At 62.7% G+C, this 112,797-nt stretch carries 108 protein-coding genes and 1 pseudogene (1 of these 109 running past the window's edge); 49 read left to right on the top strand and 60 right to left on the bottom strand.

Going from position 1 to position 112,797, the window contains the following annotated elements; all coding sequences use genetic code 11:
- Positions 1-56 precede the first annotated feature (56 nt).
- Positions 57-995: an FKBP-type peptidyl-prolyl cis-trans isomerase gene (locus LWF01_RS07690; protein ID WP_349640451.1), complete on the top strand. Its 939-nt coding sequence runs from the start codon at positions 57-59 to the stop codon at positions 993-995.
- Between the two features lie 161 nt (positions 996-1,156).
- Complete coding sequence (locus tag LWF01_RS07685) at positions 1,157-1,537, top strand: FKBP-type peptidyl-prolyl cis-trans isomerase (protein ID WP_349640450.1); 381 nt, start codon at positions 1,157-1,159, stop codon at positions 1,535-1,537.
- 105 nt (positions 1,538-1,642) lie between these two features.
- Here LWF01_RS07685 and LWF01_RS07680 read toward each other — a convergent pair whose 3' ends face one another.
- Entirely contained in the window at positions 1,643-2,755 is a 1,113-nt protein-coding gene (locus tag LWF01_RS07680) for a DUF3866 family protein (RefSeq protein ID WP_349640449.1), read from the bottom strand.
- 43 nt (positions 2,756-2,798) lie between these two features.
- On the opposite strand from LWF01_RS07680, the gene LWF01_RS07675 reads away from it, so the two are divergent.
- The 6 genes from LWF01_RS07675 to LWF01_RS07650 all read left to right on the top strand — a co-directional run bounded on the left by LWF01_RS07675 (position 2,799) and on the right by LWF01_RS07650 (position 9,015).
- On the top strand, positions 2,799-3,782 hold the full coding sequence (locus LWF01_RS07675) for a helix-turn-helix transcriptional regulator (protein ID WP_349640448.1): 984 nt from the start codon (positions 2,799-2,801) through the stop codon (positions 3,780-3,782).
- Positions 3,783-4,754 carry a helix-turn-helix transcriptional regulator gene (locus LWF01_RS07670; protein WP_349640447.1) on the top strand — a complete coding sequence of 324 codons (972 nt, stop codon included), beginning with the start codon at positions 3,783-3,785 and terminating at the stop codon, positions 4,752-4,754.
- Between the two features lie 5 nt (positions 4,755-4,759).
- On the top strand, positions 4,760-5,047 hold the full coding sequence (locus tag LWF01_RS07665; RefSeq protein WP_349640446.1) for a hypothetical protein: 288 nt from the start codon (positions 4,760-4,762) through the stop codon (positions 5,045-5,047).
- 64 nt (positions 5,048-5,111) lie between these two features.
- On the top strand, positions 5,112-5,390 hold the full coding sequence (gene tatA / locus LWF01_RS07660) for a Sec-independent protein translocase subunit TatA (protein WP_349640445.1): 279 nt from the start codon (positions 5,112-5,114) through the stop codon (positions 5,388-5,390).
- Positions 5,391-5,441: 51 nt separating this feature from the next.
- Positions 5,442-6,212 carry a twin-arginine translocase subunit TatC gene (gene tatC / locus LWF01_RS07655; protein ID WP_349640444.1) on the top strand — a complete coding sequence of 257 codons (771 nt, stop codon included), beginning with the start codon at positions 5,442-5,444 and terminating at the stop codon, positions 6,210-6,212.
- Between the two features lie 58 nt (positions 6,213-6,270).
- A complete protein-coding gene (locus tag LWF01_RS07650) occupies positions 6,271-9,015 on the top strand; it encodes a DEAD/DEAH box helicase (protein ID WP_349640443.1) in 2,745 nt (914 codons plus the stop codon).
- Positions 9,016-9,054: 39 nt separating this feature from the next.
- On the opposite strand, the gene secA2 is transcribed toward LWF01_RS07650, so the two are convergent.
- The 3 genes from secA2 to LWF01_RS07635 are packed head-to-tail and all read right to left on the bottom strand — an operon-like array spanning position 9,055 to position 13,105.
- A complete protein-coding gene (gene secA2, locus LWF01_RS07645) occupies positions 9,055-11,322 on the bottom strand; it encodes an accessory Sec system translocase SecA2 (protein WP_349640442.1) in 2,268 nt (755 codons plus the stop codon).
- Complete coding sequence (locus LWF01_RS07640; RefSeq protein ID WP_349640441.1) at positions 11,322-12,128, bottom strand: exonuclease domain-containing protein; 807 nt, start codon at positions 12,126-12,128, stop codon at positions 11,322-11,324. Before LWF01_RS07640 ends, secA2 begins: the two co-directional genes overlap by 1 nt.
- A complete protein-coding gene (locus tag LWF01_RS07635; RefSeq protein WP_349640440.1) occupies positions 12,128-13,105 on the bottom strand; it encodes a 5'-3' exonuclease in 978 nt (325 codons plus the stop codon). The genes LWF01_RS07640 and LWF01_RS07635 overlap by 1 nt, the downstream gene beginning before the upstream one ends.
- Positions 13,106-13,175: 70 nt before the next feature.
- On the opposite strand from LWF01_RS07635, the gene LWF01_RS07630 reads away from it, so the two are divergent.
- Positions 13,176-14,816: an amidohydrolase gene (locus tag LWF01_RS07630; protein ID WP_349640439.1), complete on the top strand. Its 1,641-nt coding sequence runs from the start codon at positions 13,176-13,178 to the stop codon at positions 14,814-14,816.
- Between the two features lie 316 nt (positions 14,817-15,132).
- Complete coding sequence (locus tag LWF01_RS07625; protein ID WP_349640438.1) at positions 15,133-15,891, top strand: polyprenol monophosphomannose synthase; 759 nt, start codon at positions 15,133-15,135, stop codon at positions 15,889-15,891.
- A gap of 42 nt (positions 15,892-15,933) precedes the next feature.
- On the opposite strand, the gene LWF01_RS07620 is transcribed toward LWF01_RS07625, so the two are convergent.
- Positions 15,934-16,290: an RNA polymerase-binding protein RbpA gene (locus LWF01_RS07620; protein WP_349640437.1), complete on the bottom strand. Its 357-nt coding sequence runs from the start codon at positions 16,288-16,290 to the stop codon at positions 15,934-15,936.
- A 359-nt stretch (positions 16,291-16,649) separates the two neighbouring features.
- Between LWF01_RS07620 and LWF01_RS07615 the strand changes: the two genes are divergently transcribed.
- Together LWF01_RS07615 and LWF01_RS07610 are read left to right on the top strand one after the other, a co-directional pair.
- On the top strand, positions 16,650-17,789 hold the full coding sequence (locus LWF01_RS07615) for a hypothetical protein (RefSeq protein WP_349640436.1): 1,140 nt from the start codon (positions 16,650-16,652) through the stop codon (positions 17,787-17,789).
- Positions 17,786-18,901 carry a hypothetical protein gene (locus LWF01_RS07610; RefSeq protein WP_349640435.1) on the top strand — a complete coding sequence of 372 codons (1,116 nt, stop codon included), beginning with the start codon at positions 17,786-17,788 and terminating at the stop codon, positions 18,899-18,901. The genes LWF01_RS07615 and LWF01_RS07610 overlap by 4 nt, the downstream gene beginning before the upstream one ends.
- 16 nt (positions 18,902-18,917) lie before the next feature.
- Here the strand turns inward: LWF01_RS07610 and LWF01_RS07605 are convergent, their stop codons facing one another.
- Both LWF01_RS07605 and LWF01_RS07600 read right to left on the bottom strand, forming a co-directional pair.
- A complete protein-coding gene (locus LWF01_RS07605; protein WP_432762004.1) occupies positions 18,918-20,825 on the bottom strand; it encodes an ABC transporter ATP-binding protein in 1,908 nt (635 codons plus the stop codon).
- A gap of 4 nt (positions 20,826-20,829) precedes the next feature.
- On the bottom strand, positions 20,830-21,591 hold the full coding sequence (locus LWF01_RS07600) for a glycerophosphodiester phosphodiesterase family protein (protein ID WP_349640434.1): 762 nt from the start codon (positions 21,589-21,591) through the stop codon (positions 20,830-20,832).
- A 78-nt stretch (positions 21,592-21,669) separates the two neighbouring features.
- Here LWF01_RS07600 and LWF01_RS07595 point away from each other — a divergent pair, with 78 nt between their 5' ends.
- Complete coding sequence (locus LWF01_RS07595; RefSeq protein WP_349640433.1) at positions 21,670-22,122, top strand: hypothetical protein; 453 nt, start codon at positions 21,670-21,672, stop codon at positions 22,120-22,122.
- Here the strand turns inward: LWF01_RS07595 and LWF01_RS07590 are convergent, their stop codons facing one another.
- From LWF01_RS07590 to LWF01_RS07570, 5 genes are all read right to left on the bottom strand, one after another.
- Complete coding sequence (locus LWF01_RS07590) at positions 22,123-22,989, bottom strand: acyltransferase domain-containing protein (RefSeq protein WP_349640432.1); 867 nt, start codon at positions 22,987-22,989, stop codon at positions 22,123-22,125. It lies immediately after the preceding gene.
- A gap of 59 nt (positions 22,990-23,048) precedes the next feature.
- Positions 23,049-23,597, bottom strand: a complete 549-nt coding sequence (locus LWF01_RS07585; protein ID WP_349640431.1) for a GNAT family N-acetyltransferase — start codon at positions 23,595-23,597, stop codon at positions 23,049-23,051.
- A gap of 16 nt (positions 23,598-23,613) precedes the next feature.
- A complete protein-coding gene (locus tag LWF01_RS07580) occupies positions 23,614-24,186 on the bottom strand; it encodes a hypothetical protein (RefSeq protein WP_349640430.1) in 573 nt (190 codons plus the stop codon).
- On the bottom strand, positions 24,183-24,932 hold the full coding sequence (locus LWF01_RS07575; RefSeq protein ID WP_349640429.1) for a hypothetical protein: 750 nt from the start codon (positions 24,930-24,932) through the stop codon (positions 24,183-24,185). Before LWF01_RS07575 ends, LWF01_RS07580 begins: the two co-directional genes overlap by 4 nt.
- 74 nt (positions 24,933-25,006) lie before the next feature.
- A complete protein-coding gene (locus LWF01_RS07570; RefSeq protein WP_349640428.1) occupies positions 25,007-25,273 on the bottom strand; it encodes an SHOCT domain-containing protein in 267 nt (88 codons plus the stop codon).
- 223 nt (positions 25,274-25,496) lie between these two features.
- Between LWF01_RS07570 and LWF01_RS07565 the strand changes: the two genes are divergently transcribed.
- The 6 genes from LWF01_RS07565 (at position 25,497) to LWF01_RS07540 (ending at position 30,192) form a co-directional block, all read left to right on the top strand.
- Entirely contained in the window at positions 25,497-26,663 is a 1,167-nt protein-coding gene (locus LWF01_RS07565) for a sensor histidine kinase (RefSeq protein ID WP_349640427.1), read from the top strand.
- Complete coding sequence (locus LWF01_RS07560; protein ID WP_349640426.1) at positions 26,663-27,328, top strand: response regulator; 666 nt, start codon at positions 26,663-26,665, stop codon at positions 27,326-27,328. Before LWF01_RS07565 ends, LWF01_RS07560 begins: the two co-directional genes overlap by 1 nt.
- 219 nt (positions 27,329-27,547) lie before the next feature.
- A complete protein-coding gene (locus LWF01_RS07555) occupies positions 27,548-28,099 on the top strand; it encodes a flavin reductase family protein (protein WP_349640425.1) in 552 nt (183 codons plus the stop codon).
- Positions 28,100-28,124: 25 nt separating this feature from the next.
- A complete protein-coding gene (locus tag LWF01_RS07550) occupies positions 28,125-28,841 on the top strand; it encodes a 3-keto-5-aminohexanoate cleavage protein (protein WP_349640424.1) in 717 nt (238 codons plus the stop codon).
- A 78-nt stretch (positions 28,842-28,919) separates the two neighbouring features.
- Positions 28,920-29,360 carry a GNAT family N-acetyltransferase gene (locus LWF01_RS07545; RefSeq protein WP_349640423.1) on the top strand — a complete coding sequence of 147 codons (441 nt, stop codon included), beginning with the start codon at positions 28,920-28,922 and terminating at the stop codon, positions 29,358-29,360.
- 85 nt (positions 29,361-29,445) lie between these two features.
- On the top strand, positions 29,446-30,192 hold the full coding sequence (locus tag LWF01_RS07540) for a 2-phosphosulfolactate phosphatase (RefSeq protein WP_349640422.1): 747 nt from the start codon (positions 29,446-29,448) through the stop codon (positions 30,190-30,192).
- A gap of 30 nt (positions 30,193-30,222) precedes the next feature.
- Here the strand turns inward: LWF01_RS07540 and LWF01_RS07535 are convergent, their stop codons facing one another.
- Both LWF01_RS07535 and LWF01_RS07530 read right to left on the bottom strand, forming a co-directional pair.
- Complete coding sequence (locus LWF01_RS07535) at positions 30,223-30,813, bottom strand: hypothetical protein (RefSeq protein WP_349640421.1); 591 nt, start codon at positions 30,811-30,813, stop codon at positions 30,223-30,225.
- An 88-nt stretch (positions 30,814-30,901) separates the two neighbouring features.
- Entirely contained in the window at positions 30,902-32,065 is a 1,164-nt protein-coding gene (locus LWF01_RS07530) for an ArsB/NhaD family transporter (RefSeq protein ID WP_349640420.1), read from the bottom strand.
- A gap of 267 nt (positions 32,066-32,332) precedes the next feature.
- Here LWF01_RS07530 and LWF01_RS07525 point away from each other — a divergent pair, with 267 nt between their 5' ends.
- The 3 genes from LWF01_RS07525 (at position 32,333) to LWF01_RS07515 (ending at position 33,706) form a co-directional block, all read left to right on the top strand.
- Positions 32,333-32,848, top strand: a complete 516-nt coding sequence (locus LWF01_RS07525) for a TroA family protein (RefSeq protein WP_349640419.1) — start codon at positions 32,333-32,335, stop codon at positions 32,846-32,848.
- On the top strand, positions 32,808-33,164 hold the full coding sequence (locus LWF01_RS07520) for a nuclear transport factor 2 family protein (RefSeq protein WP_349640418.1): 357 nt from the start codon (positions 32,808-32,810) through the stop codon (positions 33,162-33,164). Before LWF01_RS07525 ends, LWF01_RS07520 begins: the two co-directional genes overlap by 41 nt.
- Before the next feature lie 101 nt (positions 33,165-33,265).
- Positions 33,266-33,706, top strand: coding sequence for a hypothetical protein (locus LWF01_RS07515; RefSeq protein WP_349640417.1), 441 nt, complete (start codon positions 33,266-33,268; stop codon positions 33,704-33,706).
- Positions 33,707-33,724: 18 nt separating this feature from the next.
- On the opposite strand, the gene LWF01_RS07510 is transcribed toward LWF01_RS07515, so the two are convergent.
- The 4 genes from LWF01_RS07510 to LWF01_RS07495 form a co-directional block, all read right to left on the bottom strand.
- Positions 33,725-34,360 carry a CG0192-related protein gene (locus LWF01_RS07510; RefSeq protein ID WP_349640416.1) on the bottom strand — a complete coding sequence of 212 codons (636 nt, stop codon included), beginning with the start codon at positions 34,358-34,360 and terminating at the stop codon, positions 33,725-33,727.
- Between the two features lie 107 nt (positions 34,361-34,467).
- Positions 34,468-35,007 carry a DinB family protein gene (locus tag LWF01_RS07505; protein ID WP_349640415.1) on the bottom strand — a complete coding sequence of 180 codons (540 nt, stop codon included), beginning with the start codon at positions 35,005-35,007 and terminating at the stop codon, positions 34,468-34,470.
- Between the two features lie 114 nt (positions 35,008-35,121).
- Positions 35,122-36,222: an alcohol dehydrogenase catalytic domain-containing protein gene (locus LWF01_RS07500; protein WP_349640414.1), complete on the bottom strand. Its 1,101-nt coding sequence runs from the start codon at positions 36,220-36,222 to the stop codon at positions 35,122-35,124.
- On the bottom strand, positions 36,219-37,691 hold the full coding sequence (locus tag LWF01_RS07495; RefSeq protein WP_349640413.1) for a purine-cytosine permease family protein: 1,473 nt from the start codon (positions 37,689-37,691) through the stop codon (positions 36,219-36,221). Before LWF01_RS07495 ends, LWF01_RS07500 begins: the two co-directional genes overlap by 4 nt.
- 241 nt (positions 37,692-37,932) lie before the next feature.
- Here LWF01_RS07495 and LWF01_RS07490 point away from each other — a divergent pair, with 241 nt between their 5' ends.
- Positions 37,933-38,592, top strand: a complete 660-nt coding sequence (locus LWF01_RS07490) for a TetR/AcrR family transcriptional regulator (protein WP_349640412.1) — start codon at positions 37,933-37,935, stop codon at positions 38,590-38,592.
- 89 nt (positions 38,593-38,681) lie between these two features.
- Here the strand turns inward: LWF01_RS07490 and LWF01_RS07485 are convergent, their stop codons facing one another.
- The gene (locus LWF01_RS07485) at positions 38,682-39,359 is read right to left on the bottom strand and encodes an FMN-dependent NADH-azoreductase (RefSeq protein ID WP_349640411.1); all 678 of its coding nucleotides are present in this window, start codon (positions 39,357-39,359) and stop codon (positions 38,682-38,684) included.
- A 271-nt stretch (positions 39,360-39,630) separates the two neighbouring features.
- On the opposite strand from LWF01_RS07485, the gene LWF01_RS07480 reads away from it, so the two are divergent.
- Positions 39,631-40,038 (top strand): winged helix-turn-helix transcriptional regulator, encoded by a 408-nt coding sequence (locus tag LWF01_RS07480; protein ID WP_349640410.1) that lies wholly within the window; start codon positions 39,631-39,633, stop codon positions 40,036-40,038.
- A gap of 108 nt (positions 40,039-40,146) precedes the next feature.
- Here the strand turns inward: LWF01_RS07480 and LWF01_RS07475 are convergent, their stop codons facing one another.
- From LWF01_RS07475 to LWF01_RS07445, 7 genes are all read right to left on the bottom strand, one after another.
- Entirely contained in the window at positions 40,147-41,085 is a 939-nt protein-coding gene (locus tag LWF01_RS07475; protein WP_349640409.1) for a coiled-coil domain-containing protein, read from the bottom strand.
- Between the two features lie 121 nt (positions 41,086-41,206).
- On the bottom strand, positions 41,207-42,433 hold the full coding sequence (locus LWF01_RS07470) for a GDSL-type esterase/lipase family protein (protein ID WP_349640408.1): 1,227 nt from the start codon (positions 42,431-42,433) through the stop codon (positions 41,207-41,209).
- A gap of 116 nt (positions 42,434-42,549) precedes the next feature.
- Positions 42,550-42,825 carry a hypothetical protein gene (locus LWF01_RS07465; protein WP_349640407.1) on the bottom strand — a complete coding sequence of 92 codons (276 nt, stop codon included), beginning with the start codon at positions 42,823-42,825 and terminating at the stop codon, positions 42,550-42,552.
- A 191-nt stretch (positions 42,826-43,016) separates the two neighbouring features.
- On the bottom strand, positions 43,017-45,191 hold the full coding sequence (gene helR / locus LWF01_RS07460; protein ID WP_349640406.1) for an RNA polymerase recycling motor ATPase HelR: 2,175 nt from the start codon (positions 45,189-45,191) through the stop codon (positions 43,017-43,019).
- A 299-nt stretch (positions 45,192-45,490) separates the two neighbouring features.
- Positions 45,491-45,937 (bottom strand): GNAT family N-acetyltransferase, encoded by a 447-nt coding sequence (locus LWF01_RS07455; protein WP_349640405.1) that lies wholly within the window; start codon positions 45,935-45,937, stop codon positions 45,491-45,493.
- Positions 45,938-46,152: 215 nt separating this feature from the next.
- On the bottom strand, positions 46,153-46,668 hold the full coding sequence (locus LWF01_RS07450) for a putative immunity protein (RefSeq protein ID WP_349640404.1): 516 nt from the start codon (positions 46,666-46,668) through the stop codon (positions 46,153-46,155).
- A 1,580-nt stretch (positions 46,669-48,248) separates the two neighbouring features.
- Positions 48,249-48,779: an ArsR/SmtB family transcription factor gene (locus LWF01_RS07445; protein ID WP_349640403.1), complete on the bottom strand. Its 531-nt coding sequence runs from the start codon at positions 48,777-48,779 to the stop codon at positions 48,249-48,251.
- 99 nt (positions 48,780-48,878) lie between these two features.
- Between LWF01_RS07445 and LWF01_RS07440 the strand changes: the two genes are divergently transcribed.
- A complete protein-coding gene (locus tag LWF01_RS07440) occupies positions 48,879-50,093 on the top strand; it encodes an MFS transporter (RefSeq protein ID WP_349640402.1) in 1,215 nt (404 codons plus the stop codon).
- Positions 50,094-50,350: 257 nt separating this feature from the next.
- Here the strand turns inward: LWF01_RS07440 and LWF01_RS07435 are convergent, their stop codons facing one another.
- Positions 50,351-51,253, bottom strand: coding sequence for a LysR family transcriptional regulator (locus tag LWF01_RS07435; RefSeq protein WP_349640401.1), 903 nt, complete (start codon positions 51,251-51,253; stop codon positions 50,351-50,353).
- A gap of 112 nt (positions 51,254-51,365) precedes the next feature.
- On the opposite strand from LWF01_RS07435, the gene LWF01_RS07430 reads away from it, so the two are divergent.
- Positions 51,366-52,538: a serine hydrolase domain-containing protein gene (locus LWF01_RS07430; protein ID WP_349640400.1), complete on the top strand. Its 1,173-nt coding sequence runs from the start codon at positions 51,366-51,368 to the stop codon at positions 52,536-52,538.
- The gene (locus LWF01_RS07425; protein WP_349640399.1) at positions 52,535-54,103 is read left to right on the top strand and encodes a peptide MFS transporter; all 1,569 of its coding nucleotides are present in this window, start codon (positions 52,535-52,537) and stop codon (positions 54,101-54,103) included. The genes LWF01_RS07430 and LWF01_RS07425 overlap by 4 nt, the downstream gene beginning before the upstream one ends.
- 233 nt (positions 54,104-54,336) lie before the next feature.
- Here the strand turns inward: LWF01_RS07425 and LWF01_RS07420 are convergent, their stop codons facing one another.
- The 3 genes from LWF01_RS07420 to LWF01_RS07410 form a co-directional block, all read right to left on the bottom strand.
- Positions 54,337-55,482 (bottom strand): RNA polymerase sigma factor, encoded by a 1,146-nt coding sequence (locus tag LWF01_RS07420; RefSeq protein ID WP_349640398.1) that lies wholly within the window; start codon positions 55,480-55,482, stop codon positions 54,337-54,339.
- Positions 55,479-55,889, bottom strand: a complete 411-nt coding sequence (locus LWF01_RS07415) for a YciI family protein (RefSeq protein WP_349640397.1) — start codon at positions 55,887-55,889, stop codon at positions 55,479-55,481. The genes LWF01_RS07420 and LWF01_RS07415 overlap by 4 nt, the downstream gene beginning before the upstream one ends.
- Positions 55,890-56,229: 340 nt before the next feature.
- Entirely contained in the window at positions 56,230-57,198 is a 969-nt protein-coding gene (locus tag LWF01_RS07410; protein WP_349640396.1) for a GbsR/MarR family transcriptional regulator, read from the bottom strand.
- Between the two features lie 107 nt (positions 57,199-57,305).
- Between LWF01_RS07410 and LWF01_RS07405 the strand changes: the two genes are divergently transcribed.
- Both LWF01_RS07405 and LWF01_RS07400 read left to right on the top strand, forming a co-directional pair.
- Complete coding sequence (locus LWF01_RS07405; RefSeq protein ID WP_349640395.1) at positions 57,306-57,563, top strand: hypothetical protein; 258 nt, start codon at positions 57,306-57,308, stop codon at positions 57,561-57,563.
- A 9-nt stretch (positions 57,564-57,572) separates the two neighbouring features.
- Positions 57,573-59,000, top strand: a complete 1,428-nt coding sequence (locus LWF01_RS07400; RefSeq protein ID WP_349640394.1) for a serine hydrolase domain-containing protein — start codon at positions 57,573-57,575, stop codon at positions 58,998-59,000.
- 153 nt (positions 59,001-59,153) lie between these two features.
- Here the strand turns inward: LWF01_RS07400 and LWF01_RS07395 are convergent, their stop codons facing one another.
- Positions 59,154-60,095, bottom strand: coding sequence for a Gfo/Idh/MocA family oxidoreductase (locus LWF01_RS07395; protein ID WP_349640393.1), 942 nt, complete (start codon positions 60,093-60,095; stop codon positions 59,154-59,156).
- Positions 60,096-60,111: 16 nt separating this feature from the next.
- Positions 60,112-60,924, bottom strand: a complete 813-nt coding sequence (locus LWF01_RS07390) for a VOC family protein (RefSeq protein ID WP_349640392.1) — start codon at positions 60,922-60,924, stop codon at positions 60,112-60,114.
- Between the two features lie 268 nt (positions 60,925-61,192).
- Here LWF01_RS07390 and LWF01_RS07385 point away from each other — a divergent pair, with 268 nt between their 5' ends.
- The 3 genes from LWF01_RS07385 (at position 61,193) to LWF01_RS07375 (ending at position 63,271) form a co-directional block, all read left to right on the top strand.
- On the top strand, positions 61,193-62,152 hold the full coding sequence (locus LWF01_RS07385; RefSeq protein WP_349640391.1) for a helix-turn-helix transcriptional regulator: 960 nt from the start codon (positions 61,193-61,195) through the stop codon (positions 62,150-62,152).
- Positions 62,153-62,341: 189 nt separating this feature from the next.
- A complete protein-coding gene (locus LWF01_RS07380) occupies positions 62,342-62,809 on the top strand; it encodes a GNAT family N-acetyltransferase (protein ID WP_349640390.1) in 468 nt (155 codons plus the stop codon).
- 51 nt (positions 62,810-62,860) lie between these two features.
- Positions 62,861-63,271: a hypothetical protein gene (locus tag LWF01_RS07375; RefSeq protein WP_349640389.1), complete on the top strand. Its 411-nt coding sequence runs from the start codon at positions 62,861-62,863 to the stop codon at positions 63,269-63,271.
- 101 nt (positions 63,272-63,372) lie between these two features.
- On the opposite strand, the gene LWF01_RS07370 is transcribed toward LWF01_RS07375, so the two are convergent.
- Together LWF01_RS07370 and LWF01_RS07365 are read right to left on the bottom strand one after the other, a co-directional pair.
- Positions 63,373-63,915 (bottom strand): GNAT family N-acetyltransferase, encoded by a 543-nt coding sequence (locus LWF01_RS07370; RefSeq protein ID WP_349640388.1) that lies wholly within the window; start codon positions 63,913-63,915, stop codon positions 63,373-63,375.
- A gap of 189 nt (positions 63,916-64,104) precedes the next feature.
- Positions 64,105-64,479: a winged helix-turn-helix transcriptional regulator gene (locus tag LWF01_RS07365; protein ID WP_349640387.1), complete on the bottom strand. Its 375-nt coding sequence runs from the start codon at positions 64,477-64,479 to the stop codon at positions 64,105-64,107.
- A gap of 82 nt (positions 64,480-64,561) precedes the next feature.
- On the opposite strand from LWF01_RS07365, the gene LWF01_RS07360 reads away from it, so the two are divergent.
- Positions 64,562-64,972 (top strand): RidA family protein, encoded by a 411-nt coding sequence (locus LWF01_RS07360; protein WP_349640386.1) that lies wholly within the window; start codon positions 64,562-64,564, stop codon positions 64,970-64,972.
- Positions 64,973-64,994: 22 nt separating this feature from the next.
- On the opposite strand, the gene LWF01_RS07355 is transcribed toward LWF01_RS07360, so the two are convergent.
- Positions 64,995-65,660 carry an O-methyltransferase gene (locus tag LWF01_RS07355; RefSeq protein ID WP_349640385.1) on the bottom strand — a complete coding sequence of 222 codons (666 nt, stop codon included), beginning with the start codon at positions 65,658-65,660 and terminating at the stop codon, positions 64,995-64,997.
- 270 nt (positions 65,661-65,930) lie between these two features.
- Here LWF01_RS07355 and LWF01_RS07350 point away from each other — a divergent pair, with 270 nt between their 5' ends.
- On the top strand, positions 65,931-67,445 hold the full coding sequence (locus LWF01_RS07350; RefSeq protein WP_432762003.1) for a DHA2 family efflux MFS transporter permease subunit: 1,515 nt from the start codon (positions 65,931-65,933) through the stop codon (positions 67,443-67,445).
- A 67-nt stretch (positions 67,446-67,512) separates the two neighbouring features.
- Here the strand turns inward: LWF01_RS07350 and LWF01_RS07345 are convergent, their stop codons facing one another.
- The 4 genes from LWF01_RS07345 to LWF01_RS07330 all read right to left on the bottom strand — a co-directional run bounded on the left by LWF01_RS07345 (position 67,513) and on the right by LWF01_RS07330 (position 70,184).
- The gene (locus LWF01_RS07345; protein ID WP_349640384.1) at positions 67,513-68,481 is read right to left on the bottom strand and encodes a DUF5996 family protein; all 969 of its coding nucleotides are present in this window, start codon (positions 68,479-68,481) and stop codon (positions 67,513-67,515) included.
- Positions 68,482-68,499: 18 nt separating this feature from the next.
- Positions 68,500-69,231 carry a flavodoxin family protein gene (locus tag LWF01_RS07340; RefSeq protein ID WP_349640383.1) on the bottom strand — a complete coding sequence of 244 codons (732 nt, stop codon included), beginning with the start codon at positions 69,229-69,231 and terminating at the stop codon, positions 68,500-68,502.
- A 4-nt stretch (positions 69,232-69,235) separates the two neighbouring features.
- Complete coding sequence (locus LWF01_RS07335) at positions 69,236-69,712, bottom strand: VOC family protein (RefSeq protein WP_349640382.1); 477 nt, start codon at positions 69,710-69,712, stop codon at positions 69,236-69,238.
- 100 nt (positions 69,713-69,812) lie between these two features.
- Positions 69,813-70,184, bottom strand: a complete 372-nt coding sequence (locus LWF01_RS07330; protein WP_349640381.1) for a MarR family winged helix-turn-helix transcriptional regulator — start codon at positions 70,182-70,184, stop codon at positions 69,813-69,815.
- 100 nt (positions 70,185-70,284) lie between these two features.
- Between LWF01_RS07330 and LWF01_RS07325 the strand changes: the two genes are divergently transcribed.
- Positions 70,285-71,718 (top strand): MFS transporter, encoded by a 1,434-nt coding sequence (locus tag LWF01_RS07325; protein WP_349640380.1) that lies wholly within the window; start codon positions 70,285-70,287, stop codon positions 71,716-71,718.
- Between the two features lie 64 nt (positions 71,719-71,782).
- Here the strand turns inward: LWF01_RS07325 and LWF01_RS07320 are convergent, their stop codons facing one another.
- The 3 genes from LWF01_RS07320 to LWF01_RS07310 form a co-directional block, all read right to left on the bottom strand.
- Positions 71,783-73,432 (bottom strand): amidohydrolase, encoded by a 1,650-nt coding sequence (locus LWF01_RS07320; RefSeq protein WP_349640379.1) that lies wholly within the window; start codon positions 73,430-73,432, stop codon positions 71,783-71,785.
- 33 nt (positions 73,433-73,465) lie between these two features.
- Positions 73,466-74,728, bottom strand: a complete 1,263-nt coding sequence (locus LWF01_RS07315; protein WP_349640378.1) for an MFS transporter — start codon at positions 74,726-74,728, stop codon at positions 73,466-73,468.
- Between the two features lie 301 nt (positions 74,729-75,029).
- Positions 75,030-76,043 carry a LacI family DNA-binding transcriptional regulator gene (locus LWF01_RS07310; protein WP_349640377.1) on the bottom strand — a complete coding sequence of 338 codons (1,014 nt, stop codon included), beginning with the start codon at positions 76,041-76,043 and terminating at the stop codon, positions 75,030-75,032.
- Positions 76,044-76,097: 54 nt separating this feature from the next.
- Between LWF01_RS07310 and LWF01_RS07305 the strand changes: the two genes are divergently transcribed.
- The 4 genes from LWF01_RS07305 (at position 76,098) to LWF01_RS07290 (ending at position 79,896) form a co-directional block, all read left to right on the top strand.
- Entirely contained in the window at positions 76,098-76,823 is a 726-nt protein-coding gene (locus LWF01_RS07305) for an AAA family ATPase (RefSeq protein ID WP_349640376.1), read from the top strand.
- A 36-nt stretch (positions 76,824-76,859) separates the two neighbouring features.
- Complete coding sequence (locus LWF01_RS07300; protein WP_349640375.1) at positions 76,860-77,384, top strand: GNAT family N-acetyltransferase; 525 nt, start codon at positions 76,860-76,862, stop codon at positions 77,382-77,384.
- Between the two features lie 209 nt (positions 77,385-77,593).
- On the top strand, positions 77,594-78,718 hold the full coding sequence (locus LWF01_RS07295; protein WP_349640374.1) for a glycoside hydrolase family 183 protein: 1,125 nt from the start codon (positions 77,594-77,596) through the stop codon (positions 78,716-78,718).
- 98 nt (positions 78,719-78,816) lie between these two features.
- Positions 78,817-79,896: a diacylglycerol/lipid kinase family protein gene (locus tag LWF01_RS07290; protein ID WP_349640373.1), complete on the top strand. Its 1,080-nt coding sequence runs from the start codon at positions 78,817-78,819 to the stop codon at positions 79,894-79,896.
- Positions 79,897-80,182: 286 nt separating this feature from the next.
- On the opposite strand, the gene LWF01_RS07285 is transcribed toward LWF01_RS07290, so the two are convergent.
- From LWF01_RS07285 to LWF01_RS07275, 3 genes are all read right to left on the bottom strand, one after another.
- Positions 80,183-80,977 carry a ferritin family protein gene (locus LWF01_RS07285; protein ID WP_349640372.1) on the bottom strand — a complete coding sequence of 265 codons (795 nt, stop codon included), beginning with the start codon at positions 80,975-80,977 and terminating at the stop codon, positions 80,183-80,185.
- Between the two features lie 120 nt (positions 80,978-81,097).
- Positions 81,098-83,392, bottom strand: a complete 2,295-nt coding sequence (locus tag LWF01_RS07280) for an HAD-IB family hydrolase (protein WP_349640371.1) — start codon at positions 83,390-83,392, stop codon at positions 81,098-81,100.
- A complete protein-coding gene (locus LWF01_RS07275) occupies positions 83,389-84,105 on the bottom strand; it encodes a hypothetical protein (protein ID WP_349640370.1) in 717 nt (238 codons plus the stop codon). Before LWF01_RS07275 ends, LWF01_RS07280 begins: the two co-directional genes overlap by 4 nt.
- Positions 84,106-84,446: 341 nt before the next feature.
- Between LWF01_RS07275 and LWF01_RS07270 the strand changes: the two genes are divergently transcribed.
- From LWF01_RS07270 to LWF01_RS07260, 3 genes are all read left to right on the top strand, one after another.
- Positions 84,447-85,244 carry an SDR family NAD(P)-dependent oxidoreductase gene (locus LWF01_RS07270; RefSeq protein ID WP_349640369.1) on the top strand — a complete coding sequence of 266 codons (798 nt, stop codon included), beginning with the start codon at positions 84,447-84,449 and terminating at the stop codon, positions 85,242-85,244.
- Positions 85,245-85,434: 190 nt separating this feature from the next.
- Positions 85,435-86,007, top strand: coding sequence for a lysophospholipid acyltransferase family protein (locus LWF01_RS07265; protein WP_349640368.1), 573 nt, complete (start codon positions 85,435-85,437; stop codon positions 86,005-86,007).
- Positions 86,008-86,055: 48 nt separating this feature from the next.
- Positions 86,056-87,726: an FAD-binding oxidoreductase gene (locus tag LWF01_RS07260; RefSeq protein ID WP_349640367.1), complete on the top strand. Its 1,671-nt coding sequence runs from the start codon at positions 86,056-86,058 to the stop codon at positions 87,724-87,726.
- A 122-nt stretch (positions 87,727-87,848) separates the two neighbouring features.
- Here LWF01_RS07260 and LWF01_RS07255 read toward each other — a convergent pair whose 3' ends face one another.
- Genes LWF01_RS07255 through LWF01_RS07245 form a run of 3 tightly spaced genes read right to left on the bottom strand, consistent with a single transcriptional unit; the run spans position 87,849 to position 91,199 of the window.
- Complete coding sequence (locus LWF01_RS07255; RefSeq protein WP_349640366.1) at positions 87,849-88,931, bottom strand: fatty acid desaturase family protein; 1,083 nt, start codon at positions 88,929-88,931, stop codon at positions 87,849-87,851.
- Positions 88,906-90,261 carry an AI-2E family transporter gene (locus tag LWF01_RS07250; RefSeq protein ID WP_349640365.1) on the bottom strand — a complete coding sequence of 452 codons (1,356 nt, stop codon included), beginning with the start codon at positions 90,259-90,261 and terminating at the stop codon, positions 88,906-88,908. The genes LWF01_RS07255 and LWF01_RS07250 overlap by 26 nt, the downstream gene beginning before the upstream one ends.
- Positions 90,261-91,199, bottom strand: coding sequence for a threonine/serine dehydratase (locus LWF01_RS07245; RefSeq protein WP_349640364.1), 939 nt, complete (start codon positions 91,197-91,199; stop codon positions 90,261-90,263). Before LWF01_RS07245 ends, LWF01_RS07250 begins: the two co-directional genes overlap by 1 nt.
- A 176-nt stretch (positions 91,200-91,375) precedes the next feature.
- On the opposite strand from LWF01_RS07245, the gene LWF01_RS07240 reads away from it, so the two are divergent.
- The 4 genes from LWF01_RS07240 to LWF01_RS07225 all read left to right on the top strand — a co-directional run bounded on the left by LWF01_RS07240 (position 91,376) and on the right by LWF01_RS07225 (position 96,588).
- Positions 91,376-92,047, top strand: a complete 672-nt coding sequence (locus LWF01_RS07240) for a DNA-3-methyladenine glycosylase (protein WP_349640363.1) — start codon at positions 91,376-91,378, stop codon at positions 92,045-92,047.
- Positions 92,031-92,642 (top strand): TetR/AcrR family transcriptional regulator, encoded by a 612-nt coding sequence (locus tag LWF01_RS07235; RefSeq protein ID WP_349640362.1) that lies wholly within the window; start codon positions 92,031-92,033, stop codon positions 92,640-92,642. The genes LWF01_RS07240 and LWF01_RS07235 overlap by 17 nt, the downstream gene beginning before the upstream one ends.
- A gap of 213 nt (positions 92,643-92,855) precedes the next feature.
- Positions 92,856-94,484, top strand: a complete 1,629-nt coding sequence (locus tag LWF01_RS07230; RefSeq protein ID WP_349640361.1) for a sodium:solute symporter family protein — start codon at positions 92,856-92,858, stop codon at positions 94,482-94,484.
- 49 nt (positions 94,485-94,533) lie between these two features.
- Positions 94,534-96,588: an FAD-dependent oxidoreductase gene (locus tag LWF01_RS07225; RefSeq protein WP_349640360.1), complete on the top strand. Its 2,055-nt coding sequence runs from the start codon at positions 94,534-94,536 to the stop codon at positions 96,586-96,588.
- A gap of 100 nt (positions 96,589-96,688) precedes the next feature.
- On the opposite strand, the gene LWF01_RS07220 is transcribed toward LWF01_RS07225, so the two are convergent.
- The 6 genes from LWF01_RS07220 to LWF01_RS07195 all read right to left on the bottom strand — a co-directional run bounded on the left by LWF01_RS07220 (position 96,689) and on the right by LWF01_RS07195 (position 102,981).
- Entirely contained in the window at positions 96,689-97,810 is a 1,122-nt protein-coding gene (locus LWF01_RS07220) for a zinc-dependent alcohol dehydrogenase (RefSeq protein WP_349640359.1), read from the bottom strand.
- Positions 97,810-98,586 carry an SDR family NAD(P)-dependent oxidoreductase gene (locus LWF01_RS07215; protein ID WP_349640358.1) on the bottom strand — a complete coding sequence of 259 codons (777 nt, stop codon included), beginning with the start codon at positions 98,584-98,586 and terminating at the stop codon, positions 97,810-97,812. Before LWF01_RS07215 ends, LWF01_RS07220 begins: the two co-directional genes overlap by 1 nt.
- A 177-nt stretch (positions 98,587-98,763) precedes the next feature.
- On the bottom strand, positions 98,764-99,609 hold the full coding sequence (locus LWF01_RS07210; protein ID WP_349640357.1) for a carbohydrate ABC transporter permease: 846 nt from the start codon (positions 99,607-99,609) through the stop codon (positions 98,764-98,766).
- Positions 99,606-100,532 carry a carbohydrate ABC transporter permease gene (locus LWF01_RS07205; RefSeq protein ID WP_349640356.1) on the bottom strand — a complete coding sequence of 309 codons (927 nt, stop codon included), beginning with the start codon at positions 100,530-100,532 and terminating at the stop codon, positions 99,606-99,608. Before LWF01_RS07205 ends, LWF01_RS07210 begins: the two co-directional genes overlap by 4 nt.
- Positions 100,533-100,536: 4 nt before the next feature.
- Positions 100,537-101,904: an ABC transporter substrate-binding protein gene (locus LWF01_RS07200; RefSeq protein ID WP_349640355.1), complete on the bottom strand. Its 1,368-nt coding sequence runs from the start codon at positions 101,902-101,904 to the stop codon at positions 100,537-100,539.
- Positions 101,905-102,054: 150 nt separating this feature from the next.
- Positions 102,055-102,981: an NAD(P)-dependent oxidoreductase gene (locus LWF01_RS07195; protein ID WP_349640354.1), complete on the bottom strand. Its 927-nt coding sequence runs from the start codon at positions 102,979-102,981 to the stop codon at positions 102,055-102,057.
- A gap of 151 nt (positions 102,982-103,132) precedes the next feature.
- Here LWF01_RS07195 and LWF01_RS07190 point away from each other — a divergent pair, with 151 nt between their 5' ends.
- Positions 103,133-104,476 carry an MFS transporter gene (locus tag LWF01_RS07190; RefSeq protein ID WP_349640353.1) on the top strand — a complete coding sequence of 448 codons (1,344 nt, stop codon included), beginning with the start codon at positions 103,133-103,135 and terminating at the stop codon, positions 104,474-104,476.
- Positions 104,477-104,551: 75 nt separating this feature from the next.
- On the opposite strand, the gene LWF01_RS07185 is transcribed toward LWF01_RS07190, so the two are convergent.
- From LWF01_RS07185 to LWF01_RS07170, 4 genes are all read right to left on the bottom strand, one after another.
- Positions 104,552-105,295, bottom strand: coding sequence for a FadR/GntR family transcriptional regulator (locus LWF01_RS07185; RefSeq protein WP_349640352.1), 744 nt, complete (start codon positions 105,293-105,295; stop codon positions 104,552-104,554).
- 48 nt (positions 105,296-105,343) lie between these two features.
- A complete protein-coding gene (locus LWF01_RS07180; RefSeq protein WP_349640351.1) occupies positions 105,344-106,273 on the bottom strand; it encodes a dihydrodipicolinate synthase family protein in 930 nt (309 codons plus the stop codon).
- A 17-nt stretch (positions 106,274-106,290) separates the two neighbouring features.
- Entirely contained in the window at positions 106,291-108,027 is a 1,737-nt protein-coding gene (locus tag LWF01_RS07175; RefSeq protein WP_349640350.1) for an IlvD/Edd family dehydratase, read from the bottom strand.
- A 214-nt stretch (positions 108,028-108,241) separates the two neighbouring features.
- Positions 108,242-108,922, bottom strand: a complete 681-nt coding sequence (locus LWF01_RS07170) for a GNAT family N-acetyltransferase (RefSeq protein ID WP_349640349.1) — start codon at positions 108,920-108,922, stop codon at positions 108,242-108,244.
- A 246-nt stretch (positions 108,923-109,168) separates the two neighbouring features.
- Here LWF01_RS07170 and LWF01_RS19260 point away from each other — a divergent pair.
- Positions 109,169-110,101 (top strand): annotated as a pseudogene (locus tag LWF01_RS19260) (DUF222 domain-containing protein); the annotation flags it as partial.
- A 168-nt stretch (positions 110,102-110,269) separates the two neighbouring features.
- Here the strand turns inward: LWF01_RS19260 and LWF01_RS07165 are convergent.
- Together LWF01_RS07165 and LWF01_RS07160 are read right to left on the bottom strand one after the other, a co-directional pair.
- Positions 110,270-110,551 (bottom strand): hypothetical protein, encoded by a 282-nt coding sequence (locus tag LWF01_RS07165; RefSeq protein ID WP_349640348.1) that lies wholly within the window; start codon positions 110,549-110,551, stop codon positions 110,270-110,272.
- 444 nt (positions 110,552-110,995) lie between these two features.
- Positions 110,996-111,559 carry a DinB family protein gene (locus LWF01_RS07160; RefSeq protein WP_349640347.1) on the bottom strand — a complete coding sequence of 188 codons (564 nt, stop codon included), beginning with the start codon at positions 111,557-111,559 and terminating at the stop codon, positions 110,996-110,998.
- A gap of 165 nt (positions 111,560-111,724) precedes the next feature.
- Here LWF01_RS07160 and LWF01_RS07155 point away from each other — a divergent pair, with 165 nt between their 5' ends.
- A protein-coding gene (locus LWF01_RS07155; RefSeq protein ID WP_349640346.1) for an FAD-dependent monooxygenase crosses the window boundary here: on the top strand, positions 111,725-112,797 show its 5' portion. 637 nt of this gene lie beyond the right edge of the window; only the first 1,073 of its 1,710 coding nucleotides appear in the window; it begins with the start codon at positions 111,725-111,727; the stop codon falls past the right edge of the window.

The following is a 112,797-nucleotide window of genomic DNA, read 5'->3' as shown; positions in this document are numbered from 1 at the left end:
TGTCGTTTGGTTGTAGATCAACGGGAGTGTTTGTGCGACGTAGGTATCTGGGTGCTGTGGCGGCCTTCGCATTGTTGCTAGCAGGCTGCGGGGGAGAAGGCGAAGCCAGTCCATCGGCCTCGGCGGCGCCGACACCGAGCAGCATCTCAGCCGAAGACGCGAAATCCAAGAGCATTGAGGACATCGCGGTCAAAGGCAAAGCCGACAAGGAGCCGAAGGTCAGCTTCGAGGCTCCGCTTGTCGTCGAAAAGGACGGTAGCAAAGTCCTGGACGAGGGCGATGGCAAGAAGGTGAAAGCAGGCCAGCAGGTCACGGCGAACATGACGCTTGTCAGCGGAAACGATGGCAACGCGCTCGAGTCGAGCTATAAGTCGGGGGAACCTGCAGGCTTCCCGGTGGACAAGGAACAGATCGCCGAAACGCTGTACGACGCGGTGGTGGACAAGAAGCTCGGCAGCCGCATCCTGCTGGTGCTCAACGGCGCGGCCAAGGAGGGCGAGGCGGAGCAAACACTTGTCTACGTCATCGATCTCGTTTCCGCAAAGGATGTTCCGAAGCCACTCGACCGTGCCGAAGGTGAGAAGGTCGACCCGAAGAAGGGCCTGCCTACAGTCGAGCTAGCCAAGGATGGCAAGCCAACGATCACTGTCCCGAAGGCGGACCCGCCAAAGGACCTCACCGTCCAGCCACTGATCAAGGGCAAGGGCGAGAAAGTCAGCGCCGGCCAGACGGTCACGGTGCACTACACCGGCGTGCTGTGGGATGGCGGCGAGCAGTTCGACTCCAGCTGGGACAAGGGTCAGCCGTACCCGGTGCCGAACATCGGGCAGGCTCAGGTCATCGACGGATGGAACGAAGCACTTGTCGGCCAGACTGTTGGCAGTCAGCTTCTGCTGGTCGTGCCGGCGGACAAGGGCTACGGCAACGAGCCCAAGGGTTCGATCCCCGCTGACTCCACGCTGGTTTTCGTCGTCGACATCCTGCAGGCCAGCTAGCCCGGCTGCTGTTTGCTGATCCGCCAGCGGACGCCGGCAACCTGCCGGGGCCACTGGCTGCCGTGGCCACTGGCGGAGCGATTGCAGCTGAACCGGCCAGCGCCTGAACCAACCAGCGCCCGAACCAAAGCAAGAACCCACACAAGAAGGAGAAAAGACTGATGGCATTCGATCGGAAGAAACCACAGATTGACTTCCCAGGCGACGCAGCTCCAACCGAGCTCGTCATCGTCGATGAAATCGAAGGCGACGGCGAGGAGGCGACCGCCGGCAGCATCGTCAGCGCACACTATGTCGGCGTGGCGTTCTCCACCGGCGAAGAGTTCGATGCGTCCTGGAATCGCGGTCAGCCGCTGGACTTCCAGGTTGGCGTCGGACAGGTCATTGCCGGCTGGGACCAGGGTATCCAGGGCATGAAGGTCGGCGGACGCCGTCGCCTGACGATCCCATCGGACCTCGCCTACGGCGAGCGGGGCGCGCCGGGAGCGATCGCACCGAACGAGACGCTGATTTTCGTCGTCGACCTGGTGGGCGTCCGCTAACCAGCGCTAGTTTTTAACTACGGGCCCCGCTTTCATTGAAGGCGGGGCCCGTTGTCTATCGGGGATTGTTTATCGGAGGCAGGGGCGCTATCAGCCGACCACCGGCTAGGTGAGCAGCAGTGCGGCGTATCGGCCGGCAGCGGCCGCGGCCAGGAATGATGAGGGGTCCTCGTCCAGTCCGCGTCCCATCGTTGAGAGTCGTGCCGGGCTGCCCTGCAAGGCCTGATACAACCCGTCCGTCGCAACCTCCACAAGTGAGTGCCTGCCCCGGGGCACGCCGAGCTGCAGTGCCTGTTCGACAACCCTGGCGCCGAGATCCGCGAGCTCACCGCTGAACTTCGGCACCACGACCTCGCTCGGGGCCAGGGCAACCTTCCCGTACGCGGTCAGCGAGTGGTGCGAGATTCCGAGGTGACGTTCACGCAGGTCCGCGCCGGACACCCGCAGCGAGGCAATCGGCCGGCCGCCAAGTACCCCGGCCGCGTTCAGCGCCTCGCCTGCGGCAACGCCCGAGAATCCCCATGGCGTGCCGGTGCCGAGGTTACCGGGGCCCTGCGCCACGATGACAATATCGGCCTTCAGTACCTCTTTGGCGGCGAGTAATCCGGTGTGCACGGTGACCGCCTCAAGGTCACCGCCGAAGCTCTGCCCGACGCTGACCGTGCCCAGCAACCGGCCGGCCGAGGTCAGTTCCGCTACGGACCGGGAGAAGCGGGCAGGCAACGCGCCGCCATCCGTCATCACGTACGCCACGCGGGCGCCGGGGCTCGCGGCATAAATTCCGGCCACGATCGCCGGCACGGCCGAATGAAGATCGGCCACAATGACTGGCAGGCCTTCGAGCGAAGCTACGTCACGCAGCGTTTCGTGGTGCGGCGACTCCTGGTCGTCGACGCCAAGCACCATCGTCTGCAACGGCGTATACCGGGCCTTGACCAGGTGACCGTCGGACGGCGGCGGGTCAGCCGGCAACCGATCCGGAATCGCCACAATCAAGGCAAATCCGCCGGTTCCGAGCCCACGCGCCAGCGCGGAAACGTTGAGCAGAACGCGGTCGTCCACCTCAGGCCTTCCGATCTCGTCCAGGAAGGCGATGGCGCGGATCTCGACCGGCTCGCTCGCCTCGGGCAGGGGCGTAGCCAGCCGCACGACGACTTCCCGCACGCCAGGCCATTCCGCTCGCTGGGAAATTACCCGTCCTTCACGCCAATGAATCACGCCTCGACGCTACCAAACGTGTAGGTTACTTATCGTGGCATCTGTGTCTTCCCAGCGAACTGAACGTTTGCTCAATCTCGTTATCGCGTTGCTGTGGACGCGTACCTGGCTCAGCAAGGAACAAATCCGGCAGGCCGTGCCGCAGTACTCGACCCAAAAGTCGTCCGACGCATTCGAGCGCATGTTCGAGCGGGACAAGGACGATTTACGAGAATTGGGCATTCCGGTGCTGACCGGATCATCCGAGTCCTATTTCGATGACGACACCACCACGATGGGCTACAAGATCGATCGGGAAGCCTATGAGCTGCCGCCGCTGAACTTCACCCAGGCCGAAGCCACCGTGCTTGGCCTGGCGTCCCGGGTCTGGCAACAGGCATCACTTGCCGGCCCGGCGGCACGTGCGCTGACCAAGCTCAAGGCACTCGGCGTCGAAGCCGACCAGGAGTCGCTGATCGGCGTCGAGCCGAGGGTACGAACGTCCGAGCCTGCGTTCGCGCCGCTGTACCGTGCGGTGATCAGCAAAACCGTCGTCACCTTCAGTTACCGCAAACCCGGCGGCCAGTCCGCTCCGACCCTGCGCCGGCTGCAGCCCTGGGGCCTGCTGACCTGGCATGGGCGCTGGTACGTCAGTGGTTACGACCTCGATCGGGACGCGGCGCGGGTTTTCCGGCTTTCCCGCATTGAAGGCAACGTCAAATCTGACAGCAAGCCCGGCGCTTACACAATTCCGGATGACTTCGACGCTCGTGCCGTCCTGGCTTCACGATCGAGCGACGTGGTGGAGCAGACGGCCAAGCTGCAGCTAGCCCCCGGCACGGCCCATTCACTGCGGATGCGGGCGGAGCGGGGCGTGGAAGAGCCGAACAACTGGGACGGCGATGAGATCAGTATCCGGTTCACCGACACCCGGTCCTTCGCGGCAGAACTGGCCAGCTACGGGCCGGACGTCTACGTTCTGACTCCGGAATCGCTCCGGCAGGCCGTCATCAACCATCTGCAACGATTCCTTGAGGAGGCTGAGTAGATGGCCGTCGTACCGGCGCCGGACCACCTGTCGCGATTGCTCGCCATGGTGCCGTATCTCCTTGACCATCAGGGGGTGGCGCTGTCCGAGACCGCAAAGCACTTCGGCATCAGCGAAGACGATGTCGTGTCCGACCTCGAGTTGTTGTTCGTTTGCGGAACCCCCGGCCATATGCCGGATGACCTGATCGAGGCTGACTGGGAATCCGGCCAGGTGTTCCTCGGCAACGCCGAGGAACTCGCCAAACCTGTGCGCCTGTCGTTCGATGAGGCCCTGAGCCTGATCGTGGGCCTGCGAACCCTCGCCGACGTCGCGGGGCTGCACGACCGGGAATCGCTGGACAGCGCGCTGGCAAAGCTGACCGAAGCCACCGGGGACTCGTCCGCGGCGGCGCGCTCGGTTCGGGTAGACCTGGACAGCGCGGGCGCCGAGAACGTCATAGCTGACCTGCGTCGCGCCCTGAGCACCAGCCGACGGGTTCACATCAAGTACCTGGTGCCGCAGCGCGACGAGGTCACCGAACGGGACGTCGACCCGATGCGCCTTCTGACTTCCGACGGCCAGTGGTACCTCGAGGGGTGGTGTCATAGGGCGGAGGACGTCCGCTTGTTCCGCACTGACCGGATTTCAGACATCGAGGTACTGAACGTGGCAGGCACCCCTCCGGCAAGCGCCAGATCCCGAAATCTGGACAAGGGAATTTTTGCGCCGTCGGAGACCGATATCGAGGTCACGCTTGAACTCGATCCGCAGTCCGCCTGGATCGCCGAATACTACCCGATCCAAACCAGCAGGGACCTACCCGAGGGGCGACTCGAAGTCACCTTGCGCACGGCGGACACCGCCTGGCTTGGCCCCCTTCTGCTTCGCGAGGGCGGTAGCGCGCGCGTGGTGAATCCACCAGGCATCAACCTCGACGCAGCTCAGGTAGCGCGCGCTGCTCTGACCCGATACGCCCAGACGTTAGGCTAGTGACAATGACTTGGTGGATGTGGGTAATACTGTGGACCGTTCTGGTACTGGCGGCTCTGGCGATTCTGGCCTACCTCGGCTTCACGCTGTTCCGCAAGGGCGTCACGCTGATGGAAGAGGTCGCCGATACCGGCGAGAAGCTCGCCGAGCTGACGGATCAGGTCGAGCAGCTGGGAGATGCCAGTGAATCTCAAGCCGAATTGGCGATTTTCGCCGACCCGACGCAGCTTCGGGCCCGGCGCATTCGCGACCGGCGCACAAAGCTTAGAGCGAAACAGAAAAGCTCACGCTAGCGCACATCGCGCTGGCGGTGCACGTAGTATTGACTAGAGACGTCCCTTCCTAGGAGGCAGCACCATGCGACCAGAGCCGTGGCACATTCTTATTCTGTTGATCGTTATTCTGCTCATTTTTGGTGCGCCAAAACTGCCGGGGATGGCTCGTAACATCGGCAAGTCCCTGAAGATCTTCAAGTCAGAGGTCAAGGATCTCCGGGACGACAAGCCCGATGACGAAGACGACGACGCAGACCGCCAGGTACAGCGGCCGTTGGAAGGCCGGGTAGTCGACACTCCGCAGACCCCGAAGCAGACCCCTGAGCAGACCGGCCGTCCCAACGGCAGCTCTGACGCCTAGACCGGCGTGGCGCGGACATTGGCGCGTCGCACGAGAGATCCCGAAGGGCGAATGCCCCTAAAAGGGCACCTTATCGAGCTGCGCAATCGCCTCATCATCGCTGCCGTCGCCATCGTCCTCGGTGGAGTGGCCGGCTGGTTTCTCTACGACGTGGTGTTCGAAATCCTGCAGCGGCCCGTTCTCGAGGTCGGCGGCCGGGAAGGACGCAACGCCGAGGTGAACTTCGCCGGGGTCGCCTCCGCCTTCGACATGAAGATCAAGATGTCGTTGTTCATCGGCATCATCATCACCTCGCCGGTCTGGCTTTACCAGGTCTGGGCATTCGTCACCCCTGGGTTGACCAAGAAGGAGCGGCGGTTTTCGCTGAGCTTCCTGGCGGCAGCAGTTCCATTGTTTCTGGGCGGCGCCTCGCTGGCGTTCTTCGCGCTACCGAACGCCGTGAAGGCGCTGACCGAGTTCACCCCCTCGGGCGCTTCCAACATCATCCCGGCACAGGACTACCTGACCTTCGTGATGGTCATCATCCTGGTGTTCGGACTGGCGTTCGTGCTTCCGGTGATAATGGTCGGCCTGAACCTGATGGGTATTCTGACCGCCAAACGCATCCTCAAGTCCTGGCGGATCATTGTGCTTATCGTGTTCACCTTCGCCGCGGTGGCCACCCCGTCGCCCGATGCGCTGTCGATGTTCTTTCTCGTCCTTCCCATGCTGCTGTTGTTCATGCTGGCCTGGGGAGTGTGCGTGCTGGGCGACAAGCGGCGAAAGGCGAGGGCGATTGCCGACGGCACCTGGGTTCCCGATGAGGACGAGGCCGACGAGTAGCTCTTCGCCCACCGGGCCGGGTTCTGTTACGGCAGCATCGAACAACTAGGGTGGAACCATGTCTACGCCCGCCGAAAGATACGCACACGCGCGGCAGCAGGCGAAGGCCGCCAGGACTGAACTGGCCGCCTTCACAGCCGGCATCGGCTTCGAGCTCGATGAATTCCAGGAGCAGGCCTGCATCGCCCTCGAAGCGGGAAGGTCAGTCCTGGTCGCGGCGCCGACCGGGGCGGGCAAGACAGTGGTGGCGGAGTTCGGTGTTCACCTGGCCGTCTCGCAAGGCAAGAAAGCCTTTTACACCACACCGATCAAGGCGCTGAGCAACCAGAAGTACGCCGAACTCGTCTCCGTCTACGGTGAGGAATCGGTCGGCCTGCTGACCGGCGATCTGACCATCAACGGTGAAGCCCAGATCGTGGTGATGACGACCGAGGTGCTGCGCAACATGCTCTACGCGGACTCCGCCGCGCTGGATGGCCTTGGTTACGTCGTGATGGACGAGGTGCACTACCTCGCCGACCGCTTTCGCGGCCCGGTCTGGGAGGAGGTCATCATTCACCTTCCAGCGCCGGTGCGCCTCATCTCGCTGTCCGCAACCGTCTCGAACGCGGAGGAGTTCGGCGCCTGGCTGGCCGAAGTCCGCGGCAGGACAGACGTCATCGTCTCAGAACACCGGCCGGTGCCACTTTGGCAGCATATTATGGCGGGCACCTCGCTCTACGATCTTTTCGAAAGCGACGATTCCACTCGGGTCAACCCTGAACTGCTGAAACTTGCGGAACAGGAATCTCGCCGCAGCCGCCTCGGTCAGCCAGGTCATCGGCGGAACAGAAACCGTCGCAACGACAGCAGGCGCGGAACCAGCCCGGCTGAAGGCGTCGTCCCGAAAGCATCCCGGATCGCGGTGCTGAAGCGCCTCGATGCCGAAGGGTTGCTTCCGGCGATCACCTTCATTTTCTCCCGGGCCGGATGCGACGCCGCGGTGCACCAGTGCCTATCGGCGAAGCTGTCGCTGACCACGCCACAGGAACGTGCCACCATTCGCTCAATCGTCGAGGAACGCTGCGCCGACCTTTCCAGCGAGGACCTCGACGTGCTCGGCTATGCCAGCTTCCGGGACGGACTGATCCACGGCTTCGCGGCCCACCACGCCGGCATGCTTCCCACGTTCAAGGAGTTGGTCGAGCAGCTTTTCCTCGCCGGCTATGTGCGGGCGGTTTTCGCCACCGAAACGCTTGCGCTCGGCATCAACATGCCGGCCCGCACCGTGGTGCTGGAGAAACTGGTCAAGTTCAATGGCGAGACTCACTCGGAGATCACCGCGGGGGAGTACACCCAGCTCACCGGGCGGGCCGGCCGCCGCGGAATCGACGTCGAAGGCCACGCGGTCGTGCTCTGGGCACCGGGGATCGATCCCTCGGGTGTGGGCGGTCTCGCCTCACGGCGCACCTACGAGCTGAAGTCGAGTTTTCGACCGACGTACAACATGTCCGCCAACCTGGTGACTCAGGTCGGCCGGGAAGAGGCTCGAAAGGTCCTGGAGACCTCGTTCGCACAGTTTCAGGCGGACAAGGGGGTTGTCGGCATCGCCCGTCAGGTGCGTCAACGCGAGGAAGCCCTCGCGGGCTACGCCGCGTCGATGGAATGCCATCTCGGCGACTTCTCCGAGTACTTTGAGCTGCGTCGTGAGCTTGGGGCGGCGGAGAAGCGGGCAGCCTCCGGGACGTCACGACTCCGACGCCGTGCCATCGAGGAGTCGATGCTGGCACTCGCCCTTGGCGACGTCATCGAGGTGTCCGGTGGACGACGCGCGGCGATCGGAGTGGTGATTCATCCAGGCCGGGTCGGCAAGAGTTCCGTGCAGCTGCCCACAATTCTGACCGTCGACCGGCATATGCGAGTGCTGCGGGAAAGCGACATTGCGGAGCCCGTCGAAGCGTTGATGCGAATCAAGGTACCGAAACGTTTCGATGCCCGCAGCCCCAAGTCCCGCCGCGATCTCTCCTCCTCGCTTCGCAATGCGGTGAACGAGGGCGGGCTGCCACCTGCCGCTGGCGACAGCCGGATGACCAAACCTCAGCGCACGGCGGCTGAGGACGCCCGGATTGATGACCTCCGCAAGGCCCTTCGGGCCAACCCGTGCCATGGCTGCCCGGACCGTGAGACGCATGCCCGGTTTGCCGAACGCTGGTGGAACCTGCGTAAGGACACCGACGGCCTGGTCCGTCAGATCCGGGGCAGAACCAACTCGATTGCGCGGGTGTTCGACCGCGTGTGCGAGGTACTGGAGAAGCTCGGGTACCTGCCGGACAATACGTCCGTGCTCCGGCGCATCTACGGCGAGAAGGACCTGCTCACGGCTCAGTCGCTGAAGGCAGGGATCTGGGAGGGCCTCGATGCCCCGGAAATTGCGGCACTGGCTTCGACCCTCGTCTTTTCGGCCCGTCGCGAGGAAACCGGGATTATCGAGCGCCTGCCCAGCGCACGGCTGTCCACGTCCCTTGATTCGCTGGTGAAGGTCTGGTCCGAGCTCGACGACATTGAGGCACAGCATAAGCTTCCGCGGACCGCAGAACCGGATTTTGGCCTTGTGTGGCCGATGTTCAAGTGGGCGAACGGGCGGAATCTCGATGCCGTGCTGCGCGGCACCGACCTCGCCGCCGGAGACTTCGTGCGCTGGGCGAAACAGGTCCTGGACCTGCTGGACCAGGTGGCGAAGGTCTCCGACGGTGAAACGCAGCCACGGGTTCGGACCGCGATCGAGAAGGTGCGCCGCGGCGTCGTGGGATACTCAGCCGTCTGACGTCCAGGGCAGAGCTGAATCGCTCGACGGCATCACAAGCTACTTGCGCTGCACCTTCTTCACAAACGTCTCTATATCCGAGCCGAAGGTTGTTTCGGTGGTGAGGTAGGTCCAGGTGGAACTTGGGCGCTTCATCCCGTGTGCCGGCAGGTCCACGCCCTCGCTGGTGAACTCCGCCGCTTCGATTGCCTCGGCGCTTGTGTCCACGACATCCGGCCAGAACGAGGCGAATGCCTGAATCGATTCCTTATTGAACGCCTCATGGGGACGTTCCCGCGCCAGGGTGCGCAGGTGGATGCCCTCGCGCAGGTCGGTCAGGAAGGCGAGGTGCTCGACCCACCGTTCGTCCAGGTGGAACAGCAGAGTCTCAGTAAGCGCCTTCGCGACCACCTCTTCGCCGAACTCGGCTTCGACCTCAACAAGGCGGTCCTTGGCCTTCGCGCGCACATCGTCCTGGCCCTCGCCGTCCTTGCGTACCCTGGAGCGTTTTTCCAGCACCAAGCCGCGCTGCTTCTGGACAAGCTGGTTGAACCGCCAGGTGTCGCGGTGAATCGCGGTGTTCTCGCCCTCGGCCACTCGCTGGGCATGCTCAACCAGTGCCTGAGCGCGCCGGTTGTCGATTCGCCCTTTGTCGTCACCGGCGGTGACGAAACGGCTTGCCTCGGGAACGCGGTGCATCAGTTCGTCGTCGAGGCTGGTGAAGAAGATCGAACGCCCGGGGTCGCCCTGACGCCCGGCACGTCCGCGCAGCTGGTCGTCGAGGCGCGAACTCTGGTAACGCCCGGCTCCGATCACTAACAGCCCGCCGAGCTCGGCGACTTCTTCTCCGCCGAGGCGGATGTCCGTACCGCGGCCTGCCATCTGGGTTGACACGGTGACGGTGCCTTTCGTGCCTGCCCGGGCGATGATCTCAGCCTCCCGGCTGTCGTCCTTGGCGTTAAGCACCTGAACGGCGACACCCTTCTCGGAGAGCTGCTCGGCGAGACGTTCGCTGTCGGACACGCTCCGGGTACCGATCAGAACCGGTCGGCCGGTCTTATGCTGCTCGACGATTTCGGCGATAAGCGCCTTTTCCTTGGAGGACTCCATAATGTAGAGCCGGTCCTCCTCGTCCACTCGCTGCAGCGGAAGGTTTGGTTCGATCACGACGACCTCGAGATCGTAGAATTCGCGCAGGTCGTCGCCGACGGCCACAGCGGTTCCGGTCATTCCGCAGATCAGCCGATACGAGGTGATGAGCTCTTCGACTGTGATGCTGTCAAGGATCTCTCCGCTTTCAGTGGTTTCGAGGCCTTCCTTTGCCTCGATCGCGGCCTGCAGGCCGTCCGGCCAGCGCTGCAGCTGGGCTATCCGACCTCGGGAGTCACTGATCAGCCGCACCCTGCCGCCGTGAACCAGATAATCCACATCGCGGTGCACCAGGGCCTTGGCGTACAGCGCAAGATTGACCGCGGCAAGTGTCTCCGAGTCGTCGCCGTAGAGTTCGATTCCGCCCAGCTTCTCCTCGACCAGATCGATTCCGTCGCTGGTCAGGCTGACGGCTCGGCCGTCCGGGCTGACATCGTAGTGTTCGTCTTTGCTCAGGCCGTCGACCAGCTCGGCGATCTTGGCATCGGCCGGATCGATTTCAGTGCTTCCGGCCAACACGAGGGGCACCCGCGCCTCGTCGATCAGGACCGAGTCGGCTTCATCCACGATGACGACATCGCGCTCGGGGATACGCTTCTCGGCGTCCTCGGTGATGAATCGATCACGAAGCACGTCGAACCCGGCCTCACTGACAGCGGCGTAGCAAACCTCGGAGGCGTAGGCAGCCTGCCGGTTCTCAAGCGTGCTGTTCTGATCGATGCTTGCCGAGGTCACACCGAGTAGGTCGAGCATCGGCGCCATCCACTCGCGATCGCGGCCGGCCAGATAGTCATTTACCGAAAGCACCTGCACGGTGCGGCCCTGCAGCGCGTAGCCGGCGGCAGCCATCGCGCCGACCAGGGTCTTTCCTTCACCGGTCGCCATTTCGACGACGTTGCCGCTGAGCAATCCGAACAGGCCGAGGATCTGCGAATCGAACGCCCTCTCGTCAAGGGTGCGTCGAGCGGCCTCACGTGCAATACCGGCAAATCGAATGTGGGCTTCGCGCCCGGCGAAATCGGAAAAGGCTGCTGCAGCGGCTTCACCCAGCTCGTCGTCGCTGAGCAGTTTCAGGTCGGCTTCCAGCTCAGCGACCTGGGGGAGGGCGGCATCGGTCCAGGCGAAACCCTTCGCTGACTGGCTGCCTGGCCGGTTCAGCAGCTTTGAGAACAGTCCCATCAGATCGCCACCGGCCAGCGGCCATCGATGACGATTCGCGGATCGCGCGATCGCAACCATTCTTGCAGGCCCTTCGCCTGCTCTTGCTTCCAGTCAATCTGCGACAAGTGCAGCTCCTCCAAACTCAAGTCCCGCAGAGCGGGATATTTCTCGGCCATCGCTACCGCAACCCGCGCCGCCGCCACCGCGTCGGCAGTCGCGTTGTGGGCATTCACCAGCGGGACTTCGTAGTGCGCCGCAGTGTGTGCCAGCGTGCGCTTTCCCTTACGGAATCTGTCCAGCTGTTTATCCACCACAAGAGTATCGATCACCCAGCCTAAGCCAGCTTCCTTGGAACTTGGTGGGATCAGCCCCCAGCGAACCGCCTCGGCATGCAGGACCGTGAGGTCGTAACAGACATTGTGGCCGACAACGGGCTCGCCCCGAACCGCAGTGTCGGCGAGGCACTGCAGCAGAGATTCGATGACGAACCGTGGGGCCGCCCCTTCGCGGCGCGCTCTTTCGGTAGTCACCCCGTGTATGGCCGAAGCCTCGGCCGGGATCTCGATGCCTGGATTCACCAACCATTCGGAAGTTTCGCCGATCCAGTGCCGGCCGACCGGATCACCGCCGCGGATCTTCACCATGGTGGCCGTCACGATCCGTGCCCGGGCCGGGTCGACCCCGGTCGTTTCGAGATCGAAAGCCAGCAAAGCACCGCGATGCCAGTGCGATCTGCGACGGGTGAAGCCCAGTCCGTCGAGAGGCAGCGGCACCTTGGTGAGCGGCGCAGGCTCCGCCTCGCCGGCCGTCTCGGCGCGCACCATCAGCGATCCCCTGCCGCCGCGGTGGCAACTCGTTCCCGCGCGGCGAGCAGGCGGCCGAGACTGCTCGCCACGCCCCAGTCCTCGGCCCAGGCAGAGGCCTGGTCGGCATCGGCCGTTGTGAATAATCCATAGCCAGGGAGCTCGTCGGCGGTAACGCCGAGGTCCAGATTCCGGACCGTGTTGACCACCTGCTCCGCGCGGGCAAGCTGCTCGGCGCCGTCGATGACGGCAGCCGCGATCCGGTCGCTGAGGCCGCCGCTCCGGTCTCCACTTCGCGCGGCGGCGATCACGCCCGCCACGGTGCCGAAGGTCCTGATCAGTTTCACCGCGGTCTTTTCACCAACGCCGGCCACTCCCGGCAAGCCATCCGAAGGATCGCCACGAAGGGTAGCCATCGCCGCGTACTGCTCGCCGCTTTCCACCCCGTACTGCTCGGCCAACGTTGCGTTGGTCATCCGTTTCGCGTCCTTGATCGATTTGCCGGGGTAGACGACCTGCACACGATCGGTCTCGTCGAGAAGCTGGAAGAGGTCGCGATCGCCGGTCACCACCAGGCTTGGCTGCCCATTCTGGGCGACCACGCTGGCGATCACATCGTCTGCCTCGTACCCGTCAACGCCGAGAATCGGGATCTGCGCGTGCCGCAGGGCGGTTCGAATCAGGTCGAGTTGAGCGGACAGCTCATCCGGAGTTTCCTCACCGCCACCAGGCCCGACGCGTTGCGCCTTGTAGCTGGGCATCAGCTCCGTGCGGAACTCCGGCCGCCAGTCATTGTCCCAACAGGCAAGCACACTGGGCGTGTTGTTCGCATCGATCAGGGTCGCCAGCATGTCGAGCAGCCCGCGAACGGCGTTCACCGGAGTGCCGTCGGGAGCGGTCAGACTGGTTGGCAGTGCGTAGAAGGCCCGGTAGTACAGCGACGGCGTATCCACGACGAGTGTGGCTTGCTGGTTTGGCGGCGCCTTTGGGTTCGTCACAGTACGACCATATCGTCCGACTACGACACCGGCATGGGTGTGACGCGCGGCACGCGGCAAACTAGAAACCATGACCAAGACCAGCACAAGTAGTAATCAGCGTGTCCTGTTTCGCGGCGGGGAGGTGCACAGTCCCGCAGATCCGTTCGCGACATCAATGCTCGTGGATGGCGACAGCATCGCCTGGGTCGGTTCCGACGAAGCCGCAGACATGTTTGGCGATGTACGGGTCGTCGACCTGGACGGCGCCCTGGTCACCCCGGGCTTCGTCGACGCGCACGCGCATGTAACCGAGACCGGGCTGTCGCTCGAGGGCCTGAGCCTCGATGATGCGACCTCGGTGCAGCAGGTGCTCGACCGGGTTGCCGAGGCCGCGCGGGCAACCAGCGATGCCACTGTGGTCACCGGGACCGGCTGGGACGAAAGTCGTTGGAGCGACCCTCGCCCGCCGACGGCGCAGGAGCTTGATCGTGCGTCGGGAAACCGTAAAGTCTTCCTGGCACGCGTCGATGTGCATTCCGCAGCGGTATCCGGCACCCTCATTGCCGAAGCCGGACTGTCCAGCCTGGCCGGCTTCGACGAGTCCGGCCTAGTCACGAAGGACGCCCATGACAGAGCGCGCCGCGCGGCGCGCGCACTCACGCCATCCCGGCGCGCGGAAGTGCAGCGGGCCGCACTCGAACACGCGGCCTCCCGGGGTGTGGTGGCGTTGCACGAGATGTCCGCGCCGGGAATTTCCGGTAACGATGACCTTGCCGTGTTGATCCGGCTCTGCGAGTCGGCCCAGGACCTGCCGGAGGTGATGTTCTACAGCGGCCAGCTGGTCGGTTCGGTCGAAGAGGCACAGGCGCTTCGGGCGACGCTGCCCGGTCTGCGCGGGCTGGCCGGCGATCTGTGCGCGGATGGGTCGATCGGTTCGGGCACGGCGGCGTTCCGTGCGCCCTACCTGGGCGGTGCGACGCCGGCCGCGCCATACCTGAGCGCTGAGCAAGTCTCGAAGCACGTCCAGGGCAGCACGCAGGCCGGGCTGCAGGCCGGATTCCATGTCATCGGTGACGCCGCCCTCGATGTCGTGCTGGACGGCTTCGAACGGGCCACCGCCGCATTGGGCACGGCTGCGGTGGGTTCGGCCGGTCACCGGCTTGAGCACGTGGTGACCGCGGACGATGATCAGATCGCGCGGCTGGTGCGGCTTGGCCTGCTGGTCAGCGTCCAGCCCGCCTTCGATGCCGCGTGGGGCGGCGACTCGGGCATGTACGCCGATCGAGTCGGGGCGCAGCGCTCGGCCCGAATGAACCGCATCGGGTCGATGATCGGCTCCGGAGTCCCACTGGCGCTCGGATCGGATTGTCCGGTCACGCCGCTCGATCCCTGGGGCTCGATCCGCGCAGCTGTCTTCCATAGCAGCCCGGCGGAACGAATATCTGCCCGGGCGGCCTTCACGGCGCACACCCGTGGCGGATGGCGGGCCGCCGGCGAGCACGGCAAAGGCGTTATCGCCCCTGGCCAGCCCGCCAGCTTCGCCGTTTGGGCCGCAGGCGACCTGATCGTCCAGGCTGCCGACGACCGGCTGGCCTCCTGGAGCACAGATCCGCGCTCCGGCACTCCGGGTCTGCCCGATCTCAGCGATCCGCACTTTCGGCCACGTTGCCTGCTGACCGTGCGTGACGGCGTCACCCTGTTCGCCGACAATTCATTCGGTGCACCTTGACCTTCGCCGACGTGTTTCTGCGCGGGACGACACGACACGCGTGATGACACGCCGGTATTCCTAAAACGATTGGTGAATATTTCGACCGCCCTGACCTGCGAAGATGCTTATCGCCGCAGGTCAGCAGGGGTTGACTCTCGTCGGCAGACAGGTAACTTCGTAGTTGGTCGTGCCGACCGAACAAGGCATTTGGTCCGGTTATGGCAGTCAGTAGAAAACGAAACTTGTCTTCCCTCGAGGACGCTTTTCGGCCCGAAGGCTGCCATAATCCGGACCAAACGCCGTAGTGGTTCCGGCAGACATCTAAGCTTGGCTCATGGACCCAGCCACTGATCGCACCCTGATAGTGATGCCAACCTACAAGGAGCGCGATTCTCTGGCCCTTACCGTTGGTTCCTTGAGAGCGGTCATCCCTGCAGTCGACATCCTGATCGTGGACGACAATTCTCCGGATGGTACCGGGGACATCGCGGACGGTTTAGCCGCAGACAGCGATAAAGTGCACGTTCTGCACCGCCGGGCAAAGAATGGGTTGGGAGCCGCCTACATAGCCGGTTTCGGCTGGGGCATCGACCACGGCTACGACGTGATGGTCGAAATGGACGCAGATGGTTCACACCGTGCGGAGGATCTTCCCGCCCTGCTGGCTGGAATACGATCAGGCGCAGACCTGGTGATCGGCTCCCGCTGGGTACCCGGCGGTTCCATCCTGAACTGGCCCAGGCATCGTGCCTGGCTATCGAAGGCGGGGAACTCCTACGTTCGCACCGTACTAGGCATCGGACTGCGGGATGCCACAGCCGGGTTCAGGGCGTACCGAAGCGCTGCCATCGACAAGCTCAATATGCAGACCATCGCGTCCCAGGGGTATTGCTTTCAGGTCGATATGGCGTGGCGAGCCCGGAAGGCCGGTCTCGACATTCGCGAGGTGCCGATTACGTTTGTCGAGCGGGAACACGGCGCGTCCAAGATGAACAGCGCGATCGTGATCGAGGCACTGTGGCGAACAACGTTGTGGGGCGTCATGTATAGAGCCCAGCAGCTACGCAAGCTGCTGGGCTCTAAGACGCTCTGAACCAGCTGTGGCGGAGGACCCCCGCGACGCCGGCGGGAAAGACTACTTGCGGGAAGAACTCCGCTGATTGAGCCGGCCCGCGCGCAGAAGCTCAAGCCGCTCATCGAGGAGGACCTGAAGCTCTTCAGGCGTTCGGCGCTCGAGAAGCATGTCCCAATGTGAGCGGACGTGCTTTTCCGGCTCGCCATTCGGCTCTTCGGCACCCTTCAGGATTCCGGTTCCGTTGGTGCTGGATTCCCAGATCGGCGGAATCTCAGCTTCGACTGAGAAAGGCACCGTGAAAGTGTGTCCGTCCGGGCACACGTATTCGGCAATCTGGCGCGGTGCTGGTTCTACGCCGGCATCTGATTCCAGACTGCGGGAGCCAAGCTGCGTACCGCGAAGGCTGCGTTCACTCATAGTTACCCCTCAATGTTTCCGATTCAGTTCCCTGCCGGACGTCTCCATGACAAGGAACGTACGACAACTACAACGCGTAGAAATCAGGTCGTATTCCGCTCCGCGCCCGTCTTCGTTCTTCCGCCCTGCCCTCAGCCGGCGGCTTGCAAACGAAATAGGGAAGCGACTAACCATGATAACCAATTTTCGCTGCGCAGGACGAATCAAGCACGGCTCGGAGCAGCCCGGCGTCGATTCCTGCGACGTCAAGCGTCGATTCCTGACGTCAGTCGCGGGCCTTCCGGCGCTACCTCGCGCGGGGGAGTGGAATCCCCAGCGCAGGGGATTCCAGGGCCACGAAAGAGCGAAAGGCTGGGCATATGAGCAACCAGAATGCCCCACTTACCCGTCCCCTTCACCCGTCATCAGGAGCTGATGGCCGACCTGACACCGTAGCCGCACCGATCCAGCTTCGGAATTATCCCGCCTACCTGGCCGTCGCACTCAGCCTGTTCCTCAGCATCCTGGGGCTGTTCTGGCTGGTCAACAGCGCGGACAACCCGCTCGACAATCCAGATTCATCCTTCGGCGCAGCCCTGACCCTGTACCCGGACGGCTCGGCAAACGCCATCTTCTTCGGCTGCAGCCTGCTCGCTCTGGCCGGCTCGCTGTGGTTGGCGCTGCGCAGGCCACGCAATTCCGGAACCGGCCGACAGGAGCCAGGGATCTGGATCGGCGGAATCGCGATCGTCGCCCTGCTGGCCTTGATGGACGCATCAATATTGATGGCGCTCGGCTACCTGCCGTTCATGGTTCTCGGGCCAGCCCTGGGTTTCGACCAGTTGGGCTGGGACGTCTACCTTTCGTTGCCACTCGTGATGCAGGTCGTGCTGCTCGGCACGGTTGCGGCAATCGGCAAAGCCATCGCCATCAGGCTCCGGGCACGACTTGCGGCCGGCGGTGCTAGGCCGGGATCGGATCACTCCGTGCTCCTCGATCGGGCTGCCCGGCGCACCAAATTCTGGACCAAGATCGCTATGGAAGCACCCTTGATGTACGCGCTGACCAGGGTGCTGATGTTCTTTTGCGTTCCGGGCTTCGACTTCGCCCCGTTCGGTTCCCCGATTCTGTGGGCGGGTATGGGACTGGCGCTGTCAGCCTCGCTCGGGGCATGGCTGACGTCGGGCTTGATCCGGCCATGGGGTGAGCGCTTTCCCCGTTGGATGGCGGGATTCGCTGGTCGAAGGGTGCCGATCGGCCTGGCCACCGTCTCCGGACTGATCGTCGCCGTCATGATTGCCGCCGCCTCAAGGACATCTGTGCTGCAGACCTTCACAGTGGGTGCTCAAGGTGGGCTGGTCGAGACAGACTGGCCCCTGATCACGCTACCGATGCTGCTCTGGCCGCTCTGGGCGCTGGCGCTAGCACTCGCGTCAATTAACTACGGCATCCGGCGCCGGCTTGCCGAGAACCCGCCGGCGCCTACTAACCAAAAGTCCCTGTCAGGAGAATCGGCATGACGAAACCGGCTACCGAGACGCTCGACGTTTCCGCACAGCGTTGGAACAGCCTCATCCCTCAACTGACGCTGGTCCTGCTGACGACACTGGCAGCCGTCGGCATGACAAGCACCGCAGCGGGGAATCCGCTTCCCGGGGGCGGCGACGAGGGAACTTTGGCGCTTTTCACTTTTCTACCGCCTGGCGTTGCCGCGCCGGCCGTCGCTGTGCTCGCGTCAATCGGTGCTCTGGCGACGGCACTCATGATGGTGGCGCTGTCACCGAGGCGCGGCCGCCGGGGCAACTCGAAGCCGCGCGGCCACCGTATTCTGCCAGCGGTAGGCGTCATCGTCGGAGTCGTGATGCTGACCACAATTCCGGGCACCGGCTATCTGGCCTACCTCGGTTACCTCCCAATGCTGGTCGTCGGCGGATTCTTCGACGCTGAAATGCGTGCAGCCCTGGTGAACTTTGACTATCTCTCGCTGCTGCTGCAGACAGTCGCCATAGTCGCCGGTCTCGGCACGCTGGCGACGCGCGCGATTTTCGGCCGGGCGGCATCCGGACGATGCGTCAGGTGCGGCCGGGATGGAAGTCAGTCCGAATTGGCCACCGTTGAGATGGCTAGTCGGTGGGGGAGGATCGCCACGATTGTCGCGGTCAGCATTCCGCTCGTCTATGCGCTGACCCGGTATCTGTGGCTGGTTGGCATCCCGCTGGGTATAGACGACACGTTCTCCGAATCGTTGGGCGGCCAGCTAATCGGGGCCGGCCTGGCAACCTGCGCCGTACTTGGCGCCTGGCTGACCACGGGCTTGGTCCGCCCATGGGGCGAACGCTTTCCACGCTGGATGGTCGGCCTCGTCGGAAAACGCGTTCCGATTTCGCTGGCCGTGGTTCCGGGAACAGCCATGTCGGTAATCGTCTGCGCCGCGGGACTCGGCATGATCGCGCAGCTGACCCTGGGCACCGGAATCGGGATGCAGAAAGACATCGCCGAGAACTGGGCTGCGTTCGTGCCGACCCTGCTCTGGCCGCTCTGGGGCGTCGCGCTCGCTGCGGCAACATTCGCCTACTGGGTTCGCCGTCGCGGCGGCTGCGCCGTGTGCGGGGTCGACGCGGTCATCCGGTAGTACCTAGCCGGCAGCGCTAGCCGGCGTCCGCGTCCTGGATGAAGCTGGCATCCATGCTGTAGAGCCAGGCGTACATGCCGCCGAGCTCAAGCAGTTCCTGGTGCGTGCCTGATTCCTTGACCTGGCCCTCGTCAATGACGTAGATCAAGTCGGCTTTCAGAATCGTAGACAAGCGATGGGCGATGGCGACGGTGGTGCGGCCAGCCATAGCCTGATCGAGTGCCTGCTGCACGAGTCGCTCGCTCCCGGTATCGAGGGCAGAGGTGGCCTCGTCCAGGATCAGCACCTTCGGATCCTTCAGCAGAACCCGCGCTATCGCCATTCGTTGCTTCTCACCGCCCGACAGCCGGTAGCCTCGTTCGCCGACCAGAGTGTCGTAGCCATCGTCGAAGGTGATGATTCGCTCGTGGATGTTCGCCGCCTTGGCGGCTGCTATCAGCTCGTCATCGTCGGCATCCGGCTTCGCGTACCGCAGATTGTCCCGAATGCTGGCGTGGAAGAGGTAGGTTTCCTGGGTGACCATGCCGATTGCGGCAAAAAGCGAGTCGAGACTTAGCTCGCGCACATCGTGACCGTCGAGCAGCATCCGCCCCGCGCTTACGTCGTACAGCCGCGGAATCAGGTAGGACAGTGTGGTCTTTCCCGCGCCGGACGGGCCGACGAAGGCCACCAGCTGGCCGGGCCGCACATCGATGTTGATATGTTGCAGCGCCCAGCCTTCGTTGCGCAGCGGGCGGTCCCCGGAGGGCACAGAGGCGGCTCCCGGATAGCGAAATGACACGTCGTCGAAGGTCACCCGGCCGCGCACCTCCCGTTCGTCCAATACGACTGGGTCCTCGGGTTCGGTGATGGCTGGCTTCAGGTCGAGGTACTCGAAGATTCGGGCGAACAGCGCCATCGAGGTCTGCACGTCCAGCGATACCCGGAGTAGGGACACCACCGGCTGCATCAGCCGTGCCTGCAGGGTGGTGAAGGCGACCAGTGTGCCCGCGGTCAGATCCACGCCGCCGCTGATCATGTAGCCGGCGACAAGGTAGACGACGGCAGGAGTCACGGCGACGAATGTCTGCACCGCGGCAAAGAACCATTGACCGGCCATCTGCTGCTTGATCTGCAGCCGGGCTTGCACCTCGTTGGCGCGCGAATAGCGCTCAACTTCCGCGCCCTGCTGGTTGAAGACTTTCGCGAGCACGATACCGGAAACGCTCAATGCCTCCTGAGTTATCGCGGTCATCTCGGACAGCGACTCCTGGGCCTTGGCGGCAAGGGCGCGCCGCCGCCGTCCGACCCGAACCTGAAGCAATACAAGGAACGGCAAGAGCACGAGCGAGATGACGGTCAGTTGCCAGGACAGGAAGAACATGGCGACGACGGCGGCCAGTACCGTGACCGCATTGGACAGGATTGACGATGCCGTGTCGGTGAGCACGCCCTGAACGCCGCCGACATCGTTGGCGAGTCTGGATTGGATGACGCCGGTGCGGGTTCCGGTGAAGAAGCCGAGCTCCATTTTCTCCAGGTGCGCGAACAACCGGCCTCGTAGGTCGGCCATCACGCGGTTTCCGACCCGGGTGGTGAAGTAGGTTCGGGCCACCGCAACGACTGACGTCAGTGCCGGCACCAGGATCATGCCGGCGACCAGGATAGCGAGCAGCCGAAGGTTCGGCGTGCCATCCGGTGGGAACAGTCCACGGTCGAACGCCGCCTGGGTCAGGAACGGCGTCAGAACGCTCAGGCCGGCGCCGACAAGGATCAAGAGGGCGGTCAGCACCAGCCATCGCCGATAGTCGTCGAACAAGGACCAGACCCGGCGGCCGAGATTCTCCACCGGTGGCTTTTCCTTGCTGGCCGTGTCTCGGGGCGACATCTGCCGTGGACCGCCCATCCCATGACCGCCGAAACCACCGAGCCCAAATCCAGACATTTCGCTACAGTCCGTTCGTCCATTGGCCACGTTCGACCAGGACCCGCTTCAGCACATCGATCCGGTCCGAGACGATCCCGTCGACACCGAGGTCCAACAGCCAGGTCATGGTCTGTTCATCGTCGATGGTCCACGCATGCACAGCAAGTCCGAGGTCGTGGACGGCGCGGACGAAACTCCCGGTGATGATCCGGACGCCGCGCCATTCGACCGGCACCTGTGCGGCGCTAGCACCACCCCGTACTGCGAACTGCCGGACGAATCGGCCCGGCCCGAACCGAAGGGCAGCGGCCTCAAACAACGAGCAGCTGGTACGTGCCTCGGGCATGATCCGCCTGAACCGCCCCAGTCGGCGATGCGAAAACGAGGCGATGCAGACCCGATCGACGGCGTCGAGCCTGCGGAGCGTCCGCGCCGTGGGGACGACGACGTCATCGCACTTCAGATCGATATTAAAGCTGGCGTCCGGAAATTCGCTGAGTAGCGCGTCGAGCCGGGGGATTGGGTGCTGCCGGATCCGGAGCCGGTCAATGTGCGCCGCATCGAGCTCAGCGAACATCGAGGAGCTGCCGGCCAGGCGCTTCAGATCCACGTCATGAAAGGCATAGGGCACGCCGTCGCGCGAGCTGTGCACATCGGTCTCGAACCAGCGATAGCCGAGGGAAAATGCCTGGCGGAAGGCCTCAGCCGTATTCTCGATGCCGATGTTCGGCTGGAACCGGGCACCACCGCGGTGAGCTAGCGCGAGCACTTGACGATTCCTCATCACCCCAGCCTATTCCGCCGGGCTGACAGTTCCTCGCCGCATGTTGACGCGGCTTCGTCCGTCGACTGCAATGGGTGCATGGATACTTCGCAGAACGATCCCGGAACCCCCGAACCCGAAGAGCCACTTGAGCCTTCGAAGATCTATCGGGGCAAGTCTGGTTCGGGCCCACAGCTGCCGGATTCGGTCGATGAAATTCTCGGCAATATCCGTGGTTCGGTCGCTTCGGGACTTGGCAAGGCGCGCTCGGGCATCCGGAATGCCGCCAATGATGGCGGTTCACTCGATTCTGCCAGCGAAAGAATCAATGAATCGCTGGACAGCCTTGGCAAGAAGATCAATGGCGCGCTCGGCCACGACAATGTGGAGGGCACGATCGACAGCGTGCAGGAGCGGATCAATAAGATCCTCGGCGGCACGAAGGAAAAGATCGGTGAGGCCGTCGACGAGGACAAGGTCGGTGAGGCGTTGGACAGCACGCAGGAGCGGGTTGCCGCGGCATTCGAGGCGCTGAAGAAGCGGATGCAATAGCTACCCGAGATAGCCGCTCGCGACCTGCCAGTTTCCGCCGGCGGCGATCCGGTCGAGGATGACGCGCTGCAGGGACGTGTCCCGTGGCAGCGCGGCTAAGTTGTCCAGCTCCCTGGTCCGGAAGACGAAGTAGATCGCGTCGCTGTTCTGATCGCGGCTCTCGCCGTAGGGATTGAAGCGGGCTGCGAATCGGGCGATGTTCGACGAGCCGGGTAGCTGCTCGGAGAGATACGGATCGAGCAGCCACGATTCGCAGGTTATGGCCGCGATGTCCCGCTCGGGGAAGTAGCGGGCGAAGAACTCATTCGCCTGCTCAAGGCTCTCGTCGATCCCGTCCGCCGTCAGCGGGCCCGCCTCCGGGATGTGCAGGCCCAGCACCCAGGCGCCGGCCGGCGCTTTTCCCGGAATACCGCCCGGTTGGCTGTGCAGCAGGTACTGCAGCCGGCCAAACCGGAAAAGATGCCCGGCGAAATGCAGCGTCATCCACCGGCAGGTGTCAAGCCCGAAGCGCCCGTGTACCCGGCGGTTGACCGTCAGCTGCAAACCCATATCCGACAGGCCGGCCCGGGTGACGTCATCCGGGATGCCGAGAGATTCCCGCCAGGCGACCATGTCGGGGGTGACAAGGGCGAACGCCACAAGCCAGGCAGTCTGCGGCACGTCGAGCTCGGAAGAAGCAGCGGGGAAGGTGCCGAGCCGGGAACGCAGCACGTCGGTCGCTTTCCGCACGTCGTCATATTCGCCCGCGGGGCGCTCGCGGTTGGCGTACTCGGTGAGTAGCCGCCGGTAATCCAGCTCGTCTTCGGTCGTGAGGTCGAAGAGCGACATCACGGCATCAAGGCGTTCCGGGGTCAACGTTTCAGGCACGCCGCCTAGCCTACCCACGCTGGCGAGAAGCGACGCGGTGACATTAGGCCGGCCCCGGACTACGACAACTCGTTGAACGGCTGGCTGTAATGGAAAGCGCCCCTCAGGTCCGGCGAGTATTCGCGCAGCGTCCTTACCTGGAAATGGTCCTCCCATTCTGGGACAGGTGGCTCGATACCGAGCTGCCCGGCGGGCCGGAAGCCGAACCGCGGGTAGTAGTCGCGATGACCGAGCAGAACTACGGCGCCTTCGCCCATCGCATCTGCCGCGCCGAGCACTGCATACATCAGCGCACTGCCGACACCCGATTTCTGAAACTCTGGGAGAACGGCGAGCGGCCCCAATCCGAGCGCGGGCTGGGTTTCGATCCACCCTCGTGTGCAGATCACGTGGCCGAGTAACCGGCCGGCTTGGGCAGCGTGCGTTCCCATCGCGGTAGCCTCCGCGACAAGCGAGAGCTCGGGAATGTAGTCGGCGCTGGCGAACAGCGCCTCGGTTAGCGGGACTTCGACCGGCAGTTCGCCATCCCGAGCTTCGGACTTAAATGCTGATCCGATCAGCGCCAGGATCTCGGTACGGTCTGCGGGCTGCTCCCGGCGAATCAACATACCCAAATCCTAGGCTTCACGGTCGTGTGGCTGCAGCTGATTTACGTCCGGCTGACCTACTCCGCCCGATGCGGCCCCAGGGTTTGTACACCGAGATCACCGTGAGCACTGTAAGCACAGTGAGTGAGACTATCGGCGGCATGATCAGCTCCCGGGGCAGCTCGCCGAGCCCGGCGCGCACGTCATCCGCACTCAGGACAGCCTGGTCAACGACGGGCGCGGCGCCATCCGGCAGCGTCAGCATGCCGGCATCCCGTAGGTTCGGCGTGAGCAGAAAGATCACCAGGGCGCACAAAACAATCGTCGCCAGCAGTTTCACCACAACCCAGATGAAACGCAACAGGCCCCATTTTGTGCCGAGCCCTAGCAGCACTCCGGTGAGCAAGGCGCCCAGCGACAGCGTGATCAATGCCGCCGGGCCGAAGAGGGACAGCGCTGCGTAACTGGTCAGCACGTGACTCGGACTATCGCTGGTCAGCCCGATCACCGCGAGAATCAGCAGCACGACATCTGCACCCCACCAACCCAGCGAGGTGCAGATGTGTGCCGTGAGCAGCGCCTTGCGCCAGACCGGCTTCACCGGTGTCACCGCCGATCACGTCCGAGCATGAAACCGGCGACAACGAGCCACAGCAGGCCACCGAATCGCCCGATTGGAATCAGCACGGTCATCGGCGCCCAGTTGAGCGACAGATAGCTCAGGATCGCCACAACACCAAGCACGGTTCCGACGATCAGCAGCCATCCCGGCATTGAGGCCGTCCATCGTGCCGCAATCACGGTTCCGCCGATCAGGATGCCAAGTCCGACGACATGGCCCGGGCCTCCGGTCATGAACGCCAGGTATGACAGCGTTTGGGCGCTCGGGCCGTCGGCGGCTATCTCAGGTCGGCTGGTCAGCCAGCTCAGCATTGCCGAGAGCGCAAACACGATCGAGGCATAGCTGCCGCCGAACAGCAGAACGGCGGCGCCCGGTCCGTCCCCGGTCCGCCGACGCAGACCGGCAGCCAGCAACGCGGTGAATACACCGAGCAACAGCGCGGATGCGAGCTGCAACTGGCTGCTGAGCGCAAGCGACGTGGCATTGGCGGTCAGCATCGCGCTGACGTCACCGCTCGGGGTGAACGGCGAGACGTAGCCGCCTTGGCCGGCCAGCAGGTTGCCGAGCACAACGCTGCCAATCATTGTGCCCGTGCTGGCCGCCATCAAAATGCCGGGGTTGATGCTGCCGCGCCCAAGGTCGGCGTTCGCATTGATCTGGGTGGCCGGATCGGCCGGGCCGTTGCTGATGCGCGGCGGCTGGGCGGACGGCGTCTTAGTGGTTCGATTGGTCATTTTCTTTTCCTTTCCTACGGACTCTGGGTCCCACGGGTTCTGGGTCACTTGCACCGGGCCCCACGGGCTCCGGGTCACTTGCGCTTGAGTTCGGAGAGCCGCTGGTGGTATTCCTCGCCGTTGATGTCGCCCCGGGCGAACCTGTCAGCCAGGACGTCTCTGGCGCTGGTACGGCCTTGGTTGCGCAGCCGGTTCCAGCCCAGCACCAGGAAGGTGATCAGCACGGCAAGGAAGATCAGGCCGAAGATCGGAAACGGCCACGGTGGACCGTACTGGTGATAGTTCCGGCCGGCTTCCGCGACCGCGGTCGTGAGTGGACTTAAGTGTTGTGCGGTGAACATGTCGATCGATCTCCTCCGGTTGGCTATCTCTGCCACGATTTGCGGCTAGTACAAGCCTCGCGAAGTCAGGCCTGCTTTTCGTCGGCTCAGCGAACCCTCTTGTAACTGCGTCGAGCAGCCGATTCGCCAGGCCGCGAGCGCCGGTGCATACGTCATCCGGAGTAGTGGACAACTACTTCCCGCAGCGGAGGCCCGGCCGGACGTTAGTTACTAGACTCAAGGCATGACGATGGGTGAGCCGGACGGGTACGTGCCGTCATCGCACGCATCGGCGCTCTACCTGCGGATCGTGCCGATTGCCGTTATCCAGCTCGGTTTCACCTTCGCTGTCGCGCACTGGCGGCCCGATGATGCAGGATTCTCCCCGCTGAACCTCACCCTGCTGCTGGCCGGAGTGCTATTGCTTCCGTTCCGCTATCGGTTCCCGGTATGGGTGCTTGCGGGAACCCTGGCGACCACGCTCGGCTACATCCTGGCAGACGGGCCAAAGGGACCATTCATTGCAGCGTTTGCGATGTCCGGCGCCAACGCGCTGATCCGCGGGCACCGCCGATCGGTACTGATTGCCTTTGGCATTACCTTTCTTGCGTTGCCGTGGCTGGACTTCATGCTCGGCCGGACGCCGGCACCCTCATGGATCTTCGTGATGGCGGTGGGGGCATGGCTTGCCGTACTGTTCACCGTCACCGAACTGGTGCGACAGCGTCGGCTTCGTGCGGCGGATGAGATGCGCAAGAAGAAAGTGGCCGAGAGCCGGCGGGCGGATGAGGAACGCGTGCGGATTGCACGGGAGCTGCACGACTCGGTGGCGCACAATATGGCACTGATCAACCTGCAGGCCGGGATCGCACTGCATCTGGCGGATGAGCTTCCAGAGCAAACCCGGTCGGCCCTGACCACAATTCGGACGTCGAGCAAGGAGGCGCTGGTCGAGCTCAGGTCGATTCTCGGTGTGCTGCGCAGCGTGGATTCAGCCGCCGAGCGAGCTCCGGTGGCCGGACTGGCGAGGCTCGATGACTTGGTGAAGCGCGCCGACGCTGCTGGAATCGCGGTTGCGCTCAGCATTGACGGCGACCCGGGGCGGATAACTGGCACTGTCGACCGGAGTGCTTATCGGATCATCCAGGAGGCCCTGACGAACGTGGCGAAACACAGCAACCGTAAACAGGCAGCAATCACGATCGAGATCGGTGCGCAAGCAGTGGACCTGACGGTCACCGATCCGGGGACAGCGTCGACCACGACCACCGATCTGAGCGAAGGCGGAAATGGATTGATCGGGATGCGCGAGCGGGCAGCTGCGGTTGGCGGAAGCCTCACTGCGGGTCCGGAACTGGCCAGGGGCTGGACGGTTCACGCCCGCTTGCCCCTCGATGCCGAGGGCAGCTGATGATCCGGGTGGTGCTGGCTGACGACCAGGTCCTGGTGCGAGGCGGCCTTCGCGCGTTGCTGGATGCCGAGGACGACATCTCGGTTGTTGCTGAGGCGGGCGACGGGCTAGCGGCGGTCGAGGCGATCAGTCAGCAAAGGCCGGACGTCGTTCTAATGGACATCAGGATGCCGCGACAGGATGGCCTTGAGGCGACCAAGCAGGTAAGCGCGGACGCCTCCCTTGCAGACGTGAGGATCATCATCCTGACCACCTTCGAGGAGGACGAGTACATCTTCGAAGCGATCCGGAATGGCGCCAGCGGATTCCTGGTCAAGGACACCGAACCGGTAGACCTGATCCGAGCGGTACGTGGCGTGGCATCGGGGGATTCCCTGCTTTCTCCGAAAGCGACCCGTTCGCTGATCGAAGCGTTCGCGTCACAGTCCAAGCCCGCGACGCTTTCACCCAGGCTGGATCAACTGACCGAGCGCGAACGGGAGGTCATGCAGCACGTCGCGGCTGGCCTGTCGAACAGCGAAATCGCCGCCCGGCTCTTCATCAGCCCAGCCACGACGAAGACTCACGTCAGCAGGGCAATGATCAAGCTACACGCCCGAGATCGCGCCCAGCTCGTGGTCTTTGCCTACGAAACCGGACTGGTGCAACCCGGCTGGAGCAGCTAAAGCCGATTTCCGCTTGCTGCCACGAGCGGTTCTGCGAGCTGTGCTTTTCCCAGGTCGACTTGTTCGAAGAACATGACGGCAGGTGTCGCGGCTTCGGCGTCTATTCGGCCGGGACTGCTAACTGTGGAATAACGCGGCGGACGCTGACCGCTGAACTACTGTGCCACCGACAAACGATTTCCGGCTTGTGCCGGAATGTTACGTGCCTGGAGAACCGTCATGACGTTGAGCCCGAACTGCTCCGAGTTGGATACTTCCCGTCCCACCAACGCTGAGCAGTGCCCGGTCACGCCTGACCTCTTCCGCGGGCTGTTTCGACAACACGGTGCCGGCGTCGCTATCGTCACTGCTTCCATCGATGGCCAGCGTGCCGGCTTCACGGCGACCTCGCTGGTTTCGGTCAGCGCGGAGCCGCCGGTGATCGCCTTCAATATCAGTCAGCGCTCATCCAGCTGGCGCGTTATCGCCGGGCAGGATTACGTGGGCGTGCACATCCTGGCCAAACGGCATGAGCCGCTTGCCACTCGTTTCGCCACGTCCGGTATCGACCGCTTCGCCGGGGTTGGCGCTCAGGCCGGCCCGCACGCGGTTCCGATACTTCGCGATGTGGATACCTGGATGGTCGCGCGCATCCGTAACCGGATCCCACACGGCGACAGCTCCCTGGTCATCGCGCAGGTCACCGACGCCGTGGTCGGTGAAACCGCCGAGGCCCCGCTGCTGTACCAGAATGGCCGCTACCTGGATATCGCCGACGATTACCAGATCTGAGCGACGGCAGACGTAGGCTGGGCGAATGATTCAGTGCTGTGTGAATGGACGGCGAACGGTGTCCGAGTTCGCGGATCTGCCGATTCGCCCTGCCGAGATTGCGGCCGCCGCAGCGCTTGCCGTCGAAGCAGGTTGCGTGGATTTGCACGTGCATCCGAGGGGTGCCGACGGCAATGACTCTCTCCGCCCGGATGACGTCGCGTCGACCGTAGCCGCCATCCGCAACGCTGTGCCGGGCGTACCCGTCGGCGTAACCACTGGCGCCTGGATCTCGGCGGATGTCGAGCAACGGGTGGGCTGGATCAATTCCTGGACCGTGCTGCCCGATCATGCTTCTGTCAACTGGCACGAGCCTGGTGCCGAACGCGTGGCCCGGGCCCTGCTCGACAAGGGCGTGGGGGTCGAGGCGGGGCTGTTCTCCGGCACCGGGGGAGCAGCTGTGTTGAGGGCGTCCGGGCTGATGGGCGAGATGCTGCGACTGCTGGCCGAGGTGACGGAGACCGATCCAGGTAGCGCCGTGGCGACGGCGAAGAACCTGCTCGACCAGATCGGCGACGTTGAGCGGCCGATACTCCTGCACGGGGAGGACGGCGGCGCCTGGCCGGTGTTGAGCCTGGCGCTGGCCGCGGGACTGGACACCCGGGTCGGCCTCGAAGACACCCTCTTCGACATCGATGGTGAGCCGGCCCGCGACAATGCCACCCTGGTGCGGCAGGCGGTCGCTCTGGCGGCGGAGTCCTGATCCGACGGTCTTCCGCCGGCGGCTTGGCCCTGGCCGAAAAGCCGAGCCGGCCGGGCGGAGCTTCGATAGGCTCAATGTGTGGAGATCGAAATTTCAGCGGAGTATCAGGCTGCAGAGGTCGTTGATCTGTATGACTCGGTCGGTTGGTTCCAATACACCCGGGATGCGGGCAAGCTGCTGCGTAGCCTGAAGAACTCGCACTGTGTGCTCACCGCCCGCAATGAGAGCGGGCGGCTGGACGGACTGACCCGCGCGCTTTCTGACGGCGAGACAGTCTGTTACGTTCAGGACTTGTTGGTCCGGCCAAGCACCCAGCGCTCCGGCATCGGGCGGGCGCTGGTGGAGGAGCTCAAACGCCGCTACGCCGGGTGCAGGTTTTTCGTCCTGTCCACGGATGCTGCCGGGACCGAAGACGCGGAGAAATCACATCCGTTCTACCGCGAGCTTGGCTTGATTCCACATTCCGAACAGAGACTGGAAGCCTTCGCACTCCCGCTGAAGAGGCAGGAGCACCTGTGAGCGGCGACCTGGACGAATCCGACGAGCAGGAGAATCGCTGCGGGTACGGCACGAGCTTCTACACCGTAAGCGCCGGAGAAGACACGTGACGATTCAGGCGCCGTACGATGTTCACCTGGCTTGGGGACTGGAAGGCGCCGAACGATTGGCCGCGGACACCGATATTGCCGTTGTGGTCGACGTGCTGTCGTTCACAACAACGCTATCGGTGGCGATCGACGCCGGGATGGCGGTCTACCCCTATCGGTGGCTGGATGGCTCGGCGGAGCAATATGCGGCATCGGTCAACGCGAAGCTTGCGGTAGCGCGATCGACTGCGACGCGCGATGACATCAGTCTGTCTCCGGCGAGCGTGCGCGATGCTGGAAACGTCGACAGGCTCGTCTTGCCGTCACCGAACGGTTCCGCCATTTGCCATCACCTGGCGGGAAACGTGGACACTGTCGTGGCGGCCTCGTTGCGAAACTCCGCTGCGGTGGGGCGCTGGATCTGCGCGCGCTATCGCCCTTCGTCCCACCGGGTCACGGTGATTGCAGCAGGCGAACTGCGACGCGATGGGACGCGTCGATCCGCAGCCGAGGACTTCTGGGGCGCTGGCGCCGTGCTGTCAACCTTGGCTGACACAGGCTGGCCGGTAATCGCGCCGGCAGCAATGGAATCGATCCGTGCATTCAACAACGAACGCTCTTACATGGCCGGCGCGCTCGAACGGTGTCGCACCGGGCAAGAGCTCAGCGAGATGGGCTTCGCAGATGACGTTCGGATCGCCGGAGAGCTTGATCAAAGCACATCTGTGCCGCTGCTGGGACGCGGCTGCTTCGTCGGCGCTTGATCCTCGATGAGCGCTCGTCTACTGCGCGGCCTACTTTTCGCGCCAGTCCAACCGGTCATTCGGTGTAACTCGGTAGGCTTCAACAGAACCGTCGCTAACTAGTCTTTCTATGCCCGTTTCGGGCCCCCCGACGACGACGTCTCCGGCATCCGAATTAGCGTGCGCAGCCCAACTGCGGTCTGAAGCATAAACAAAGACCGGAGCCGGATAGTCTTCCGGCGGCGCCGTCGGATAGAAGTCCTTATCGAATATTGTGAACAGCTTTGGACCAAGTTGCGGCAGGCTGTAACTGTCCCACGCCGCGAACTTCAATGAGGCGCGATCCGCGTTGAACGCGTGCAATACGGCGTCAAGCATGGGTTCGGTAATCTCCCCACCAAATGGAGGGTCCACAGTCCCAAGGCCTTCCACGTGGACCGAATTGTATAGGTCGCCGTTCGCGAATTCTTCCCACTGCATGAGCCGGTCACCCGGTGGCAGGCCGAGAGACTTCCGTATCGTCGACCATGCGACCGGAGTGTCTCCGACCGTCCCCGGAATTAGTATTCGGGCATAAGCATCAAAGTTCCAGGGCAGATTGGCCCGGACGGTGAAATCAAACATGTCGGATTCAATTCGCATTCAATGATTGGGACCTAGTAAGTCGTTGACAGACTAGTAATATCACCTGCTTCATCGGCGCCTGATCCTCGATGACCGCCTTCGGCTGCTACCTCGGCGCGCCTCCGGAAAGCCACAGCATGAAGACCGCAGTGGGCACGGCGCAGGCGACGAGGACGACTCCGGCCAGCGCGAACCGGCCCCAGCGGACCGTCATCCCTAGCGAACGGACTCGCTCATACCAAAGCAGAGTCGCCAGTGACGCCCACGGCGTTACCAAGGGACCAAGGTTTACCCCCACGAGAAGCGCTCCGAGCCGGAGCGGGGAATCGGCCACCGGCTCCAGCGCCAGGTAGGCCGGCAGGTTGTTCAACACGTTGGCGGCCAACACTCCGGCCGCGGACAGCTGAAGCAGTGCCGGCAAGCCGTCGCCAGCCGGAACCGCGCGGTGGAGCACTCCGGTAAGTCCTTGCGCATGCAGGGTTTCAATCAACAGGAAAAGTCCCACCGTGATCAACAACGGAACCGCCGGAAGCAGTGAGAAATGAAGTTCCTCCCGCCGCCGGAACCAAAAAGCCACCAGCAGGATCACGGCGGCTATGCTGGCCGGCCACACCACCGCAATGCCGGAGATGAGCGCGACAAGCAAACTGACGACGGTGGCGGCTGCGATCAACAACAGCGGACGATCACCGACCGGCACGGGGATCGAGGGTTCGAATCGCTCGGCGAAACTCTTCCGGAACAGGAACCAGAGCATTGCCACGGGAATGACGAGCCCAACGACGGCCGGGGCCCAGAGCAGGCCGGCGAATTGCAGGGGAGTGGCGCCCATCTTTTGTCCGGATAACAGATTGGTCAGGTTGGATACCGGTAGCAGTAGCGATGCCGTGTTCGCCAGCCAGATGGTAGTCAGTGCGAACGGCATTGGCGCAATACTGGCGCGCTGCGCCAACACGATCACGACGGGTGTAAGCAGGACGGCCGTGGTGTCGAGGGAGAGGAAGACGGTGCTCACAACTGCCAGACCGACGATGAGAAGCCAGAGCAGCCAAACTCGTGAACGACCGAACTGGGCGAGGTAGTCCCCTACGACAGCGAACAGTCGGGCCTTGGCGGCAAGCTCGGCAACGATGGTAATCGCGACGACGAAGCCCAGGATAGGGCCGATGCGCGCGAAGAGCGACTCGGCACGTTCCAGCGGCAAGATGCCCGTAATGATCGCCAGTACACCAAGCGCGCAGAGCAGCAGCGGCAACACCCCTCTGCGCATCCTTTTCCCCCGTTCCTCAAGTTTATGCAGTGCTGCTATCCGAACCTGACGGCGTGGCCGAAGTTAAGGTGGCTAACCTAACTTCATCGACCACTCGAACTACTTGGAGCTTATAAATGCGCTGGATCCCTGCCGCCACTGCGGGCCTTGTTGCCTCGGCCTTAGTGGTTACCTTCACGGCCTGTAGCCCCTGAAGGCCCGCCAGCGAAGAGACCACATCGTCTTCGGCTAAAGCGGCGTTCCCGGTGACCATCGACTCGGCTCTCGGTGAGACGACAAATCGCGCCGATCGTCGGCTATCCGGACGAGCCATGGCTCACGTCATGGCAGGACCAGAACGGCATCGTCAGCAGCTCGCTCGGACTGGCAGACGAGGCGAAGAAGCTGACGGAACAGACCAATCAGCTGATCGATCAGTCGGCGCACGAGCACCCCGAGTTCGAGGGCAAGACGATTGCGTTCGGTAGCGGCACGGAACCAGGCAGCTACAACTTCTACTTTGACGATGACTCACGGGATAGCCTGCTCGACGAGCTTGGCCCCAACTCATTTGCGAAGAAAGGTAAGCATCGAGAAGCTTCCGGATATTCGTACCGACGTTCTGGTTTCCTGGTGAGTAGCCGCGACACTGCGCCGACGAGCCGGTTCGGGAGGGCGTGCGTCGTCCTCCCGAACCGGCTCTGCCGCCGCCTTTCCGCGAAATCGAGTGCCAGAATCGCCTCGGGTGGGGTCTACTTGACGAATGACTGCGAGTACGAGGGGCGTCGTGGAGGCGCATATTAAGGCCTTTAACGATCACGACCTGAACGCAATGATGCAATGCTTCACCGAAGACGCGCTCTGGATCACCGGCAGGGACGCGTTCAGTGGGGCAAGGGAGATCGAAGAGCTTTTCAGCAACGCATTTTCTGGGTTGACTCCTCACCTCTCCGTCAACAGCTTCATCAGCGACAACGAGACGCTGGCTGCGGCGGAGCTCACCGAAGAGATAGTGCTTGACGGAAAGACGAAGACCTTCGCCATCGCCGGTTTCTATCGGATTGAGAACGGAAAGCTCTCGTCGGCCAAAATCTATCGGGAAGGTTCCGCCGACGCCTGATCCGCCGGACTGTGGATCTGATCTGCAACGAGGAGCGTTGGGTGTCTGGCGAGGCGGCGCGGCTCGTAGTCCTTCGGTTCCCAGGCTGCAAGGATGCAATTATGCTCACCGCCGGACACTTCGTGCGCTATCAATCCCCGACCCCTAACTCCCGCGGGGTGCACACGGGCATCTTCGGGTTGGTCAACGGCCTAAGCCGACAGGGTCTGCTCACCGCATCAGAGGAGCGATGGCGGCGGGTCAATAACGACTGGTACGACGTCGCCTACGTTGATCCAAGTACGATCGACCCCGGCGTCTACGACGCGGAGCGCAATCCAGGGGCCGCTGCCTGGTTCAAGCCTGAAGCCACCCACCTGCTGAATCGTATCGAGGGCTATCTCGACCTTCTGCAGGTACACGGCGTGCCGTGTGTCAAAGTGCTTTCAGACAATCCGGGCCGAGTCATTTATCAGGATCGCGATCAGATCGTCGTCGTACCTCATGGACCCGATGACCGCTCCGGGGGTGGGCGCGACCAGCCTGGCTCATCGCGCCACTGACGAATTGCGGAGTAGCCCTTAGGCTGCCCGGACGGCGGCGAGTACGACAGGAGCCATGCCGTCGACCCAGGTAGCGGTGAGCGTCTCCGCGCCGAGGGCCGCTGCGCTTTCGCCTGGAATCCGGAAGATTTCAAGCTCCAACTGGTTTGTCCGGATAACCGTGGAGTCGTCTTTCGATATGACCGTTACCGAGTCGATCGGAGCGATGCGGGTTGCCGCCCGACCGCTACCAGAAACAACCGCAGATGGCTCGCGCGGCTCGGGATGCCCGTCAGTGTCAACGAACTCCTGCACCTGCGTGCCCCCGTTTAGCACCGTCGTGGCCAGCTCCGCCAGGTACACCGGGTCAGCACACGCGTCGTACACCCAACGTCTGCCCAGCACAGAGTGCTCCAAGATGCCTATCAGCGACGCTTCACCGCCTGGCAATGCCTCGCCGCGGTACGTCAACGGGACCTGATAAACCGGGCCTTCTCCGGACTGAACCAGAAGCGTTTCCACACCGACCTCGCCGGCCGGATCATCGAATCGAAAGGAAGCCGATCGTTGCAGTTGCGGTGCTTCACCGCCGCGATACCAGAGCTGCCTAGGCACCCAATCATTGAGAAGTTCGAGCTTTGTCGGCCGCAGATCGGCCTGATATACGAGTGCCATAGAGAAGATGTTACGCGTGGCTCTGGCATGCCGAGCCCGCGGCACGCGCTTGGCAGAGAGCTCAACCTAGCGTTGCCCAGCGTTGCAGGATCGACAACGCCCGGCGCTTACTCGCCGGTAAGGCCGTCAACGGCTTCCCGGAGCAAGTCGGCGTGACCGTTGTGGCGCGCATACTCCTCGATCAGGTGGACCAGGATCCATCGCAGAGTGGGAGCCTGACCGTCGGGCCAGGTCCGGCGGGCCGAAAACTCCAAACCTCCGTCGGCAAGCGCTTCCGCAATCAACGAGCTGGAGCGGGCCACTGCGTCCCGCCAGAGCGCATGAAGTTCCTCAGGGGAGTCCTCGGCAGCCGAGCGCCAGTCCCAATCGGGATCAGACTTCCAGTTCACCGCATTCCACGGTGGCTGCCGGTCGCGCCCGTGCAACCACCGGGATGACCAATCGTCCTCAACGTAAGCGAGATGCTTGAGCAAGCCACCCAAGGTCAGCGAAGAATTGCCGACTCGCGCCCCCAGACCATGCTCGTCAAGCCCCGAACACTTCCACGCCAGGGTCGCTCGCTGGAAATCCAGGAAGCCCAGAAGGGTCGTGGCCTCGTCTGCTGCGAGGGGAGGTTCCGGACGCCCCTGCTCGTCAACGTCTGTCATAGGCGGCGAGTCTACCCGCACGACAAGCCTGGCGATAACGCGCAGGACGAAGGTTTACGCCTCCCGCGAGCGAGTGAGGGCACCGCTCTCCTGGGGGAGGAGTCGCCCCGCGGCTCACCCCGTCGGAGTCAGGACTGATCGCAGCCCGGTTCCGGCAGCCAACTCATCCAGGGCTAAGCCTGCCTCGGCTAACGGACGGACCTTGTCAATGAGCTGCTCAAGCGGCAGATGTCCGGCCAGGTGGAGCTTGGCCAAGCGGGGTATGTCCACCCGGGCTACGCTCGATCCGTAGTTACAGCCCAATATGCTCTTGCCCTGATCGGCAAGATCGTAAGGGTCGATGGTCGAACGGGCACCGATGCGGGTCATTCCCACCAGGACGGCGGAGCCGCCGGGGGCAAGCAGACCAGGCAGGGTTTCGATCACCTTCTCATTGCCGATGGCTTCGAAGGCGAAGTCAACGCCGCCCAGATGATCGTTCACGTAGGCAGTGAGGTCGGTGTCCCGGGGATCGATCGTGATGGTCGCGCCGAGCTCGGCGGCCTTGGCTCGTTTCTCGGGGGAGAAGTCAACGGCGACGATGGGGTGCGCCCCTGCGAGCTTGAGACCCATCACCACGGAGAGGCCGACCCCGCCGCAGCCGATGACCACGGCGGACGCCCCGGCCGGTACCCGCGCGGTGTTGAGTACGGCGCCGACTCCGGTAGTCACCGAGCAGCCCAGCAAGGCACCGACTGCAAACGGCAGGTCGTCGTCGACCTTGACAGCGGCAGTTTCCGGGACCACCACCTGCGGTGCGAACGTACCCAGGCCGAGGTAAGGCCACAAGTCCTTCCCCTGGTCATCGGTGAAGGGTGTGGTCCCGTCTGGCAGGGTGTTATCCAGTGCGGTGGTACCGGTACACAGCCAGCCCCGCCCGGCAGCGCAATTGCTGCAGCGCATGCAGGGGGCGAACCATGAAAGTACAACGTGGTCGCCAGGCTGCACAGTCGTCACGCCGGGTCCGATTTCGTCAACGACCCCCGCGGCTTCGTGGCCGAGGACGAGAGGCTGCTCGGCCGGCCAGTCTCCATTGACGATGTGCAGGTCCGAGTGGCAGACCCCGGTCGCACGGATACTAACCCCGACCTGTCCGGGACCGGGAGCTGAAACGTGGACGGGCTCTTGGCCGACACCTGATCCGGGGCGGAAAGTCGTGGCATGTTTGACGGTCATTTGTGGTCTCCTTCAGGATCTTTGGAAGCGAGGTGTTCATCGCTTCGACGTCGTTCCGTTTCTTCTGCGGTGAGGTCGAGTGAGCGACCCATAAGTAGATAGGCCACCGAGGTCACGGCAAGACCGATCAGCCAGGCGATGTCGACGTCTCCCAGAGCGGCGGCAGCGGGACCGACATAGCTCCAGCCGCCGATGGTGGGCAGAACCATGAACGGAACTTCGGCCAGTAGCCCGATTCCGAAGGCAGTCAACCCGCGCCATCCCCAGGCTCCATAGATGCCATTGGGCGTGAAGAGGTCGGCGATGGCGTAATGACCCTTACGGACTATGAAGAAGTCGACGAGATTCGTCGCCGTCCAAGGCACCAGGATGTAGAGCATCAGGGTCAGCGCCGAGAATACGGTCGCGACCGCACCCGAGTTGATTGACGAGGCGATGAGGTACCACGCCAGGGCGAGTACCAGAATAGTCACGACCCGCGCGGTTGTCTTCGGTTTGATCGGACGCACGGAGTCGATCGTGGTCAACACAGTGAGGGCTCCGCCGTAGGCGTTCATGCCCATTGTGGCGGTCAGGGCCAGGGCCGACAGCAGCGCCGCGGCGTCACCCAGAGGGGCAAAGATGGTGTTCCCGGCAGTCTGCAGCCCGGCGAGCCCATCGGTGGCGCCGAGCGCGATGGTCAGCCACGCACCGAGGGCGATAAGCCAGATGGCCGAGGACGAGGCGCCAAAGAAGACAGCTGCGATTACGGATCGCGCCGAAGTGTTGGTGGGCAGGTAGCGCGAATAGTCGGAGACGTAAGGGGCGTAGGTTATGTTGTACGCCGCGCATGCGGCGAACTGGGCCATGAATCCCTGCCAGCTGAAGCCGTATTGAGTCGCGTCCCAGGTTCCGCCGGCGGCGCCTGCGATGACGCCGATCGTGAGGATCGTCATCACCGGAAGCGAGATGTAGAGCAGGATGCGGAATGCCTTGTGAAGCCAGTCGTGACCGAAGATCGCCAATCCCGCACCGGCGACTGTCGCGAGGACGGCGATGAGGGTCGGGTCCCATCCGAACGAACTACCGAGGCCCTCGCTGAGTAGGACCGTGTCGGCCACATTGAACGCCATGTAGGTGAAGAGCGTAGCCAGTAGCGGGACGATCACTCCGCGGTAACCGAACTGTGCCCGCGACTGGATCAACTGCGGCAGTCCCATGGTCGGCCCTTGCGAGGCATGGAAGGCCATGAAGACAGTACCGACGGCGATGCCAAGTACGCTGGCGACGATTGTCCATCCCAGCGACAGTCCCATGGACGGTCCGATGAACCCGATCGGAATGGAGAAGTACTGGAAGTTTCCAAGGAACCACAACGGGCCCTGGTGCCACAGTTTCCCGCGACGTTCGTTTTCGGGAACCCAGTCGATCGACCGAACCTCGATCAGCGGGGCGGCTGTTTTGCCTGTCTCGGGCGGGATATGGCTCATAACTTTCCTTTGGACGAGGCACGGATTTGGAGGGCAAGCGGTATCTGACCGAGCGACCGGAGTCCCAGCGCCGCGACCCGTCGGGCGAGAGGCGCTGCTGACTCGAATGTTTCGCAGAGCGGCAGATTTGTTCTCTCGATAATATGGCGCAGATCACTCTAAACCAAATGATATTTGGTAACGGTAGAATAACGAACGCCCTCCAAGCGGCCCACTGCCCGCGGACTGCAATACTCGGTACATGGCCAGGCCTCGAACCCAACTCTTGTCGCGCGAGATCATTCTGGATGCAGCCCTGGAACTGATCAGAACGCAGCACGACTTCACCATCGTCGGCATCGGCAAGCACCTGGGCGTCAATCCCTCTTCGCTGTACCACCACATCAGCGGCGGCAAGGACGAGATCATCAACGCGCTCCGCGAGAGGATCTACAAGAATATCGACTTGCGTTCACTGCAGACACGCAGTCCGAGCTGGCAATCGAAGCTCGCGGCCTGGGTTCGGGCCTACCGGGAAGCCGTCGCGCAAAATCCCGCCGCCATCCCCATCCTGATCGGCCAATCCGTTGACGACGCCCCGACCCTCGCCATCTACGAGGCCCTGGCTTCAATCCTGAGCGAGGCTGCCATCCCCGAGGACCAGCACCTGGGAGTCATCTCGATGCTCGACTCTCTGGTGTTCGGCTCTGCGATCGATGCCGGCTCCCCAGAACCGTTATGGGACACAACCGCGGAAGGGCAACCCAACCTTCACCGGGCTGTCGCCATGACCCGCACTCCCGACCGGGTTACTTCCGGCCTGGAGATGGGCATTCAGGCAGCCGTCTCCTACATCGAACGGCTGGTCGAAGAATCTTCGACCGCCACCACTGATTTCGAAGCTGCCGATCGCGGACGGTAGCCGGCGTCGGGAGCCAACTGCCGGCGGCTGCCGAGATGTGCTGGCCCGCCGGCTACCGCCACGCGTGAGCAGGCGGCTATTTCCGCCTCTCAGTCGTTGACGAGCTGGAGGGCGCCAGCTGCGCTGAGCTGGCCGGCAAACCCGACGGCTGCGTCGGTGAGCTCAGCCTCGGCAACCTTGCGCGTGCCGTCAACATCGCCGTTGAGGACAGTCGGGGCGAAACGGACATGAATCGCATCCTCGATGCCCACGAAGTTCAGCCAGTCAGCGAAGAATGTGCTGCTGAAATCAGAACCGAAGGCGGCCGGAACGCCAGGGGCGTAAACACCGCTGGTATGGATGGCGAGAGCCTGTTTGCCCTCCAGCAGGCCGCGATAGCCCTTTTCCGGGTCGAAACCAAAGCTCCAACCAGGCTGGGTAATGATGTCGATCCACTGCTTCAGGACGTAGGGAACACCTGCATTCCACATCGGGATGTTAAAGACGTAGGCATCGGCAGCAGCGAACTGGTCGAAGACTGCACGGGCTGATTCCCACGCGGCGACCTGCTCCGGCGTCTGTTCCTGGCCGGAGAAAACAGCCATCTTGGCAGCCGCTGCAGTACGGCCGAAAACGGGCAGCGCGCCATCGCTGAACAGGTCCAGAGTCTCCAGGTCGAAACTCTGAGCACCGGCAGCCTGGACGGAATCGATGAAATGCCGGGCCAACCGCAAGGAGTCGCTATTGGCATAACGGGGAGAGGCATTGACGTGGAGAATCGTAGGCATGGGGCTTCCTTTCAAAGATCTGCTAACGGAGCACTTTGTGCCCCGTTTTCGATCCTGACCTAGACTTCCACGCTGCGTAAGAAGGCACTATTTACTGCCCAGGGCACTTCAAGGTGCCTTCCAAGCAAGGTCTTCGAACCCGCCAAAGGGGCCGTAGGATTTCTTCCTGTGGAACAACCCGGCGCAGGTGTGGAACGCCAAGCCGCTGTAATATCACCCCCAAAGTATGCTGGGCTCCACGAACCGATTGAATGAGAAGAGTATTGGGGAAATGACCCTCACGGCTGAAAAGAAGCGTCAGGCAGCACAGCAGCAATACAATGCCTTATTGGACCTTTGCCCGGCACGCCAGCTGCTAGAGGCCATCAGCAGCAAATGGGTGGCGCTGGTAATGCTCGCCTTGATGGATGGGCAGCAGCGCCACAGTGACCTCCGCAAGAAGATTCCGGGTGCCAGCCAGAAGATGCTCACTTCCACGCTACGTTCGCTGGAACGTGACGGCCTGGTTTCCCGGCGCGTCACGGCGTCAGTTCCCGTGCGCACAGATTACGAGCTCACGCCCCGCGGACACTCGCTTCTCCGCATCGTATTTGAAATGAAGGAATGGGCCGAGGAGAACATGGATGACGTGGCCGCCTCCCGCATGGAGCATGACAGGCAAAAGCTCGCCTTCAACTAGCCCCCGAAACTCCGGTCTGCATCTGTTTTGCCTGCATCAGTTCTCCTGCATCACGCCGGCAAAATTACCGCGAGTTTCGCGGCTGGCGCTTCTCCTTTCTCCGGTTCCCTAGTTCTCCGGAGGCTGCTCCGCCCGCTCACGCGCCCGTTCCGCCTTGCTCAGCGCCTCGGTCTCATCACGGCGAATCCGCTTCCGTTCCTGCTCAGCTGAACGCAGATCCCGCTCGACCGTCTCGATGTCGCGTTCGACGTCGCGAATTCGGTCCCGAAGATCGTCGAGCTCGCCTGTCAGCCGATCTCGACGCGCGGCAGTGTCTTCGATCCTTCGTTCGGCTTCCAGGCCATCCGCGGACAGCCGTTCCGCCTCCCGCTCGGCGTGCTCTGCCTCGCGCCGGGCTGCCTTCTGCCTCTCGGCGTCCTTCCGCTCGGCTTCGGCCCGGCTGTGTTTCTTCTGCTGGACGCTCTTGCGGGCTCCGGACTTCTTGTCATTGCCCCGACGTGAGGCCGCCTTCGATTCTGCGGTTCCGGAAAGCGGCCCGATCATCTCCGGCAGGGCAACGGATCCGGAGAGATCCACGGGCTCCAGGCCGGTGGCGGACAGCGTCCGTGTCAGCCACCCGCTGCGGACCGCTGTTGCCGCCGCGGAGTCCGTTATCGCGGCTCGCAACGTTTGTTCGACGTCCGTCACTGTCGTTTCGCTGAGATCATGTCCGAGTTCGCCTGCCAGTCGGCGCGCCTGCTTGGCCAGGGCACCAACTAACTGGTTCCGCTGCCGGTTCAGCTCCCGCAGTTCGTCCCGGTCGGCGTCCTGTTGGGCTTCCCGGAATGTGGCGCCGAGCTCGAGTACGCGTGCAATGTCCTCCGCACGACGACGCGAGAGCATGTTGACCACCCACGCGTCCTTCGAGGGTTTCGGCAGGCCCCGGATCTGCTGCACGAGTTCCTTGTCTCCTGCTGCGCGTGCGGCCTTGGCTCGCTCGTTGCGGGTGGCGGTGAACTCTTCGGGTAGCAGCGCGTAGAGCTCATCCGCGACTTCGGCAAGCTCCATATCAGCAGGCTCCTCTGTTCGTGCCCGGACGACCGGTTCGAAACATCGTGTTCCCGGTTCTCGCCAGCGCTGTCATGCCGCAGTCGCAGTCGGCAGGAATGCGTGCGGGCACGAAAGCGCCTCAGGCCACGTCTGCCGCGAACGGGGTGCCGTCGCCGAAAGCAAGCCGCGCGAAGCGTTCGCCGATCCGACGGTGCGCAGCGGCGTCCGGGTGCAGCTGGTCAGGCAGCGGCAGTTCGGCGAAGTCCTGCTCGCCGTAGAGCTCCCGGCCGTCCAGATAGTACAGATTCGGATCGTCGTCCGACCGCTGCGCAACGATGGCGGCGAGCTGCTCCCTGATCACACTTAGGGTCAGCTGGGTGGGATCCGAGGCGTCGCCGGTGGCGCGGAACTGCACCTTCCCGGAGCTGAAGTCCGGGAAGGCCGGGCCGGGAGTGCGCTCGTGGATTGGGCACAGCACCGACGAGACAACAAGCAACGGCACGGTGGGATGCCCCTCGCGGATCGTGTCCAGAAAACCATGCACTGCGGGCCCGAATGCCCGAAGCCTCATCAGGTCGGCATTTACCAGGTTGATGCCGAGCTTGACGCTGATCAGGTCCGCCGGCGTGTCTCTTAGTGCGCGGGCGACGAATGGGTCGAGCAGGGCGCCGCCGCCAAAGCCCAGGTTGATCAGCTCGACGCCGCCTGCCGCGGCAGCCAGGGCCGGCCAGGTTGAGGTCGGACTGTCGGTATCGGAACCGTGGCTGATCGAACTGCCGTGGTGCAACCACACCCGGCGCCCGCGCTCCAGCGCCGCCTCGACCGGCGCATTCGTGCGCAGCGCCACGAGCTCGGTAATCTCACGGAACGTCAGCCAGATCTCGACGTCCTTCATCTCGGAGGACAGACCTGAGAAGCGAACAGTGCCGGTCGGTCCCGGTCGAGTGACCATAGTGCCGTTGGTCATGTCAATGGCCAGGACATTGCCGCCAGGCGCGGTGGCCTGACCGGCGAGCCGGCCGTCGACGAGCAGGTCGCACACGCCTTCGGGGCGCGGGGGAGCGCCTTCGTAAACATTCTTGGTTGGCAGAACCTCCAGTTCGATGGCGGTGGCGCGGGTGCGGAACACCAGCCGGACGCCGGAGGGCTGCGCCTCGGCCATGGCCAGTTGCCCATCGGATATCTGCTTTCGCGCCCAAGCAGGCAGGCGGTGCGGAAGCACACCGCGCTCGGTCTGCTCAAGTTCGAGCGCGCCCCGCAGGATGTCGGCAGTTATCGGTGTCGTGATCCAATCGGCCGCTTGGGTCGCGGTGGTTCCAGAGTTCTGGTTTCCTGGGACAGGGAGATCGTTGAGCTGGGAGTTCATCACCCCAGTCTGCCAACTGAACACCTGATCCCGCTCATCATTTACGGGCGTGCCCTGATTCCGGCTGCACGAACGCCTCGGGACATCGATCGTTGGATTGGCGCTGCTGAATGAAGCTACGACGAGCGATTGCGTCGCCGGATTGCCGCTGGGACATGTTCAGGGAAGTCCTCTTCTCCTATCCCACCCGGGCCGTAGAACACCTCAAGAAAGTTTCTAATTGATTCAATTAGATCTTCCCGGGGAATCCTATGGCCATCGCTGGTACTCGTCGAGAATCCGTAACCGGCCACAGGTCCGTTGATCCAGCCGAAATCGTAGGTGCCTCGCGGACCGGAACGAGATTTGACGGTGAAGTGTTCTTCGTCGACGGTTACTTCAAAATGCGTCATCGGCTGATTATAGAACTGGATAAACAATACGCGGATTTACCGTCGGCCGGGGGGAGCGGTAGGTCTTTTAAGCCCTACGATCATCTGCCGGATTCACTCTCGTGTCGGGTCAGTTGGCGAACCTCCGCGGCAAATCTGTTCGAGGAAACAGCTCCGTGTCGAGGCACGAGCTCGTCGAGGACTGGCCTGCCTCAGGTACTTGTGAGGATGACGAGTTGCTGGGTCGCGCGGGTCATCGCGACGTAGCGGTCGACCGCTCCTTCAATCCCCGTTCCGAACGCTTCCGGGTCGACGAGCACGACGAGGTCAAACTCAAGGCCTTTGGCATTTTCCGGGACCAGCGACCGGACGCGAGGTGTCGCCTGGAATGTTGGGTTGCCGATCACGCAAGCGATCCCGTCGGCATGTGCGACGAGCCAGGTATCGAGGATCGACTGCAGCTCGGACGTCCGTCCGTGTACGACTGGGACGCCGCTGCGACGGATGGAGATCGGCACGTTGACGTCCGGGAGCGCCTCCCGGATAACTGGTTCGGCTTCGGCCATCACCTCTTCCGGCGTCCGGTAGTTGATGCTCAGCGCGGCGAGGTCGATGTGGTCTAACCCTATCCTTCTCAGCCGTTCCTGCCACGACTCCGTGAACCCGTGCCTTGCCTGAGCACGGTCCCCGACGATGGTGAAGCTCCGGGACGGGCAGCGGACCAGCAACATCTGCCACTGGGCGTCGGTCAGTTCCTGAGCTTCGTCCACGATGACGTGTGCGAACGGGCCGGCGAGTCCCCCGCAAGCGGGAGGTGCCCCCAGGTCCGGGTCGGCGTCAGTCGGAGAGGCGTCGTTGACCAGAGCAGCCTGCAGGTCCTGGCCGCGCAGCATGTGCATCACCCCCAGCGTGGAGTCGTCGGCGGCGATCAGGTCATCGACGATGTCCGCCATCCGCGCACGTTCGGCGGCGACAGCGGCCTCGTGCCGACGTGCGCGTCGGCTTGCCTCCGGGTCTCCGAGCCGCTGCCGGGCGGCGTCAAGGATCGGCAGGTCGGACACCGTCCATGCCTGAGCGTCCGCTCGCTGCAGGTTCCGAACCTCATCGGCGGCGAGCCAGGGAGCGCACATCCGTAGGTAGGCGGGTACCGACCACAGGTCTCCGACGAGATCGGTCGGCTCGAGCAACGGCCACGCCCGCTTGAAGATGCCGGCCAGCTCTTGGTTCTGCAGGAGCGATTTTCGGAGGAGCTCAGTCGGCACATCATCGTCATTGTGCTTGTCGATCAGGATTGACAGCAGCTCCTTCCAGACCTGATCACGTGCCTCGTTATGCGGAGTACCCGGTTCCGGTGCGTCGAACGCCTCGGCCCATTCGGTGGCGCTGAGCCAGACGTCCGCCCAATCGGTCTCGACCAACAGGCCCTCCGCAGGAGGCTCCTCATAGAATCTGACAGCCGGCTCGACCGCCGCCACCAGGCGTGCGTCCGACTTCAGGAGGGCGGCTTCCGGGTCGGTCTCGTTTCCAGCCGTGGCGCCCTCGGGGACCAGGTCCCGCAGGGTGCAAGTCTGCACACCCTCCTCGCCAAGGCTGGGCAGAACGTCGGCGACGTAGGCCAGGTATGGCTGATGCGGTCCAACGAACAGCACGCCACCCCGGCCGTCCCTGAGGCGAGGGTCGGAATAGATGAGGTACGCGGCTCGGTGCAGCGCGACGACAGTCTTCCCGGTGCCCGGACCGCCATCGACGACGAGGGCGCCCTGGGAGCTCGAGCGGATGATGGCGTCCTGGTCGGCTTGGATGGTGCCGAGCACGTCCCGCATCCGGGGTGAGCGGCTGCTGCCGAGGCTGGCGATGAAGGCGGACTGATCGTCGAGTGCGGCGTGCCCTTTCAGGCCGTCTGGAGTGAAGACCTCGTCCCAGTAGTCGCTGATTCGCCCCCGGGTCCAGCGATATCTGCGGCGACTCGACAACCCCATTGGGTTGGCGTGGGTCGCACCGAAGAACGGCTCGGCTGCGGGCGTACGCCAGTCGGTCAGCAGCCGACGGCCTGCACTGTCGGTCAGGCCGAGGCGTCCCACGTACACGGGCACCGGATTGTCTGCCTGGACCATGCGGCCGAGGCACAGGTCCAGGCCGAAGCGACGCAGCAGGCGCAGTCGTGCGGTGAGCCGGTGGATCTCCAGGTCTCGATCCAGTGCCTCCTGGCCCGAGCCGCCGGGGGACCTGCGCTGGACATCGATCCGGGCTGACAGCTCGGCGATCTGCTGCTCAAGGCTCTCCGCTATAGCCCCGAAGTGCTGCTCGTCACCTGAGATCAGTGCAGGGTCGGCCTTGGCGGCAAGGCGCTCGGGCAGATCAAACGCGCTGGTAGTTATCGGGTTCACGTCATCGCCTTTAGTTATCGGGTTCACGTAATCGCCGCGGATAGAGAAGCCCCGTGGGCCCGGTAAGTCAACAACAACACACGCATTTCTTTGCTCCGGATCGGAAAGAAATTTGGCTTCGGAGAGCCAATTCTGAACCACGACCCGGGCCTTGCGGCAAGCCCCCTGGTTGGCTATATTCTGAAGATGGAGAGGGGAGCTGCGTGCTCTCCTTTTTTGTCGCCCAAACGGTGAGCGGGCAACGTATCCGAGATGCGGTAGCGCGTCGCGTCAACGCCGGATCAGGTGATTGAGTTGGATCAGAGGTACTTGCTGAAGAACACGCGTCGGTAGCCATGGTCGGTACCGCGATGGGTCTCGATAAACCCATGCCGGGGATAGTAGGCAAGGTTCTCAGTCATTGCCTCGTTGGTGTAGAGCCGCACCTCGGCCAGACAGTGTTCTCGCGCCTGCTCCTCGGCGAAGGCCAACAATTGCGCGCCGATGCCCAATCCCTGAGCATCGGGTGAGACGGCGACATTGTCGAGCAGCAGGTGGTCATGCTCCAGCTTGAGGACGAGTAGTCCCACAAGATCACCGTCGTGCTCTGCCACCCAGACCTGACCAGCATCGACCAGTGACGCATAGTCCGCCTGCATAGGGGCCGGTTCCGTGCCCATGCGCTCCACGTAGCGCGCGTAAGCGGTGCGAGCCAGGTCAGCCAGCGCTCCAGTGTCTCTCGGGTGCGCTGCTCGAATCATCACCATGATTGGCAGGTTTACCACAATGATGTCGGTGGAGACTCTCCAGCTGACCCGTGGCTTCCGTGGAGGACGTCATTGACGCACGGCCAGGGGACACTCGTGCTCAGCGTCACCCCAACCGTCAGGCGCCACGCGAAAGGGCCAGCCACGGGGGAGGGGAGCCCCGCGAAAGTGCGAGCCACGGGAGAGGGAGCTACCTGCGGGTGCAATACGCTCGCTCAGCAGTCGAACACAGACCAGCAGATGTCGTTCCGCAGCGCCTGGTCATCAAGTACAAGCTCGCGAATCGCTTCCGGGAGTTGGTCACGCTGCCATTGGCACTCGAGTCGCCCCGCGGTCTCGCGTTCGCCTTCCGGTGCGGCAGCGCGTGCGGCCTTGATCGCATAGGCGGCTGCGCCGAGCTCGTGCGCGGCGACGTGGGCCACGGCTCCGGCTTGGCCAGCGGCGTAAGCGGCATGTCGTGCTGCTCCACGCAGGTCTCGGGCCGCGCCCATTGCATGACCGCCTGCGGCGCGAGCCTGCATCATCTTCACCTCGCCAAGCACCCAGGCCCGGGCATGCTCAATCGCCTGACGAGGTCGACGATCCTCGGGCTGAGCCGACTCGAAGAGGCCAAGAACGTGCTCCGCGCACGAGGCAGCCCAAAGGGCGAGGAGCTGGTGGTTCGAATCGGTCAGAGTCCCACCGCGGCGGATCGTCACGAAGCGAGGGTCCTGGACCTTCGGGAGGATCATGTTTGGCACTCCTTCTGCACTGCTGCCGCCGAAAACCCAGACGTGCGCCCGCAACTAGGCACGAGAACAGTTTGAAATCCGGAGGACGAATCCGCAAGCTCGTATCTGACCGACGTGCGGCGGGTTCAGAGGTTGCGCGCCGGGTAATTCATATCAGGAAGTCAGGCGTGGCTTCGATGTTTCGGCACCGCGGTAACTGAATCGACCGCATGTCGTTCGAGGTAGCGGGGGAGTAGCGGTATGGACTGCCCATTCTGACGGGACGGGCAGCATCCAGGTCGTGGCCGACCGGGTTATGACCTAGATCTGCGACCTTCTTCGACACCACGGCTACTCTCACTAGAGGCAACAAAACTGTCGATCACGCCGTGGGCGACGAATTTCGGCTGGTTAACATAACCAATGCCATTCGGCGCTTCGCAAGCACGACGCTCGAGGTGGCCTCGGAACAGAACCCAGTCTGCCTGACACCCGAGATTCAATCAGGAACTCCCGATACTCAGCAAGAAGCTCTACGTGGTTGGCCGCTCAGCGGCAGTGAGATCGAGGATGGTGGAATTAGCCAGGTTTGCGAACCAACAAGCAGTCTGGCCGGCGACTCACTGGCAGTCGACGCCGCGAAACTTGTCCACCAGGCCGCAGATCAGCGCCAAACCCAGTCCTCCGATAACGCGCCGATAATGGACATTATGTTAAGTAAAACTCTGCGTATCTCATCAGATGAATCATTCGAGCCCTCTCCCGCGGAGTCCGCGCCTTTGTGGCAAGCCCTTCCTAGTGCCTAACTGACGGCTTTCGCCATGCCGACGTCCAGCTGCGCAGACCTGTTGTCGTACCAACTCCGAGCACTTTCGCGATACGCACGATGATGTGTCCGCTCGCGTGCATCTGCACCGCGGCGGCGGGTGCGCTCGGGGTCATCACGGACGAACGACCGCCGGTAAGCCAGTTGGCGTATGCGAGGCCGACGATGGCCTCCCCAATCGGCGTCGATGTGTCGACGTCGAGGAGGGCTCAGTGAGGCTGCGCAGTCTCACGCCGCGCCGACCGAGATCACAGATCAGCTAAATGGCCATCCGCTCACTCCCCGCGATGCGATCGAGCGCACGGATAACGAGCATGTCACCCTCGCGCAGTTAGTCCAGGCACACATTCTACTGCGGCCGGTCGGGGATGCGACTTAACGCTCCGTGGTCGACAAACACGCGAACCGCGCCGGCTCCGCGCAACTCGACCTCCTGCGCCTCGGGGTCTGCTCACGCGGGCGTAACCGATCACGCTGCTCATCTCCCCTCTAACCCGCTGGGTCCGCGGCCGGACGTTCGCGTGATCCGTGCCTCGGGTGTGCTCGATGGGCCGTTGTGGTGGCGCTGGACGGCGCGCGTGGAGCCGATGGGGAACGACAGTCAGGCCTGCTCGGCGGCCCGCCATGCGGCGCCGCGTTCAGCGACCGGCGTCGCCTTGGTGATGATCTGACCGAACATCTCACGCAGCAGTTGGTTCTACATTGGGGCGCGGCCGACCCCGGAGTGCCAGCGCCGCTCTGATGGCCCCTTCACTCCGTTGAAACGGGCGCGGCCCTACAACGTCTTGTGGCGGTATGCGGCCCCAAAGAAGCCGTACTTATTTGTTGCTTGAGTCGTTGGATCGTCTTTGTACTCGGTGACGAGGTCCTGAAGCTTTCGCCGGAGCTCAGCAAGCCTTTCTGGTGTGAGGTGCAAGGTGATTGATGCCTCACCGAAACGATCAGTTTCGGATGCCGCAGTATAGGAGTCCACGGCTGACTGCAAGATGGCGCTACGAACGTTCATGGATGCAGGAGTGTTCTCTTGGAACGAAAGGATCGTCGTTTTGCCCGTTGCCGAGTATGGGACTTCACGCGCCCCCCGACGGCCAGCGCGCACTCCTTGCGTCTCAATAAACCCCTGATCAGCAAGCAGGTTAATGTGATGTAGCGTCGCCCCAGGCGTTGTACCAAGCACCTCGGCAATTTCCTTGTTCGTTTTGGATTCGCCCCGCAGGACTTGCAGAATCCTGATTCGCACCGGATGCGCTAGCGCTTTAGCCTCTTCCGCCGTCGCGTCCCTGGCAGCTTCACCTTCGTAGGTCATGCATCGAGCATAGACTCCGCAACCAAAGTGATCTACTCTTTTAGATCACTACTGATCCAAAAAAATAGATCAATTATCGGAGTCTCTGTGGGATAAATCATGACTCAAGTACGTCTTACGGGTGAAGCAGGTCGGATGCCGTCCACCTATCTGTGGTGGCTATTCGGCGTCATTTGGACCTTGGGCGGAATGGCCGTGCTCACCTTCGGCCTTGTTTGGGTGGCCACCGGGATCAGCGGCAGCGCCGCCGGATTGGTCCTTAGTGCCGGAGTCATACCCAGGCTCATATTGTCTTTGCCGGGCGGATCGATTGCTGACCGGTTTGGCGCATGGCCGGTGATGGTCTTCGCGGACTGCATTATGGCCGTCTTGGCAATCGCGTTAGTCATCGCGATTTCCCTTGTCGGAACCCCGCTATGGCTCCTTGTAACCGTCAGTGCGGTGGTCGGCGTTGCCGATGCCTTCTATAGGCCGGCATCCGGAGCATTCCCTAGATACTTGGTGCCCGCACCTGCTATGGCTCAGGCTTCCGCTGCGCGACAGATTGTCTTCCAACTCATCGGGGTAACAGGACCTGTGTTGGGTGGGATACTAATTGTTGCCGCATCGCTCGCGGCCAGTGCAGCGGCTGCCGCAGCAGGGTTTGCCGTGATGTTCCTGATCCTTCTTGCTCTCCGCAATCGGCTCCTGCCTGTGACCCGCTCCCCAATCAAGGAAAACCTCGCTAGTTCGGTTGGACAAGGTCTCAGATACGCAATAGTCACCACTAAGGTCCGCATCATCATTATTCTCTTGGTGGCCATCACGGGCTTCGTACTCCCTCTGACCAGCCTCCTCATACCTCTCCACGTGCGGGACCAGGCCTGGCTCGACGTAACGGCGGGGTTCCTCGTGGGTTCTTACGGCGCAGGGCTGCTGCTGAGCACTCTCCTGTTTCTTTTCCGCCCGCATTCCGCGCTCACCCAGATACCTTCCCTCGGCGGTCTGGCCCTCACCGGCATAGCTATGCTCGCCATCGCCCTGGCCCCAACGCCTGAAGTGGCATGCATTGTTACTCTCGCCGCGGGCTTGGGAACCGGGCACTTCATTGCGAGGGTGGCTCCAGCCCTTCTGACTGATGTGCCTGATGAGTACCTGTCGAGAATCCAGGGAATCAACGTCTTCGTGCAGACGCTGCCGCTCCTCTTTACCAACAGCATCTTCGGCTGGATAAGTGACAGCTTAGGTACGGGCACGGCCATTGTGGTCGCCGCAATTGGGCTGCTCGTAATAGCCATCGGCACGGCCTTTTCAGCACCGGCCCGTCGCCTTTGAGCCGTAGAAGGGACAGTTCGCAGTAGTTCTCGTTGGGCTAGCGAGACAGCAGCTTTTGGCCGTCGGGGCGCATCTCCCCGGATGGCGAGACGTGTCGGCAAAGAGTTTGGCGGGTGATGCCGAGTTCGGTGCAGAGGTCGCCAATTTTGGTTTCCGGTTTGCCCATAGGGGCCATTGCGAGTCGGACCTTGGCGCCCGCAATAAACTTGGGCCCTGAGCGCAGCAGACACCAAGACCCCGATGAACGGCGGCTTTAGCTAGGTGCGCCATGCGGCGTCTCGGACTTCGGTCCTGGCAAACACCTCAAGCCGTGAGACGAACTCCCGGACCGATGCGACCGCATAGTGCTCAGGGTTCCAACACGTGTGGATCGGCAGGCACACCGGTTCTCCGGTGGAACTGACTATGAAGACAGGGTATGCATCGAATCGCGGTAGATCAGTTGCCACTCCAACCCCGCGGCCCGACGCCGCAAGGGCCTGCGCCAGCCGGGGCGATGGCACGTTCTCGAACGATCTGTATCGACGAGCTTCGGCGGCGACGGCGTCGTCCAGGGCGGTGCGCGTGGGGTCGCTCTGAATCGGTAACACCAGATCCTCGCGCAGTAGCTCGCCGACGCTAATCTCCTTGTAACGCTCTCTCGCCCATCGATGTGTCTGAGCCACATAAGCTCGGAGAGGAACACTGGTCAAGGGGTGCCAGTCCAGGCCGCAGCTCGGCGGACGCGATGCGGAGATTCCGAGATCGCAAGTGTCACGAACTGCCTCGTGCACTTTGTCGGATTCCACCTGTTTGACCGTCACGAACACATCACTGCTGGTGAGAGTGGCCACGAACGGTGCCACAATTTCCGAAATCGTGGTGTCGGCTGCCGCTATCGAGATCTGCGGTATCTCTCCTTCGGACAACTGTCGAGCAACCATCTCGACGCGATCCGCGCGCGCCACGAGATCTGAGGCCACCTTCAGTATCTCCGTGCCGGCGTACGTGACCGATAAGCGCGGTCCCTTACGGGTAAAAAGCTCAACCCCAAGGTTCCGCTCGAGCGCGTGCAGCTGACGCGATATTGCCGGCTGCGCCACACGTAAATGTTCCGCGGCCGCCGTGACGGTGCCGTACTCGACGACAGCCAAGAAGTAACGCAGGTGTCGAAGTTCCATCCCCACAGTATGCCTCAAAGGCATCAACATAACGCTCCAATAGGCATTGGACATGGGTGTTTCGTGCTTGGGACGATCATTCCACCTAGACAATCTGGACATAGGAGTCCCTGTGACTACAATTTCGCTCGAAACTTGGCTGCAGCCGCCACATAATCGCCTTTCACTGCACCAGGTTGACCGGCTCGTGCCACACACTGCGATTGCCAGTGGCCAAGCCCGGCGTGGCTTGATTCGTCCACACACGCAGCCGAATTGGTCGGATCATCTGGTACCGCTCGGATGCGGGCGCGAAGCGCCTTTACGGGAGTTCCTTGAGCTGACCAATACCGACGCCATTTGTGTCCTCCACGGCGATAACGTCCTCTATGAGGACTACTTCAACGGCAACAAGCCGGAGTCCCGGCACATCGCCATGTCGGTTTCGAAATCGTTCTGCGGGATGCTAGCGGGCGTTCTCGTCGCGGAAGGCAGGCTCGATCTCTCTGCGGAGACAACGGCCTATCTGCCCGAACTCGCCGGAAGCTCGTACGGCGGATCGACGGTGAGCCAGCTGCTCGACATGACCGCGACGCCTGACTTCGACATGACGTACACAAACCCCGACTCCGAAGTCCAAGCCGGCGATCGCTCTGCCGGCTGGCGGCCCCGACGAGACGACGACCATGAGGGAACTCGCGCGTTCCTCAAGAGTCTTCGAGGTTCGAGCGACCACGGTTCTGTCTTCCAATACTGCTCGGCGACCACCGACGTGCTCGCCTGGGTGCTAGAACGTGCTGGGGCGGCGCCCTATGCGCGACTTCTGGAGGACCGGATCTGGAAGCAGATCGGCGCCGAAGACGATGCGCTGATAACTGTCGACGAATTTGGCACACCCTATGCATGCGCCGGAATGAGTATGCGGTTGGATGATCTGGCCCGATTCGGACGGCTCATCCTCGACGGCGGCAGGCGCAACGGGCGCCAGATTATCCCCGAAGAGTGGATTCGCTCTACCGCCCTGGGCGGCACGTTCGACACCACCGAAGATGACGAACTTATCCCCGGCAGCTATAAGAACCAATGGTGGGTGCCTGGAGACAGCAACGGCAGCTTCTACGCCGTGGGCATCTTCGGCCAGTACCTCTGGCTCGACCCGAGCACCGACATCACGATCGCCAAATTCTCCAGTGAACCCACTCCGCTCGCCCACGGTATCGAGCATCTCAATGCGTTGCATTCGATAGCCTCCCGTGCGGCAGCCTGGACCGGCCCCAGCCACCAAGCGGAAGGGCGCCACAGGTGAGCACCGGTGAACCGCGCCCAGGGGTGGTGGAAGGTACGAATAACCGCGACGCCTCCGAAACGGGAAGCATGGAAGAGCTGACAGTTTCCCCCGAAGGGGCTCGTCGGCGGAGCGCTAGCACTCCTTCAGAAGGACCCGGTGGCAGATTCTTTGGCCACCCCCGCGGCCTGCTCACGCTGGCTGGATTGCAGATGTGGGAGAGGTTCAGCTTCTACGGCCTGCTGGTCGTCCTCGCCTACTACCTTTACTACAGCCTTACTGACGGCGGCCTCGGCCTTGCCACCCCGGTAGCCGTCGCTATCACCGGCTCCTATGGTGGAGCGGTCTACGCCGTCCAGATGCTCGGTGCCTGGATTGCAGATCGCCTCGTTCCAGCCCGTACAGTCGCGCTGTGCGGTGGTTTGCTGATCATGTGCGGGCACATCATGCTGGCCCTTGTCCCAGGTACCGCGGGTTTGGTAGCGGGCCTCATCCTGATCATGGTTGGTACAGGCGGTCTTGCGGTTAATGCCACCGCGATGGTCGGCAATCTGTACTCCAAGAACGATCTACGTCGTGACTCCGGGTACTCGATTTACTATATGGGAATTACTGTTGGCGCGTTCCTTGGTCCCTTGGTTACCGGCGGCTTGCAGGTCGAAGCGGGATTCCACGTAGCTTTTGGCGCGGCAGCGGTCGGAATGACGATTGGCATAGTTCAATACATTTTCGGCTGGAAATCCTTGCCGAGCGCTACCAAGGAAATTCCGAATCCGCTCCCGAAGTCAAAACGTCTTCCCGCCCTGGCCATAGCGCTACTCGTCCTTGCAACCATCGGATTGGCGGTGGCTGCCTGTCTCATCACTCTTGAGAATGTGAGTAGTATCATCACTGCCTTTATCATTGTGGCGAGCGTCGCATACTTTGCCGTGATTCTGTCATCACGCTCTATTGACGGGAAAGAGCGGCGGCAAGTTATAGCGTATATTCCTATTTTTCTAGGAACACTGCTCTTCTGGGCGCTGCTCCTACAGCTCGCAACCACCATGGCAGTCTATATGGACACCCGGGTCGATCTCAGCCTGGGAACCTTTACCATTCCACCTGCATGGATCATAACTTCATCAAGCATCTTCGTCGCGATCCTTGCCCCAGTCTTTGCCGTTGTCTGGGCACGTCTCGGAAGCAGGCAACCTGGGGCGTACACGAAAATCGCTATTGGTATCGTCGTCCTCGGAATCGGCTACGCAGTTTTCGCAACCGGCTCAGGGACGGAAGGCTCGGCAAATAGCGCTCTAATCGCTTTGCTCGGAATGTTCATCTTCGCGGTTGGCGAAATCATCGTGGCGCCAGTCGCTATCTCGACCACTACTCGACTCGCTCCGCTCGCTTACAAAAACCAGATGATGGCGCTGTATTTTCTTACTATGGCCGGAGGGTCGACGCTCGCCGGGTTCCTGGGCGCAAAGTACTCGCCCGCCCAGGAACTCCTCTTTTTTGGCGGCACCGCCGTCGCTGCCGTGGTGATCGCAGTTGCACTGATCCTGGCTGGCAAAATAGTTGGCAGGTCTATTCGAACCAACTAGGCCAGCGCGTCAGGAAATGTTTGCGTTGTTGATTATTTAGCCGACGGATCACGCCGATCAATCGTGTGTATCAAGATGCTTATAAACGATATGAATCGCTCATGTTTCCGCCCATTAGGTCGGGTAACCCTCGTGTGCCTCGCGGCATTCCGGGTCGGCACCGTCTGGTCGCGTTCATATCGGGGACGGCGCCGGCACCGAGACCTCAACATCGGTCCGCGAAGGAATTCGCCTCAACCTCGAACCACTCCGTTCAGCCGAGCCGCCTGTCGGATGAGGTGATCGCGTTCGGCGATGTTGGAAGCAGCGCGGGCCGCTTCGCCGTACAGCCGGGCAGCGTGGGACAGATCGCCGGCCCGCTCCCGGAGGTACGCCTCGACAGCCAGGTACCTGGGAACCGCCCGGTCCGCCTGTTCGAGTGCGGACAGGCCGGCGTGTGCCCCGTCCGCCTCACCCACCGCGACGGCGCGGTTCAGGCGGACGACGGGGTTGCCTGCAAGTCGGTCGAGCTCGTCGTACCACTCCACGATCTGCACCCAGTCGGTCTCGTCCACCGTCTGCGCATCGGCATGCAGGGCGGCGATTGCGGCCTGCGCCTGGTACTCGCCGAGGCGGTCGCGTGCCAACGCCGCCTGCAGGATCGCCACACCCTCGGCAATCAGTTCGGTGTCCCAACGGGACCGGTCCTGTTCGGCCAGCGGGACCAAGGTGCCGCCGGGTGTCGTCCGCGCGGCGCGGCGTGCATGGTGCAGCAGCATCAGCGCGAGAAGACCGGACGCCTCCTCGTCGTCGATCATCGACCGCACCTGGCGGGTCAGCCGGATCGCCTCGTCTGCGAGGTCGACCTCGCCGCTATACCCCTCGTTGAATACCAGATAGAGCACCCGCAGGACGGTGGCCAGGTCTCCGACTTCGTCGAAGCGCACGGCTGACACAGTTCGCTTGGCCCTGCTGATGCGCTGGGCCATGGTTGCCTCGGGTACCAGGTACGCCTCCGCGATCTGGCGCGTCGTCAGACCGCCCAGCGCCCGCAGCGTGAGCGCAACGGCGGAGGCCGGCGTGAGCGAAGGATGCGCGCACATGAAGTAGAGCTGCAGGGTGTCGGCCGTACCCTCGGTCGCGCCTGGTGACGGCTCGGCCGCGACCCGGGTCTCGCGGGCGAGCCGAGACCGCTCCGCCCGCGTCGCGTCCACAAACTTGCGCCAGGCGGCAGTGATCAACCAGCCTTTCGGATCCGCCGGCGGCGCCGTTGGCCACGTGGCCAGCGCCCGCAGCAGCGCGTCCTGCACGGCGTCCTCGGCCGTCGCGAAGTCGGCGCCGCGACGGACGAGGACACCGGTGACCGCGGGAATCAGCTCCCGCAGCAGGGTTTCGTTCACTCCGCGATGGTGGACGGGGAGCCGTAGAACGGACGTACCTCCAGCCATTCGCAAATCGGCTTGCCACCCTGGCCCGGCGCGGCCGAGAACTCCCCCGCCACCTCGATGGCTCGCTGGTACGAATCCACGTCGATAATCAGCCAGCCGGCGATAAGGTCCTTCGTCTCCGCGAACGGGCCGTCGGTGACAGGGGGCCTTCCCTCGCCGTCGTAGCGGACGAACGTGCCCTCCGGCGAGAGCGCCTGGTCGTTCACGTACTCGCCCGTTTCCTCCAATTTGGCCGCGAAATCGCGCATCCACTGGACGTGCGCATCAACCTCGCCCGGCGCCCACTGATCCATAGGGTCAAAGGGCACGACGGGAGCTGGACCACCGCGGTAGTGCTTGAGCAACAGGTACTTCGCCATGATTGTCTCCTTCGGTACGTCGCGACCATTGTGGCCGCGTACGCAACTGAGACGACGCGGGCCGGGGTTTCTCGACATCGGGCCCCGAATAAGGTTTCAGCGGCCCTTGCCGGGCATCCGTCCGCGAGGGACGAAACAGTGGAAAGGAGCCGCGCCCTTTCCACTTCTAACCTATAGCTCAGCAGGGGGCTTGCGGCAAGACTCTCGTTGTGCCGCCGAATCGCCAGGGCGATTGAGAACACCCATCCTCACCGACCTCGACTCTGAGCTGATTGGGCTTGAATACGGTCGGACTTGATCCGCAGACCGTCGACTAGAGCGATACGAGTGTCGACGGAGCTTACTCGGGTAGGCGGTCCGTCCCGCGTAGCGCGGCCCTCTGCTCCGGGGAGAGGCGGTCCGGGCGGGCTTGTACGGTGTACCGCTCCCCCACGCTCCGCACGATGAACGGGTCGGCCAATGCGGGTCTGCCCTCGATCATTGTGAGGGCCGCGCGGATGCGCTTCATGGTCCAACCGAGCGCGGCCGCGAGGTCATCGGCGATCAGCGATCGCCGTGCGTGAACAAGCGCGGCGAGCACCGTCATTGAGTCGCGGACGGTCGGATCGGCGAGGTCACTGCCGCGCATCTGCTCGATGAGTCCGCCGAAGAACCGGCCCATCACCCCGAGGCGGGCACCGGCGGGAGTCTCTGGTCCGAATATCGCGATCCCGCGGGTCGCCGCATCCGCAACCCGGGCATGCGCCATCGAGTCGGCGTGCAATGCCGTCAGCCACACGTCCTCACCGATGAGATACCGCTCACGGCGACCGTGGTCGGCCTGTCGACTCAATAGGCTCATGCCCTCGAGGTAGCCGATGGCTCTGGAAACCGCCGCCGGGCTGACCCGCAGTCCGCGCACCAGGTCGGCCGCCGTTAGGCTCCCGGCCTCTGATATCAGCAGGCTGGTGAATACGCGTGCGGCCATCCTGGGCATGCCTGTGGCCGCCAATAGTCCGGCGAATTCTCCAACGAATGTGCGTGACTTGTCGCTTGAGTCCTCCAGTGCGGGCGATGTCACGCGCTTCGGCACACGATGCCTAGCGGATTCATCTGCCCGGTCCGCTGAATACTGGCCGTGGCCATTCCGGCTCACCTCGCGACTGATGGTCGACGTCGGGCGACCGAGCCGTCTGCCGATCTCGGCGTAGCCGAGACCCTCAACTATGCCTGCCGCGATCGATCGCCGCTCCTCCAGTGTGAGCCTGTCGCCGGCCATGTCGCCTCCCAGCATTTCGTTCATCAGCACGAATGCAACGACTCGTTGCATTCAGCAGCAGTCGCACGCAACGATCCGCGAAACTGACGGAAACTACGTTGAACAATCTGTGAAGGCTACGTAGCGTTTCATGCATCGTAAACGAAAGGGAGGACGACATGCACGTCATAGCAATCTCGACTGTCGCCGACGGAGACCTGTTCTGGGGCGGATTGAAAAAGGCGTACGGGCGTCTTCCGAAGGGCGCGAAGTGGGTGCTGGCGGTCGCCAGCACCGACGGCACGAAAGCAGTGAACGTGTTCGTGCACGACTCGCTGGACGCCGCGCGCGAATTCTTCGACGGGTACGCCGGCCCTGCTGCGACCACCGAGTACTTCGAGGCCGACGCCGTCAATGCGGTCGGTCTCACCGTATGAGGCCGTGAGATGACACTGGATCGAGTAGAGGACCGGATTGCGGCGATTCTCACCGAGCATTCGACACCGGGCGCGGCGGTCGGCATCCTGCACGGCGGCGAGGTCACCGAGCTGGTTTACGGGATCAAGGACGTCCGCACCGGCGAGCCAGTGACCACCGACACGGTCTTCCAGTGCGGGTCATTGACCAAGTCCTGGACCGCCCTCGCATTCATGCAGCTCGTCGACGAAGGCATGGTGCACCTGGATGAACCGGTACGCACTTATCTGCCCGGATTCCGGGTCGCGGACCCTGAGGCAAGCGCGCGGATCACTTCACGCCAACTACTGAACCACACGAACGGCATCGAGGAAGCGTATGGAGATCCTGGCGAGGGCGACGATGTCTACGAGCGAATGATCGCCCAGGTAGCCGACGCGCCACAGGTCAGCCCGCTTGGTCACACCCACGGGTACAGCGCCGCCCTCGGCTACGCGATCCTCGCCCGGATCATGGAAAGGATCGACGGCAAGCCGTGGGATGTGATCATGAAAGATCGTCTCTTCCGTCCGATGGGGCTCACCGGCACGAACAGCTGGCGTGGCGATGTCGACGTGGCCCGCGCCGCCACCGGTCACCTGATCAGATCGGTGGAGGAAGGGCCGATCCCGACCCCGGTCGAATACCTGCCGCGCTCGTACGGGCCCGGCGGCAACGTGACGTCCACCGCGCGTGAGGTGCTCACGCTCGCGCAGGTCTTCCTCGACGGTGGGGTGGCGCCGAACGGTGCTCGCGTCCTCTCAGCTACGGCGATCCACGAGATGACGACGTCCCGCGTGCCTGTCCCGGACCCGTATATGTTTGGACCGCAGTGGGCGCTCGGCCTTGTGGTGTGCGACTGGTCCGGCAAAACCGTCTATGCGCACGATGGCAGCACCATCGGGCAGAACGCGCGGATGCGCATCCTCCCCGGTGATGATCTTGCGCTCGTTCTACTAACCAACGGAGGCCAACGGGAGACGCTCTACAAGGAGGTCTTCGACGTGATTCTCGCCGAACTCGGAACCGGCACAATTCCACCGTTGCCGAATCCCAATCTCTCGCTCGCCCTCGACCCGTCACGGTACGTCGGCGTGTACGAACGGCCGGGCACCACGTTCGAAGTCACCGCCAACTGCGGGAAATTGCTCCTCACGCTCAGCCTCGACCCGATGCACGCGGATTTCATGGGCCTGCCCGACCGGGTCACCTACGATCTTCTACCGATCAGCGAGACGCATTTCTTGATGCCTCCAGTTGGTCCCCTTGAGGACGTTCAAAGCGTCGCGATTTACGACTTTCAGCATGGCGTCGCTCAGTACCTGCACACCAACAGCCGCGTACACCCTCGCTCGTCCGCAGAGGCAGTGCGCTCTGGCCACGAACACCAGGGGGCCTCCCTTCGCTCACCCAGGTGAGGGAAAGCTCGCAGCTGAGTTCAGCTAAGCGCGTCCTGGGTTCAGGCGCAGACGGTCACCAGTCGTGCGGTAGGCGTCGTCCCCTTGTCCTGCCAGGTGCCCGGTCCGGGCTTCGGCACGACGGCTCCATCGGGCAGGGCCGCGGTGGTGGGATCATCGGGGCTCCTGCCGGATTGCCTCGTGGATATCGAGAGTGAGGGCCAGCGTGTCGAGCACGCTCGACGGAGGAATTTCGTTCGAGGCCTCCCCGCGCAAACAGGCCAGGACGTGGTCGATCATCGCAGTGTAGCTGTCGGGTCCATCGGCGTTCACGCTGCGGGTTCCCGTCCCGGTGTATTCGATGACCGCAGAATCGGCATCCTGGCCGTCACCGAATCGGTGTTCGAGGACGCCGTCGGTGAAGGTGGCGCGGAAACCACCGCGGGACCCGTACGGGTCGGGCATGAGCGAGCATGCGCTCACCCGTGCTACCGCCCCGGGGTAGGTGAGGATCGCATGGGCGGCCGAGCCGCGTTGTGCGCCAGGGGTTCCGGTGGCAGACAGGCTGTTGGGGACCCCGAGGACACGGGAGACGATATCGAGATCGCCGTGCATGACATCGAGGGCGATTGAATCAAGGCCGAGGTCATATCCGGGCCACCGCAGCGCGGTTCGCAATTCGAGCTCGAGCTCCAGCAGCCGGCCGTAGGTGCCGGAACGCGCAGCGTCGAACAAAATTTGGTTGACGGGGCTGAACCGGTCGAACATGTCGACGAATACCTGCCGATCACTGGCCGCGGCCGCCTCGGCCACGCGCCCAGCGTCGGTCATAGTCAAAGCCAGCGGAAGTTCGCACAGGACGTCCTTGCCCGCGGCCAGACCGCGCAGCACGTGCTCGGCGTGCAACGCGGTCGGCACGCAGATATCGATCAGGTCGATCGTTGGATCGTCGTAGAGACTGTCGAGGTCGGTGGTGGTCTCAAAGCCGTAGCTGTCATGGAATCGCTCCAACGCCGCTGGGGTGCGGCCGAATACGATGACATCGACGTCGTCGCGGGTGGCGAATACCGCAGCGTGGGCTTGTCCGAATCCGGTTCCGAGCAGTGCGATTTTCATCAGGGCTCTCCTCGCGTCAGGACTGCGTAGGCATGGAGAACAGGCCGAACCTGTTGCCGTTCGGGTCGATGATCCGCGAGTACACCAACCCGTCCGGATTACCATCGGGACCGAATTCGATGACCGCACCAAGGTTTTCGGCTTCCTTGGACTGCGCGGCGACGTCGCCGGTGAGGAAGCTTGGCATCAGGTAGTCCGCCCCCTCTCCCCCATGGTCGTACATACCGCCCGACGGCCACTGATTGCCGGTGAAGACGTTGTAATAGGGCTTTCCGCCCGCAGTCTCATCGAGTTCGAACCGCCAGCCGAACGCCTGGCCATAGAACTCGCGGGTGGCGTCGGCATTGGTGGTTCCGATCTCGAACCACGCGAACGACCCCGGCGTCGGTGCGTAGGACGCCTGCTCGAACTGCTCCTCGGTCGCCTGCGCGCGGTCCTTCAGGCTCTCATTGCTGGTACGGGAGAACAGCGAGAACGGATTACCCTGCGGATCGGCCAAAATGGCGAACCAGGTGACATCGGCAACCTGGGTAGCTGGCACCAACACCGTGGCCCCGGCCTCCCGCAACCGATCGACATCGGCGGAGACATCCGCGGAAAACACCGACACATTGATTTGCTCACCGCCGGAACCATCTTCGCTGATCGCACCCATCGGCCACTGCGCCCCCGATGCCATGATGCGGATATATCGCCTCCCATCGACCGAGGAATCGAGGTCGTCTTCGAAACTCCAGCCCAGCAGGTCGCCGTAGAACTTCTCGGCAGTGCCCGCTTCGCGGGTTCCGATCTCGAACCAGACAACCTGTCCAGGTGCCATGAAACTCATTGTTTTCTCCTCTGTTGTGGTGGTGATAGGACTACATCCGGATTTCGGCGGCCGGCCAATCGATCGGTTCTCGCTGGAGCCGCAAAAAGGGCCTTGGAATAGCCCTGAACAACTCCCACGATAGGAGGACAGTAGGTCACTGAAGGTCCTGTTAGAGCGGCGAGAGCGAAGTGGATTTCAGATCACGCCGTAGGTGTTGTTGTGGTAGCTCAGCGATAGAGGTCCAATAGGACACTTACAGCCCTATTGATCCGGCATAATAGCGGCTATGCGCGATCCCTCGGGCCGACTGCTGCGGCTGCTGTCCTTGCTGCAATCCCCGCGCGAATGGACCGGTATCGAGCTGGCCGAACGCCTGGAGGTTACTCCTCGCACGATCCGCCGCGACGTCGCCCGCCTGCGCGAACTCGGCTACCCCGTGGACGCCATCCAGGGCAATTTCGGTGGCTACCGCCTAACCGCGGGCACTGCCATGCCACCACTACTCCTCGAAGACGATGAGGCGGTCGCCATCGCCATCGGCCTGCGCACCGGCGCGACCGCCGCCATTACCGGCATCGAAGACGCATCACTGCGGGCGCTGGCCAAACTCGAACAGGTGCTGCCTGGTCGGCTACGGGACCGTCTGACCGCACTGTCCCAGGCCACAGTGGTCCCGCCTCCGGGCAGCGGACCCGCTGCGGATCCGGATACTCTCGCCGCCCTCGGCGCAGCCTGCCTCGCCCACGAAAAGGTCCGATTCGCTTACACCAAAGCCGATTCTGCTACCGGCAAACGCTTCGTCGAACCCCATCAGCTTGTTGCCGCGGGCCGCCGCTGGTACCTCATCGCTTACGACAGCGACCGAGCCGATTGGCGCACCTTCCGCCTCGACCGCATCACCGAGGTCCACCGCACCGGCCTGCGCGTCGCGGGTCGGGAGCTGCCCGACGGCATGGACGCCACCAGCTGGCTCACCCGATCCCTCATCGCCGGGTCCGGTTCGACCCGCGCCCGGGTTCTACTGCATCAACCCATCGACGAGGCCTCCTCATGCATACCCGCCCGCAACGGCGTCCTCGAACCCGTTAACGCGGACAGCTGCGTACTGACTACCTACCCCGACACCCCTGAATATTTGGCCCGGGCCATCGCGCTGCTCCCCGTGGACTACACGGTGCAGGGCCCGCCCGAAGTCGTCGCGCAACTGCGCATCATCACCGACCGCGCCACCAAAGGCATTCGCTGACAAAAGTTACCGGGGCCCGGACGTGCCCCATAAGCAGAATCCAACGGCAGCCGCATCCTGGCACGGCACGGACGTTTCAGCAGGGACGAACTCCGTACGCGCTCTAGGCGATCTTATGACTTAATTCGAGCCTTACGGATGCCCATCGCTGGCTTGAACCTCCTATCTCGATAGGGGAGCATATTGGGCATGCTTATCCGCGCTGCCGGTCGATCCGATGCCTTGCCACTGAGCCAGCTTTTGAACCGCGTGGTCGACGAAGGCGATAAGACAGCTATCGATTCTCACCTAACCGATGCGGAGTTTGCCGAGTGGTTTCTCACCGGCGATCACTGTTTGAGCTGCACCGTAGCTCAGAATGACAGCGGCAGCATCCTGGGTTTCCAAGCTCTCGAACGGTTCCACGACGACCTGCCTGAAGGGATGGCTGATATTGCAACATTCGTGTCAGCGGATGCTCGTGGGAAAGGTATCGGCACAGCCCTTATCGACGCAACAGTGCGCGAGGCACAGGACCGCAATATCACGTCTATCCGTGCTGTGATTCGCAACTCGAACCAAACCGCTACGTACTACTACAGATCAATCGGGTTCAACCAGGACATCAGCGCCACGGATTCGAGCCTCGTCGTCTTGACCCGACAGCTGTCGCAATAGGAAGTCGACTTACACGCGTAGGACCGTTCTACGTCGGTCTACACTGAGCGCATGAGTTCGGGACAGGGTGAAGCGGACGCTCAGGCCAGGTCGACCGTGCGCGCCGCCCTCGCGTATGGACTGGTGCTATTCAGCCCAGTCGTGGCATGGATAGCGTGGGTATCGTGGAGTAATGGCAACACGAGCAACACCATGCACGTGCTCTGGTTCGCGACAGTAGCTCTCGGATGCTTGATCGCCGGCGGCTTTGCACCGCGCACGACAGGACACTATTTTTTGCTGATGGCGATCGCGATCGTGTCTACGATGATTACGCTGTTTCTGTGGTGGTCCGCAGCTGACAGCACAGGACTATTCATGATCGGGATTATTATCGCCACACCGCTGGTCATGATGGCGGTAGCGATCGTGCTATTGATCGGCCGCTCGCTTGCAGCCTTCGGGGCGGCCAAATCTGCTTAAGCCATCCACCAGGCAGACCATTTGAAGCCATGCCCGGCATGGCTGGAGCGGCCGGAAGCTCACGACTTCCTTCGATCACCGCCAAGCAACGTAAGGAACCGTTACCGGACGATTGAGACGTCAGCTCGACCGATCCGTAGCGACGACAAGTCGTACAACCATGCATTCACCCTGATCGGATTCCCCTTCGGATACTCGAAGTCCTCCTCGCCGCGGAAGCAGAAACCGACAGATTTGCAGAGCGAATTCGATGCCCGGTTGTCGATGCGGGGAAATGCAACAACTTGCTCGCGGTCGCCATACGTCGCTGCGTGCTGAAGGCAAGCTGCCAGTGCCATGGAAGCGAAGCCTCGCCCCTGGTATGCGGTCGCAACGCTCCATCCGGCTTCGTACACCTCCGCGTCTGCCCACTTCGTCTTCCAGTAACCCACCGATCCGACCGGAATCTCCTCTGATGCGGCGTTGACCGTAAACATACGCGCTTCGCCGTCCTCCCAGAGGCGGAGAAAATTTGCTTGGCGTTTCAGTAGCTGCTCCCCCGTTTCCGGACCTCCGAGAAACGTTGTCATCTCTGGCGTATTACTCCGTTCGAGCACCGGCATGTCGTCACCTGTCCAGGGCTTCAAAGAAATTTGATCCGTCATGATTCGACAGTAGGGCCTCCCACCGACAACGACTGGTGGCCTCATCCGGAGCCGCCAGAGGGGCGGCCGGTGCGGCATCATGCCCCAAGTAGATGGCAGTCGAAGCTCACCGCTGCGCGCGAACAAAGCAAGTGATGCGTTGGTCGGTTGCGACCGCCAACGATTATCGCGGCCTCCGGATTAAACCAGTCATGCTTCGTCGTCGAACTTTGCTCGTGCGCGCTCGACATCGGGCATGTGCATGGCGGTCCACTGCAAGAGTTCATCGATTGGCCCGCGGAGTGTCTTTCCAAGAGACGTGATGCGGTACTCGACGGCGATGGGACGTGAGCTTGTGATGACTCGGTCGACGACACAGTTACGCTCCAGTCGCCGAAGCGTCGCCGTAAGCGACTTCTGTGTCACTGCAGGGATGGCGCGTCGCAACTCATTGAACCGCGAGGGCTGCTCACAGAGACGGTCGAGCACCTGCAACGGCCACTTATCGAGTACCTGGTCGAGCAGGTCACGGTGTGGCGCGTCTATCTCAAGGCCGTCGATTGCGGGCCGGTTGGTTTCGGTCACGCTACCTAGTCTCGTTGAAGTGCCCTTTGGTAACCAGGTAGCAATGAGGTACCAATCAAACACAAAACAATCGGAGATACCCATGGCCGTTCAGCTGTTGACACCCGAAGGCATGATGCAGCCTGTCCCCTACCACCACGTCGCGATCGGTTCCGGCACTCGCCAGGTGCATGTGACGGGTCAGATCTCGCGCGATGCCGCGGCGAAACCCATCGCCACAGGTGACCTCGCCGGTCAGGTCGCACAGGCACTTCGCAACACCGCGATCGGGCTTTGCAGCGCGGGTGCGAGCTTCGCCGACGTCGTGCGCCTAACGTTCTACGTCACACGATGGGGTCCTGAGCAGATCGGTGACTTCATGGCAGGTATCGAGCGCGTCGCCGACGAGCTTGAGATTCCCAGGCCGCTACCACCTGCATCGCTCATCGGGGTCGAGTTTCTCTTCGAACCCGACGTGCTCGTCGAGGTCGAGGCGACCGCCGTACTCGACTAGCTGCCAGGAAGATCTCGTGTAGCTAGCGAACCCGCGCGATTGAAAAGCCGTCCCAGCCCTTGGAGCCCACCGTTTGCACCGCGGTCGCATCCAGTCGTTCGTCCTCCGCGGTCATTTCAAGGAAGCGGCGCACCCCGCGCACGTCAGGGTCCGACGTCCCCTGATCAGCCACCTGTCCGTCGCGGACGATGTTGTCACAGACGATGATGCTCCCCGGCCGGGTGAGCTTCATCGCCCACTCCAGGTAGTGCGGGTTGTTGCGCTTGTCTGCATCGATGAACACCAGGTCGAACGGACCGGCGCCCTCCTGAGCAAGCTGTGGAAGTGTCTCAAGCGCCGGCCCGATCCGAATCTCGATCCGGTCGGCAAGGCCTGCGTGCCCGAAGTTCGATCGCGCGATCTCGGCATGCTTCGGCTCAGCCTCCAGTGTCACGATCCTGCTATCGACAGGAGTGCCTCTTGCCAGCCAGATCGTGCTGTAGCCACCAAGCGTGCCAATCTCCAGCACGGACCTCGCACCGCTGATCTGCGCAAGCAGCATCAGAAACTTGCCCTGAACCGGCGACACGTCGATGGAGGGCAACCCTGCTGCGGCGTTGGCGTCATGCACGGCGACCAGGATCGAATCCTCCGACACAAGGAGATCGGCAAGGTAAGAATCGACAGATGTCCACTGGTCGTTAGTCATGATTCATCATGCCCTACCCAAGCTGCGCGAAATCGCCACGGCGACCAATTAAGACGGCGCCGACAGGCTGTCTGCCAGCAGAAAATTCGATAGCGGAATACAACCCGGTTGTGTTCGACTTATACCTGTCGGTGTTCGCTGGATTTGTTCACGCCCGGAAGTTCCCAAACTTGTTGCCTGGCCATTGTTCACGCAGACCACCGCATTCTTTGTCCCCCCAAGTCGCGGCCGACGTTTGTTGCCCGCGCGAACTGATCGAACAGGATAACCGTGACCAGCGCGTCAAATAGCTCGTCCCCAGACCTCGACACGACCGAAAAGCCAACCGCCGACGTCGATTCGGCAGCAAGCAGCGCCCAGGCCGCCAGCCTCGACATCAGGAACCGCAAGGTCATCTACCTGCTCCTTGCGGCGGCATTCGTCGTCATCCTGAACGAGACGATCCTCAGTGTCGCGCTCCCCCACCTGATGAACGACCTCGCGGTCTCTGCGTCGACAGCTCAATGGCTATCGACGGCATTCATGCTGACGATGGCGATCGTCATCCCGATCACGGGCTTCCTGATCCAGCGGATCAACACCAGGCCGATGTTCACCGCGGCGATGACCCTGTTCAGCGTCGGCACGCTGACCGCCTTCCTTGCGCCGGGATTCGTTATGTTGCTGGTCGGGCGGATAATCCAGGCCACCGGCACCGCCATCATGATGCCCCTGCTGATGACGACCGTACTGTTGCTCGTCCCTGCCGCCAGGCGCGGCAAGGTAATGGGAAATATCAGCATCGTGATCGCGGTCGCACCGGCGATCGGCCCAACCATTTCCGGGATTATTCTCAGTGTGGGTTCGTGGCGGTGGATGTTCGGCCTCGTGTTGCCGATTGCCGTCGCCATGCTGCTATACGGCATGCGCCGGGTGGAGAACGTCTCCGAACCGAAGCGGGTGCCGATCGACGGCCTGTCGGTCGTCCTGTCGGCCTTCGCCTTCGGCGGGCTCGTCTATGGGCTGAGCCAGGCCGGCGAGGGTGCTGCGGGAAACAGCGTCGCGCCGATGGTGATCTCCCTCGTGGTCAGCGCAATCACTATGACCGCATTCATCACCAGGCAGATCAAGCTGCAGCGCTCAGACCGAGCGCTGCTTGACCTGCGCACTTTCCGGATCCGCACGTTCACGATCGCCATTCTGATGATGACCACCAGCATGATGGCCCTCTTCGGCACAATCATTGTGCTGCCGATCTATCTGCAGAACGTCATTCGGCTGGACGCGTTCTACACCGGCCTCCTGATGTTGCCCGGCGGCCTGCTGATGGGACTTGCGGCGCCATTTGTCGGACGTTTGTACGACAAGGTTGGTCCGCGGGTTCTTCTGGTGCCCGGCACCATCATCGTGAGCAGTGTCCTGTGGCTGCTGACCATGGTGACCGAATCCACCTCGCCGTTCGCGATCCTGGCCGCGCACATTTTGCTCAGCCTCGGGCTGGCGTTGCTCTTCACCCCGCTGTTCACCTCGGGATTGGGTTCGCTGACGCCGGACCTGTACTCGCACGGCAGCGCCATCGTCGGCACGGTGCAGCAGGTTGCCGCAGCGGCCGGCACCGCGCTGTTCATTACCCTGATGGCATCGCGCACCGCGGCCCTGACCGCCGCGGGCTCCGCTCCCGCCGCCGCAGCGGCAGGTGGCGTCCGGATGGCGTTCCTCGTCGGTGCGGCGATCTCGCTTCTGTCAGTAGTGGCGGCGTTCTTCGTCCGGAAGCCGGAGACCGAGCCGGCAACGCACGGCGGCTAGGCGGGGGTCGGCCGGGCGCGGTCACAGGCGCCCGGCCGACCGAGTCACGCTCCTTGGCGGCTAATCCTCAGCTACCAGGGACAGCGATATTGCTGCGACGGTGGTTCCACCGGCTCGGATCGGCTTCGAGCGTGCTCCGGTCCCACCCGCCATGCATGGCCGCGGCCTGATAGCTGTCATGCAGGAAGTCGAGCAGCGTCCGATCGGGATCGTTTGCTGTACGAACAGCCTCATACGGCAGCAGAAACTGGCCGTTCTCAGAACTGTAGAACGCCGCATTCGGCCGGACAGGATGTTCCGCGAATCCGTCCGGCTCGGGATACGCATAGGCATAGAAGGCGCCTTCGTCTCCCCCGCCCGGCCAGAAGCCGAAACTGCTCAGCTCGTGGGAGTATCCCTCCACCATCACCCAGTCGCCGCAGTTGGGGGCGCCGCCAGGGTGCGTCGGCGCACTTCGACCGGAGAATCGGGTACAGGCCAGGTCCATCGCTCCCCAGAAGAAGTGCACGGGGCTGACCTTGCCCGAGAAGTGCGAGCGGAACTCGTGTAGCACCCGATCGGCCTGAACCAGCTGCCGCCAGAACAGGTGAACGGCTTCGGCGTCGTACGACGCGTGCCCGGTGTCCTCGGCAAACGGGACAGCCGGATCCACCTCGTTCGGCCCCGCCTGAATCCGGCAATCGATGCCGAGCTCATCGAGTGCCTGCATGACCTGCTGATAGAAGGTGGCTACCGACTTCGGTTCGAGGTCGATCTGACGTGCCGAGCCGTCGCTGACCCGGATCTGTAAGTTGTGCTGGCAGAAGTCGAATTCGATATCGAAAACCCGATTACCGCACGGCACTGTCGACGTGGTCAGCCCTCGTGGCGTCACGTAAAGAGTCACTTGCCACCAGTGGTTGAGCAAGGGTGCGTGTGCCATCCGGATCTTTCCGACGATCTGGGTCCACATGTGCAGGGTTTCCCGCGTTGCCGTCCAGTCATCGACCCGAAGGCTGGGCCAGGATTGCGCCGGTTGCTTGCTCTGCTCCGCCATCTTCGCGCCTTCCATGCCTCACCGGTGGTCAGGGTTGTCGAATTCCGGCCGGCAGCCGGCATCCCATGCGCTTCGCTGGTTCCCGTAAGCCGGTACTCCCCCGGCATTCGCAAGGATTCGCGCGATATGCATCAGGTTGAAGGTCATGAACGTCGTATTCCGATTCGTGAAGTCGTTCTCCGGTCCACCCGATCCAGGATCGCCATAGGAAGGACCCGGCCCTGCCTCGCCCACCCAGCCGGCGTCGGCCTGCGGCGGGACCGTATAACCGAGGTGCTGCAGGCTGTAGAGCACGTTCATCGCGCAGTGCTTGATCCCATCCTCATTACCGGTGATCAGACAGCCACCCACCCGACCGTAATAGGCGTACTGCCCGGAATCGTTGAGCAGGCTGGAACAGCCGTACAGCCGTTCGATCACCCGCTTCATGACCGAACTGTTGTCGCCAAGCCAGATCGGTCCGCACAGCACAAGGATGTCTGCCGCCAGCACGCGGCGAAACAACGAGGGCCACTCGTCGGCCTGCCAGCCATGTTCGGTCATGTCCGGCCAGACGCCAGTTGCGATGTCATGGTCAATCGCCCGCAGGGTGTCGACGTCGACACCACGCCTTCTCATGATCTCGCTGCTGAATCCGATCAGCTCGTCGGTGTTACTGCGCTCTGGCGACTTCTTCAAGGTGGTGTTGATGAACAGCGCTCGCAAGCCGGAAAACTGCGGTACATCGGAAGCGGATGTCTGGCTGCTCACGGCTTCACTGACCGTCGTAGGCTCGCTGCAGCTCCGCGATCTCTATCTTGCGCATGCCCAGCATCGCCTGCAACACGCGGTTGGCTTTCTCCGGATCCGGGTCAGTCAGCAGTTCCCCAAGCACCGAAGGGACAATCTGCCATGATAGGCCGAATCTGTCCTTCAGCCAGCCGCACATTGACGGCGCTCCACCGTCGGACGTCAATTTCTCCCACAGCTCGTCGGTCTCTTCCTGCGATTCGGTGCTGACCGACAAGGAGATCGCCTCGGTGAACTGAAAAGCCGGGCCGCCGTTGAGCGCCTGATGCTCCACGCCCTCCAGCTCGAAGTCAACCGTCAGAACCGAACCGGCGGGCCGTCCACTGCCTTCGCCGTAATAGGACGTGTTGAGGATCCTGGAGTTTTTGAAGAGCGAAACGTAAAACGTTGCTGCTTCCTCGGCCTGGTCATCGAACCAGAGGCAGGGCGTGATCTTTTGCATGGTTGGTCCTCTCGGCGGCGGAGCTGACAGTCGTCAGTCTGGACCACGCCGGGCCGAACGGCAAGGGTCAGGAGTAAGGCAACCCGGATGTCTCCTCGGATTAACCGAGTTCAGCCGCAAGCGTGCTCCTATACACTTCCCGGGCGCGGGCATGCAGCGAAGTGCCCTGCGCGGTAAGGCTGACAAACATCGAGCGGCGGTCCAGGTCGCATTCCTTGCGCTCGACCAGCCCGGCCTTCTGCAATCTGTCAACGATGCGCGACAACGCGCTCTGCGTCATTGGCGTCAGATCGACGAGCGCTCGCATCCTGCACTCATCGGCGTTGTTTTCGGCAATCAGGTCCAGGATCTCGAACTCACTGAGCCCAAGTTCGAAGTTCTCACCGAGCACGTGGTCCAGTGCGGCAGCTGTAGACAGATACGAACCTTGGAGTCCGCGCCACTGTTCCACTACGTCGGTCGGCCTGCTCATACCGTCGAGTGTACTCGTTCGTACAGATTTATGCAGCGGACTGTTATGCGTCTTCATTACATGCTTGCTCGTTTAATGACGCGTCATATATATTCGTGTCATGACGAACATCGACATCTCCCCTCGCCCGGCGCCGGTCGTATCCGGATACGACCGCTGGTCCCGTAAGAGCTGGCTTCTCCTCCTAGTGGTCTGCATCGTCATCGCCCTCGACGGGCTAGACGTCTCCATGGTGGGCGTGGCACTCCCCTCGATCGGCACCGAGCTCGGGCTGGAGACCGGATCCCTGCAGTGGATCGTCTCCGCCTACGTTCTGGGTTATGGCAGCCTCCTTCTACTCGGTGGCCGACTGGCCGATCTCTTCGGCCGGCGCAAGATCCTGCTGATCGCCCTCGGCGTATTTGCCGCCGCATCCATCGTCGGCGGCCTCGTCGATGATCCCGCCGTGCTCATTGCCTCACGGTTCATCAAGGGGGTCGCCGCAGCCTTTACCGCACCGACGGCGTTCTCGTTGATCACCACCAACTTCGCCGAGGGCCCTTCCCGCAATAAGGCAATTTCGATCTTCACCACATTCGCCGCGAGTGGCTTCTCGCTCGGCCTCATCGTCGGTGGACTCATGACGTCGTTGAGCTGGCGCTGGACATTCCTCTTCTCCGCACCCTTCGCGATCGCCGCTATCATCTTGGGCCTGTACTTCGTGCCGCGGGACAAGCGCGCCCTCGAAGGCGGTCACGACATCTGGGGAGCACTCACCCTCGCTCTGGGGATGCTCGGTCTCGTTTTCACTGTGGTCTCGGCCCCCGACGTCGGATGGGGATCGCTACGGACCGTGATCGGCCTCATCCTGTCCGGTCTCCTGCTCACCGCGTTTACGCTCATCGAACTGCGGGTGCGGCATCCGCTGATCCGATTCGGCATCGTCCGCGAAGGCTTCGTTGCCCGGGCCAACCTCAGCGCCATCGCTCTGTTCGGCTCCTACATCAGCTTCCAATTCATCCTGACGATCTATCTGCAGTCGGTGCTCGGCTGGACCCCGCTCAGCATGGCGCTCGCATTGCTCCCGGCCGGGATGGTTGTGGTGCTCAGCGCCCCGTTCGCCGATCGACTGATCGACCGGTTCGGCTCCTCGACCCTGATCCTGGTGGCACTAGGCGCACTCTCGCTGGGGTATTTGCTGTTCCTCCGAGTGGGAACAACGCCCAACTACCTGCTGGACATCCTGCCGTCGGTTCTGCTGCTCGGCGCCGGTTTCGGCCTCGGTTTCCCGTCGATTCAGGTCCAGGCCACGACCGGAATTGCCGACAGCGAACAGGGCCTCGCTGCCGGACTGGTGCAGAGCAGTTCGCAGGTCGGCGCCGCCCTCGTTCTCGCGGTGACGACGGCGCTGATCTCGACGGGATCGCATACAGTGGACGCCACCGCGGTGCAGCTTCTCGACGAGTTCAGGCCGGGCCTCATCCTGAGTACCTGCGTCGCACTCGCCGGATTTGCGATCGCGGCCATGCCCCGTAAGCGACTCCGGTCCCGCTAAGGCTTGCCGTACTTGCCCTTGCCGGTGCCCGCCAGCGTCCGCCAGCAAGGGCAAGCTTGTTCGGTCAGTCGGAAGCGGCGGCGAAACTGGTCTTACCGCCCACCACGGTCCGAACTATCCTGGCATCGAGCAGCGATTCCACGCCGGAGACGAACGGGTCGGTGTCGATCACGGTGAAGTCGGCCAACATACCTGTCTCCAGGCGTCCAAGGTCGGTTTCGGCGCCGCATGACCACGCAGCATCGCGGGTCGCGTGCCCGATCGCCTCTGAGAGCGGTACGGCCAGAGCCGAAATGTTCGGTTCCAGAGTGGGATCCAGCGCCGACCGGCGGGTTGCGGCCACGAACAGGTTCGGCAGGGCGGGATACGGCGCGGTCGGCGCATCGGTTCCGAAGGCAAGCCTGGCGCCGGCATCCGTGAACTCTGGCCAGGGATAGCCGCGATCGACCCGATCGTCGCCCAGCACGGATCGCCAATTCGACTGGATCGCCGGATCGGCGTGCACCGGCTGCATCGACGCGACGACGCCCAGGCGAGCGAGCCGCTCGACATTCTCAGGCTTGACCACCTCGAGGTGCTCGATGCGGTGCCGCCGCACCCGGGCACCGTTGACCGAGTAGGCCCGCTCAAGTGCGGTGAGTGCGATATCCGAAGCTTCATCCCCGATCGCATGGATGGCGATCTGCAGACCAGCAGCGTCCGCCGCGGTCACCACCGGCACCAGTGACTCCAGATCCCAGATCGGCCCCGGTAATGAACCGTCGGCAAAGGGTTTCGTCATCGCCGCGGTACATGCGTCGATAACCCCATCGACCACGATCTTGATGCCAGCGACTCGAAGCCAGGGTGAACAGACGGATTTGGCCAACCCGATCGCCCGATCGACCTGTTGCACATTGCCCTCGGCGGAGTCAGTGCGCTCGATGAACCAGTGACCAACGACCCGGATGGGTAGGGTCCCGCCGCCACTTGACTGCGCCCGGTCGAGGGCCTGCAGGTCCAGTTCATTCAGCGCCATGTCGATGCCGCCCGTCACCCCGGCGGCAAGGTACGTGCTGAATGTCCGGGCCAGGGCGTCATCCCGTTCTTCGTCGGAGACCTTCGCCGCCAGCGTCGACCACACGTGTTGCTGTGCCGCGGTCTCGAGCAGCAATCCTGTCGGTTCTCCCGTTGTTGGATCCTTCACGATTGTGCCGCCAATCGGGTCCGGTGTGTCCTTCGTGATTCCCATCTCGCGCAGCGCCGCGGTATTGACCCAGCACGAGTGAAAGTCGTTGGCATCCAGGTAAACCGGAATGTCGGCGATCGCGTCGTCGAGCATCTGCCGGGTCGGTGTGCCACCCGGGACGTGGTCGAATAGCCAGCTGACTCCGAGAATCAGTTCCGCGTCCGGCGCCGCTTCCCGCGCCGCCAACAGCCGGCGCTGGATCTCCTCGAGGTTCCCAGCGTCGACGAGCCCAACCTTCTGCAAGGACTGGCCCATCATCATCAGGTGGGTATGCGCGTCGATAAAGCCAGGCACCACCAGACTGCCGGCCAGATCGACGACCTGTGGCGAGTCGCCGGCCATCCGCTCGGCTGTCTCAGCATCGCCGACCCAGGCGAGCCGGTCCCCCTCGACGACGAGCGATTCGGCGAAGCCCTGCTCACCGGCGGTGAAGATCGAGCAGTTGCGGTAGATGGTGCGAGTTGTGGATCGGGTGTCAGCTGGCATTTGGTGCTGGTCTCCTACAGATAATCAATGGGTTCAGGCGACTGGGGTCGTCGCTGAATCGGGTGAGCTGGCTGAGGACGGGGACTGCGCGGTGAGCGCCGCTTCACGCTTTTCAATATTCCACGACATCCGGGCGACGAAGACCAACGGGAAGCACAGCACGAAACTGAAGCAGGCGAAGATGATGCCGAAGGTATGGAAGCCGAACGTGTCCGCGACCAACGCGCCGACCACCGGGGCGAAAGCCGACCCGAAGAGATAGACCCCGTTGAGCGGGCCCGACCAGCGACCCTGCGCGTCAAGCGCCGCAGCGGTCGCAGCGATGTACGTGAACGCGGCCACGTAGATGGTGTTCCAGGCGATGATCGCCGCCATGTAGACAGTTTGGTCAGTGGTGAAACTGGCGAGAATCTTCATCGATCCGCCCAGGACCAGAAGAATTCCCAGCGGCAGTGCCCGGCCAAGCCTTTTCCCGACCCAGGTCAGCGGGATCAGAGCGATCACGCCTCCTGCTGTCGAGGCACTCAGGATGAAACCGAGATCGGCGTCGGTCGTGCCGGCCTGGGCGTTGCCCATTGCGCCAGCCATCGCCCAGATCGAGTCTTCGCCGACTCCCCAGAGGGCAAAGGACACGAGCAAAACGAACCCGGCGATCGTCACCCGCCGGTTGCCTGGCCGCGGCGCCTTTGCTGATATCTCAGACTCGACCGCGACCGCTTTGATCGGCGCCGATGGAAGCCAGCCGACGCAGAAAAGAAAGAAGAGCGCGAGCAGGGCAACGCTGCCGAACGCGGTGAGCATGCCGCCGCCGAGCAGCGGGATGATGGCGAGGACGACCGTCACCACGATCCGGTTCGTCAGGCTGGCCCAGCCGTTGACCCGGTTCGGATCACGGATCGCGGCAATCGCGGCGCCCGACGATGACACGGCGCCACCGCCGCCGATGCCGCCAACGATGATGCCGACGACCGCAACCGCGGCGCTGGGAACTATTGCGGCGAGACCAAACCCGACGATCATCAGGACAAGCCCGGCCCGGCCGATCAGGTGCCGGCCGCTGAGTGCCGCATAACGGGCTGTCAGCATGCTCGTAATTGCGGTAGCCAACATGCTGCCGGTCATCACGGCACCCGCGGTGGAAACGGTCATGCCCAGTTCGGATGTCATCGCCACCAGCATCAACGGGATCAGGTTTGCGACCATGAAGCCGACCACCCCGATTCCGAATATCGACACGAAGCGGGTGGCGGTGAGTGGAAGCCGTTCAGCCACGGCAGTCGATGTTTGGTCGCTCATAAGTCTGATACCTCTCTGTATCAATTGATCCTTGAGCTGTCCGGCAGGCCAGGTACTGTCCGATGGTTTCGGGACCGCCGCGTCTCTCTGCCGAATCGATTCGGCATACCGAGCTTAGGTGCTCACGACGAAAATCGTCAATGGTTTGGCAGATTCTTAGCGGAAAACGTTGCACTTACGCTAGTAGGCGACGAATTCAGCGGGCCAGGTTGGAAGCCACGAAGGCCTCACTCGGAGGCGTGCGGCCGGAGTGAGCGGGGCGGAAGCCGCGAAGGCTCGCCGCGGGGCTTACGGCCGGAAGCTACCCGGACGAGCCGTGGGTCGAGGAGGCCCGGATGTTGAGCTCGGTAGGAAGCTCGCTGAGCAAGGGTGCGTCTTTTCGTTCGGAAGCCAGCACATCCAACAGCATCTCGGCGCAGCTGCGGCCCAGACTCCGAGGGCGAAGATCAACGCCGGTGATCGGCGGCGTTGAAAGTTGCATCAGGATTGAATCGACATATGAGGCAATGAGCACGTCATTTCCCACCTCAAGTCCGCGCGCCCTGACCGCCGCCACCGCGCCGACCGCGGCGGCATCCGGTGCGGAGACGATCGCGTCCGGTGGTGTGGCGCCATCGAGCAGTTCAGCCGATGCCCGCTCCACGTCTCCCGGCGTCGAATCGAATTCCACCTGAACGGAAAGCGGCGTTCGGCCGCGTTCGGCACACCAGTTTGCGTAACCGGTGCGGATCGCCCGGCCCCAGTGCGAGTTGGTTCCGGGCGCGATCAGGGCGGGTCGTAGGGCGCCCTGATCGACGAGGTGATCGAAGAGTTGATAGACCGCGCCCTGGTGGTCGGTCACGACGACTCCCGCGGGTTCGGGCAGGTCTCGTGGACCGTATTCTCCTGTGACGACCGGTAACTTACCGCCGAGCAGGCTACGCGCGACGGGGTCGTCATCGAGGGGGTCGACAAGGATGACGCCATCCAGCAGGTGCATGGCTGGGTCGTCCGGTTCGATCCCGCGGGCCAGCAGGATGAGGGAAACTCCTTGATCGTGGGAACCCTCCGCGGCGCCGAACGCAAAGTCCATGTAGTAGGCGCGGCCGAAAACCTGATCGGGCATATAGAGTCCGATGCTCAACACCCGATCCTGACGCAGCTTGCGGGCCCAGATATTGGGCGCGTAGCCGAGACTGTCCGCAATTCGGAGAACGTGCTGCCGGGTCTGATCGGATACCCGTCCGGTCTGGGCTATCGCCGCCGACGCGGTTGTCCGGGAAACGCCGGCGGCACGGGCGACGTCCAAGAGGGTCACCGCACTCGAGCCTGACATGCCATGAGGCTACCAGCGGTCATCTGTGTCACTGCCAGCTGGCACGCTGTGACCATGAACCTCTCCCGGCACCCGATCCGTGAGCTCGTCGAGGATCAGCTGAATCCGCAGGACCGTGCACAGTGGCCCGCGACGTTGCCTCCCGTCGCACAACTGCTCGACGACGGCCTGACTCTGGGTCCCGCAACGGTGCTGGTCGGCGAGAACGGTTCGGGCAAGTCGACCCTCATCGAGGCGATCGCACTCGCCTATGGGCTTTCAGCCGAAGGCGGTTCGACCGGGGCGCGGCATTCCACCAGGTCGAGCGAATCGGACCTGGCCGGTCACCTACGGCTGGTTCGCAATGCCGGCAGCACCAAACGCGGATACTTCCTGCGAGCCGAAACCATGCACGGCTTTTTCACCTACCTGGAGCAAAACCCCCGTACCGGCGGACGCCAGGACTTCGACTTTCACGATATGTCGCACGGCGAGTCTTTCCTCCAACTCGCGATCGACCGGTTCAGAAGTCCGGGGCTCTGGCTGCTGGACGAGCCCGAGTCGGCCTTGTCGTTCGGCGGCTGCCTCGCCCTGCTCGGAATTCTCAAAGAGCTGATTGCGGACGGCGAATCCCAGGTCGTTCTCTCCACCCACTCCCCCTTGCTGGCATCGCTGCCCGGAGCCGACATCCTCGAAGTCGGCCCATGGGGCCTGCGCCGCAGCGCCTGGCATGACCTCGATCTCGTTACCAACTGGAAGAACTTCCTCGACGACCCTGTCCGCTACCTTCGCCACTTATAGCAGGTGGTGGAGGCCGCCTGCTGGTACCTTCGGACCATGCAAAGCAGCCACGCCCTGATCAGAGCGGCCGAAGACAGGGACGCTCCTCGTCTGGCCGAGGTGCACGTGGCCGCCTGGCGCGCTGCGTACAAGGACGTGATGAGCGCCGAGTATCTCGAAAGTCTGGACATCGAACGGTCGACTTCCTTTTGGCGGCGGCAGATTTCCGAGCCGCGCCCAGGAGTTAGCCAACTGGTCGCCGAAACCGGCGACGGAGTTGTCGGATTCGCCATCGTCGGGCCTCCCCGGGACGACGTTGCGCCAGGTACCGGGCAACTATGGGCGATCAACCTGCATCCCGACTCATGGGGACAGGGAATCGGCTCGAAACTGTTCGGCGCCGCAGAACAGCTTCTGCGGCGACTCGGTTACGCCGCCGGCTATCTGTGGGTGGAACAGGGAAACGATCGCGCGATCCGGTTCTACCGCGGACGAGGATGGCCGGCCGACGGCGCCAGCAAGGTCGACGTTGACACCACGCCGCCGCTTACCGAGAACCGGCACAGCCGTACGTTCCGGTAGCTCTGCCCGACCGTCAACGCAACAGACTTTCCAGCCTCCTTATCGACATTGAAGGTCAACGGCCGGAACCAGTCGTCACAGCAGCGAGTCACGTCTCCGAACGACCTCCCCTACTCCTGATCACGCAAGCGTGGTAGAGATGGACACAGCAGATGGCCGATCGGCAGGCCTCGCAGCCACCGCACAGCACACAAGCATTTGGAGCTCGTTTGCCAGGCGATATCAGCAAGTACCCCAGGGCGCGGCTGACCCGCGCCGCCTTCCTGAAGTCCGCTCTGGGCGCTGCCGTCGGTCTCTCCACGATCGGTACCGGGATAACCGCCGCCGGGGCCGCCTCGGATGGACGCCCGCCAGACGGCCGAACTCCGGAGGTTATTAAACTCGCCGATCTGACCGGCCCTGGGCTTACAACGGGCTTCCGGATGGAGGCAACCAGCCTTGGCATACCAGCCGTCACGCCCGACGGGCGTACCCTCTTCATCTTTGGCGACACCTTCGAGAATGCGAAGGTGGGCAACGGCTGGTGGCGATCACCGGTCGGTCTGTATTCGACGACGAAGGACCTGAACAGCGGGGTCCAGTGGTCCGGTGCCGTGGGCGGCAGCGTGGCCGAACAGTTGTGGCCATATGTGCATAACAACCCTGGGTTCTCTACCGTCCTGCCCACTGACGTGCTGACCATCGGCGGCAGCATGTACCTGCACGTAATGGTTTGCCGGGAAAATGGCAGCGTGGTCCGAACCGAGATCTGGCGCTCGGAAGACTCCGGCGGCAGTTGGACATTCACCGGGGCGCAGTTCGACGCCGAGCTTCATGGCGGCCTGTTCCAGCAGCTGACCTGGGCGCCAGGCGGCGACGGCTATGTGTACATCTACTCAACCGGCTTCCAGCGAGACAAGCCGATCATCCTGAGCCGGGTTCGACAGGACCGAATTGCTGATTCGACGGCCTATCAACCGTGGGGCTACAGCGAGGGCGCCTGGGCCTGGGGCCGCACGCCGACCCCGGTACTTGCCGGAAAGTTCGGCGAACTCTGCCTGCGCCGGCTGGGCGGCCGATGGGTGCTTACCTGGTTCAATGCCGGTGAAGACAGGATTGAGGGCTTGATCGCCGATTCCCTGACCTCGAATCTCGAATTGGCCGAGCGAAAGACGTTGGTCTATGGCACGCACTGGGCCGGCGAGGATGACAACCACGTTGCCCAGCTCTACGGCGGTTACATCATTCCGGGATCAACGCTGAACCAATTGCATCTGTCCGTCAGCCAGTGGAAGACCGATACGGGTTGGCCCTATAAGGTCATGCAGTTCCGGGTCACCGACTTCGCATCCTGAATAGAGGAATCGCTTCATGCTCGCCGTCGAAATCCCCACGCCGGTTGACGGCATATTGGCCCATCCGAGCTCGAAACTGACGGAGTAGACGCAGAGCGATGCCGGACTCCCGCCCTGAACCAACTGGCTCTCGTCGCCTCCGCACAGCGGTCATCTACAACCCCACCAAGGTGAACCAGCCGCGTCTGCGTCGGGCCATCGCTGCTGTTGAGCGAGATCGAGACTGGCGGCCGTCAGTATGGCTGGAGACCGAACGCCACGATGCCGGAGCCGGTGCTGCGCATAAGGCGCTCGCCCAGGAGGTCGACCTGATCATTGCGGCGGGAGGCGATGGAACCGTAAGGGCGGTGGCCTCGGAACTGGTCGACACGCAGGTCCCACTCCTGATCATTCCGGTCGGCGCCACGAACCTGTTCGCCACCAATCTGGGATTGCGGTCCCGCGGTTACACCCGCGCGCTGCGTCGTGCCCTTGCCGGTCAACCCTTTTCGGTCGGTGCCGGCCGAATCGAGCTCACCAGAGCTGACGGCGGCCTGGAAAGCCTGCGGTTCTTCGTGATCACCGGATTCGGCCTGGATGAACACATGGTTCGCAACACGAGCGCCAAGCACAAGAACGCCCTGCGCTGGCCCGCCTACATTCCCGCAATCATCACCAGCCTGCGTTCACGCGCCTCCAGCCGGGTCCGGATCCGACTCGACGGCCAGGATCAGGGCTGGCAACAGGCCCATACGGTGATGACCGGAAGCTGCGGTCGGCTGCCGACCGGGATCAGCATCCTGCCAAATGCTCATCCTGCCCGGGGTAGCTTCGATGTGCTCACGATGCGTTCACTAGCGCCGCTCAACCTCGTACGATTCATGGCCTGGCTCGTCCGGAAAAACCTTCCTGCCGGCCGGAACCAACGCCGGCGGCAAAGGGATTCGAGCCACAACACGACGCTCTCCTACCGCGAAGCGCACTCAGTCACGCTCGACTTCGAGGGTCCAATGGCTTTTCAGGCTGACGGGGAATCCATCGGGGAGGCCACCGCTGCGCAGATCGACCATCTACCAGACGCCATCCGGGTCATGCTGCCGGTAGGTACAACATGGCCCGGATTGCGCAGTCACGTTGCAAGAGCGTCGGAACTTCAGCGATCCTGCTTGCCAGACACTGCGGACCGGAGAAAACCATAAAGCGACATGTAGGCAAACAGAGTGCCTACGAGGACTGCGATGCCAAAAGCACCTCCCAGGTCTGCTTCCTGCCACATGCTGACCCCGGCATACGCAATCAGGAGACACATTCCCGCAATCAGGATATGCAAGAAGACCGTAACCTTACTCTGCATAGTTCACTCTTCCTCTTGGGACCCGGTTATTTGGCCGGCAGCTAATCAACTTGATATTTGCTTAACCGCAATTCTGTATATCTTTGACATGATCTACCAGACGCAATCCGGGTCATGCTGCCGGTAGGCGATTAGGCAGCGATGCCGCGTGCGTCCAGGGCGTCCTGCACAATCGTCAGGCCGTTCATTCCCGGCATCTTCGCTACATGCGAGTCGATAACCGCCGCCGCCTGCCGACCGTCGGCGCCCTCGAACAGATGACCCATTACGTGCGTCACCTCGGAATCGGGCATCACCCCGGAACCCACCGGACCCCAGAACTTTCGCAATGCGAACCGGGCCAGTGTCTGCGCTTTCTTGTTCCCATCCAGCCGGGCACGGGCTTGGGTCGCATAGAAGGCGACGTGCCGCGCTTCCTGCTTGGCTATCCGCTTCAGCAGGTCCGCGAGCACCGGGTGGCCCTCGAGGTCGGCCAGCCGGTTGTATGCAGCCACCGCCGACCATTCATTGGCCGCACCCCAGATCATGTGCACAGCCATGAAATCCTTACCCACCAGATTCGAAAGCACGGACTGCTTCACCGGGTCGAGCCTGTCTTTCCAGCCGAGCTTCAGCCGCTTCGCTTTCAGCTGATCGAAGTCAATCACGATGTCATGCATCTTCAGCACGGCTGCCAGCGCCTCGCCGTGCCAGAACTCCTCGCGGTTCCACATGGTCATGAACGCGTTGACCTCAGGATCCTTGTGTGACGGTGTCACCAGCATGTCTCGCAGGTAGCAGACGGTGTGATACTCGATGTCGCACATATAGCTCAGGCTGCGCAGTGATTCCTCCGGCAGTGGATTGCTGCGGAACTGCTCGAAGTCAAGGTCCTCCCAGTTCACGGCGACGGAAGTCCGGGCGTACTTGTCGATGTCAAATGCCATGGTTGCGTTGTACCGCCGAGGCGTTCAGGCGGTCCTTCCTCCTTTTCCGAGGTTCGGCTGCAGGCTTTCCGAGGTTCGACTGCTCATCGGCTTTTCGGCCCTGATCTGGAAAGTGAATTGTCAATGTCGGTCCGCCCTGATCTGGAAACCGGAGCGCAACGAGTCGAGCCGGGTCAGCGGGCGCTGTGCCCACTCCTCGACCTTCCATCGTGCCTGGACAGCGTGGCGGTAAAGCCCGGGATCGGGATTGACAACATGCGGATTGCCCACCAGTTGGAGCCAGGACAGATCCGCGTGCGAGTCGCCGTAGGCATATGACCGCGCCAGGTCCGCGCCGCATTCCCGGGCATAACGCTCCAGCCAGGCCGCCCGTGCCTCGTCGACAAGTGGCGGCGTCGCCAGGTAGCCGGTCCACCTGCCGTCGGCCTCGTGCATCCGCCCCGCAACCACCTCATCGAAGAAGGGCTCCAGCGGTGTGACAATCGCGTCGATCGTGCCGGTTACCAGAACGGTCCGGTGACCGGCCTCCCGATGTTCGTCGATCCTGCGCAACGCGTCCGGTCGCACCCGGGACATCAGCAGATCTCCGATTTCACCGCTCATCAACTTCCGCAGTTTTTCCACGTCGAGGCCCTTGTAGCGACGCATGAAGGTCCGGATGAACTCGCCGCGGTCCCGCTCCTCCGCTCTGAGGTAGCCGGGGGCCGAACGTGCCAGGTCGGCGACGTCGCCGAGCCAGCCAAGTCTCGATCGCATCGCCAGCTGGATCCACAAGTAGTGTTCGACGGTGTTCGACGAGACGACCGTGCCTTCAAGGTCGAAGATCGCCAGGGTGTCCGGCGCTCGTTTCAGAACCACGTCACCGGCGGGCACCGAAGCGGGACGCGAACTGAATGCGCGCATGGACTTGGTGATCCCGGGAAAATGGATCTGCTGAAAGTACGTCGTCCAATCGATCTCCCGCACATCGAATCCACGCTCGGTCTTCGCGCCGTCCGAGAGTGACTGGTGCAACGCCCGGGTATTCGCGTCGTCGTAAATGATCTCTGCCTGCGTGTACGGCTGATACAGATCCGCGTAATGTCGCAGGATTTCCAGGTCGTTCTGTTGAACCATCACGCCCTGCATCCATTTTCTGGTCCGGACAGTACCGGGCAGGCTGGTCAGCATTCTTTCGGCAATGGCATTGGTTCGTTCGCTGGTGCGCAGCTTCGATTCGATCCGATGCCGGCCGGGGAAGTTCCAGGTCGGCACCTGGATATGCGCCCCATCGCCATCCGGCACAGGATTGCTCCGGAAGTAGCTGTGCACATTCTCGTACATCTCCCGGAACAAGAATGGATTACTTGCGCCCGAGGCAAGGTGGAAGTAACGTGCGCCGTCCTGCTCGCTCGGCTGCTCTACCAGCGCCAGGATCGCATTGACAACGAAATCAACCGGAATGATGTCAAGCACGCTGTCCGGCAGACCGGGAAACTCCGGCAGTACGCCGCGCCCGTAGGCAAGGATCAGCGGGTCGGCAACCTTGAAGCCGTCGATCCAGCCGGGGAACGGATGCCGCAGCGCGCTTTCAACAATCGACGGCCGGAGCACCGAAAGCCGGTTGCCCTGCTCCGCCCAGAGCTCTTCGGCAACCCGCTCGCCAAGGGCCTTTGTGAAGGCGTACACATCGGGCCAGCCGAGGCTTTGTGCCCGGGTCCGGCCGTACTCGATCAGGCGCTTGTTGACCCAGTCGATCCGGTTGGCCTCGGCAGCGGACGAAATCGCCTGTGGGCCGGCCTTGCCATGCCGAGAGCGGGCCTTGGCTATCGCCTGCTTCAGGATTTCCGGTCGCCTGGACGAAGCCTCGACCAGGCCGCGGGCTTCCCTGGCGGCCTCCGCTTCCCTGCGCCAGTCCGAGGTGTGTCGCAGGGATTCCTCGCCCACCACGCCTTTCCGCAGGCCACCGACGTAAGCCGTGGACACATGAATCACATGTGGCGCGCCGCCGGATGCCGCCAGGGCGCGGTACAGGCTCTCAGCGCCACCGAGGTTCGTCGAGAAAGCCTCGTCGATCGGCGGATCGAACGACACAGTTGACGCACTGTGCACCACCGCCGTCAGGTCGGCCGGCAGCTTCGGCACGCTGAGCAGATCTCCCTCGAGCACGCTGACCCGTTCGGCGAGCACCTGTTCGGCAGCATCCCGCCCACCCACCCGAGCGACCCAGTTCCCGAACACGGGTTTCCGCAGCAGCTGGTTGAGCCGAGTTCGCCCGGTCAACGTGCCCTTCAGCCTGATCAGAACGGTGACCCGCAGGTCCGGCATCGACGAGATGATCCGTTCGAGCACGGCCTGGCCCAGGAAGCCGGTGACGCCGGTAATCAGAACATTTCCGGCGGCCGGCAGGGCCGTTCGGGGCATTGCATCACTCATTCGCCGCCTGCTTTCCTCGGACGCTGCGTCGACGCCAGGCCGAGCCGGCTTAGCTGTCGGGACGCCGGCCTGGTTCCCACAAGGCCCGGCAGCGCTGCCAGCTCCTGGTCAAACCCGATTACTTTTGCCCGGCTACCGGCCGTGGATAGCGGATCGGTAAGCACACGTCGAGTCTCCTGAGCCGGCTGGGCCGAAAAACTCAGCGGAAGCCAGTTTCGCCGCAACGCCAGCCGGGTTAATCGACGGGCTACCGGGGACGCGGCCAGACGACTGCGGGCTTCCTGGGCATAGAACTTCAGATGGCGTTCCTTCTGGGACACGATGTCGCCGACGACGTCCGACAACGCTCCCCCACTCTCAATCTCGATGATGCCTTCGTACACGATCTGGCCGAGCCGTTCCTCCAGCAGGCCGACTGTCATATGGATGGCGATGAAGTCGCTGCCGATCAGGTTGGCCGAGACCGAATTCCGGATCGGCACCAGCCGATCCAGCACCGCGGCAACGCTGCCGGCAAATGTGTGGTCCGGCGCAAGGGCAATTTCTTCGCCGGGAACGCCGTGCGTTTCCAGAACAGCGGCGAGCGTGTCGGCTATCCAAAATTTCTCGTAGGCCCAACTGGTCAGGAACGCCGTCACGTAAGCGTCCTTGTGCGAAGGTGTCACGAGCAGATTCCGCAGCTGAGACAGGGTGTAGCGCTCGATCAGCGTCATGTACCGCAACTGTCGCAGGGTCGCTCTGGGCAGCGACTGCTCGGCTAGTTTCCGGTAGGGCAGCGAATCTCTGCGGCTTCCCCGCGCCGTACGCGCAAATTCACGCACATCGAAGCGTTCCGGGTCCGTATCCAAACTGCGAGCGGCTATGACCAAAGCGGATTCCGAATTCTCTACAGGAGCGACGCCCGGATCCGGGTATCACACGCAATGAGCGTTCTGGTTGACGGCGCACTACTTCTGGCCAAACTCTATCGACCGAGGGCAAACGCCAGTCCGACCACCCCCAGATTTGTGAGGCCCAGGTCACATCGGCAGAGTCAGCGTCTACGATGAACTCCATGGCGACGGCAATGGTCACGGGCGGGCATTCGGGAATCGGAGCGGCCTTCGCCCGGGCATTCGCAAAGCGCGGCGTCAACCTGGTTCTGGTGGCCCGCAACAGTGACCGGCTCGAGGCTGTCGCCGCAGAATTGCGCACCAGCTGGAACATCAACGTCGAAACCCTCGCCGTCGATCTGGCAGACCGGGCCGAGACGCTCAGGCTCGCCGAACGGCTCACCGATCCTGCGCGTCCGGTCGACGTCTTGGTCAACAATGCGGGCTTCGGCATCCGCACCCGGCTGCTCGATCCGGACACCGCGACGATCGAACGGGGTCTCGACGTCATGTGCCGCGCCGTGCTGATTCTCGGCGGCACCGCCGGCAGGGAAATGCGGCAACGCGGCCGGGGCACCATCATCAACGTGTCCAGCGTCTCCGGCGCGATCGCTATGGGCGCCTACTCTGCCGTGAAGTCCTGGGTGACTACGTATTCGGAAGGCCTGGCCGTCGAGTTGGCAGGAACCGGCGTCACGGTGACCGCGCTGTGCCCGGGCTGGGTCCGCACCAACTTCCACGAAAGTGCCGGCATCAATGCTGCCAAGATCCCGTCACAACTGTGGCTGGACGCAGATGACGTGGTCGAGCAGTGCCTGAAGGATTCAGCCCGCGGAAAAGTGATATCGGTGCCGTCCAAGCGGTTCACGCTGCTCAACTGGGCGGCACGGCACCTGCCACGCAGCGTCATTCGGGCGGTTTCGGCGAGACTTTCCGCAGGCAGATCGAGTCCAGGTTCCGCAGGCAGATCGAGTCCATAGGATGCTTCCTGATAGGTTCTTGCCAGCCGTCGCGACAACGAGAGGCCGTTTGAGATAGATGCAACGCTTCCGACGCTACCGATCTCCCTCGTTGGCTTGTGCCCGTTTCGTCGCGCAGCGTTTGCTGCTCAAGCCCTTGGTTTGGTCGCTGGCCAGGGTTGAGGTCCGCGGCAGGGATAATCTCCGCTCGTTGACGCCGCCATTTATCGCGGTCGCCAACCATTCCAGCCACCTCGATGCGCCGCTCGTGATGGGTGCCCTCCCCCGCCGGTTCGCGCGCTACCTCGCGACAGGTGCGGCTGCGGACTACTTCTTTCACAAGTGGTGGCTCAAGTTGTTCACCACACTCTTCTTCAATGCTTTCCCGGTCGAGCGGTCCGAAACATCATCACGGCGCGGCGTTGCCAGCGGCTTGTTGAAGGTGAGAGTTCCGATCCTGCTGTTCCCGGAAGGTTCCCGGGCATCCGGTCGGCAGGTCACCGAATTCCAGCCCGGCGCTGCGGCGTTGAGCATCAACCTTCGCATCCCCTGTGTCCCGGTTGCCCTGGTTGACGCCGATCTGGCGATGCCACGAGGCTCGCGCTGGCCGGTCCGCGGACGGCAGCCGGTCACGGTGGTGTTCGGCGCGCCGATGCATCCGCGCGCCGGCGAGTCCGCCGCAGCCTTCGCCGGGCGCCTGAAGGATACGGTCCGCGCGCTATTCGACAGCGCCTCACAGTCACACCAGCAAGACGACGCGTGGCCGGACGGATTATCCGCCTAGACAGTCATCGCCGGCTTGGCAGAGTTAACGCATTAGAGAAGAGGGAGCATGACCACGGTCAAACACATGAAATGGTGGGGCTGGGGCGTCGAGGGCGTCCAATTCGAGTACCACAACAAGCCCAACTTCGCCCCTTTCGTCAAAGAAGCCGTCGACCTCGACCTGGAAGTAGAACCAGCAGACATCGACGCACCCGATCTTGACCGGCTCCGGCTTCCCGACTCGCTGATTTCGGCGGCACAACTTGCGCGGCTCACCGAGCTGGTCGGGGATGCTCACGTCACGACCGAACGGCTGGAACGCGTCACCCATACCTACGGCAAGAGCATCCGGGACTTGCTCCGGTTGCGCGACGGCAGCATCGCACGCGTTCCCGATGTCGTTGTCTACCCGGGCACCGAGGCTGAGGTACAGCAGATTGTCGATCTCGCTGTCGATCAGGACGCCGTGCTGATTCCTTTTGGCGGCGGCACCAATATCTCGGGCAGTCTGGAGCCACTCCCCGAGGAAACCCGCCCGATAATCTCACTTGATCTTGGCCGGATGAACCGGGTCCTGGAAGTCGACGAGCAGTCCGGGCTGGCCCGGGTGCAGGCCGGAACTCTTGGCCCCGACCTTGAAGAGCAGCTGGGCGATCGTGGCTGGACGATGGGCCACTTCCCCGACAGCTTCACGCACAGCACGCTGGGTGGCTGGGTCGCCACCCGGTCCTCGGGCATGCAATCGGACAAGTATGGCGACATCGCCGAGATCACCCGGGGCCTGAGGGTCGTCGTGCCGCGCCGCACGCTCGTCATCCGGCCGCTACCCGGCACCTCGACCGGCCCAAGTGTCCGGGAAATGATCCTGGGCAGCGAAGGCAGGCTCGGCGTCATCACCGAAGTGACCGTGCAGATCCATCGGCTGCCCACCGAGCGTCAGGTGCTCGGCTACCTGTTTCCGGACTGGCAGGCGGGCCTTGCCGCGATGGAGGAGATCGCCAGCAGTGACGCGTCCCCATCGGTGACCCGGGTATCGGATGCCCGGGAGACCGGATTCTCCTTCGCGACCCGGAAGAAGGGCAAGAAAGTCTCCGGCGCGGTGAGCGCTGCCCTGATGAAGGTCCTCGAACGCAAAGGGTGGGACCTGGAAAAGCTCTGCCTGTCGTTCATCGGTTACGAGGGCAGCAAACGGCATGTCGGCTATGAGAAGAACCTCGTGCGCCAGATTGTGCGCAAGCACGGCGGAATCCTGCTCGGAAAAGGCCCCGGCACGCTCTACGACCAGAAGAAGTTCGACACGCCGTACATCCGCGACTTCCTGCTCGATCGCGGCGCGGCAGCAGACGTCTCCGAGACAGCCGCTCCGTGGTCAAGGCTGCGGGATCTCTATGCCGGCACCGTTGCCGCGGCAAACGCCGCCTACCGGGAAATCGGCGTCAGGGGCTGGATAATGTGCCACCTCTCGCACTCCGAGCACTCGGGTGCCTGCCTGTACTTCACTTTCGCGTTCCGGCACGACGACAACGATCCGATCGGTCGGTACGAGGTAGTGAAAACCGCCATCCAGCAGGCATTCATCGACAATGGCGGCACCCTCTCCCACCACCACGCCGTAGGGCGCGAGCATGCACCGTGGATCGAACAAGACCTTTCCCCGGCGGGAGCGGACATGTTACGCGGCCTGTTCGAATCGGTTGATCCTAAGCGGAACCTGAACCCAGGGAAGATAGTGTTCTAGCGTTTGGCGCCGGTGGCGACCGCTAGGCGCCGGTGGCGACCGCTAGGCGCCGGTGGCGACCGCTAGGCGCCGGTGGCGACCGCTAGGCGCCGGTGGCGACCGCTAGGCGCCGGTGGCGACCGCTAGGCGCGGTATTCCTGCACCAGGGGGCAGTCGAAGGGCCCCCGGGCTTTCAGGCCGACCGCATTGAGATACCGGACGACGATCCCGTAGGACTTGAGCAGCGTGGTCTCCGTGTAGGCAACGCCGTGAGTCTCGCAGTAGTCGCGAACCACCTTCTGGGCGTGGCGCAGGTTCGGTCGCGGCATGCTGGGGAACAGATGATGCTCGATCTGATAGTTAAGACCGCCCATCGCGAGGTCTACGAATGATCCGCCCTTGATATTGCGCGACATCAGCACCTGGCGGCGCAGGAAGTCCACCTTGGCGTTCTTCGGCACGATCGGCATCCCCTTGTGGTTGGGTGCAAACGCAGCGCCGAGCAGGAATCCGAACACGCCAACCTGCACACCAAGGAATGCAGCGGCGATTCCCGGACTCAGCAGGATGAACAGTACCGCGACGTAGCCCCCCAGGCGGACGATCAGAAACGTGATCTCGACCCACCGAAGTTTGATCGGCCGCTTGCCGAACGCCGTTTTCACGCTCTGTACGTGCAGGTTGATTCCCTCGAGAAAGAGCAACGGGAAGAACCAGTAACCCTGCCGCTTGGCGAACGCTTCGCCAATGCCCTTGCGCTTCTCGGCGTCCGCCGGGGTAAAGGCGAGCACATCGGAGACGATGTCCGGATCCTTACCCATCTGGTTTGGCGCCTGGTGGTGCCGGTTGTGCTTGTTCATCCACCAGCCGTAGCTCAGCCCGGCAGCGAGACCGGACAGCAGGCGACCGGTCCATTCGTTCCATCGGTGCGACTGGAAGATCTGCCGGTGGGCTGCCTCATGCCCGAGGAATCCGAACTGGGTGAGGACGACGCCCATCAGCGCGGCAACGATCAGCTGGTACCAGGTATCGCCGAGCAAAACGACGGCGACCCACAGTCCGGTGTAAACCAGCACTGTTCCAATGATCATCGACCAGTAGAAACCGTATGAGCGCTTCAGCAGGCCGAGCGCTGTTACCTGCTTCATGAGTTCGGCGTAATCGCTGACGTGACGTTCGCGGATCGGACGTTGGCGCTCTTCAACTGCCTGGTGGGAGGTCGTCATCAGGGCTGCTTTCTCCAGTATCTTCGTTCGGCGACGGGTCTGATCCGACGCGTTGTGGCGTCGCATCAGGCTTGCGATCCGCAGTGCGGGTACCCGCACTGCCGACTAAATCCAGGACCACACTGTTAAGCGTTGCAACGAACGGCACAGCAAATAGCGCTCCGGGAACTCCAGCCACAACTGTACCGGTTGCGACCGCCAGAATGACGCCGAGCGGATGTACGGAGACTGCTTTTCCCATCACAAAGGGCTGAAGGACGTGGTTTTCGAGCTGCTGGACGCCCACCACGACGGCGAGCATGATCAGCGCTGCTACCCAGCCCTGGCTGACCAGCGCGACAAGCACGACAACAAGACCGGACGCCACCGCACCGATAACCGGGACGAAGGATGCCAGGAATACCAGAATTCCCAGTGGGACGACCAGCGGTAGCCCAAGGATCGCCGCACCGATCGAGATACCCACGGCATCGACAAAAGCCACGAGGACCTGCACCCGCACGTACTGCACGAGCGTAATCCAGCCTCGGGCGCTCGCGCTCGCCGTCCGTCGGCGGGCCCTGTCCGGCAGCAGCCGGATCAGCCATTCTGAGATCTTCCGTCCGTCCTTGAGGAAGAAGAAAGTAGCGAAAAGAGCGATAAGCGAACCGGCGATGAAGTGGCCGGCGGTACCGGTGACGGCGAGGGCGCCGCCGAGTATCTGGCTGGAATTTTCCTGTAACGCGGAGACGGCCTGGCTGACCGCCTGGTCGACGGCATCGGCAATCTGCCCGGTGCTGAACCCGAACGGGCCGGACTGGAGCCAGGCCACGACCGATTCGTACCCGGCAACGGATTGCGCCACCAGATCGTCCGACTGGACGGCTAGCTGCTGCCCGACCAGCGTGAACAGGCCAGCGACGATCACCAGAAAACTCAGGAAGGCAATTGTGGTCGCGAGCGCCCGCGGGACCCCTTTTCGGTGCATCCAGTTCACCCATGGGGCAAGCAGGGCACTCATCAACAACGCCACTAGCAACGGGATGACGATGGTGGCGACATAGCTCAGCCCATAGAACAGCAGCGCGACCGCCGCCGCCACTGCGAGCAGCCGCCATGCCCATGCCGCGGCTAGCCGCAGAGCAGGCACAACGAAAGGCTGCCCGTCGTCCGTGTCGTAGGTAAAGACCTGACGATCTTCGAAGGGCGAGGGTTCTTCACCGCCTGGCACAACCGGGTAACGGCTGGTGACGCGGCTAAGGTTCCCGCCAGGCCGCTGCGCGTCGGTCGTCTGCGCGACGGGCTTTGCGCCGTCCGGTGTCTGCGAATTCTTCCGTCGAAACGTCCACATCAGCTCAGTCCGCTCGTTATCGTGTTCGCCCCGCAAAGAATGACGGCGACCCGTTCGCCGTCCTCGGGTTGGTACGCGCCGGATGTCAGGGCCGCAAGTGCTGCGGCCGTGCCGAGTTCGACGACGATTCGGTAAGTGTCCCAGAGGACCTGACGTGCCTCGACTATGGCCTCGTCACTGACCAGAACGCTGGCCGCGGTGGCGTCTACCGCGGCCGCATAGCCGATCTCGCCCATTCGGCGGGCACCGAGAGAATCGACAGCCACGCCGGACACGCCGACATCGACTGGCCCGCCGGCGATTCGGGCGCTGTGCCAGGTGGGTATGTTCTCCGGTTCTACGCCGACGATTGCCACCCGGGAATTGAGCGCGGCGCAGATGCCACCGAGCAGGCCGCCCCCACCGACAGAGACGAGTACCGTGTCGACGGCTTCCAGCTGCGATTCAAGCTGAAGTCCGATGGTGCCCTGACCGGCGCAGACCTCAGGCTGATCGTAGGCGTGCACGAAGATCGCGCCGGTACGTTCCTCCTCGAGCCTCGCCGCATCGTACGCCTCGGCATACTCGGCTCCGACCTGCCGAACCGTGGCTCCCAGGCCCAGCAGCCGCTTCACCTTCACCAGCGGGGCGGTTTCCGGCAGATAGATAGTGGCTGGCAGGCCGAGCTGGCCGGCGGCGTACGCCACGCCGAGGCCCGCATTGCCGCCGGAGGCCGCAATGGCACCGGTCTGGCCGAGTTCCCCGGTCTCCCGCGCGCTCAGCAGGCGGTTCATCGCTCCCCTGGCCTTGAACGATCCGCTGTGCTGCATGAACTCGCATACCAGAGAGACCTGCGCCCGGCTGCCGAAGCTGCCGGTCTCAGTTGACACCGTTGGCGTGGTGCGGATGTACGGGTCGATCCGCGCGTAAGCGGCCTCGACGTCGGAACGGATGAGCATACTGCGATTCAATGTCACCGCGTCCAAGGAAGCAAGCCTCGCGCCCGGCGATTGGGCTTGCCGATAAGTACACCTACGGCGGCTGGGGCAAGTGGCGGCGGGCTGCCGGTCACTCGTGGCATTCCTCCGCGGTGCCGTGACAGAGTCGAAACTCCGTGGTGGCTAGGCTTGGGTCCGTGACTGGCTTCGATGGATACATGCCCGCACGCCGGGAATTCTTCGCGCGCGAAGTGACCGATGTCGCTCCGGAACTGCTGGGGTGCGTGTTGCAACACAGCGACGGCGCGGGAACGGTCGGCATCCGGATCACCGAAGTGGAGGCGTATGCCGGCGAACGCGATCCGGGGGCGCACTCCTACCGCGGCCGGACGGAACGCAACAAGACGATGTTCGGTGAGCCCGGGCACGTCTACTGCTACTTCACCTACGGCCTCCATCATGCCGTGAACCTGGTCGCAGGCACGGCGGGTCAGCCATACGGTTGCCTGATTCGTGCAGGTGAGGTGATTCGCGGAGCCGAGCTAGCCCGCAAGAGACGCGAGGCGAAGCCGCGCAAGAATCCGCTACTCGACCATGAATTGGCCCGTGGCCCTGCGTGTATCGCGCAGAGCTTCGACGTCGATCTTGGCAATGACGGCGACGATCTCTTCGGCTCCGGCTGGGAAGTGCTGCTGCCGTCGGGCGAGCTGTCGTTGCCCCATCTGACCGGCCCGCGGGTCGGTGTCAGCGGTCCCGGCGGAGACGGCACGGCCTTCCCATGGCGCTTCTGGCTCCCTGAGGAACCTTCCGTGTCGGCATACAAGCCGGCGTCCCGGCCGGGGAGGGTGCGCAGTGGCGCAGCGCGGTAGGCCAAAGGGTGACGGCCACCAGAAACAGCAGATCCTGGACGCCGTGATCCGGCTGACAGTTCAGCAGAGTTCGTCGACGATCCGGATGCGCGATGTCGCCGAGGCCGCGGACGTGTCGGTTGGCATGATCCAGCACCACTTCGGCTCTCGCGACAACCTGATGGACGAGGCAAGCAGGCGGTACCTGCTGGACGTCGTTTCCAAGCTGCGGAGTATTGCCGCCGAGGATGCCGCTCCCTGGGACAAGCTGATCCGGTTGTGCCGCCGCGCCCAATCCCTCGAGGACATCAACGACCGGGTGGTGGTCTGGATCGACCTGCTGTCGCACGCCACCCGGGAAGCCAGCCCACGAGAGTCCGCCCAGGCGATCAACACGGCGTGGACTGACCTGCTGGCCGAGGTGATTGCCGAAGGGACATCCTCTGGCGAGTTCAGACCGGTCGGCGGCGCCCGCACCGTGGCCGAGCAGTTGGTCGCTTTCGTCGACGGACTCGACGTGGCAGTCGCCTCTGGAAGCGTCGGCACCGACTCCACCTGGCGGGACGACCAGCTGTACTCGATGACGCGCATCCTGCTGGGTCTGCCTTCCCACTAGGCTCCCCGCCGTCAATGTCGAAGTGACACTTGACACACTCGGGACGAATTGCCAATATCGTCATATTGTTAATTCGTGCCGGCAACGACGCTGGCCGGAAGGAGTCCCGGTGACCGCCCCTCTGCTCTTTGCTCTGTACTACGGAACATTTCCGCTGCTCTTCATCATCGGCTGCTGGATCGTCATCCGGCGCGATTACAAAGGCGACAAGTAGTGTTCGCCGCCGCGATTATCGGTAGCTTCGCGCTCTACCTCGTGATTGGCGCCATCGTCGGCAGGACCGTCAAGAACAAGGCTGACTACTACGTTGCCGGCCGTTCGGCGCCCACCTTTCTGATCGCTGGAACCCTCGTGGCTTCGTTCCTTTCCACGGTGTCATTCATGGGTGAGCTCGGCTTCTCTTACGACGGCTACCCGGTGGTGATGCTGATCCTGACCGCGATCAACATCTCCGGCTACGTGATCGGGGTGCTCGCCTTCGGCCGCTACCTGCGCCGGTCCGAGGCACTGACAGTGCCGGAATTCTTCGGTAAGCGGTTCAACTCCACCGGACTACAGGCCCTGGCAGGTGTCATGGTTGTGGTCGGCGTCGGACTTTACCTGGTTGCGGTGACGCAGGGATTGGCCTTGGTGCTGACCCAACTGATCGACCTGCCGTACTGGCTCGTGCTGTTGATCGTCTGGGCTGCCTACACGCTGTTCACCCTAATGTCAGGCTCGCGTGGTGTCCTGGTCAACGACACACTGATGTTCCTGATCTTCGCCTTGGCCGCCGTTCTGGGCCTGGGCGGCGTCATTGCCGCCGCAGGCGGACCCGTGGAAGCCATGCATAAGATGTCAGCAATCGGCAGCAAGCCCGACGCTTTGAGCTGGCATGGCCTTACCGGCGAGACCAGCTACATGGGAACCCCGGCAGACACTCTGATCTACGCCATCACCCTCGGGGTCGTCTGGGCGACGGTTGTCGCGGTCAGCCCGTGGCAGTCCAGCAGGTATCTGATGGCCAGGAATGAGCACGTTGCGCTGAGGAGCGGCCTGGTCGCCACTGCCTCGCTCGCGGTGATCTACCTGTTCCTCACCTTCGGCGGATTCTCGATCAACATCTTCAACCCCAACATCGAGCCGTCAGAGATCGCGTTCATCTGGGCTGCTGAGAACATTCTGCCGCCGGTGGTCGGGGTCATCATCGTCACCGGAATCGCCGCGGCGGGACTTTCCTCCGCAGCGTCCTTCCTGTCCCTGATCGGCTTCAGCGTGGCGAATGACATCATGCCCTGGATCAGCCGGCGTTCCAGCGTCACGGCGGACGACGCGACCACGCTGCGCACCTCGCGAATCGTGATGCTGATCGCCGGACTTGCGGTGCTGGGCATAACGTTCATCGCGCCGCCAGCCGTCATGACAATTGGGTATTTCGCGGCGACGCTCTTCGCCGCGGCCTGGGGACCGGTGGCCGTGTGGTGCATCAAGGGCACCCGGATGACGACCCGCGGCGCCGCGGCCGGAATGATCTCCGGATTCCTCGTGGTCGGCATCCTCAACGGTCTGGTTGAGTTTGCGGGAGTGGAGCTGCCAACCATCGCCAACCCGGTGATCCTGGGCCTCCTGGCCAGCGTTGCCGGGGTACTGGTGGGCAATATCGGTCAGAAGGCACCGAGCGTCGGCGTCGAGTTCCTGGCCAAAATCCTGCCGACACCCGCAGCCGAGAAAAGCCGGTCCGATCTGCTGATCACCAGGCGGGTTACGACGGCGACCGCCGTCGTGCTCGTACTGTGCACCGGGGTGCTCGTCGTGCTTTATGCCATTCCGCATGCAGACTTTATCGCCGGGGCGATGCCGTAACTGGTTGCAAAACCAACCCTGAGCCCAATACTCGAGAAGTGGAAACCCAATGCATACCGCACGCACAAACTATCCGGACGCGCTGAGCCCGATTGCGATCGGTAATGTCTCGGTTCGCAACCGGATCTTCAGCTCGGCGCACCAGACCGGGCTCGTGCACGATCATCTGCCGACCGAGGACCTGCTCGCTTACCACCGCGAACGTGCGCGCGGCGGCATTGGGGCGATCTTCATGGAGGCCTCGGCTACGCATCCGAGCGGCCTGCTGACGCCGCACACCATTGGCGCCTACCTTCCGGAGTCGATTCGGCCGATGTCGGAAATCGCCGATGCCGTGCACAGGGAGGGCGCGAAGCTCTTCGTGCAGCTGTTCCATGGCGGCCGCGAACAGATTGCCACAGCGCCGAAGCAGCCGGCGGTGGCGCCCAGCGCGGTGCCCTCGGCCAGGTTCCATGTGGAGCCGCGGGCGCTGACCGGTACCGAGATCTTCGAGCTGGTGACCGGATATCGGCAAGCTGCCTCGCACGTTGCACAGGCCGGACTGGACGGCGCCGAGGTCTCGGCATCGCATGCCTATCTGCCGGCTCAATTTTTCGCCAAGCGCAGTAATCACCGGACGGACGACTACGGCGGCAGTCTTCGTAACCGGCTCCGGTTCGTGATGGACGTGCTTAACGCCACCCGTGAGGGCCTGGGGCCGGACAAGGCGCTCGGGGTCCGACTGGCGATCGACGAGATCAGCCCGGATGCCCTCGACCGGAACGCCTGCATAGAGATCGCCGGCTTACTCGCTGAGGAGACGCCAATCGACTTCGTGTCCTTCGTGCTCGGTGATTCCGCGACCTACGTCGGGTCATCGTTCATTGCGCCGCCTCCGCTCACCGCTCCTGACGGCATCGTCGGCAGCCTTGCGGGACTGCGGGGGGTCGTCCCCGACCGGGTACGCCTTCTCGGCACCACCCGATTCCTGGAACTCGCGCAGGCCGATTCCGCGGTGTCGGACGGACTTTTGGACCTGGTCGGGATGACCCGCGCACACATCGCCGATCCGCACCTGGTGCGGAAGGCTTCTGCCGGTGCGGCGCCCATCCCGTGTATCGGCTGCAATGTCTGCATTGGGCATTACCACGCCGGAACGCCGATCGCCTGCGCCACGAACATCAGCACCGGACGGGAGCTGACCAGAAGCCAGCCGCCAGAGAGCGTTCCTTCCGTTTCGGTGGAAAGCGTTGCCGTGGTCGGGGCAGGTCCTGCCGGCGTGGCGGTTTCGCAGGGCAGCGTTGCCGCGGTCGACTCGCCGCGCGGCACGATCGCCGTGGTCGGGGCCGGTCCAGCGGGTGTGGCGGCGGCGGTGCAGGCCGCCCGGCGGGGCGCGTCCGTGACCCTGTTTGAGCGGGAGTCAGAGATCGGCGGTCAGCTGCGCGTGGCGGGAGGCGCTCCGGACCATCGGGAAACCTGGGCACGCTGGAAGGGCTGGGCCGATCGCGAGCTAGCGGAGTTCAACGTCGATCTGCGACTGGAAACCGAGGTGACGGCTGCCGAACTGGAAGGGTTCGATCGGGTCACCGTGGCTACCGGCGCACGTCCATATCAGGATGAGGAGGTATGGCGGGCCGCCGCGGACCAGTCGATGCCGATGTTGGACTCCTGGCAGCTGCTCGCCACGCCGGACGTAGCCGAACTCCCGGGACCGGTACTGGTTGCGGACTGGGGCGGCGATCCCAGCGGCCTCGATGCAACCGAGGTACTGGCGGCAGCGGGACAGCACGTCTATTACGCCTATGCGGGGCCGGCTCCGACGGAATTCATCCATCAGTACCAGCGCAACGGATACCTGGGTCGGCTGGACCAGGAGAATGTCACGCTGCTCCCCCACCTGGAGTTGGCGACCGAAGGCGGACAGTTGGTGCTGCGCAACGTCTTCTCCGGCAGATCGCGTGCGCTGCCCGGCGATATCCGATCCATTGTGGCGGCACATGGCCGGGTGCCGGAGACGGAGCTGGCCGGTCAGTTCCCGGTCGGGGCGCTGGTCGGCGATGCAGCCGGGCCGCGCAGCCTCGAAGAGGCGACGCTGGAGGGCACGATGGCGGTCGAGGCCCGGTAACGCTCGGCCTCGACCGGGGATTGACATCATGATCGAGTCGTACAGCCCCTGAAGTCCGCCGGAAACTTTCAGTTCCCGCCTCAAGTTCGCAGGCCCGCTCTTATGTCTCCAGCCATGGGTCAATCACGACCTTGCCTACCTCAACTCCATCGAGCTGCCATCGATTGGCCGGCCTCAAGGCGTTGATCGCGTCGTGTGCGCGCTCCAGCGGTAAACGATGCGTTATCAGGTGGCGTGCTTTTTCGCCAAGCTTCTCAACCAGGCCGAGCGCGCGTCCGAACGAATCGGGTGTATAGCCCGACGAAGAGACCATCCGCGCATCACGAGACAGAATGTGCTGATACGGGTTGATTTCGACCGTTCCGACATCCGAAAAGTGTCCGAGTTCTATAAAACAACCGCCGCGCGCAAGATAACCAAAGCCCTCCGGTACCGTCGATGGCACTCCGGCGCATTCCACCACGAGGTCGTACCCCTTCTCGTTCGGCGATCCAGCCAGCACAGCATTCCTGCGTTCGTCCGGATCCCGGAGCGTTCCGATGTCGACCGTGGTCCGCGCTCCAAGTTCGCGGGCGATCTCCAACCGTCGTGCGGGGCCGCCTATTGCCGAAATCGTGCTCGCGCCGCCAAGTGCTGCTGCCGCAATTGCGAGCAGTCCGACAGTGCCCGTGCCCTGGACAAGCACCGAATCTCCGAACCGGAAGCCAGCCCGCATCAATCCTTCAACGGGAGTTGCGGCAGGCTCAGCGAGTACGACATTCTCTGCGGGGGCTTCGCTCACGAAAACCCGTGCCCGGCTGTTACATAAAACGTATTGACCCCATCCGCCGCCGGCTGGCCGCTCGTCCGGGTTCGAGAACCCGATCACGTCCCAGCTCTCGCAGTTCGGAAATCGCCCTCCAGCTTTGCATGGGGCACAACGTCCGCACGGGGTCGCTGGCATCACCGCTACCCGGTCCCCCGCCTTCAGTGGCACCCCACGCACATCGCGCCCGAATTCCGGCCCAACCTCCTCGACGATCCCGCATACCTCATGCCCGAGTGTTGAAGGATAGTCGTAGTCCGGAATGTGACCGAGAGCGATGTGCAGGTCGGTCGCGCACACGCCTGCGTATTCGACTCGGACCAGCATTCCGTCAGCTGGCGTTTCCGGAATCGGCTGTTCCCTGACCTCGAAATCGCCATTGGCTGCGGTCAGCGTCGATACGCTGAAGGTAGTCATCATGTTCTCCTCTGGTTAGTCGCCTTCAAGTGAAAGTCGTCTTGAAGCAGCGTGGAGCGGCCGCCGTCAATAGACATCACAGTTCCGGTGGTGAAGCCTGACCGGCCGCTGTCGGCAAGGAACTCGATGGCCTGGGCTATCTCTTCCGGCCTGCCAAGCCGACCAGAGAGGTGGAGCCGTTCGACGTTCACCCGCTCGCCTTCCGGATCAGCGAAAGTCCCGAAGTACTTGTCATTGATCGGCGTGTCGATATAGCCCGGAGCGACCGTATTTACTCGAATCTGGCGATCCGCGAGTTCGATTGCAAGGGACTGGGTGAGAGCATTCACGCCGGCCTTCGCGACGTTGTAGGGAAATACGCCCTCAAGCGTCGATGTCGCGTGGTTGGAAGATACGTTGACAATCGACGAGCCGGGGCGCATGCCCCGCGCAGCCTCCCGCGAGCACAGCCACACTGCTCGCAAGTCCAAGTCCAGACAGTTGTTCCAGTCCGCAATCGTGGCATTCATAGTGCCCTTGAAGACGTTCGCCCCGGCGTTGTTGACCAGCACGTCAACTCGCTCCGTCGTTGCCAGTACGTCCGCCATCAGCCGTTCGCACGCCTCTGCCTCGCGCAGATCTGCCAGGACGATCGACGCACGACCTCCGGCGTCCGCGATCTCACGGACGACTCTCTCGGCCGATGCCGGATCACGGCCGTGCACGACGACGTGCGCACCTCTACTTCCAAACAGGAGAGCGGTCGCGCGACCGATTCCTTTGGTCGCTCCAGTCACGACGACTGTTCGCCCATTCCATGGCCCCGTAGAGTCAAGCACTCAGACCACGTCCGCGATTAGATCCCGCGAATGGCTTAACCTCGGCCATCGTCGACCGCGAATTCTTCATTGGAATCTCCTCGTTATCGTTCTGTTTGCGAATTCGACATTGGGTCTACGTACTGCACGTTTGAGCTAGCCCTTGACCGCGCCCATTGTCATTCCGCGCACGAGGTGTTTCTGGAAAACGAAGACCACGATGAACGCTGGGATGAGCAGGAGGGTTGAGGCTGCCGCAAGCGCATTGAGGTTGATTGCCTGGAACCCGATGAAGTTGAACACCCCAACTGGACCTGTTCTGGCGTTGAGGCTCGTGAGAATGAGCGCAAAGAAGAACTCATTCCAAGAGAAGAGGAACGAGATCACGCCGGCACCGACCATGCCGGAACGCGCAAGCGGAAGCATGACGCGACGGAAGGCAGTCCAATCGGTACAACCGTCTACTTTCGCCGCCTCAAGAAGTTCGATCGGCAGGCCGTGAAATGTCTCGATCAAAATCCAGGTCACCATACCGATAACAAGAAGAACGTGAACGGCGACGAGGGCTGGAATCGTATCGAGCATGCCTATCTGACGGAACGTGAGGTAGAACGGGATGGCGACTGCAATCGGCGGAGCCATTCGAGTAGAGAGTATCCAGAACTCAAGATCCTTGCTGCGTTTTTCCCGCAGTTTGGTGAGCGCATAGGCCGCGCACACCCCCACGGCGAGCGCGATGACGGTCGCGGCGACAGCTACCGTGAGGCTATTGCGTAGCTGGGTATACAGCGGCACTTGAAGGAAGGCGTCCCGAAACGCGTCGAAGGTGGGTTGAAAGAACCATACGGGCGGAACGCTCTGGCTATCGACCGGTCGCTTCAGGCTCAGCTGAATGATCCAGTAGATCGGAAACAGGCTCCAGATCAGTACGACACCGATGAAGGTCCACCGGATGGCGCGGCCGCCGGGGCTGATGAATCGAGCAGCAGGATTCTGACTCATGCGTATGCCTCTTTCGCCATAAAGCGACTGGCCAATTTACCGAATGCCATCGCCACGATTAGCAAGATGATCGCCGCGGCACTCCCGGATCCAAAATCAAGGAATTGGATACCTTGCTTGAAGGCGTAAACGTTGATCGTCGTGGTCGAGCTCCCTGGCCCTCCACCCGTCAGGACCTGAATGCTGTCGAAGGTCTTGAGAGCGTCAACTCCTCTGAAAAGAACGGCAACCATGAGGTATGGCTGCAGTGCCGGGAGGATGACGTATCGAAGGCGAGTCCACCAGCCGGCCCCGTCGATGAGGGCCGCCTCCACTACCTCTCCGCTGACGGCGGTGAGTCCGCCAAAAAGGATGATCATCACGAAGGGGGTCCACTGCCACACGTCAACGCCAATCAGGGTGCCGAGCGCCATCCCCGGCGTGCCCAGCCAGTCGGGCCTGGCCAATCCGAGGACATCTCCGATCATCCAGTTGAGCACGCCAAGGCTTGGGTCCAGGATGACTTTCCAGCCGAAGAGCACGGCAACGGGAGTCGCCGCCATCGGGAGAAGAAGCAGCGCCCTGATCAAACGGTGCTCACCACGCATGTCGAACAGGACGAGCGCAACTGCAAGGCCAAGCACGAGCTCGAGGCCAACTGCGGCAATCGTGAAGACCAGCGTTATCGCGATCGACTGCTGGAAGACTGGATCCCCAAACTTCTCTATGTAGTTGCCCAGGCCCACAAAGGCCGGGGTTCCCTGTCTGGTGGAGAACAAGCTTGCAACGACGGCGTACACCGTCGGGTAAATTGTCAAGAGCAGGAGCAAGATGACCAGGGGCGCGAGCATCGCTCGACGAACGCGGGTTCGGCTGGTCTCCTGGCTACGGATTCGCGGAGGCTGCGTTCGACGACGCGCGATGTCTCCGACATCAGAAATCATCGAGCTACCCCAGCGCCTGCGCAGCGGCCTTTTGGGCGTCCGCAAGAGCGTCCTTGGCAGATGTGCCGGACGTCACCGCTGTATTCGCGGCGCGTGCGAACGCATCACCAACCTGTGGCCATTTCGGGTGCATCCAGGCTGCAACCATAGGCTTCGAGTCCACCGCCTTCAATTGCCCGAGGACGGTTTCGGCCGCTTCCTTTCCGAAACCTTCGGCAAATGAGGGATTCTCCCAGGCGCTCGTTCGCGGAGGTGTCGCGCCATTCGTGGAAAGCAGGATCGATGTCGGCTTGCTGGTTGCCCATTGAAGGAACAGCCACGCGGCGTCCTTGTTCTTCCCCTTTGAGTTAAGCCCGACAATCCAGTGCCACAGGTTTGGGCTGCTACGACCGTCCTGCGAAGGAAAGGCGCCGACTGCGAACTTGTCGGCGATCGTCGACTTGTCCGGATTGCGAAGATCAGGAATCGCATTCGTCGAGTCCTGCATCATTCCCGCGCGGCCTTGCTGCATCGCGGTGTTGATCTCAAGCCAGTCCCAGCTGGAGACTCCGGCTGGGCCGCCGGCTTTGAGCACATCGGCGTAGCGCTGCACGGCCGCGACAGTCTCCGGGCTATCCAGCGCGGCTTTGCCGTCCGGGTCGATCAGGTAACCGCCATAGGAGAAGACATAACCGGCGGCGGGCCAAGCTATGGCACCGGCCGTGGGTTTGCCCCGCAGCGCTATCCCCGCGTCCACCTTTCCTTCCGACTTGAGCCTCGCAACCACAGTCTCCAATTCGTCGAACGTTTTCGGAGCCGACTTGAGCAAGTCGCTGCGGTAAATGGTCGTCTGAACCTCCGCGGTTATCGGCATGCCGTACCGCGTCCCGTCCTTCCAGGTCACGAAGTCACGCGCAGACTGGAAGATCTCAGTGTCGTCGAACCACTTCTCGTCAGTCAGCTTCGTGTTGGAGAGGAAGTCGTCGAGTGGCTCCAGCCACTTCGCGCCGACAGCCTGCCCGTAGGAAGGAACCATGAAGATATCCGGTGTCGGACTGCCGGAGTTGAGATCGACAGGAAGCTTCGTGTTGAACTGTTCCTCGCCCGCCACGTCAAGCCGTACTTTGATTCCGGTCAAAGACTCAAAAGTGGGCAGATGCGGCTGGAGCGCTGTGATCCATTGATGCGTGGAGGCGCCGAACACCAGGGTTGCACCAGCTTGCTGCTTCCAGTCCATGTTGGCTTTGGTCCAGGAATCGGTATTTGCGGCGGAACCTCCACCCTCGGAAGGATCTGAACACGCCGCGAGCAATGAACTAACTGCGAAAACAGATCCGGTCGCAACCCCGAGCTTAAGAGCGGATCTGCGCGAGAAACTTGCAGGAATCGACATTGAATCTCCAAGTGACTGTCGCACTGGACGTGCGTTGGGCCCCATTCGGGCTCAAGTCAATAGTATTATTATCTGACTATCTGCTGTCAAGCATTTTCTGCAGCAATTTCCCGGGCACGGCCTGAGCTAGCACTGACCGCCGTCCTTCTTTCAGTACCCGCGACTCGGCACCACGCGTCCTTCAAGGCCGACGAACCCCCCGGTAGTGACAATGTGCCTGACGTTGTTGCGGGTCCGCTCGGCCAGCCCCCGCCAGTACGATTCGCGCGTGTTCGCGCAATGCGGGGTAATGAGTACGTTTGGCAGTTCCCACAGGGGATGCCCTTGCGGGAGCGGTTCCGGATCGGTGACGTCGAGCGCTGCGCCTCCGATATCCCCCTTGGTCAGCGCGTCGACCAACGCGCCGGTATCAACCAACTCTCCGCGAGCCACGTTGATGAGCCAGCTATCCTTCTTCATCAGGTGAAGTTCCTGGGTGGATATCATTTTCGCGGTTTCCGGCGTCGCCGGGGCCGCCAGGACTAGATAGTCGGCATCATGCAGAATGCTCCGGTACTCAGTGCGCGGAACTCGCCGCACGACCGGAAAATCGACCGGACGGTCCGACACCACATTCACCTGGATACTGAATGGCGCCATGATTCTGGCCAGCGCGGCGCCAATGCCGCCCGCGCCGATGATCGCCACGGTGCTGCCGGCAAAGGAGTGGGAGACCGCACTTCGCCACTCGGACGCCATGGCATGCGTGGCCAGTCCCCGAGCGGCCGCAAGCATCAGCGCGAGCGCATGCTCAGCCACCGCCTCGCCATACATCCCGGCCGCGCAAGTAAAGACGGGGGCTTCCCTGACAAGTCCAGCTCCCGTCCACGGTTCAATTCCGGCATGCGGCAACTGGACCCACTGAACTCCGTCGTGCATCATCTGGCGCAAAGTCTCGGGGTCGTCGTCGCCGTAGTAAATGATGGCGTCCGCCTCCCGCAGTCCGCTCAGCGCGGCTCCCCCTGCAAGCACAGCCTCTTCAAGGACGGGCACCTGTTCCGGGCCTACGAACACCCGAAGTTCTTTTGCGTCACGCATCGCACGATCTCCTCTGTTTCTCGAACCACCGGCTGCACAAGTGTGAGACCCGGCCGTGACCCTTGACACACTGCACTAAGACTAATAATACTATTATATGTATGTAGCACGATGTTCCATACGTTAGCGGCAACGACGCCAGGAGATATGCATGCCCAACAAGACACCTACCGGACAAGCCTCCCCGAGTCTGCTGGAACGGGACACGATGAAACGGGTGAGCCGGCGATTGATGCCGCTCATCATCGTTTGCTACCTGATCGCCTATATCGACCGATCAAATGTGTCGATCGCTGCGTTGACGATGAACGCGGACATCGGGTTGACCACGGCAGCGTACGGTGTGGGCGCTGGTCTGTTCTTCGTGACCTACATCATTTTTGAGATACCGAGCAACCTTGCTCTACACCGGTTCGGTGCAAGGGTATGGATCGCCCGAATCATGATCACCTGGGGCATCATTGCCGGATGCATGTCGCTGGTTACCGGGCCGGCATCATTCAACACGGTCCGCCTGCTCCTCGGCGCTGCAGAAGCCGGATTCACCCCAGGCATCATTTTCTACCTCGCCCAATGGTTCCCCAACCGCCACCGCGGTCGCGCCATGAGTCGGTTCTATGTCGGGGCGGCCATGGCCACCGTCATCGGAGCACCGCTCTCGGGACTCATTCTGCAGACCACCGACGGCCTGCTGGGCCTCGCAGGGTGGAAATGGATGTTCATCGTAGAAGCAATCCCTGCCGTTGTCCTCGGCTTCGTCGTGCTTAAGTACTTCACGGATAAGCCCAAGGACGCGCACTGGCTCCCGACCGAGAACCGCAAATGGCTCTCCGCCACACTGGCGGCCGAACAGGCAGCTGCAGATTCGCTCCGGAAGTTCACTATCCGCGGCGCGCTGTCCAACCCCGGAGTTCTGCTGCTGGCCGGCTTCTTCTTCCTGTATTCCTTCAATAGCATCGGCTTGACCTTATGGATGCCCCAGGTAATCCAGGGCACCTTCGGGAACCCGGACACATTGACGACGACGCTACTTACGGCGATCCCGTACGTTTGCGCCGTCATCCTGATGGTTGCGGTCGGGCATAGTGTCGACAAACGAGGCCGCAGGCATCTCCATATGGCCGTGCCGATGGCACTCGCAAGCTTGATGCTTATCGGAAGCGTTATGGCGGGGCCGACCATCCTGGGCTTTACTCTGCTGTCGCTATCCACCGGTCTCGCCTGGTCGGCGGTACCTGCGATGTGGGGCACTGCTACGGCCTTTATGACCGGAATCGCGGCAGCTGCCGGCGTCGCATTAATCAACTCCACCGCAAACGTTGCCGGCGTGGCAGTGCCACCGATGATCGGCGCAGTCAAAGAAGCAACGGGATCATTCCAGGTGCCGCTGGTCATTATCGCAGTGGCAATGATGCTGGCAGCAGGAGTCGCCCTGTGGTCTAAACGATTCACAGGTGAAGGCCGGCTATCCCGGGATGTGGAGACGGTGGAGTGATCTTTCGAACGGTAAATAGCTAGTACGCAGGGAACGGGTGGGTGACCAATGATCACCCACCCGTTCCACGTGCCTTTAAGCTTGCGCCCGCGGCACCTTCTCATCCGATTCCAGACGAGCCCAAATTTCGGCGCCTGCGACATCCACAATTTTGCGAGAGGCGATCTCGGCAGCCGCCTCGTCCCGATCGGAGATAGCTCGGACGATAGCCCGATGATTGTCGAGGGCCTCGTCCGTGATCCGATCGGGGGTCAGGCCGAGTTCGCGGCGAACCCGCAGCACCGCCTCTATGGGCGCGGCAAGCTGGGCAAGGATAAGGTTACCGCCGGACCGGATCAACTCACGGTGGAACCGTACGTCGGCTGCGGTGAAGGCGTCTGGATCGTCGTTGGCCGAAGCGGCCTGCATCGCATCCAAGGCCTGGTTAAGCGCCGTCATATTGGATGCCGTTGCATTTTCGCACGCACCTCGCGCAGCCAGAGGCTCGACCGCGCTTCGGATCTTCATCAGGTCATCAAGCTGCTTTGCCTTGTCCGGCCCCGCTGCCCGCCACCTGATAACGTCCGGATCGAGCAAATCCCATTCATCCGCTGCCCGGACCCGGGTGCCCGTGCGCGGCCTGGCGCCGACCATGCCCTTGCCTTCGAGGACCTTCAACACTTCCCGAACAACCGTCCTGGATACGTTCGCCTCTTCAGCCATAGTCTCGGGGCTAATTTGCTGGTCTTCGCTGAGTTCACCGATGGCGATCGCCTGTCCGACGGACTCTAGTAGCTGCCCGTGCAAACCTCGCGCCGTAATGCGAATCAATCTGACCACTTCTTTCTGCCCCGGCTGGTGGCCCGGATTCTGTCCGGTCCATTGAGCCTATCTGTTTCCGAAAGATGTGTTGACACCGTCACGCAGGCGATCTCCGAACTCATTCATGAAATCGCTAATCATAGCTAGCTCGAAAGCATCCAGACCATGCCCAGGCCCTCGGCAAAAGGCGGAGTCGATCATGCCGCGCCGGACTGATATTTCCTTTTCCGCAGCAATAATGAGTTCAACACTCTGCATCCAATAGGACACATAAGGGAGCAATCTCCGATGTAGCTCCTCGGCCTTCAAATGTTGGCCATCATGCCAGAGCCGCCAGATATCCAGATAGAGCTCCACAAAGGAGCAGCCCGGCTGCACGCCGTCCGCTCCCCTTCGCAGCGCGTCCGGAAGTTGCACGCCTGCGTAGCCGACAAGAGAACCCAGGGATGGATCAGAGCTTGCAAGCGCGCTGATAAGGGTCCCGGGTGGGGTAGATTCCACCTTCACCTGGACGAGGTTCGGCGCCTCTTCTGCCAACGCCGAAAGCGCCTTCGCATCCAGCGCCGTTCCTGTTTGCGCCGGAGCAAACTGCACGATGACTGGAATCGGCGCCACTGCCGCGATAACACTCCTCAGGTGCGCGTGCACGGCCGGGCGCGAAGGTCCCAGAAAGTGTGGCGGAAGCACGTTGATTGCCCCTGCCCCACCCGCTACTGCCTCTCGGGCCCGATCGACGGCAATGGCGGTTGCATGGTCCGGTATCGAAATCACGGTCGTAAACCCTGGTACGCCGGCCGTACGTTGGAGCAGGATGCGGGTGAGGTGCAGTCGCTCCTCGTCCGTCAGTTTGTGGAATTCCGAAGCGAACCCGGGAAACATGACGCTCTGAACCCCGCTCCTCACCATATGGTCAACCAGTCGGATGAAACTACTTTCATCGATTGATCCGTCCGCCGAAAACGGCGTCTCGAGAACCGGGCATACGCCCTGCACCACCGGATTCCGTCGCGTCATCAGAATGCTGCCCGACCTGGCAAGGAACCGCTCGATCCCAACAGAAAATCAAAATCTGCGCCCGTATCGGCTTGCTGGACATGTTCGGCATAGAGTCTGGTCCAGCCACGGTCGGATGGGGGCGCGGGAGCCACCCATTCAGCTCGGCGCTGGGCCAGAACCTCATCACTTACCCGCATTTCCAGCGAGCGTTCGTCAACATCGAGGGCAATAACGTCGCCGGTTCGCACTAGCGCTAACGGTCCCCCGACTGCAGATTCCGGTGCGACGTGCAAAATGCACGCTCCATACGCTGTGCCGCTCATCCTTGCATCCGAAATTCGAAGCATGTCCCGGATGCCCTGCTTCAGCAGCTTCCTGGGAAGGGGCAGATTGCCAACTTCTGGCATCCCCGGGTAGCCCCTTGGCCCGCAGTTGCGAACGACCAGGACCGTGTCCTCGGTGACGTCCAGTAGATCGTCCTCGCAGACGGCCTGATAGTCCTCTATCGAATCGAAGACAAGAGCGGGTCCTTCATGGCGAAGCAGTCGAGGCTCTGCGGCACTAATTTTCAGCACCGCGCCGTTCGGTGCGAGGTTGCCGCGCACCACTGCGGTCCCGGAACCGGCTGGCTGGACCGGGTTATCCCACGCCCTGATCACTTCGTCGTCGTCGATCCTGGCGTTCCGGCCAGCCTCCCGAATGGAGCTGCCGGTGACGGTGATCGCGTCGCCGTGCAATCGGTCCCCTAGCCGTTGCACCAGCCCGGGGACGCCGCCCGCGTAGGCGAACTCCTCCATCAGGAACTTGCCGCTGGGCATCAGGTCTACCAGGAGGGGGATTTCGCGCCCAATCGCGTCCACATCGTCCAGCGTCAGGGGCACTCCGCACCGGCCGGCTATGGCAAGCAGGTGCAGGACGGCGTTCGTCGACCCACCGATAGCAGCGTTGGCGACGAGCGCATTTTCAAAAGCCTCCCGGGTCATGATTTGTGATGGACGCAGGCCTTCATCGGCCAATTCAACCGCGCGCGCACCGGTATCCTCTGCCAAGGCCACCCGCCTTGAGTCGACCGCGGGCAGCGCTGCCGCACCAGGCAGCTGCATGCCAAGGACCTCGGCGATACTGGCCATCGTGGACGCTGTTCCCATCGTCATGCAGTGGCCAGCCGACCGGTTCAAACACGACTCAAACTCGGTGAACTCACTCTGGCTGACTTCTCCGGCACGGAGTCCCTCGCTCATTCGCCAGATGTCGGTGCCAGATCCAACCGCCTTGCCGCGAAACCTCCCATTGAGCATCGGACCGCCGGTCAACATGATGGCCGGCAGATCCACGCTGGCAATGCCCATCAAGCCTGCCGGGGTCGTCTTGTCGCATCCTGTGAGGACCACGACGGCGTCCATTGGATTAGCTCGAATGAGTTCTTCGAGTTCCATCGCCATCATATTGCGGTACAGCATGGTTGACGGCCGCATAAACGGCTCCCCCAGTGAGAGCACGGGAAACTCAAGTGCCATGCCGCCTGCCTGCTGGATTCCGCGACGTACTGCCTCAGCCAAGCTCCGCAGGTGAGCATTGCAGGGAGTGAGCTCGGACCAGGTATTCGCAATCCCGATCACGGGACGGCCGTCGAATTGTCGGCCTGCCATCCCCATCTGTCGCAGGTGGTGACGGGCAATGAACCCGTTCTTTCCCCCGTCGCCGAGCCATGCTCTGCTACGTCGTGCCGACACCGGCTCGTCTTTCCCGCTCATCCAACCGTCTCCCTGCTAGTCCGACTCCTCCGGGCACCTGACGTCGCGAAGAGGCCTGTCCTACCAAGATTAATATGATTATAATATTTGTCAACGAACGCTACTTCAGGCTCATATTCGGCACGCCAGAGCAGGCGAGATCCAATCCGCCGGCATCAATCGGTTTGCGGCTAGAGAAACGCTAGCTCTTCGGATATCCAGGCGGTTTGCGCACTCAATCCCGCCACGGCCTCGGATCGGTGGCGAGAATCGACATCATGATCGAGTCGTGCCAGGCGCCATCCCAGCGCAGCGTCCCGCGCTGCACTCCCTCCTGGATGAAGCCTGATTTCTCATACGTCCGTCGCGCCCGTGGGTTGAAGTCGTACACATCCAGCCCGATCCGGTGCAAGCGGACGACTTCCAGTCCATAATCGACCACGGCCCGGGTCACCTCCGTGCCATACCCGTGACCATGGATATCCTCGCCGAATAGCGCAATCCGGAAGTTCATCGACTGGTTGGAAGAATCGAGGTCGTTCAGTACCACTTCGCCGATGTAGGCCCGGTCGGCTTGCCGAATGACTGCCCAATCGAGGCGGTCGCTACTCTGCGCGACCTGTTCCAGATGGCGCAGCACCTGTTCTTTACTAAACGTGGCGTGCGTTCCGGTGAGCCGCATCGCCTCTCCATCGAAAAGGCTCTGCCATGCGGACTCAACATGGACTGGCCCGAGCGGTTGAAGCACAAGCCGTTGGGTGGACAGCGTTGGAGTCTCCAACAGAACAGTGGATTGCATGGTCTTACCGTTCATCAGTTCGAGGAATGCCGCAAGCGAATAAGCGACGGCACTGCCCTGCTCAGGCCCCAGGAGTAACCGCCAGCACAGCCTGCGACGCCTCGTGCCGAAAGACATCGCAGTGCCACCTCGATATCGACGCGACCGCGCGGAGCTTGCGACCACGCTGGCCCGGCAGCCGATCCGCCTTAGTGGGTGACCCCTTCCGTGTGAAGGAAGTTGGCTGCCGTGGCGGCAACGCGCTGACCGTGTGCGACCTGCCAAATTTTTCTCAACCGGCTATTGCTCTCGTCCTCTATTCGAACTAGAATAGAACGTAACGATAGTTCAACTGCTGTTTGCCGAGTTTATGGAGGGTGCGCGATGCGAGTTGTTGAGTCGTCTCGTGCAGCCAGCTCGGCCGCAACTGCCCTGACCGTCGAGCGTATCCGCTGCTGGACGATGCGTGAGCGCCGAGAAGCTCTGGCCGCGCTGGACGAACTAACCCGGGTTGCGGCCCTGGCGAAAGCGCGGATCCTTGCCGTCGAAGACGAATCCGGGGATTGGGCTCTGCGTGGCGACAGCAGCGTCGAAGCGTGGCGGGCACGGACCACCAGAGCCGGATACGGCAAAGCACGCGACGAACTGCATCTCGCCCGCACAGTCGAACAAGTCCCGAAACTCGCCGACGCCGTGCAATCCGGGCAAGTCACCCCGGAGCACGCGACCACGCTGGCACGGCAGATGCAGACGGGCTCCGACGCCCAGCGAGAGGCCCTGACCGCACCGGACGTTCAAGACGACTTGCTCCGCTCCGCAGGTAAGACCACCGCCAACGACTTCCGTACCGTGCTCAAACACCGAATGGCAGACCTCGACAAAGACGCACACCAGCGAGACGCCGACAACGCCAAGGCCCGCCGGTACGCCAGGCTAACGAAGGCCCCGGGCGGGTTACGGCTGGAAGCGTTCCTGGATGAGGCATCCGGACAGCTGGTACAAACCGCCCTCAGAGCAGCAGACGCCAGACCCGCCCCTGACGATGAGCGCAGCACCATACAACGAACAGCCGACGCGCTGACCACCATAGCCAAACACGCACTCGACCAAGGCACCCTGCGAACCGGCGCTCAGGTACGCCCCCACGTGATGGTGACCCTCAGCGCCGAGCAATGGACGGCCTGGCAAGTTCGCGGCGAGTTTCCCGGCGCAACCTACACCGACGGAACACCACTGGCCGAATCCGACCTCGCGACCTTACTGTGCGACGCGCAGCTGATGCGCACGGTATTCGACGCAGAAAATCAGGTCATCAACTTCGGCCGCGAAAAACGCACCTTTACCGGCAGCCAACGCAAAACCATGATCACCCGCGACGGCGGATGTGTCAGTCCCGGATGCGCAATGCCCGCAGACTACTGCGAAGGACACCACATCTCCGAATGGGCCGCAAAGAACGGCAACACCAACATCGACGAAGGCTGCCTACTCTGCGTCTTCCACCACCACTGGATCCACCGCAACAACATCACCATCACCCGCGAGCACAACGGACTCAGCTTCCGGGCCAGCAACGGAAAGTTCATCGGCAAAACCGAGTACCGCCAACGCCCCGCTCAACGAGGCGTACGAGTAACCACCAAGAATGCCACCGATCTGCCACGCCGCCAGACACACACCAGCCCCGACCGTCAGGCCAACACCTCCAGCAATGCCCCACCGCTGCTCGAGTGCGCCATGGGAGGGCCGCGAATCGTCATCTCCCATCGCTTACCGAAACCCGCTCAGTCAAAGATGCCACCCCGCCGAGCCGGACCAGACCCTAAACCGGTGACGGTGACCGCGCGGGCCGTGTCTGCCACGTCAGCTCGGCCGGCGCGCCCGGAGAACCGACAGACAGCCGATGGAAGGCACAGCACACGACCCACGGTTAGGCAGCGGTCGGTGGCTGCGGATCGTGCTCCAGACACTTTCCGCCGAACCACGCCATCGGGATCCTCGGCGAGGTCAGTTGCTCGTGCATCAGTCATCGACCGCCGAATCATACCGTCAGGATCCTCACCCAAATCGATGGCTCGGGCATCAGCTCCCAGCAGCGGGGTACGACCTTCGCCTCCGCGGCGTTGGCATCGTCATCAGCCGACAGCCGCACCGGGTGCAGGTCTACCGGTAGCCCGTTCGAGCGCGGGAACGGCCGACGTGCCCGACGTCTCAAGCCTGATTGGCCCACAGATCCCGCAGCAAGGCAATCTCTGCGCCGTGATGAATCACCTCGCGGTTGATGTGCTGGAGGAGCGCTGCCATCGGCTCCTGCTCGAATCCCTCCTCACCGCACGGCCGCTGCAGGCCATTCGCATCCAGGGACGCGACTCCGGCAATCCACGCGGAGTGCATCTCATCGAGACGAGACAACGCCTCGGTGGCAGTTCCCGGATAGTCGTAGCTCATATAGTCAGCGGGCGCTCCGCCGAAATGAGTGGCGAGGCGGGCGCCGTAGACCCCAACCAGCAAATGACCGAGGCGCCAGGCGATCGTGGTCACCGGGGCGGGCGTCGGCTCAGGGAAAGCGAAATCGATGGTGAAGTCGCCCGATCCGGCCTGAACCGGCGCAGTCGACTCCCCTCTGCGGTGAACACTCCAACTGTTCGGCACTGGCCGCCAGAAATACTCGGCATCGCTGAGACCATCCAGGCGCGGCCGGAGTTGGTTGTCCCAATGCCATTGCAACTGATCGATAAGGAGCTTGCCGAGGTCGATATTGGCTGTTGTCGTCATCGTCGGTACCTTTGCTCGTGTGATCCGCTGTGGAATCTCAGCCTAGGCAGCCAAAAGGACAAGCTATGTCCTATTTCGGGCCGATCTTCCGCCGCCTTATTTCCCCGACGAGCCGATGCCCGCCCGTGTTGGTCGTAGGCTAATCACCATGTCAAGGGAGGACACGTGAGCAATCCCGATATCAGCACAGACGTGCTCATCATCGGTGCCGGGCCGACCGGGCTGATGCTGGCTAACTGCCTCCGCAGGCTCGATGTGGACGCTGTCATCGTGGACAGAAAATCCGGCCCGACGCAGGAATCCCGAGCCCTCGGCATCCAGGCACGGACGATGGAAATTTATGACCAGCTTGGCCTCGTCGATACCGTCCTGGCCCAGGCGCAGGCTGCCATTGCAATCAGCCCCGGATATGAAGACCATGCCTTCGGCGCGATTCCAATCGGAGACATTGGCGCAGGGGTCAGCCCGTATCCAAGCGTTTATGTGCTCGAACAGAGCCGAAACGAACAGATCATGGTCGACTCGCTGCTCAGCCTTGGCGGTTCGGTGCTGTGGAACTACGAGCTTTTGGCGCTGGATGAGCAGGCAGACACGACCGACCCAGGAAGTGTCGCCCCCGGCAGAAGATCCGGAACGCCTGGCGCAGCCAGCGCTACCTTCTCGACACCGGACGGCAGGAGGACCGTTGAGGCCCGGTACTGCGTGGGCGCTGATGGCGGATCGTCCCAGGTCCGGAGTCTACGGAACATCGCCTTCGAAGGGATCACCAATCAGCACACCTTCTATGTCGCTGACGGGACCGGCGTGAACGGTTTGGTCGACAAAGCGGTCAACGTGCGGATGGGTAGAACCGACTTTCTGATTTCATTTCCGATGGCGTCGGGCGGGCACGACCGCCTGATTGGCGTTGTCCGCGAGTCGGACATCCCCGGCGAACCCGAACCGGCAGCCCGGCAGGAACCGGAACCAGCAGCCCCGCACGAACCCGAACCTGCAACCCCACACGAACCCGAACCAGCAGTCCCGCGCAGGCCAAAGGCGAAAGCGTCAGACCCGGCGGGTAAGGACATTCCCGAGCAGATCGCGCGGGACAGGCTGCGCCGGATCTTCGGCGTGACGTATCGCGACACCAGCTGGTTCTCCACCTATCGGGTGCACCACAGGGTCGCGGAAAAGTTCCGGGACGGCCCGTTCTTCCTGGCCGGAGACGCCGGGCATCTGCATTCCCCGGTCGGAGC

Origin of the sequence: Saxibacter everestensis, assembly GCF_025787225.1 — a bacterium.
GTDB lineage: Bacteria > Actinomycetota > Actinomycetes > Actinomycetales > Brevibacteriaceae > Saxibacter > Saxibacter everestensis.
Note: the sequence above shows the minus strand (reverse complement) of the source record. Positions and strands in the feature narration are given on the sequence as shown.

Excerpts from the sequence above, each read along its gene's own strand:
- LWF01_RS07560 (WP_349640426.1), top strand. The coding sequence starts at position 26,663 with ATGATCCGGGTGGTGCTGGCTGACGACCAGGTCCTGGTGCGAGGCGGC.
- LWF01_RS07530 (WP_349640420.1), bottom strand. The coding sequence starts at position 32,065 with ATGCGCAGAGGGGTGTTGCCGCTGCTGCTCTGCGCGCTTGGTGTACTG.
- LWF01_RS07200 (WP_349640355.1), bottom strand. The coding sequence starts at position 101,904 with ATGTCGATTCCTGCAAGTTTCTCGCGCAGATCCGCTCTTAAGCTCGGG.
- LWF01_RS07475 (WP_349640409.1), bottom strand. The coding sequence starts at position 41,085 with ATGGAGCTTGCCGAAGTCGCGGATGAGCTCTACGCGCTGCTACCCGAA.
- LWF01_RS07520 (WP_349640418.1), top strand. The coding sequence starts at position 32,808 with ATGACTGCGAGTACGAGGGGCGTCGTGGAGGCGCATATTAAGGCCTTT.
- LWF01_RS07390 (WP_349640392.1), bottom strand. The coding sequence starts at position 60,924 with ATGAGTTTCATGGCACCTGGACAGGTTGTCTGGTTCGAGATCGGAACC.
- tatA (WP_349640445.1), top strand. The coding sequence starts at position 5,112 with ATGCGACCAGAGCCGTGGCACATTCTTATTCTGTTGATCGTTATTCTG.
- LWF01_RS07555 (WP_349640425.1), top strand. The coding sequence starts at position 27,548 with ATGACGTTGAGCCCGAACTGCTCCGAGTTGGATACTTCCCGTCCCACC.
- LWF01_RS07160 (WP_349640347.1), bottom strand. The coding sequence starts at position 111,559 with ATGACGACAACAGCCAATATCGACCTCGGCAAGCTCCTTATCGATCAG.
- LWF01_RS07380 (WP_349640390.1), top strand. The coding sequence starts at position 62,342 with ATGCTTATCCGCGCTGCCGGTCGATCCGATGCCTTGCCACTGAGCCAG.
- LWF01_RS07395 (WP_349640393.1), bottom strand. The coding sequence starts at position 60,095 with ATGAAAATCGCACTGCTCGGAACCGGATTCGGACAAGCCCACGCTGCG.
- LWF01_RS07500 (WP_349640414.1), bottom strand. The coding sequence starts at position 36,222 with ATGACCGTCAAACATGCCACGACTTTCCGCCCCGGATCAGGTGTCGGC.
- LWF01_RS07320 (WP_349640379.1), bottom strand. The coding sequence starts at position 73,432 with ATGCCAGCTGACACCCGATCCACAACTCGCACCATCTACCGCAACTGC.
- LWF01_RS07225 (WP_349640360.1), top strand. The coding sequence starts at position 94,534 with ATGCATACCGCACGCACAAACTATCCGGACGCGCTGAGCCCGATTGCG.
- LWF01_RS07325 (WP_349640380.1), top strand. The coding sequence starts at position 70,285 with ATGACGAACATCGACATCTCCCCTCGCCCGGCGCCGGTCGTATCCGGA.
- LWF01_RS07625 (WP_349640438.1), top strand. The coding sequence starts at position 15,133 with ATGGACCCAGCCACTGATCGCACCCTGATAGTGATGCCAACCTACAAG.
- LWF01_RS07210 (WP_349640357.1), bottom strand. The coding sequence starts at position 99,609 with ATGAGTCAGAATCCTGCTGCTCGATTCATCAGCCCCGGCGGCCGCGCC.
- LWF01_RS07445 (WP_349640403.1), bottom strand. The coding sequence starts at position 48,779 with ATGACCTACGAAGGTGAAGCTGCCAGGGACGCGACGGCGGAAGAGGCT.
- LWF01_RS07665 (WP_349640446.1), top strand. The coding sequence starts at position 4,760 with ATGACTTGGTGGATGTGGGTAATACTGTGGACCGTTCTGGTACTGGCG.
- LWF01_RS07510 (WP_349640416.1), bottom strand. The coding sequence starts at position 34,360 with ATGGCACTCGTATATCAGGCCGATCTGCGGCCGACAAAGCTCGAACTT.
- LWF01_RS07285 (WP_349640372.1), bottom strand. The coding sequence starts at position 80,977 with ATGGCATTTGACATCGACAAGTACGCCCGGACTTCCGTCGCCGTGAAC.
- LWF01_RS07195 (WP_349640354.1), bottom strand. The coding sequence starts at position 102,981 with ATGCGTGACGCAAAAGAACTTCGGGTGTTCGTAGGCCCGGAACAGGTG.
- LWF01_RS07250 (WP_349640365.1), bottom strand. The coding sequence starts at position 90,261 with ATGTGGACGTTTCGACGGAAGAATTCGCAGACACCGGACGGCGCAAAG.
- LWF01_RS07470 (WP_349640408.1), bottom strand. The coding sequence starts at position 42,433 with ATGAACTCCCAGCTCAACGATCTCCCTGTCCCAGGAAACCAGAACTCT.
- LWF01_RS07400 (WP_349640394.1), top strand. The coding sequence starts at position 57,573 with ATGACACTGGATCGAGTAGAGGACCGGATTGCGGCGATTCTCACCGAG.
- LWF01_RS07480 (WP_349640410.1), top strand. The coding sequence starts at position 39,631 with ATGACCCTCACGGCTGAAAAGAAGCGTCAGGCAGCACAGCAGCAATAC.
- LWF01_RS07630 (WP_349640439.1), top strand. The coding sequence starts at position 13,176 with ATGACCAAGACCAGCACAAGTAGTAATCAGCGTGTCCTGTTTCGCGGC.
- LWF01_RS07280 (WP_349640371.1), bottom strand. The coding sequence starts at position 83,392 with ATGAGTGATGCAATGCCCCGAACGGCCCTGCCGGCCGCCGGAAATGTT.
- LWF01_RS07550 (WP_349640424.1), top strand. The coding sequence starts at position 28,125 with ATGATTCAGTGCTGTGTGAATGGACGGCGAACGGTGTCCGAGTTCGCG.
- LWF01_RS07465 (WP_349640407.1), bottom strand. The coding sequence starts at position 42,825 with ATGACGCATTTTGAAGTAACCGTCGACGAAGAACACTTCACCGTCAAA.
- LWF01_RS07670 (WP_349640447.1), top strand. The coding sequence starts at position 3,783 with ATGGCCGTCGTACCGGCGCCGGACCACCTGTCGCGATTGCTCGCCATG.
- LWF01_RS07495 (WP_349640413.1), bottom strand. The coding sequence starts at position 37,691 with ATGAGCCATATCCCGCCCGAGACAGGCAAAACAGCCGCCCCGCTGATC.
- LWF01_RS07190 (WP_349640353.1), top strand. The coding sequence starts at position 103,133 with ATGCCCAACAAGACACCTACCGGACAAGCCTCCCCGAGTCTGCTGGAA.
- LWF01_RS07435 (WP_349640401.1), bottom strand. The coding sequence starts at position 51,253 with ATGGAACTTCGACACCTGCGTTACTTCTTGGCTGTCGTCGAGTACGGC.
- LWF01_RS07415 (WP_349640397.1), bottom strand. The coding sequence starts at position 55,889 with ATGGCGAAGTACCTGTTGCTCAAGCACTACCGCGGTGGTCCAGCTCCC.
- LWF01_RS07650 (WP_349640443.1), top strand. The coding sequence starts at position 6,271 with ATGTCTACGCCCGCCGAAAGATACGCACACGCGCGGCAGCAGGCGAAG.
- LWF01_RS07490 (WP_349640412.1), top strand. The coding sequence starts at position 37,933 with ATGGCCAGGCCTCGAACCCAACTCTTGTCGCGCGAGATCATTCTGGAT.
- LWF01_RS07605 (WP_432762004.1), bottom strand. The coding sequence starts at position 20,825 with ATGTCTGGATTTGGGCTCGGTGGTTTCGGCGGTCATGGGATGGGCGGT.
- tatC (WP_349640444.1), top strand. The coding sequence starts at position 5,442 with ATGCCCCTAAAAGGGCACCTTATCGAGCTGCGCAATCGCCTCATCATC.
- LWF01_RS07385 (WP_349640391.1), top strand. The coding sequence starts at position 61,193 with ATGCGCGATCCCTCGGGCCGACTGCTGCGGCTGCTGTCCTTGCTGCAA.
- LWF01_RS07290 (WP_349640373.1), top strand. The coding sequence starts at position 78,817 with ATGCCGGACTCCCGCCCTGAACCAACTGGCTCTCGTCGCCTCCGCACA.
- LWF01_RS07455 (WP_349640405.1), bottom strand. The coding sequence starts at position 45,937 with ATGGTGATGATTCGAGCAGCGCACCCGAGAGACACTGGAGCGCTGGCT.
- LWF01_RS07595 (WP_349640433.1), top strand. The coding sequence starts at position 21,670 with ATGGATACTTCGCAGAACGATCCCGGAACCCCCGAACCCGAAGAGCCA.
- LWF01_RS07275 (WP_349640370.1), bottom strand. The coding sequence starts at position 84,105 with ATGACGCTGATCGAGCGCTACACCCTGTCTCAGCTGCGGAATCTGCTC.
- LWF01_RS07305 (WP_349640376.1), top strand. The coding sequence starts at position 76,098 with ATGAACCTCTCCCGGCACCCGATCCGTGAGCTCGTCGAGGATCAGCTG.
- LWF01_RS07170 (WP_349640349.1), bottom strand. The coding sequence starts at position 108,922 with ATGTCTTTCGGCACGAGGCGTCGCAGGCTGTGCTGGCGGTTACTCCTG.
- LWF01_RS07315 (WP_349640378.1), bottom strand. The coding sequence starts at position 74,728 with ATGAGCGACCAAACATCGACTGCCGTGGCTGAACGGCTTCCACTCACC.
- LWF01_RS07205 (WP_349640356.1), bottom strand. The coding sequence starts at position 100,532 with ATGATTTCTGATGTCGGAGACATCGCGCGTCGTCGAACGCAGCCTCCG.
- LWF01_RS07360 (WP_349640386.1), top strand. The coding sequence starts at position 64,562 with ATGGCCGTTCAGCTGTTGACACCCGAAGGCATGATGCAGCCTGTCCCC.
- LWF01_RS07440 (WP_349640402.1), top strand. The coding sequence starts at position 48,879 with ATGACTCAAGTACGTCTTACGGGTGAAGCAGGTCGGATGCCGTCCACC.
- LWF01_RS07255 (WP_349640366.1), bottom strand. The coding sequence starts at position 88,931 with ATGACGACCTCCCACCAGGCAGTTGAAGAGCGCCAACGTCCGATCCGC.
- LWF01_RS07405 (WP_349640395.1), top strand. The coding sequence starts at position 57,306 with ATGCACGTCATAGCAATCTCGACTGTCGCCGACGGAGACCTGTTCTGG.
- LWF01_RS07565 (WP_349640427.1), top strand. The coding sequence starts at position 25,497 with ATGACGATGGGTGAGCCGGACGGGTACGTGCCGTCATCGCACGCATCG.
- LWF01_RS07300 (WP_349640375.1), top strand. The coding sequence starts at position 76,860 with ATGCAAAGCAGCCACGCCCTGATCAGAGCGGCCGAAGACAGGGACGCT.
- LWF01_RS07585 (WP_349640431.1), bottom strand. The coding sequence starts at position 23,597 with ATGTTGATTCGCCGGGAGCAGCCCGCAGACCGTACCGAGATCCTGGCG.
- LWF01_RS07515 (WP_349640417.1), top strand. The coding sequence starts at position 33,266 with ATGCTCACCGCCGGACACTTCGTGCGCTATCAATCCCCGACCCCTAAC.
- LWF01_RS07220 (WP_349640359.1), bottom strand. The coding sequence starts at position 97,810 with ATGACTACCTTCAGCGTATCGACGCTGACCGCAGCCAATGGCGATTTC.
- secA2 (WP_349640442.1), bottom strand. The coding sequence starts at position 11,322 with ATGGGACTGTTCTCAAAGCTGCTGAACCGGCCAGGCAGCCAGTCAGCG.
- LWF01_RS07610 (WP_349640435.1), top strand. The coding sequence starts at position 17,786 with ATGACGAAACCGGCTACCGAGACGCTCGACGTTTCCGCACAGCGTTGG.
- LWF01_RS07575 (WP_349640429.1), bottom strand. The coding sequence starts at position 24,932 with ATGACCAATCGAACCACTAAGACGCCGTCCGCCCAGCCGCCGCGCATC.
- LWF01_RS07370 (WP_349640388.1), bottom strand. The coding sequence starts at position 63,915 with ATGACGGATCAAATTTCTTTGAAGCCCTGGACAGGTGACGACATGCCG.
- LWF01_RS07685 (WP_349640450.1), top strand. The coding sequence starts at position 1,157 with ATGGCATTCGATCGGAAGAAACCACAGATTGACTTCCCAGGCGACGCA.
- LWF01_RS07355 (WP_349640385.1), bottom strand. The coding sequence starts at position 65,660 with ATGACTAACGACCAGTGGACATCTGTCGATTCTTACCTTGCCGATCTC.
- LWF01_RS07245 (WP_349640364.1), bottom strand. The coding sequence starts at position 91,199 with ATGCTCATCCGTTCCGACGTCGAGGCCGCTTACGCGCGGATCGACCCG.
- LWF01_RS07165 (WP_349640348.1), bottom strand. The coding sequence starts at position 110,551 with ATGGGAGATGACGATTCGCGGCCCTCCCATGGCGCACTCGAGCAGCGG.
- LWF01_RS07330 (WP_349640381.1), bottom strand. The coding sequence starts at position 70,184 with ATGAGCAGGCCGACCGACGTAGTGGAACAGTGGCGCGGACTCCAAGGT.
- LWF01_RS07535 (WP_349640421.1), bottom strand. The coding sequence starts at position 30,813 with ATGCGAATTGAATCCGACATGTTTGATTTCACCGTCCGGGCCAATCTG.
- LWF01_RS07570 (WP_349640428.1), bottom strand. The coding sequence starts at position 25,273 with ATGTTCACCGCACAACACTTAAGTCCACTCACGACCGCGGTCGCGGAA.
- LWF01_RS07375 (WP_349640389.1), top strand. The coding sequence starts at position 62,861 with ATGAGTTCGGGACAGGGTGAAGCGGACGCTCAGGCCAGGTCGACCGTG.
- LWF01_RS07335 (WP_349640382.1), bottom strand. The coding sequence starts at position 69,712 with ATGCAAAAGATCACGCCCTGCCTCTGGTTCGATGACCAGGCCGAGGAA.
- LWF01_RS07345 (WP_349640384.1), bottom strand. The coding sequence starts at position 68,481 with ATGGCGGAGCAGAGCAAGCAACCGGCGCAATCCTGGCCCAGCCTTCGG.
- LWF01_RS07620 (WP_349640437.1), bottom strand. The coding sequence starts at position 16,290 with ATGAGTGAACGCAGCCTTCGCGGTACGCAGCTTGGCTCCCGCAGTCTG.
- LWF01_RS07310 (WP_349640377.1), bottom strand. The coding sequence starts at position 76,043 with ATGTCAGGCTCGAGTGCGGTGACCCTCTTGGACGTCGCCCGTGCCGCC.
- LWF01_RS07600 (WP_349640434.1), bottom strand. The coding sequence starts at position 21,591 with ATGAGGAATCGTCAAGTGCTCGCGCTAGCTCACCGCGGTGGTGCCCGG.
- LWF01_RS07485 (WP_349640411.1), bottom strand. The coding sequence starts at position 39,359 with ATGCCTACGATTCTCCACGTCAATGCCTCTCCCCGTTATGCCAATAGC.
- LWF01_RS07640 (WP_349640441.1), bottom strand. The coding sequence starts at position 12,128 with ATGGTGCGCGCCGAGACGGCCGGCGAGGCGGAGCCTGCGCCGCTCACC.
- LWF01_RS07505 (WP_349640415.1), bottom strand. The coding sequence starts at position 35,007 with ATGACAGACGTTGACGAGCAGGGGCGTCCGGAACCTCCCCTCGCAGCA.
- LWF01_RS07410 (WP_349640396.1), bottom strand. The coding sequence starts at position 57,198 with ATGCAACGAGTCGTTGCATTCGTGCTGATGAACGAAATGCTGGGAGGC.
- LWF01_RS07270 (WP_349640369.1), top strand. The coding sequence starts at position 84,447 with ATGGCGACGGCAATGGTCACGGGCGGGCATTCGGGAATCGGAGCGGCC.
- LWF01_RS07260 (WP_349640367.1), top strand. The coding sequence starts at position 86,056 with ATGACCACGGTCAAACACATGAAATGGTGGGGCTGGGGCGTCGAGGGC.
- LWF01_RS07175 (WP_349640350.1), bottom strand. The coding sequence starts at position 108,027 with ATGAGCGGGAAAGACGAGCCGGTGTCGGCACGACGTAGCAGAGCATGG.
- LWF01_RS07450 (WP_349640404.1), bottom strand. The coding sequence starts at position 46,668 with ATGATCCTCCCGAAGGTCCAGGACCCTCGCTTCGTGACGATCCGCCGC.
- LWF01_RS07615 (WP_349640436.1), top strand. The coding sequence starts at position 16,650 with ATGAGCAACCAGAATGCCCCACTTACCCGTCCCCTTCACCCGTCATCA.